The organism is Laceyella sacchari (genome assembly GCF_024927925.1).
Taxonomy (GTDB): Bacteria; Bacillota; Bacilli; order Thermoactinomycetales; family Thermoactinomycetaceae; genus Laceyella; species Laceyella sacchari.
In genome coordinates this window covers 552,843-668,185 of record NZ_CP103866.1, presented here as the reverse complement: position 1 = coordinate 668,185, position 115,343 = coordinate 552,843, and the positions used below count along the sequence as shown (strand labels likewise).

Annotated in this window: 101 protein-coding genes, 6 tRNA genes, 2 pseudogenes and 1 other annotated feature (2 of these 110 cut by a window edge); of the genes and pseudogenes, 31 read left to right on the top strand and 78 right to left on the bottom strand. The window is 49.1% G+C overall.

What is annotated here, in order from left to right; translation table 11 throughout:
- From NYR52_RS03505 to NYR52_RS16705, 15 genes and pseudogenes are all read right to left on the bottom strand, one after another.
- Positions 1 to 904, bottom strand: the start of a protein-coding gene (locus tag NYR52_RS03505) for a helicase-related protein (RefSeq protein WP_259436287.1). 3,026 nt of this gene lie to the left of the window's left edge; 904 of the gene's 3,930 nt are visible here — the first part of the coding sequence; the start codon lies at positions 902 to 904; its stop codon lies off the left edge, out of view.
- A 34-nt stretch (positions 905 to 938) separates the two neighbouring features.
- Positions 939 to 4,157 carry a DUF1156 domain-containing protein gene (locus tag NYR52_RS03500; RefSeq protein ID WP_259436286.1) on the bottom strand — a complete coding sequence of 1,073 codons (3,219 nt, stop codon included), beginning with the start codon at positions 4,155 to 4,157 and terminating at the stop codon, positions 939 to 941.
- Between the two features lie 19 nt (positions 4,158 to 4,176).
- Positions 4,177 to 4,788: a DUF7680 family protein gene (locus NYR52_RS03495; protein ID WP_259436285.1), complete on the bottom strand. Its 612-nt coding sequence runs from the start codon at positions 4,786 to 4,788 to the stop codon at positions 4,177 to 4,179.
- Between the two features lie 14 nt (positions 4,789 to 4,802).
- Complete coding sequence (locus NYR52_RS03490; RefSeq protein WP_259436284.1) at positions 4,803 to 8,033, bottom strand: ATP-binding protein; 3,231 nt, start codon at positions 8,031 to 8,033, stop codon at positions 4,803 to 4,805.
- 877 nt (positions 8,034 to 8,910) lie between these two features.
- The gene (locus NYR52_RS03485; protein ID WP_054095858.1) at positions 8,911 to 9,528 is read right to left on the bottom strand and encodes a WD40 repeat domain-containing protein; all 618 of its coding nucleotides are present in this window, start codon (positions 9,526 to 9,528) and stop codon (positions 8,911 to 8,913) included.
- Positions 9,519 to 10,634, bottom strand: coding sequence for a WD40 repeat domain-containing protein (locus NYR52_RS03480; RefSeq protein WP_259436283.1), 1,116 nt, complete (start codon positions 10,632 to 10,634; stop codon positions 9,519 to 9,521). The genes NYR52_RS03485 and NYR52_RS03480 overlap by 10 nt, the downstream gene beginning before the upstream one ends.
- Before the next feature lie 206 nt (positions 10,635 to 10,840).
- Complete coding sequence (locus tag NYR52_RS03475; RefSeq protein ID WP_259436282.1) at positions 10,841 to 11,200, bottom strand: hypothetical protein; 360 nt, start codon at positions 11,198 to 11,200, stop codon at positions 10,841 to 10,843.
- Between the two features lie 540 nt (positions 11,201 to 11,740).
- Positions 11,741 to 12,571, bottom strand: a complete 831-nt coding sequence (locus tag NYR52_RS03470) for an aldo/keto reductase (protein WP_259436281.1) — start codon at positions 12,569 to 12,571, stop codon at positions 11,741 to 11,743.
- Between the two features lie 358 nt (positions 12,572 to 12,929).
- Positions 12,930 to 14,837, bottom strand: a complete 1,908-nt coding sequence (gene thrS, locus NYR52_RS03465; RefSeq protein WP_259436280.1) for a threonine--tRNA ligase — start codon at positions 14,835 to 14,837, stop codon at positions 12,930 to 12,932.
- A 76-nt stretch (positions 14,838 to 14,913) separates the two neighbouring features.
- Positions 14,914 to 15,149, bottom strand: a binding site (T-box leader).
- A gap of 795 nt (positions 15,150 to 15,944) precedes the next feature.
- The gene (yhbH, locus tag NYR52_RS03460; RefSeq protein WP_132219671.1) at positions 15,945 to 17,093 is read right to left on the bottom strand and encodes a sporulation protein YhbH; all 1,149 of its coding nucleotides are present in this window, start codon (positions 17,091 to 17,093) and stop codon (positions 15,945 to 15,947) included.
- A gap of 60 nt (positions 17,094 to 17,153) precedes the next feature.
- Entirely contained in the window at positions 17,154 to 19,052 is a 1,899-nt protein-coding gene (gene prkA / locus NYR52_RS03455) for an ATP-dependent protease PrkA (RefSeq protein WP_259436279.1), read from the bottom strand.
- Between the two features lie 235 nt (positions 19,053 to 19,287).
- On the bottom strand, positions 19,288 to 20,028 hold the full coding sequence (locus NYR52_RS03450; RefSeq protein ID WP_132219669.1) for an HAD family hydrolase: 741 nt from the start codon (positions 20,026 to 20,028) through the stop codon (positions 19,288 to 19,290).
- A gap of 79 nt (positions 20,029 to 20,107) precedes the next feature.
- Positions 20,108 to 20,572 (bottom strand): tRNA (cytidine(34)-2'-O)-methyltransferase, encoded by a 465-nt coding sequence (locus NYR52_RS03445; RefSeq protein WP_132219668.1) that lies wholly within the window; start codon positions 20,570 to 20,572, stop codon positions 20,108 to 20,110.
- A gap of 55 nt (positions 20,573 to 20,627) precedes the next feature.
- Positions 20,628 to 21,104, bottom strand: coding sequence for an amidase domain-containing protein (locus tag NYR52_RS03440; RefSeq protein WP_022737883.1), 477 nt, complete (start codon positions 21,102 to 21,104; stop codon positions 20,628 to 20,630).
- Between the two features lie 88 nt (positions 21,105 to 21,192).
- A pseudogene (locus NYR52_RS16705) lies at positions 21,193 to 21,732 on the bottom strand (methylated-DNA--[protein]-cysteine S-methyltransferase).
- A 525-nt stretch (positions 21,733 to 22,257) separates the two neighbouring features.
- Here NYR52_RS16705 and coaA point away from each other — a divergent pair.
- Positions 22,258 to 23,169: a type I pantothenate kinase gene (gene coaA / locus NYR52_RS03425; RefSeq protein WP_022737881.1), complete on the top strand. Its 912-nt coding sequence runs from the start codon at positions 22,258 to 22,260 to the stop codon at positions 23,167 to 23,169.
- Between the two features lie 97 nt (positions 23,170 to 23,266).
- Here coaA and queG read toward each other — a convergent pair whose 3' ends face one another.
- From queG to NYR52_RS03405, 4 genes are all read right to left on the bottom strand, one after another.
- Positions 23,267 to 24,403, bottom strand: a complete 1,137-nt coding sequence (gene queG / locus NYR52_RS03420) for a tRNA epoxyqueuosine(34) reductase QueG (RefSeq protein ID WP_259436277.1) — start codon at positions 24,401 to 24,403, stop codon at positions 23,267 to 23,269.
- Between the two features lie 117 nt (positions 24,404 to 24,520).
- Positions 24,521 to 24,952, bottom strand: a complete 432-nt coding sequence (rnhA, locus tag NYR52_RS03415; protein WP_022737879.1) for a ribonuclease HI — start codon at positions 24,950 to 24,952, stop codon at positions 24,521 to 24,523.
- Positions 24,949 to 26,667: an ABC-ATPase domain-containing protein gene (locus NYR52_RS03410; protein WP_259436276.1), complete on the bottom strand. Its 1,719-nt coding sequence runs from the start codon at positions 26,665 to 26,667 to the stop codon at positions 24,949 to 24,951. Before NYR52_RS03410 ends, rnhA begins: the two co-directional genes overlap by 4 nt.
- A gap of 140 nt (positions 26,668 to 26,807) precedes the next feature.
- Complete coding sequence (locus NYR52_RS03405; protein WP_246026812.1) at positions 26,808 to 27,380, bottom strand: uracil-DNA glycosylase; 573 nt, start codon at positions 27,378 to 27,380, stop codon at positions 26,808 to 26,810.
- Between the two features lie 222 nt (positions 27,381 to 27,602).
- Here NYR52_RS03405 and NYR52_RS03400 point away from each other — a divergent pair, with 222 nt between their 5' ends.
- Positions 27,603 to 28,451, top strand: coding sequence for an HAD family hydrolase (locus NYR52_RS03400; protein WP_132219663.1), 849 nt, complete (start codon positions 27,603 to 27,605; stop codon positions 28,449 to 28,451).
- A 34-nt stretch (positions 28,452 to 28,485) separates the two neighbouring features.
- On the opposite strand, the gene NYR52_RS03395 is transcribed toward NYR52_RS03400, so the two are convergent.
- From NYR52_RS03395 to NYR52_RS03320, 16 genes are all read right to left on the bottom strand, one after another.
- A tRNA-Pro gene (locus tag NYR52_RS03395) sits at positions 28,486 to 28,562 on the bottom strand.
- Between the two features lie 45 nt (positions 28,563 to 28,607).
- Positions 28,608 to 28,684: transfer RNA gene (locus NYR52_RS03390), tRNA-Pro, on the bottom strand.
- Positions 28,685 to 28,727: 43 nt separating this feature from the next.
- Positions 28,728 to 28,804: transfer RNA gene (locus NYR52_RS03385), tRNA-Pro, on the bottom strand.
- A gap of 167 nt (positions 28,805 to 28,971) precedes the next feature.
- Positions 28,972 to 29,057, bottom strand: a tRNA-Leu gene (locus NYR52_RS03380).
- Between the two features lie 148 nt (positions 29,058 to 29,205).
- Positions 29,206 to 29,598 (bottom strand): thioesterase family protein, encoded by a 393-nt coding sequence (locus tag NYR52_RS03375; RefSeq protein ID WP_022737875.1) that lies wholly within the window; start codon positions 29,596 to 29,598, stop codon positions 29,206 to 29,208.
- Between the two features lie 10 nt (positions 29,599 to 29,608).
- Positions 29,609 to 31,108, bottom strand: coding sequence for an aldehyde dehydrogenase family protein (locus NYR52_RS03370; protein ID WP_022737874.1), 1,500 nt, complete (start codon positions 31,106 to 31,108; stop codon positions 29,609 to 29,611).
- Positions 31,109 to 31,138: 30 nt separating this feature from the next.
- Positions 31,139 to 32,347, bottom strand: coding sequence for a thiolase family protein (locus tag NYR52_RS03365; RefSeq protein WP_259436275.1), 1,209 nt, complete (start codon positions 32,345 to 32,347; stop codon positions 31,139 to 31,141).
- Positions 32,344 to 33,093 carry a 3-hydroxyacyl-CoA dehydrogenase family protein gene (locus tag NYR52_RS03360; protein WP_259436274.1) on the bottom strand — a complete coding sequence of 250 codons (750 nt, stop codon included), beginning with the start codon at positions 33,091 to 33,093 and terminating at the stop codon, positions 32,344 to 32,346. Before NYR52_RS03360 ends, NYR52_RS03365 begins: the two co-directional genes overlap by 4 nt.
- Complete coding sequence (locus NYR52_RS03355; protein ID WP_259436273.1) at positions 33,083 to 33,946, bottom strand: 3-hydroxyacyl-CoA dehydrogenase family protein; 864 nt, start codon at positions 33,944 to 33,946, stop codon at positions 33,083 to 33,085. Before NYR52_RS03355 ends, NYR52_RS03360 begins: the two co-directional genes overlap by 11 nt.
- Positions 33,943 to 34,254 carry an EthD family reductase gene (locus tag NYR52_RS03350; RefSeq protein ID WP_022737872.1) on the bottom strand — a complete coding sequence of 104 codons (312 nt, stop codon included), beginning with the start codon at positions 34,252 to 34,254 and terminating at the stop codon, positions 33,943 to 33,945. The genes NYR52_RS03355 and NYR52_RS03350 overlap by 4 nt, the downstream gene beginning before the upstream one ends.
- Positions 34,255 to 34,305: 51 nt before the next feature.
- Positions 34,306 to 35,592 (bottom strand): phenylacetate--CoA ligase family protein, encoded by a 1,287-nt coding sequence (locus tag NYR52_RS03345; RefSeq protein ID WP_022737871.1) that lies wholly within the window; start codon positions 35,590 to 35,592, stop codon positions 34,306 to 34,308.
- A 17-nt stretch (positions 35,593 to 35,609) separates the two neighbouring features.
- Complete coding sequence (gene paaD / locus NYR52_RS03340) at positions 35,610 to 36,071, bottom strand: 1,2-phenylacetyl-CoA epoxidase subunit PaaD (protein WP_022737870.1); 462 nt, start codon at positions 36,069 to 36,071, stop codon at positions 35,610 to 35,612.
- 5 nt (positions 36,072 to 36,076) lie between these two features.
- Positions 36,077 to 36,874, bottom strand: coding sequence for a 1,2-phenylacetyl-CoA epoxidase subunit PaaC (gene paaC / locus NYR52_RS03335; RefSeq protein WP_022737869.1), 798 nt, complete (start codon positions 36,872 to 36,874; stop codon positions 36,077 to 36,079).
- Positions 36,843 to 37,229, bottom strand: a complete 387-nt coding sequence (locus NYR52_RS03330; protein ID WP_022737868.1) for a 1,2-phenylacetyl-CoA epoxidase subunit PaaB — start codon at positions 37,227 to 37,229, stop codon at positions 36,843 to 36,845. Before NYR52_RS03330 ends, paaC begins: the two co-directional genes overlap by 32 nt.
- 11 nt (positions 37,230 to 37,240) lie before the next feature.
- Complete coding sequence (gene paaA / locus NYR52_RS03325; RefSeq protein ID WP_375163171.1) at positions 37,241 to 38,194, bottom strand: 1,2-phenylacetyl-CoA epoxidase subunit PaaA; 954 nt, start codon at positions 38,192 to 38,194, stop codon at positions 37,241 to 37,243.
- A 2-nt stretch (positions 38,195 to 38,196) separates the two neighbouring features.
- Positions 38,197 to 38,769 (bottom strand): TetR/AcrR family transcriptional regulator, encoded by a 573-nt coding sequence (locus tag NYR52_RS03320; RefSeq protein ID WP_022737866.1) that lies wholly within the window; start codon positions 38,767 to 38,769, stop codon positions 38,197 to 38,199.
- Between the two features lie 557 nt (positions 38,770 to 39,326).
- Here NYR52_RS03320 and NYR52_RS03315 point away from each other — a divergent pair.
- Positions 39,327 to 40,223, top strand: coding sequence for a hypothetical protein (locus NYR52_RS03315; protein ID WP_022737865.1), 897 nt, complete (start codon positions 39,327 to 39,329; stop codon positions 40,221 to 40,223).
- Between the two features lie 78 nt (positions 40,224 to 40,301).
- Here the strand turns inward: NYR52_RS03315 and lplA are convergent, their stop codons facing one another.
- Positions 40,302 to 41,294 (bottom strand): lipoate--protein ligase, encoded by a 993-nt coding sequence (gene lplA / locus NYR52_RS03310; protein ID WP_022737864.1) that lies wholly within the window; start codon positions 41,292 to 41,294, stop codon positions 40,302 to 40,304.
- A gap of 177 nt (positions 41,295 to 41,471) precedes the next feature.
- Here lplA and recQ point away from each other — a divergent pair, with 177 nt between their 5' ends.
- Complete coding sequence (gene recQ, locus NYR52_RS03305) at positions 41,472 to 43,613, top strand: DNA helicase RecQ (protein ID WP_259436272.1); 2,142 nt, start codon at positions 41,472 to 41,474, stop codon at positions 43,611 to 43,613.
- 80 nt (positions 43,614 to 43,693) lie between these two features.
- Here the strand turns inward: recQ and NYR52_RS03300 are convergent, their stop codons facing one another.
- Positions 43,694 to 44,623 (bottom strand): MBL fold metallo-hydrolase, encoded by a 930-nt coding sequence (locus tag NYR52_RS03300; RefSeq protein WP_259436271.1) that lies wholly within the window; start codon positions 44,621 to 44,623, stop codon positions 43,694 to 43,696.
- 182 nt (positions 44,624 to 44,805) lie between these two features.
- On the opposite strand from NYR52_RS03300, the gene NYR52_RS03295 reads away from it, so the two are divergent.
- From NYR52_RS03295 to NYR52_RS03285, 3 genes are all read left to right on the top strand, one after another.
- Positions 44,806 to 45,609 (top strand): HAD family hydrolase, encoded by an 804-nt coding sequence (locus tag NYR52_RS03295; protein ID WP_259436270.1) that lies wholly within the window; start codon positions 44,806 to 44,808, stop codon positions 45,607 to 45,609.
- A gap of 54 nt (positions 45,610 to 45,663) precedes the next feature.
- Positions 45,664 to 46,578, top strand: a complete 915-nt coding sequence (gene rnz / locus NYR52_RS03290) for a ribonuclease Z (RefSeq protein WP_259436269.1) — start codon at positions 45,664 to 45,666, stop codon at positions 46,576 to 46,578.
- A 158-nt stretch (positions 46,579 to 46,736) separates the two neighbouring features.
- On the top strand, positions 46,737 to 48,428 hold the full coding sequence (locus tag NYR52_RS03285) for a serine hydrolase domain-containing protein (protein WP_259436268.1): 1,692 nt from the start codon (positions 46,737 to 46,739) through the stop codon (positions 48,426 to 48,428).
- Positions 48,429 to 48,468: 40 nt separating this feature from the next.
- On the opposite strand, the gene NYR52_RS03280 is transcribed toward NYR52_RS03285, so the two are convergent.
- On the bottom strand, positions 48,469 to 49,821 hold the full coding sequence (locus tag NYR52_RS03280) for an MFS transporter (protein WP_259436267.1): 1,353 nt from the start codon (positions 49,819 to 49,821) through the stop codon (positions 48,469 to 48,471).
- Here NYR52_RS03280 and NYR52_RS03275 point away from each other — a divergent pair.
- The 5 genes from NYR52_RS03275 to NYR52_RS03255 all read left to right on the top strand — a co-directional run bounded on the left by NYR52_RS03275 (position 49,766) and on the right by NYR52_RS03255 (position 53,226).
- The gene (locus tag NYR52_RS03275; RefSeq protein ID WP_259436266.1) at positions 49,766 to 50,569 is read left to right on the top strand and encodes a mechanosensitive ion channel family protein; all 804 of its coding nucleotides are present in this window, start codon (positions 49,766 to 49,768) and stop codon (positions 50,567 to 50,569) included. The genes NYR52_RS03280 and NYR52_RS03275 overlap by 56 nt on opposite strands.
- 109 nt (positions 50,570 to 50,678) lie before the next feature.
- On the top strand, positions 50,679 to 50,894 hold the full coding sequence (locus tag NYR52_RS03270; protein WP_022737856.1) for a YhzD family protein: 216 nt from the start codon (positions 50,679 to 50,681) through the stop codon (positions 50,892 to 50,894).
- Positions 50,895 to 51,268: 374 nt separating this feature from the next.
- Entirely contained in the window at positions 51,269 to 52,213 is a 945-nt protein-coding gene (locus tag NYR52_RS03265; RefSeq protein ID WP_259436265.1) for a trypsin-like serine peptidase, read from the top strand.
- Positions 52,214 to 52,275: 62 nt separating this feature from the next.
- Positions 52,276 to 52,659: a carboxypeptidase-like regulatory domain-containing protein gene (locus NYR52_RS03260; protein ID WP_259436264.1), complete on the top strand. Its 384-nt coding sequence runs from the start codon at positions 52,276 to 52,278 to the stop codon at positions 52,657 to 52,659.
- Positions 52,660 to 52,833: 174 nt separating this feature from the next.
- Positions 52,834 to 53,226, top strand: a complete 393-nt coding sequence (locus NYR52_RS03255; protein WP_259436263.1) for a carboxypeptidase-like regulatory domain-containing protein — start codon at positions 52,834 to 52,836, stop codon at positions 53,224 to 53,226.
- Between the two features lie 265 nt (positions 53,227 to 53,491).
- On the opposite strand, the gene NYR52_RS03250 is transcribed toward NYR52_RS03255, so the two are convergent.
- From NYR52_RS03250 to NYR52_RS03235, 4 genes are all read right to left on the bottom strand, one after another.
- Positions 53,492 to 53,659 (bottom strand): hypothetical protein, encoded by a 168-nt coding sequence (locus NYR52_RS03250; protein WP_158283166.1) that lies wholly within the window; start codon positions 53,657 to 53,659, stop codon positions 53,492 to 53,494.
- A gap of 145 nt (positions 53,660 to 53,804) precedes the next feature.
- Entirely contained in the window at positions 53,805 to 54,479 is a 675-nt protein-coding gene (locus tag NYR52_RS03245) for a hypothetical protein (protein WP_259436262.1), read from the bottom strand.
- A gap of 242 nt (positions 54,480 to 54,721) precedes the next feature.
- Positions 54,722 to 55,087, bottom strand: a complete 366-nt coding sequence (locus tag NYR52_RS03240) for a group I truncated hemoglobin (protein ID WP_022737849.1) — start codon at positions 55,085 to 55,087, stop codon at positions 54,722 to 54,724.
- A 102-nt stretch (positions 55,088 to 55,189) separates the two neighbouring features.
- On the bottom strand, positions 55,190 to 56,143 hold the full coding sequence (locus NYR52_RS03235) for a nucleoside hydrolase (protein ID WP_132219643.1): 954 nt from the start codon (positions 56,141 to 56,143) through the stop codon (positions 55,190 to 55,192).
- 592 nt (positions 56,144 to 56,735) lie between these two features.
- Between NYR52_RS03235 and NYR52_RS03230 the strand changes: the two genes are divergently transcribed.
- The 3 genes from NYR52_RS03230 to NYR52_RS16700 all read left to right on the top strand — a co-directional run bounded on the left by NYR52_RS03230 (position 56,736) and on the right by NYR52_RS16700 (position 66,120).
- Positions 56,736 to 57,089 (top strand): hypothetical protein, encoded by a 354-nt coding sequence (locus NYR52_RS03230; RefSeq protein WP_132219642.1) that lies wholly within the window; start codon positions 56,736 to 56,738, stop codon positions 57,087 to 57,089.
- 306 nt (positions 57,090 to 57,395) lie between these two features.
- Positions 57,396 to 65,444 (top strand): type I polyketide synthase, encoded by an 8,049-nt coding sequence (locus tag NYR52_RS03225; RefSeq protein ID WP_259436261.1) that lies wholly within the window; start codon positions 57,396 to 57,398, stop codon positions 65,442 to 65,444.
- A 364-nt stretch (positions 65,445 to 65,808) separates the two neighbouring features.
- The gene (locus NYR52_RS16700) at positions 65,809 to 66,120 is read left to right on the top strand and encodes a membrane protein insertase YidC (protein WP_211341879.1); all 312 of its coding nucleotides are present in this window, start codon (positions 65,809 to 65,811) and stop codon (positions 66,118 to 66,120) included.
- A gap of 250 nt (positions 66,121 to 66,370) precedes the next feature.
- Here NYR52_RS16700 and NYR52_RS03215 read toward each other — a convergent pair whose 3' ends face one another.
- Both NYR52_RS03215 and NYR52_RS03210 read right to left on the bottom strand, forming a co-directional pair.
- On the bottom strand, positions 66,371 to 66,700 hold the full coding sequence (locus NYR52_RS03215; RefSeq protein WP_132219640.1) for a DUF2606 family protein: 330 nt from the start codon (positions 66,698 to 66,700) through the stop codon (positions 66,371 to 66,373).
- Between the two features lie 398 nt (positions 66,701 to 67,098).
- A complete protein-coding gene (locus NYR52_RS03210) occupies positions 67,099 to 67,665 on the bottom strand; it encodes a hypothetical protein (RefSeq protein ID WP_259436260.1) in 567 nt (188 codons plus the stop codon).
- A 33-nt stretch (positions 67,666 to 67,698) separates the two neighbouring features.
- Between NYR52_RS03210 and yidC the strand changes: the two genes are divergently transcribed.
- Together yidC and NYR52_RS03200 are read left to right on the top strand one after the other, a co-directional pair.
- Positions 67,699 to 68,199: a membrane protein insertase YidC gene (gene yidC, locus NYR52_RS03205; RefSeq protein ID WP_259436259.1), complete on the top strand. Its 501-nt coding sequence runs from the start codon at positions 67,699 to 67,701 to the stop codon at positions 68,197 to 68,199.
- 143 nt (positions 68,200 to 68,342) lie between these two features.
- The gene (locus NYR52_RS03200) at positions 68,343 to 68,798 is read left to right on the top strand and encodes a MarR family winged helix-turn-helix transcriptional regulator (RefSeq protein ID WP_375163170.1); all 456 of its coding nucleotides are present in this window, start codon (positions 68,343 to 68,345) and stop codon (positions 68,796 to 68,798) included.
- A 128-nt stretch (positions 68,799 to 68,926) separates the two neighbouring features.
- On the opposite strand, the gene NYR52_RS03195 is transcribed toward NYR52_RS03200, so the two are convergent.
- Together NYR52_RS03195 and NYR52_RS03190 are read right to left on the bottom strand one after the other, a co-directional pair.
- Positions 68,927 to 70,009, bottom strand: a complete 1,083-nt coding sequence (locus tag NYR52_RS03195) for a thermonuclease family protein (RefSeq protein ID WP_259436257.1) — start codon at positions 70,007 to 70,009, stop codon at positions 68,927 to 68,929.
- Positions 70,010 to 70,294: 285 nt separating this feature from the next.
- Positions 70,295 to 71,977: a cell wall-binding repeat-containing protein gene (locus NYR52_RS03190; RefSeq protein ID WP_259436256.1), complete on the bottom strand. Its 1,683-nt coding sequence runs from the start codon at positions 71,975 to 71,977 to the stop codon at positions 70,295 to 70,297.
- Positions 71,978 to 72,527: 550 nt separating this feature from the next.
- On the opposite strand from NYR52_RS03190, the gene NYR52_RS03185 reads away from it, so the two are divergent.
- From NYR52_RS03185 to NYR52_RS03175, 3 genes are all read left to right on the top strand, one after another.
- Complete coding sequence (locus tag NYR52_RS03185) at positions 72,528 to 72,758, top strand: DUF2553 family protein (RefSeq protein WP_022737840.1); 231 nt, start codon at positions 72,528 to 72,530, stop codon at positions 72,756 to 72,758.
- A gap of 144 nt (positions 72,759 to 72,902) precedes the next feature.
- Positions 72,903 to 73,100: a helix-turn-helix transcriptional regulator gene (locus tag NYR52_RS03180; RefSeq protein WP_022737839.1), complete on the top strand. Its 198-nt coding sequence runs from the start codon at positions 72,903 to 72,905 to the stop codon at positions 73,098 to 73,100.
- A gap of 17 nt (positions 73,101 to 73,117) precedes the next feature.
- Entirely contained in the window at positions 73,118 to 73,519 is a 402-nt protein-coding gene (locus tag NYR52_RS03175) for a hypothetical protein (RefSeq protein WP_022737838.1), read from the top strand.
- A gap of 133 nt (positions 73,520 to 73,652) precedes the next feature.
- Here the strand turns inward: NYR52_RS03175 and NYR52_RS03170 are convergent, their stop codons facing one another.
- Positions 73,653 to 77,969 carry a PolC-type DNA polymerase III gene (locus tag NYR52_RS03170; RefSeq protein ID WP_259436255.1) on the bottom strand — a complete coding sequence of 1,439 codons (4,317 nt, stop codon included), beginning with the start codon at positions 77,967 to 77,969 and terminating at the stop codon, positions 73,653 to 73,655.
- A gap of 146 nt (positions 77,970 to 78,115) precedes the next feature.
- Positions 78,116 to 78,664, bottom strand: a complete 549-nt coding sequence (locus NYR52_RS03165; protein WP_132219630.1) for a M15 family metallopeptidase — start codon at positions 78,662 to 78,664, stop codon at positions 78,116 to 78,118.
- Positions 78,665 to 78,880: 216 nt separating this feature from the next.
- On the opposite strand from NYR52_RS03165, the gene NYR52_RS03160 reads away from it, so the two are divergent.
- Positions 78,881 to 80,380 carry a class I adenylate-forming enzyme family protein gene (locus tag NYR52_RS03160; protein WP_132219629.1) on the top strand — a complete coding sequence of 500 codons (1,500 nt, stop codon included), beginning with the start codon at positions 78,881 to 78,883 and terminating at the stop codon, positions 80,378 to 80,380.
- Positions 80,381 to 80,500: 120 nt separating this feature from the next.
- Here NYR52_RS03160 and NYR52_RS03155 read toward each other — a convergent pair whose 3' ends face one another.
- From NYR52_RS03155 to NYR52_RS03140, 4 genes are all read right to left on the bottom strand, one after another.
- Positions 80,501 to 81,430: a PD-(D/E)XK nuclease family protein gene (locus NYR52_RS03155; protein ID WP_259436254.1), complete on the bottom strand. Its 930-nt coding sequence runs from the start codon at positions 81,428 to 81,430 to the stop codon at positions 80,501 to 80,503.
- Positions 81,431 to 81,551: 121 nt separating this feature from the next.
- Positions 81,552 to 83,024 (bottom strand): degradosome RNA helicase CshA, encoded by a 1,473-nt coding sequence (cshA, locus tag NYR52_RS03150; RefSeq protein ID WP_510735782.1) that lies wholly within the window; start codon positions 83,022 to 83,024, stop codon positions 81,552 to 81,554.
- Between the two features lie 257 nt (positions 83,025 to 83,281).
- Positions 83,282 to 83,860: an Atg14 domain-containing protein gene (locus NYR52_RS03145; RefSeq protein ID WP_132219626.1), complete on the bottom strand. Its 579-nt coding sequence runs from the start codon at positions 83,858 to 83,860 to the stop codon at positions 83,282 to 83,284.
- Positions 83,861 to 84,028: 168 nt separating this feature from the next.
- The gene (locus tag NYR52_RS03140) at positions 84,029 to 85,171 is read right to left on the bottom strand and encodes a glycerate kinase (protein ID WP_259436253.1); all 1,143 of its coding nucleotides are present in this window, start codon (positions 85,169 to 85,171) and stop codon (positions 84,029 to 84,031) included.
- A gap of 85 nt (positions 85,172 to 85,256) precedes the next feature.
- On the opposite strand from NYR52_RS03140, the gene NYR52_RS03135 reads away from it, so the two are divergent.
- Both NYR52_RS03135 and NYR52_RS03130 read left to right on the top strand, forming a co-directional pair.
- Positions 85,257 to 86,543 (top strand): glycoside hydrolase family 18 protein, encoded by a 1,287-nt coding sequence (locus NYR52_RS03135; protein WP_259436252.1) that lies wholly within the window; start codon positions 85,257 to 85,259, stop codon positions 86,541 to 86,543.
- Between the two features lie 166 nt (positions 86,544 to 86,709).
- Entirely contained in the window at positions 86,710 to 87,027 is a 318-nt protein-coding gene (locus NYR52_RS03130; RefSeq protein WP_022737829.1) for a hypothetical protein, read from the top strand.
- 96 nt (positions 87,028 to 87,123) lie between these two features.
- On the opposite strand, the gene NYR52_RS03125 is transcribed toward NYR52_RS03130, so the two are convergent.
- The 3 genes from NYR52_RS03125 to NYR52_RS03115 all read right to left on the bottom strand — a co-directional run bounded on the left by NYR52_RS03125 (position 87,124) and on the right by NYR52_RS03115 (position 87,746).
- Positions 87,124 to 87,212 (bottom strand) — tRNA-Leu (locus NYR52_RS03125).
- 134 nt (positions 87,213 to 87,346) lie between these two features.
- Positions 87,347 to 87,432 (bottom strand) — tRNA-Leu (locus NYR52_RS03120).
- Positions 87,433 to 87,503: 71 nt separating this feature from the next.
- Positions 87,504 to 87,746 (bottom strand): hypothetical protein, encoded by a 243-nt coding sequence (locus NYR52_RS03115; protein WP_022737828.1) that lies wholly within the window; start codon positions 87,744 to 87,746, stop codon positions 87,504 to 87,506.
- A 345-nt stretch (positions 87,747 to 88,091) separates the two neighbouring features.
- Between NYR52_RS03115 and NYR52_RS03110 the strand changes: the two genes are divergently transcribed.
- Complete coding sequence (locus tag NYR52_RS03110) at positions 88,092 to 88,574, top strand: divergent PAP2 family protein (protein ID WP_022737826.1); 483 nt, start codon at positions 88,092 to 88,094, stop codon at positions 88,572 to 88,574.
- Between the two features lie 27 nt (positions 88,575 to 88,601).
- Positions 88,602 to 89,429, top strand: a complete 828-nt coding sequence (locus NYR52_RS03105; RefSeq protein WP_022737825.1) for an ABC transporter substrate-binding protein — start codon at positions 88,602 to 88,604, stop codon at positions 89,427 to 89,429.
- A gap of 59 nt (positions 89,430 to 89,488) precedes the next feature.
- On the opposite strand, the gene NYR52_RS03100 is transcribed toward NYR52_RS03105, so the two are convergent.
- Positions 89,489 to 89,770 (bottom strand): YuiB family protein, encoded by a 282-nt coding sequence (locus NYR52_RS03100; RefSeq protein ID WP_022737824.1) that lies wholly within the window; start codon positions 89,768 to 89,770, stop codon positions 89,489 to 89,491.
- Between the two features lie 145 nt (positions 89,771 to 89,915).
- Between NYR52_RS03100 and NYR52_RS03095 the strand changes: the two genes are divergently transcribed.
- Complete coding sequence (locus NYR52_RS03095) at positions 89,916 to 90,680, top strand: chlorite dismutase family protein (RefSeq protein WP_054096452.1); 765 nt, start codon at positions 89,916 to 89,918, stop codon at positions 90,678 to 90,680.
- Between the two features lie 70 nt (positions 90,681 to 90,750).
- Here NYR52_RS03095 and NYR52_RS03090 read toward each other — a convergent pair whose 3' ends face one another.
- Positions 90,751 to 90,882 carry a YuiA family protein gene (locus NYR52_RS03090; protein WP_158283162.1) on the bottom strand — a complete coding sequence of 44 codons (132 nt, stop codon included), beginning with the start codon at positions 90,880 to 90,882 and terminating at the stop codon, positions 90,751 to 90,753.
- Positions 90,883 to 91,079: 197 nt separating this feature from the next.
- The gene (locus NYR52_RS03085) at positions 91,080 to 92,267 is read right to left on the bottom strand and encodes an NAD(P)/FAD-dependent oxidoreductase (protein WP_029072035.1); all 1,188 of its coding nucleotides are present in this window, start codon (positions 92,265 to 92,267) and stop codon (positions 91,080 to 91,082) included.
- 304 nt (positions 92,268 to 92,571) lie between these two features.
- On the opposite strand from NYR52_RS03085, the gene NYR52_RS03080 reads away from it, so the two are divergent.
- Positions 92,572 to 93,558, top strand: a complete 987-nt coding sequence (locus NYR52_RS03080) for an NAD(P)/FAD-dependent oxidoreductase (protein WP_259436717.1) — start codon at positions 92,572 to 92,574, stop codon at positions 93,556 to 93,558.
- 210 nt (positions 93,559 to 93,768) lie between these two features.
- Positions 93,769 to 94,032 (top strand): hypothetical protein, encoded by a 264-nt coding sequence (locus tag NYR52_RS03075; RefSeq protein WP_132219621.1) that lies wholly within the window; start codon positions 93,769 to 93,771, stop codon positions 94,030 to 94,032.
- Positions 94,033 to 94,128: 96 nt separating this feature from the next.
- On the opposite strand, the gene NYR52_RS03070 is transcribed toward NYR52_RS03075, so the two are convergent.
- From NYR52_RS03070 to NYR52_RS03060, 3 genes are all read right to left on the bottom strand, one after another.
- Complete coding sequence (locus tag NYR52_RS03070; RefSeq protein WP_132219620.1) at positions 94,129 to 94,803, bottom strand: hypothetical protein; 675 nt, start codon at positions 94,801 to 94,803, stop codon at positions 94,129 to 94,131.
- Positions 94,804 to 95,040: 237 nt separating this feature from the next.
- Complete coding sequence (erpA, locus tag NYR52_RS03065; protein ID WP_054096454.1) at positions 95,041 to 95,397, bottom strand: iron-sulfur cluster insertion protein ErpA; 357 nt, start codon at positions 95,395 to 95,397, stop codon at positions 95,041 to 95,043.
- A 66-nt stretch (positions 95,398 to 95,463) separates the two neighbouring features.
- Positions 95,464 to 95,706: an aspartyl-phosphate phosphatase Spo0E family protein gene (locus NYR52_RS03060; RefSeq protein WP_022737816.1), complete on the bottom strand. Its 243-nt coding sequence runs from the start codon at positions 95,704 to 95,706 to the stop codon at positions 95,464 to 95,466.
- Between the two features lie 647 nt (positions 95,707 to 96,353).
- Here NYR52_RS03060 and mqnE point away from each other — a divergent pair.
- A complete protein-coding gene (gene mqnE / locus NYR52_RS03055) occupies positions 96,354 to 97,457 on the top strand; it encodes an aminofutalosine synthase MqnE (protein WP_259436251.1) in 1,104 nt (367 codons plus the stop codon).
- 51 nt (positions 97,458 to 97,508) lie between these two features.
- On the opposite strand, the gene NYR52_RS03050 is transcribed toward mqnE, so the two are convergent.
- The 9 genes and pseudogenes from NYR52_RS03050 to cysK all read right to left on the bottom strand — a co-directional run bounded on the left by NYR52_RS03050 (position 97,509) and on the right by cysK (position 105,837).
- A complete protein-coding gene (locus tag NYR52_RS03050) occupies positions 97,509 to 97,748 on the bottom strand; it encodes a YuzB family protein (protein ID WP_154986636.1) in 240 nt (79 codons plus the stop codon).
- A 133-nt stretch (positions 97,749 to 97,881) separates the two neighbouring features.
- Entirely contained in the window at positions 97,882 to 98,502 is a 621-nt protein-coding gene (locus tag NYR52_RS03045) for a hypothetical protein (RefSeq protein ID WP_154986635.1), read from the bottom strand.
- Positions 98,503 to 98,530: 28 nt separating this feature from the next.
- Positions 98,531 to 100,168: a gamma-glutamyltransferase gene (gene ggt, locus NYR52_RS03040; RefSeq protein WP_259436250.1), complete on the bottom strand. Its 1,638-nt coding sequence runs from the start codon at positions 100,166 to 100,168 to the stop codon at positions 98,531 to 98,533.
- Between the two features lie 32 nt (positions 100,169 to 100,200).
- Positions 100,201 to 101,370, bottom strand: a complete 1,170-nt coding sequence (locus NYR52_RS03035) for a CapA family protein (RefSeq protein WP_259436249.1) — start codon at positions 101,368 to 101,370, stop codon at positions 100,201 to 100,203.
- A 12-nt stretch (positions 101,371 to 101,382) separates the two neighbouring features.
- Entirely contained in the window at positions 101,383 to 101,844 is a 462-nt protein-coding gene (gene pgsC / locus NYR52_RS03030; RefSeq protein WP_022737811.1) for a poly-gamma-glutamate biosynthesis protein PgsC, read from the bottom strand.
- Between the two features lie 118 nt (positions 101,845 to 101,962).
- Positions 101,963 to 103,105: pseudogene (gene pgsB, locus NYR52_RS03025) on the bottom strand (poly-gamma-glutamate synthase PgsB); the annotation flags it as partial.
- Positions 103,106 to 103,425: 320 nt separating this feature from the next.
- Positions 103,426 to 103,746, bottom strand: a complete 321-nt coding sequence (locus NYR52_RS03020) for a YuzD family protein (protein WP_132219613.1) — start codon at positions 103,744 to 103,746, stop codon at positions 103,426 to 103,428.
- Positions 103,747 to 103,772: 26 nt separating this feature from the next.
- Positions 103,773 to 104,906: a bifunctional cystathionine gamma-lyase/homocysteine desulfhydrase gene (locus NYR52_RS03015; RefSeq protein ID WP_132219612.1), complete on the bottom strand. Its 1,134-nt coding sequence runs from the start codon at positions 104,904 to 104,906 to the stop codon at positions 103,773 to 103,775.
- 1 nt (position 104,907) lies between these two features.
- Positions 104,908 to 105,837, bottom strand: a complete 930-nt coding sequence (gene cysK, locus NYR52_RS03010; protein ID WP_259436248.1) for a cysteine synthase A — start codon at positions 105,835 to 105,837, stop codon at positions 104,908 to 104,910.
- Positions 105,838 to 106,191: 354 nt separating this feature from the next.
- Between cysK and NYR52_RS03005 the strand changes: the two genes are divergently transcribed.
- Both NYR52_RS03005 and NYR52_RS03000 read left to right on the top strand, forming a co-directional pair.
- Positions 106,192 to 106,422, top strand: coding sequence for a NifU family protein (locus tag NYR52_RS03005; protein WP_022737806.1), 231 nt, complete (start codon positions 106,192 to 106,194; stop codon positions 106,420 to 106,422).
- 209 nt (positions 106,423 to 106,631) lie between these two features.
- Positions 106,632 to 107,876 carry an Nramp family divalent metal transporter gene (locus NYR52_RS03000; protein WP_259436247.1) on the top strand — a complete coding sequence of 415 codons (1,245 nt, stop codon included), beginning with the start codon at positions 106,632 to 106,634 and terminating at the stop codon, positions 107,874 to 107,876.
- A 132-nt stretch (positions 107,877 to 108,008) separates the two neighbouring features.
- Here NYR52_RS03000 and NYR52_RS02995 read toward each other — a convergent pair whose 3' ends face one another.
- The 8 genes from NYR52_RS02995 to NYR52_RS02960 form a co-directional block, all read right to left on the bottom strand.
- Complete coding sequence (locus NYR52_RS02995) at positions 108,009 to 108,386, bottom strand: hypothetical protein (RefSeq protein WP_259436246.1); 378 nt, start codon at positions 108,384 to 108,386, stop codon at positions 108,009 to 108,011.
- A 62-nt stretch (positions 108,387 to 108,448) separates the two neighbouring features.
- Positions 108,449 to 108,832 carry a hypothetical protein gene (locus NYR52_RS02990; RefSeq protein ID WP_259436245.1) on the bottom strand — a complete coding sequence of 128 codons (384 nt, stop codon included), beginning with the start codon at positions 108,830 to 108,832 and terminating at the stop codon, positions 108,449 to 108,451.
- Between the two features lie 276 nt (positions 108,833 to 109,108).
- On the bottom strand, positions 109,109 to 110,077 hold the full coding sequence (locus NYR52_RS02985; RefSeq protein ID WP_102991571.1) for an ABC transporter ATP-binding protein: 969 nt from the start codon (positions 110,075 to 110,077) through the stop codon (positions 109,109 to 109,111).
- A gap of 1 nt (position 110,078) precedes the next feature.
- Positions 110,079 to 111,095, bottom strand: a complete 1,017-nt coding sequence (locus NYR52_RS02980; protein WP_259436244.1) for an ABC transporter ATP-binding protein — start codon at positions 111,093 to 111,095, stop codon at positions 110,079 to 110,081.
- Positions 111,096 to 111,109: 14 nt separating this feature from the next.
- Entirely contained in the window at positions 111,110 to 112,036 is a 927-nt protein-coding gene (locus NYR52_RS02975; protein WP_022737801.1) for an ABC transporter permease, read from the bottom strand.
- A gap of 7 nt (positions 112,037 to 112,043) precedes the next feature.
- Entirely contained in the window at positions 112,044 to 112,973 is a 930-nt protein-coding gene (locus NYR52_RS02970; RefSeq protein WP_022737800.1) for an ABC transporter permease, read from the bottom strand.
- Positions 112,974 to 113,072: 99 nt separating this feature from the next.
- Positions 113,073 to 114,698 carry a peptide ABC transporter substrate-binding protein gene (locus NYR52_RS02965; RefSeq protein ID WP_022737799.1) on the bottom strand — a complete coding sequence of 542 codons (1,626 nt, stop codon included), beginning with the start codon at positions 114,696 to 114,698 and terminating at the stop codon, positions 113,073 to 113,075.
- A gap of 365 nt (positions 114,699 to 115,063) precedes the next feature.
- Positions 115,064 to 115,343, bottom strand: partial view of a peptide ABC transporter substrate-binding protein gene (locus NYR52_RS02960; protein ID WP_259436243.1) — the 3' end only. It continues 1,361 nt past the right edge of the window; only the last 280 of its 1,641 coding nucleotides appear in the window; its start codon lies off the right edge, out of view — the gene reads right to left on this strand; the stop codon is at positions 115,064 to 115,066.

Below are 115,343 nucleotides of genomic sequence, written 5' to 3'. Positions count from 1 at the left end.
AACGCCCACCCGGCATTTTGGGTGCATCCCGTAACACGGCGAACTTCAGCCGCTCAAGCGCGGAAGGAATTCCATCCGGCTGAACCTTTTCCGCTTTTGTCGAGGGCTCGGGAATCTCGCTGGTTCCGTCGGTTTCCAGCGGCCTTTTCACGTCTTGAGCAAACCGAACCAGCCGGCGTCGAACCGCTTCCGGAAGAGTCAGCACGCGTATATGACGAACTTTCCCTTCCCAGAGCGTTTCAAATGATTCAGCCGCTTCATCGACTCTTTTCCGATCCGTTTCTCCCCACCAGTCACAATGGATATCAATATTCTCCGCATTCAGATGCAGTGCGGTTTTGGACTCATTGAGCGATCCGGCTCCATACATCCGGTTCCCATATTCGTCGGTAAACAAAAACCACTTCTCGTGAACATAACCATCTTCCATGGAATCAAAGGAAATCGGCTCTCCGGTATCTTTGTGCAGCCGAAAAGCGACCCGAACTTCCAGATATCCTTTCTCCACCATCCAGGCCAACAATGTCACACCGTTACGAACACCTTCCGGCCAAGAGTCCGCCTGTTCCAATTCTTCAGTCAGCTTTTCCGAAAGTCTTTTTGCATCTCCTTGTAAGATCGCTTTTACATCGTTCGGTTCCAGATCAGCACCAACGATCAGGCGCATCTTTCCACCTTGATTGGCAAAGGCAGAAAATCCTTGGGAAGCGGCTGCCAGAGAAGTGGACCGGAAATACCCGGCCACGCGGTCATAGCGAACCGCGCGGCTGAGTGCCGGAATGTAAAAGTCATGTAACATATTGACTGGCCTGTCTCCGATCATGGTAGAGGAGGTCTTGTAAGAGAGAAGCCACTCGCGTGATCTCAGTCCTTGGTTGTTCCTACTCTCTCTTATCTCGGTCATGATGTTCCTCCTATCTATGATCCGCCGGTGATTCTTATCTCAAGCCGAACAGGATAGCTTCTCCTTCCCGCCGAAGCTCTTCCTCTGTCATCTCCGCTGTCCAGACAGCTAAAAGGTCCAATACGGTCTGCCCTTTCTCCTTCGCATGTTGTGCCAAGTATGCACGAGCGACTGGAACATCACCTTCCCGGTAGGCAAGAATCAGGCCATGCAGCAGATCCCACTCTGTCTGGGGATTGGCCAAACGCTTCGGATGACGCTCTTCCGGTTTTACCAATCGCAATTTGGAACCTTTGCGTACCAATGGCGCATGGAAGCCTCTATCTTCCGCATCTGTACCACGGATGCTGCGGCCCCTGCTGGCGTCGTTGATTCCAAGCATCCGATTCTGAACACTGTATCCCGCCGGACGCATTTCCAGCGCGATGTTCAGCGAACGCGACAAGTTCAATGCCTCGTCATAAGGGAATTCATTAAGCCCAAAAATGCCATAAAGCGTTAATGACATCGCCGCTTCCGGGTTCAGATCTTCCACCTTCAGACGCCCTCGCGTTAGGCGGCTGATCTGGTGCTCTGCCACGACCGCACTGGCCTCGTTCATGGCCCGGATCGGGCTGACAAGTTCATCTCCGTCCAAAACCGGCCAATGCTCCGACAACACCTGCAGCGCCCGTCCGTAACACGCCACCATCTCATCCACGGGATTCAGCTTCAGCGGCTCAAACTCTTTCAGTCCTTCACGAACAGCCGTACGAATACGGTGCGCCACACCGGTGCCACCAAACCCGGTCCAGGTCGCCGGCATTTGGTTGTCCTGCTCCTTTTTGCGACAGGTGAGGAAAATAGAGCTGGCGGCAGCGGCCATCCCTTTTTGGTGCGTGGACTCACCTGCTTCTGATTCCACCGGCATCGACGAGGTAATTGTCCAACCCTGTTCAATCAAGGAACGTGTCAACGCTTCCCATGCCTCTTGTGTTTTATGGGTGAACATGATCGTCAAGATCCCCTCATCTTTCAGTACACGGCGACACTCGGCGAAGATTTCCCCCATCAGTTCTTCATACCGTTGAGCGGCATTTGAATTGGAACCATCCCGGGCCGGATTGGCCACGGCTTCATCCGTTTTGTTGGTCAACCGTCGCTCAAATAAATCAGGGTAAAGGTCCGATAAAGTCCGCTTCTGCCAGACATAGAAATAGTCCGACAGCTCGGCATACTGAACATTGTTGTAATAAGGCGGGTCCACACAGATCAAATCTATGGAACGACCCGGCACTCCAGTATGCGCCGCTGTACCATGAAGAATAGTAACAGGCGGAGCCGCTCCTCTTAATTCCTCATGAAGTGGAGCCACCAATTCTGCTATTCCCTGATAAGCATCTAACACCTGTGATAAAGCCCAATCCGGACCAGAATAAGGTCCTGTATAGATCATCTCCCCAAAGGTCCACTTAAGCGAATAGTCATGACGGCCAAATGTATTCACCAATACACCACGTCCGTAATGCCAACGCGTCTGTTTACTGTTATAATCAAGTAATTTATCAATCACAAATTGCAGATAGGTGACAACCGCCTTGCCTCTCTCCTGACCCAGTTCTTCGAGAATCTGTGGTTTGAGACGGTTCAATTCCTCAACCAAAGTCAGTTGCCCCAACAGCTGCCGTGGCGTAAACATATCGCACCAACGATTCATTCCGGCCCGTAATGGTTCCATTGTCTTATGGCCTTGCGGAATCTTCTCGGTCGGGATTAATCCATCTTGATCCCATGCTTCCCAGCTCTGTTCCAGTTGAAGCCTGGCTTCTTCCAAAGCTTTCAAGTCTTGTTCGTTGGGTGCACGGAAGAACGTGATTTTTTCTGTCTTGATTTCTCCTGCTTTTGTACCACTTTTATACCGCTCCGGTTGTCCGTGTTTGTCCAATTTGGGTTGATAGCGTACCGCCACAACACAGTACAGGCGATCCTTCCATGTTCCCCACGGTGACTCCCCACGTGCCTGTGCTTTGATTTCTTCCGATGGAATCGCCTGGCGGCAGTGAATGCAAAGCCCAACCCCTTTATTTACGGTAGCAAAATCAGGGTCCTCTCCATTCGGACCTTTCTTTCCTTGAAGACGGTAAGGTTCAAATTTTACTGTCCCCCCTTTTTTCTTGCCATCCGTAACAATACGAACTGCCCATTTCTCTCCCTCTTTGGATAGCCAAGAGGTATTTAGGAGAGGAGCTTCTCCTTCACAATGTGGACAGGTGACTTGGCGTGCAAATAAATAGGTGGTCGTCTCTTCCTGATCATATTCTGATACAAGTTCAGGAAATTGCTTCAAATGAGCTCTCAAAAACATTCGTTCGGATTCTGGCAAAGGAAATACACGCGGGAATACCTCATTCAACCGATTATCCAAAACTGAAATCAGTTTTTGACCCCAATTTCCAATTTCCATTTTGAGATTTTTCCCGAAGCGAGCAGGATAATCCAACGTAGCGTATTGGATAACCGTTGCAACAGGATTCAAATCATTAGCAATTGCTCGGTATCCAAGCCTTAACGCTTCAAAGGGAATAGAGCCGCCTCCCGCAGTAGGATCCATTACAGTAATATTTGAATCGCCCCACTCAGGTTGACGGGTATATGCCCTCGAATATCCATACATATTAGGAACACGGACTCCAATATTTTTAGCAATCTCCATCAACTCTTTGAACCAGGCCGGGTCCGCTGCTACTCTTTCAACTCTCAACCTGGTACCCTCTACCGGAAAGGGTTCCGGGAGCGGTTGACTCAGAGTTTGCCATTTTTGAATTGCAGAGTATTCCTGCACATGAGGGGACTGATCTACAATCTGAGCAATCAATTTCCTATGTTCAGCCCTTGTCGCTTTTTCTCGCTGAAGTGCTCGATAAACAACCGCATCTAAATCTAATGTTTCTTGACCAAGTTCATCTCTCGCTACACGTTCTATTAATTTATCATCAAGTATCCACGGCACACCATTCACAATCGCTTGCACCTTTTCTATCCCAAGTTGGCGCAGGAACCAGTCCGGATCAGTTCCGGCTGGTAATAGTGATCCCAAGATCGCCGCTCGACTAGGAGTCAAAGGGCGCCGTGCCCACCAGACATGAAGAAAATAGAGTGGCGGAAGTGCCGAACTAGCTCCTCTCTCTCGCTGAGTCTCCGCCCCAACCTGGTGACAGGGAAAACCCGCTTCAATGAATCGAACTTCCGCTCTTGTTTCGTTCTGAGTTGTCATTTTCTCCTCTCCCATTTCTCTATTTCCGGAGTTTTTGCAGCATATGTTGAATTTCTTCGTCTCCTGGTTGTCCGCCAAGCATGATCCTCATACCGGCCAGTGCCCAACGGCTGGCGGCCTCACCATACTGAGTCGCACGAGTAAACCAGTAGACCGCCTCCTCCCTGCTGAATCGTTCCACTCGCCAAGCCATCAGTTCAACGCGGTCCAAATCAACAACCCTCTCCTGTAATTTGAAAATGAGCGCCAGCTTGGCTCCTGCTTCTTCATCCAAAGGCAAGTTGCCGCGGTATTGAATTCGGTCTTTGTTAAAAAAACGCTGAAGTTCCAAGGGAATACCTGCAACATCATTTACCCTGCTGAGAATCTTTCTGAGAGCTGGCAAACAGCGACGCAAGGGCTGACCATACAACAGCCCTTGGTCTTTAAGCATGGATTTGCCTTCAGCCTGTTCGTCCCCATAAGGACCGTCACCAGTGTAAATCCGTTTCTTAATAACCAGGACAGGAGTCGGTTTGTCTTTGTACTCCGTAAGTCGGAGAACCCAAGGAGCATGATCCAACTCCGGGAGGATACGGTGCTGAAAGTCCCGTTCCAGTTCCCAGTCCTGTACAGTGATTTGATTAACCATAACGACTACCTCACCTACTTTTTATCCAACTCCTTCACAAAGGGACAATCTTCGGCCGGATCCGCGATATCGAGTTCAACCTCTGTTTGCTCCCCGTTTTTTACAATTCCATCAAGCACTTCAAACCATTCTCCCAGTGACTTAATCGTTTGTGGGGATGCATCCTCCAACTGAATTCTCAATGCTCCACCTGCTGGTATTTTAAAGTACAGATCCAGAAAATCGATCTTTGTTTTGCCGCCTTTATTATAGAGACTACCTATCCGCCGAAGAAGAGGCAATACTTTCTCGAGAGCTTCATCCCCCTGGACATGGATGCGGTTGGATCGATCCTCATCAATCCAGCCGTTTTCCTTTGCCTTGGCTTTGGTGACCAAAACATCTTGGGACAGCGGGATATATTGCAATGCTTTTGAACCCGCGATCAGGTTGGGCTTATTCCAAGTATCCCCCTTATTTTGGCAGGCATAAAGCTTAGAATCCTTTAATAAGGAAACGACTGTGTCATCCAGCTCCTTGCGTGTCACTTCTCCCACACTTTCCCGGATGACCTCCTCAATCCGCTGAACACTTACGCTTCCTTCTTTATCTACTACTTCATAAATTTGTTGCTTTAACATCTCCCAATCAACCTTCCGCTCATCAAACCACCCTCGTTGTTTAGCGCCTTGAGGAGTGATAAGCGCAAATGAATCCGACATCAGGTTGACACCCATTGGTGCGTCATTTTTCTCGTGATAAAATTCTTCTGGTCGTGATTGATCAGGAGACTCCAGACGAAATACACACCAAACTCCTTTTTGTACTCCACTGCGAACCAGTTGTTCCAAAGTCGCCCCACTGGCGAGAACCGGCCAACTTCGGATACAAGCAAAAGAATGTTTTAGCTCTTCAACAGTGACCGTGTCCCCGTGTTCAAAAAACAATTTACTGAGGTTGAAAAGGTCTGACCGGTTGTTATTTCGCTCAGTAAGCAACTCTCCTGCTTCAATGAGAGCCTCCCGGATCAGCTCGATAAAGGAAATACCGCTTTCTCCGCCGGTTGTTTTAATTTCCTTACGGACAATATGCCCGGCTGTAGACGGATAATAAAGGCTGATATAGATATCTGCAACAGCGGTCATGAGCGCTTGCTCCCGCTCTGCCTTTCGCTTGCTGAACCCGCTCTCTTCCAACCGTTTCGGATTAACCCCGAAGTTTTGCGGATTCTTAGCCAGATCCCGCATCGCCAGAACTTGTCGGGCAATGGAATCTATTCGGTTACGTACATCCTGTGACTTGGCTCCTTGCCCCGGAAACAATTCCAGACCGGTATCGATCTCTCCAATCTTGACCGTTTCAGGCACCAGCAGAAAGACCAGATTTTGTTGCAGACGCGGTTTGCTTGCCCCCGCCATTGTCACCATGGTCTCGATGTCGATCGTTTCCACTGTAGGCGACACAATTCCAAGAATCGGCTTTCCTTTCCCGTCCGGCAAATGTTCCGGTTGGAAAACGTCATGTTCGACATGAAACAATCCACCTTTATCAGCCTTAATAATATTCCGTGCCGTATTCTCAAGCAAGCTCTTCACTTGGGGATGAGTTATTCCATTACGAATGCGTGCCAAGATACTGTTAATCGTAGGTTCGTCGCTGGCGTAGTATTTTCCTTGTTCAAAGCGGAGATAGTAGGCACTTTCGGCAATCTCCTCCAAGGCGGTGCGCACCTGGGGCGGTGTCATCCCAGGGAACGAAACACTGAACAACGCCTCCGATTCTGTAATCCCGAAAATCTTGGACGGAATCCCTTCATCCCTGCCCACCAAGCTATGTAGAAATACGGTTTTCCAAGTGTACTCGAACAGTGGATGCCCTTCGGGATGAGGATTATTCTGATCCGCCCTCTCTGCGTTGCTGAGTCCCCCGTCCAACGATTCAGTGTCCACGCTGCCAATATCGGCATTGAGCACCAGCAAAAGATCGGAACTCCCTGTCCGTCCAAGAACCTCATTTACAACCCGTTCGGTCCGGAGGTCCAGATGACAAGTATGAATCATAGGAACATCAATCTGCTTTTTCCATAAACTCCGTACTGCGAGAGACAGAACGCGGAGCACTCCCCGTGTCCCTTGGAAGTTTTCAGCTTCGGCCAATTTTTTATTTAGGAAATCTACCAAAGTGGGATGGAACGGGTAATTGGCAATCATCCGATCACGGTATCGCTCACTTGTGGCCTCCTCTGGAAGCAGATTACTGTTTCGGCGATACATCGCCATATACTCTTCTGCAGTTTCTGTTGCAGACAAACGATTTACAGAGACAAACAGCCGTTTCGCTAACACGGAAGAAATTTCAGTTGCCTGCACAGGTGTTACTTGAACCGCGTCTCGTGCCACTACGCTGGTGATATCCTTGATTGCCTTTTCGCTGATTCCCACGGCGTCATCCTCTGTGATTTCTTCTCCTCGAACAACCTCAATTAATTCAGCCAGACGTTCAGTTTGTCTGGCAAATGCATCTGTGGAACTGGCAAGTGTCAAAACAATTGCGATCCCAGGATGATTTCGAGCATAACCATGAAGTGTCATCAAAAATGCCGCCAATTGGTTCGCGCCGTCTGGTCGTGCAGCTTCCAAACGCGCGGCATACTGAGCCAACTCATCCAGCATGAGAAGAACTTTCCTTCCGCCAAATACCTTATCAAAATAGATGCGCCCCGGTGCAGCATAGGAAGTAGCTTCTTCCTCTACTTCTTTATATAGAGATTCACCACCGATTTGATATGCGATCTCACCCCAGAGCGTATACGGAATGAGATTTTTCCCTTTTGATTTATGTACCGGGATTTCATCCCCTGCCACACCAACGACAGATACTGAGCCTGGTACAGGAAGCAAATTCGGATCGAGAATTTCTCCTATTGATCCTTCAAGTTTTTTACCCTGATAAGCAATATGTGTACAAGCAATCAAAGTATGCGTTTTTCCCCCACCAAATGCCGTTTCCAAACGATGAATTGCAGGAACTGTCATATCTCCTGCAATTCGGCTGAAAACTTCTGTTAATGTGGTTTTCAAACCTTGCGTGGGGTAGGTCGCTTCATCAAAAAACTGTTGTGCATTCGTATAAATATGATCAATTGAGCTACGTCCCGTACGATAGAAGTCAATAATCGGGCTGAGCGAAGCAGTAAATACTTCCGGATTAAATGTTCCCGCCAATATCTCAGGGCGCGGTTGGCAAGTCTGTAAAACAGAAATCATATGTTGCCCCCCTTGTTAAATTTTGTATTGTGAAAATAACTTTAGCAGGTTGACTTTAAGCCCATTTCATCTCTCCCGTTTCTTTCTTATCTTGTATTTTTTCTTTTCCAGACCAACAGGAAATAAAATAAGTAATTAATATATAACAAATAAAATAATTTTAACTACAGAAATTATCTGCTGCTTTCCTGTGGAGTCGGGAAACAAAGAATTAACTCCAACTGTAGTACTAGTGTGTGATAATCTTCCACCCATTCTTTCTTTTTCGTGTTAGAATCCCACCATCATGAATTTGGAGTTAGCTGGGAAGTGGAAATAAATCTCCACCTACTTTCAAGAACCTATTACCGAACGACGCAAGTAGATTCGTTACCAATGCTATCTGCCATTTCTAGTAATAATCTTTGTTTAATCTTCTTTAAGATGAACGACTTTACTTTCTTAATTCAGCAAAAATAATCACAATAAGTTTAACAGATAAAATCACCGTCTTCAAAAATGCTTTTCTCATCATTTAAAAACGATAAAGCAGCATTCTGTGTACAGGTATCAAAGACCAGAGCGTCTGACTACGAAGAATTCATGCTTTTTTCTTGATCATCCTATAATCACCTGATAATTGTAAAATTGCTCGTGCTAATATTAATATCATGAGCAATTTTAGCTCCCATTCTAACATATCCTTTCTATTTCTTTAAAATTAACCATACTGCCAATAAAACACATATCATAATCTAATGTGTACTATGTCTCTTACAACATCTCTATCTAATATAGTATCTCTTCTACTAATTCAGACAAATCGCTTACCATTACAGTTAAAAATAACATCAGGCTCATTCTCCTTTCACTCTTGAAATGTAAATATCGCTTTTTTTTATACAATACTACAATTATACCATATATTTACCGACAACTGCTTTTGGTCAGGAGAAAACTCCATTTGGCCGATAATAAGAGCAAATTCATCTTCTAGTTCAATATTATGATTTATTTCCGTCCATGAGCGAAAAATGGTTTCTCCCGTCTGTAAATCAATCCAAGCAGCTCCATCTTCTTCACCTCTCTTGTCATAATTTTTACATGCATCTAATACTAGCCAGCGCCCGTCTTGACTAAGCCGCATTTCACAAGAGTATTTGTATATATGGTCATTCTGAATTTGACGCAAACAGCTCAGATCCGATGTGCTTCGTATCTCAATCCGACCAAGCGACGAAGCCAACATTGCAAACCAATCCCCGTCTGAGGAAAATTCTAGGCTTGTAATATGAGTTGTTTCAAACCCATCTTCATATGTGAGTTCCGGTGTGTAACGCCAACGGCCTAGCTGGCCACGGTTCTTTATCACAAACAGCTCATCTTTGACTGGGTGAAGATATACCTGCCGATTTCCCGGATAATTTTCACACCATTCACCAGGTTCCAGTTCTTTTGGGGATGACAAAGGCTTTTCAGTATCATGAGCTTTCATTTTTATTTTCCTCACTTCCACTCAATCACTTGCAACTCCTGATCTGTCGCCACCCGAATTTTATCCCCATCACGATGCCAACCAATGGCGTAAATATAGTTTCCGTTCACTTTCATCTTCCGCTTCAATGTTCCATTTTCCATATCAAAGAATAGCATCTGACCACCCGGGGCTGTGCAAACTACTTCCGTTTCTCCAACCAATACTTTTGCCCCATATCCATAAGGTTCATAATTTCCCTCTACAACTCCCTGTTCCCAGCCGGTTAAGCTAGCATCGATCGTTACCCTCCATAACTCTTCCTGATGTGTTGTTGATAGGGCAATCAACTCTCCTAGCCATCCAGGGGTAAAGTGCTCACGATATTCGTCAAACTTCCAATCTCCCGGTTTCATTGTCTTAAAACAGACCATGCGGGTGGAATCAGCATGATAACAAAAGTCAGATATGTTTTCAGCGATCCAATAACTTAATGGCGTCTCTTCTATCCGTTGGTCTTTATGATGTAGGTTCTTAAAGAAGTTTATTTCTGAAATATAACAATCATACCATATATTCACCGCCAACTGCTTTTGGTCAGGAGAAAACTTCATTTGACCGATAAAAGTAGCATATTCATCTTCTAGTTTAATATTATTATTCATTTCCTCCCATGTACGAAAAATCGTTTCTCCCGTCTGTAAATCAATCCAAGCAGCTCCATCTTCTGCACCTCTCTTGTCATAATTTTTACATGCATCCAACACCAGCCAGCGTCCGTCTTGACTTAGACACATTTCAGAAGACTCATCATATATGAACTCTTTCTGAATTTGACGCAAACAGCTCAAATCATCTGTGCTTCTTATCTCTATCCGACCAAGTGATGGAAGCAATATTACAAACCACTCCCCATCAGGGGAAAATCTTAAGCATCTCATCTCAGCTAATTCATATCCATCCACATATGTGAGTTCCGGTGTATAACGCCAACGTCCTAGCTGACCAGCTTGTCTTATCACAAACAGCTCATCTTTGAACGGATGTAGGTATATCTGCCGTATTATATCAAAATAACATTCACACCATGCACCAGGTTCCAGTTCCTTTGGGGAAGATAATGGCTTTTCTGTGTTATGCGCTTTCATTTTTATGCAACTCCTCTTGTGAAGGTTGATTTCAGCCAATAACATTCAGGGAGCCGTATTGGCTGTGGCTCCCTGATCATTCTTATTCTAGCTTGAAGAGATTTGTTTTTTGCACGATCACCTTAATATCATCACTCTTTAAAACCGTTAATTGAAGTATAACAGCTTGGACACACTGATCTTTCTTGTTTCCATGAATATAAACATCACTTCCACTCAATCACTTGTAGTTCCTGATCTGTCGCCACCCGGATTTTGTCCCCATCACGATGCCAGCCAATGGCGTAAATGTAGTTTCCGTTCACTTTCATCTTCCGCTTCAATCTTCCGTTTTCCATATCAAAGAATAGCAACTGACCACCCGGGGCTGTGCAAACTACTTCCTTTTCTCCAACCCATACTTTGCCTGCATATCCTTTAGAACCATAAGTACCTTCTGAGATTCCCCATTCCAAGCCGGTCAAGCGATAATCGATCGTTACCCGCCACAATTCATCCTGACGCGTTGTTGATAGGGCGATCAACTCTCCTACCCATCCAGAGGAATAGTGTTGACGATCACTCATTTTCCATTCACTCGGACCCATCGTCTTAAAACAGAACAGGTTGGTGGAATTAGCGTGGAAACAAAAATCAGAAATTCTGTCACCGATATGATAACTTAATGGCTGTTCTTCCACGGGTTGATGTTTATGATGCAAGTTCGGAAAGAGATGCAACACTGCACTACTACAATATTTCCACTCATTCACCGCCAGCTGCTTTTGGTCAGGTGAAAGCTCCATTTGCGCAACAATAATACTAGATTCAACTTGACTAAGACTAATATAATTCATTTTCGACCATGTAAGAAAAATGGTTTCTCCCGTCTGTAAATCAATCCAAGTAGCTCCATCTTCTTCACCTCTCTTGTCATAATTTTTACATGCATCCAACACCAGGGGTGGTTATTACAGGTGATTTGTTTTTATGGAAAATCAAGCATTGGTCAAAAATATTAGCCAAGCTTTATACCTATCTTTCCCATTAGAAAATATGGGGTTTTATAAATCCCAACTAATCTTTCCTAGGCAGAGACTCTCTTTATTCCGAAGTATTGAGTATTGTTATAAATCAAAGTTATCAGGATCAGGACCAATACGATAATCTCTATTAAGGTTATTTAAAAGATCAATATCGATTTGGTCGAGATTAAAGTCAAATAAATCAGCATTCTCTTTAATGCGATCTTTATTTACTGACTTTGGGATTGTAACAACACCAAGTTGAATATTCCAGCGTAATACAATTTGCGCACAAGTTTTGTTATACTTCTTCGCTAGCGTTTTAATTTGAGGAATATTTACTACTTTACCCTTCATAAGTGGACTCCATGCTTCCAATTGAATATTATGCTCTTTGCAGAAAGTATGTAAACTCTTTTGTGTCAAATATGGGTGAAACTCTACTTGATTAACCATGGGTTTCACTTGACAATCCTTCAATAAATCTTGCAAATGATGTTCTTGAAAGTTGCTCACACCAATTGCTCTCACAAAACCTTCTTTATATAGCTTTTCAAGTGCTTTCCACGTTTCTTTATATTTTCCTTTAACTGGCCAATGAATTAAAAATAAATCTATATATTCTAAATCTAATTTCTTGCGACTCTCTTCAAAAGCATTTAGAGTTGATTCGTATCCTTGATGAATATTCCATACTTTAGTAGTAATAAATAATTCATTGCGTGAGACATCTACTTTTTTAATTGCTTTGCCCACGCTTTCTTCATTTTTATAATTCGCTGCTGTATCGATACTACGGTAACCAATTTGAACTGCTGATTTTATTGTATTCACCACTTCCTCTTCCTCATAAACTTTCCATAGACCAATTCCTAACCAAGGTATTAATACCCCATTATTTAATATAGCAGTATCTGTAATCTTCTTTACCATTATGTCACCTCTTATCCTAATATTTGAGATAATCGACCGAAATGTTAATTAAATATAATGATTATAATTCTAAGTATATTATATAAATCCTAAATATAATCCATAAGTTTCATGCATTACCTTATTATAAAAGCCTATTTTTAGGGTTATACCTCCTTCCAAGTTAGCTCTCTGTCTTTCTCGATTTCTTTCCCAAAACACAGCAATATTATTATTTATTTATACACTTTCCATCCTTCAATACTCATATTTTACCTGTTAAATATGTTACTAAGCATATAACCAGAGTCCAATATTTTATTGGACTCTGGAACTTGAAGATTTATTTACATCATTTAATGATAAAATTAGATCAGCTTTATTTTCTTTCATTAATCGTCTGCTTTAACTCAACAATCACTTCATCTAGCGCCTTAGTCTCTTGCTCTTTAACACCCCGCTTACGTACATTGACTGTACCATCTTTTACTTCTTTTTCACCAATTACAAACATATATGGTATTTTTTGAATCTCAGCTTCACGAATTTTGTAACCTACTTTTTCATCACGTACATCTAACTCCACTCTAATTCCGTTTTTCTCCAATTGGTCAGCTACATCTTTAGAATAGTCATTAAATGTGCGTGATATTGGAATTACTTTAACTTGAACAGGTGCAAGCCAGAGCGGAAATGCTCCAGCATAATGTTCTACAAGTACTCCTATAAATCGGTCTACGGATCCAAATATAGCTCTGTGAATTACAACTGGACGGTGTTTTTCGTTGTCTTCACCAACATAAGAGAGATCAAACTTCTCTGGCATCTGAAAGTCTAACTGAATCGTAGCACATTGATGACTACGTTTTAAAGCATCTCGAATATGGAAATCGATTTTCGGACCATAGAAAGCACCATCGCCTTCATTAATTCGATACTGTATGCCAGAGCGATCTAATACATTCTTCAAAGCTGTTTCCGCTTTTTCCCACAGTTCGTCCGATCCCATAGAGTTTTCCGGACGGGTAGATAGTTCCACAGAATAAGGGAAACCGAAAACGGAGTATACCCGACCCACCAGATTTATCGCCGAATTTACTTCATCTTCAATCTGCTCTGGTCGGACAAAGATATGTGCATCATCTTGGGTAAAAGTACGCACACGGAACATCCCGTTTAAAGCTCCAGACAACTCATGTCGATGAACTTGGCCAAACTCAGCCCATCGCAAGGGTAAATCACGATAAGAACGAATTTCATTTTTGAAAATTAACATGTGTCCCGGACAATTCATTGGTTTAAGAGCAAATTTTACATCATCGACATCAGTGAAGTACATATTTTCCCGGTAATGTTCCCAGTGGCCAGATTGCTCCCACAAACGCTGGTTCATTATCAACGGTGTCCGTACTTCTTCATAACCAGCTTTTTTTTGTAGTTCGCGTGATAGTTCTTCAAGCTGATTACGGATAACCATTCCGTTTGGAAGGTAGAAAGGCATACCAGGTGCCTCTTCCGAGAACATATACAATTTTAATTCACGCCCAATTTTTCGATGATCCCTTTTTCGTGCTTCTTCAAGAAATTGAAGATGTTCATCCAACTGTGCTTTCTTGGGCCAAGCTGTTCCATATATACGTTGAAGCATTTTGTTATTGGAATCGCCTCTCCAATAAGCCCCTGCAACTGTTAGCAACTTAAACGCTTTAATTTTTCCCGTCGATGGCAAATGAGGACCGCGACATAAATCGAAAAATTCCCCTTGCTCATAAATGCTAATCACCTCATCTTCAGGAAGATCGTTGATTAGTTCTAATTTGAGGTGATCACCCACTTGCTCATAAATATTGATGGCCTCTTTACGAGTGACTACTTTGCGGATAATTGGAAGATCTTCCTTCACAATTCTATTCATTTCATCTTCAATTTTTGGTAAGTCTTCAGGTGTAAGACGGACAGGAAGATCAACATCATAATAAAATCCATCTTCGATCACTGGTCCAATACCTAACTTTACATCTGGATAAAGGCGTTTTAGAGCTTGAGCCATTAGATGTGCAGTGCTGTGGCGATATACTTCCAATCCATCTTCGTCATCGATGGTTAAGATCTTTACTTCTGCCTTATCAGGTACTTTTGAACTCAAATCGACAATTTCCCCATTTACTGAACCAGCTACTGCTTTCTTTAATAGACCTTTGCTAATGGATTCGGCAATGTCAGAAACTGAAACCGATTTTTCAAACTCCTTAATCGAACCATCTGGCAATTTAACGGATACACTCATAATTCCCATCTCCTTTTTTCATGATCAATTTGATACAAATTGACCTGGTTTTAATACAAATAAAAACACCCGTTCCTCAAGGGACGAGCGTCTGTCGTGGTTCCACCCTTATTTAATCTTACTTAATACAAATAAGATCCTCAGGACACAGATAACGGTGTGCAAACCGGTAACAGTTATTAGTGAAGTTCACGTTCCCTGTTACAGCTCGAAGGTGGTAAATATTTTCCCATAGGGCACAGGGGCTTTCAGCCAAGACCCCCGCTCTCTGAAGCCATAGAAAAATATTCATGTCCTCGTCACAGCTGCAAATCAAAAGATTTTGTATTCATTTTACTTTTCCAAGATTAAGCCGTCAAGTATCCATATCATTTGCTTTAGAAAAATTTATTTTGTTTGGATAACCCTATTTATATCCATTTCATCATGTCATAATACTCAGCTCGACAATATTATTAATCTGATCACATTTCTAAACGAATGCTTATTTGGTGTTAAAGTTCAAAAAAATATCATATGATAATTTATTTCAAAAATTCAACAGAAACTAAGTGCAGCATAAACTATGTGTAAGGAAGTAAAATCTCCTATATACCTAAAAACTATACAGACCGCTAAACTAATATAGTCTATAACAATAAAAATGGCACTTTTCAATCTTCCTTGCAACTCGAATTTAGTTTTTGAAATATAATTATTTTTTATGTATGACTTTTTAATTGCAACAAAAATGGAATTAGAGTTAAATGAATCAGTAAAATAATTAATATATTTTTATACTTAAAAATTAACTGGAGAAAATCACATACACGAACTATTAGAACAGAGATTCTATACAGTTGAAGTATTAAAAAACAAGAACAAATTATCAGCCAAAAAATACAAGATGCTCAAGAACGTATTGAAAAGTTACAAAATGAGATCTACACAGAAGAAGCAAATACAAAAAGAAAAAAATGAATACGTCCCTAATATCAAAAATGTGTTATCTGCTTATCATGAAACAGATGACATTAAAAAAAAATCGCCTCCTCAAGTCTGTACTTGAGAAAGCGACCTATCTTAGAAAAAAGCTGATGAGTCTAAAGTTGAACTGTTTCCTCGAATTTAACCCTCTTGTTTCTTCCCAAAGAAATGCTTCAACGCCTCATATACTTGCGCTTTTTCTCTGATCACAAAATAAGAGAACCGATCTTCTTTTACATGCCGGTAAGCGCTCATCAAGGTGCTGTTGCGGTTGTACTGGTTTACTTCTCCGTAGCCAAAGAGGTTGGATCGTTTAAGGATTTCCTTGACCAGTCCAACACACCGTTCGTTGTCGGAGCTGAGGTTATCCCCGTCGGAGAAGTGAAAGGGATAGATGTTGTAGCGGTCTGGGGGATAGTGGCTGTCGATGACTTCGAGGGCTTTGCGGTAAGCAGAGGAACAGATGGTTCCCCCGCTTTCCCCTTTGGTAAAAAAGGATTCTTCGCTCACGATTTTGGCTTCGGTGTGGTGTGCGATGAAGACGATCTCGACGTTTTCGTATTTGGTGCGGAGGAAACGAACCATCCAGAAAAAGAAGCTGCGGGCGATGTATTTTTCAAAGACGCCCATGGAGCCAGATGTGTCCATCATGGCGATGACGACAGCATTGGAGTGGGGTACGACGACGTCATCCCACGTTTTGAAGCGCAGGTCGTCGTCATGGATGCGGATTTTTTTGCGACCAGTCATAGCATTTCGCTTGATGGCGGAGAGCAAAGTGCGGCGTTTGTCGATGTTGCCCATCAGGCCTTTTTTGCGGACGTCGTTGAACCGGATGTCATCAGTGGTGATTTCCAGTTGTTCTTTGCGCTCGAGGTGGGGCAGCTCCATTTCGGCGAAGAGCATCCCTTCCAGCTCAGCGATGGAGATTTCTGCTTCATAATAATCCACGCCCGCTTGGTCACCGGCGCCTTGACCTTTGCCCGGCCCGGCTTGGCCCGACGACGAATCCTTGCCCAATACATCCCCAACTTTGCTGTCGCCATTGCCTTGGCCGACGTGTTTACCTTTGTTGTAGTTGTAGCGAAAGCGATATTCTTCCATGGAGCGGATGGGGATTTTGATAATCTGTTGCCCGTCGGACATAATGATACTTTCTTCGCTGACCAGGTCAGGCAAATTTTTGCGGATGGCTTCTTTCACCTTCTCTTGATGGCGGCGTTGGTCTTCATAACCCTTGCGGTGAAGCGACCAGTCTTCCTCTGACACGCTGAAATGGGGGTGTGACATACCTTTCACCTCCCGGATGGAATCTGGGTGACTAACAAGGGAACCATTTGCAACACCAGCTTAACGATTCAACAGGCTGCCTACATAGCGAAGCAGTTCATTGGCGCTGGCCGGGGTATACCCGTAATCCTCGACGAGGCGCTTGATCACCTCATTGATTTTTTTCAATTGGTTTTCGTCTGGCGTCTTGGTGGTGGTGGTGATTTTTACTACGTCTTTCAAGTCAGCAAACAGCTTTTTCTGGATCGCTTCCCGCAGGCGAGGGTGGGTGTTGTAATCAAAACGCTTGCCTTTGCGGGCATAAGCGGAAATGCGGATGAGAATCTCTTCGCGGAATGCTTTTTTGGCGTTTTCAGAAATGCCGATTTGCTCTTCGATCGAGCGCATCAGCTTTTCATCTGGCTCCAGCTCCTCTCCAGTGATCGGATCGCGGATCTTTTGCCAGTTGCAATACGCTTCGACATTGTCGAGATAATTGTCCATCAAGGTTTTAGCCGATTCTTCATAGGAGTAGACAAAGGCTTTTTGCACTTCTTTTTTGGCGATTTCATCGTATTCTTTGCGGGCGATGGAAATGAAGTTGAGGAATTTTTCACGTTGTTCGGGGGTGATGGACGGGTGCTGATCCAGTCCTTCCTTGAGGGAGCGCAAGATATCTAATGCTCCGACAAAGTTGGCTTCTGTTTTGATCAATGCGCTGGAGATACGGTTGATCACATAGCGAGGGTCGATGCCATCCATGCCTTCGTCGAGATGCTCATTGCGCAGTTCCTCGATATCGATGTCGGCCATGCCTTCGACTGATTCGCCGTCATAAAGGCGCATCTTTTTGAGCAGGTCGACACCTTGCTTCTTGGATTCTTTCAGGCGGGTCAGGACGGAGAAGATAGCGGCAGCTCTAAGCGAATGTGGGGCGATGTGGATGTGAGCCAGGTCACTTTGTTGGATCAATTTTTTGTAGATGTTTTCTTCTTGCGTAACACTTAAGTTATACGGCACCGGCATTACAATGATCCGTGATTGAAGCGCTTCGTTCTTTTTGTTGGCGATAAAAGCTTTGTACTCCGTCTCATTGGTATGGGCCACAATCACTTCATCGGCGGAGATCAAGGCGAAGCGGCCTGCTTTGAAGTTCCCTTCTTGGGTCAGGGAAAGCAAATTCCACAAAAACTTCTCATCGCACTTCAACATCTCCTGAAACTCCATCAGTCCGCGGTTGGCTTTATTCAGCTCTCCATCAAACCGGTAAGCGCGCGGATCGGATTCTGAACCATACTCGGTGATGGTGGAGAAATCGATGCTACCGGTCAAGTCGGCGATGTCTTGCGATTTTGGGTCAGAGGGACTAAATGTGCCGATTCCGATGCGCTCATCTTCGGACAAGAGTACCCTCTCAACGATCACATCTTCGATACGGCCTCCATACTCTTCTTGCAACCGGAAGCGGCAAGAGGGACATAGATTGCCTTCAATGCGGACGCCAAACTCTTGTTCAAATTCAGGACGAAGTTCACGCGGTATCAGGTTGAGCGGTTCTTCATGCATCGGGCATCCCTTAATGCCGTAAAGGGCGCCCTCATCGGTGCGCGAGTATTCTTCCAACCCCTTTTTGAGCAAAGTGACAATGGTAGATTTCCCGCCGCTGACAGGTCCCATCAACAGCAGAATCCGTTTGCGCACATCCAAGCGGCGCGCGGCCGAGTGGAAATATTCTTCGACGAGGCGTTCAATGGCACGCTCCAGTCCGAATAATTCCTTGCTGAAGAAAAGGTATTTTTTATTCCCTTGCGAGTCGGTTTCAATACCGGCTTTGGCGATCATGTTATAAACGCGGGAATGCGCGGTTTGAGCTACTCGGGGATTTTTCTTTATGATATCCAGGTACTCGGCGAAGGTTCCTTCCCATTGAAGTTCTTTCTCACGGTTTCGATACTCGGCAATGCGCTTGAGAATATCCATGGAAAGCCTCCTCTCCTTCGGTCAAGCGACCAAACAAGGTGTTTGATTTTTCTGAATAAAAATCTGAAAAGATTTTCAATTTCATAGAGAATGAATGATAGAGAGTGAACGAGTAGATTTATAGCATATATATGCTACAGATCGAAAGTTGTTACTTCTATTTTATCAAAAAATAAAGGAAAAAGATAGAAAAACCTTGGTGCAAAAACCAAGGTTTTTCCACACTCACTCATGGTTATCTCACCTTCAATGCCTCCGCGGCAAACAACTCTTTGCCCTCGCGAATCGCTGACAACAGCTCGGCGGCGGTTCCTTCCATATCAAAAGGGTAAACAGGCTGGCCACGGTCAATGCGGTGTTGCTGTAGATAAAAGGTTTTCATACCCACCGTGGAAGCGACCATATCCTCTTGCATATCATTGCCGATCATGACGCATTCTTCCGGTTTTACACCCAAGCCATCAGCTACTTCCAGATAATAACAGGGCTGTGGTTTGCAAAAGTGCATCTCTTCATACACTGTCACAAGCGAAAACGGCAAATCATCCACCCCAGCCCAGCGCATCCGTTCCCAAATTGCTTCTTTGGGGAAAACCGGGTTAGTAGCCACAGCCACTTTGTATCCTCGCTCCAACGCGGCCTGCACCACTTCGCGCATGAGCGGTTCCCGGCCAACATGGGTTTGTAGTTTCGGGAATTCCTCACGGTAAAACCGGTCAAACACAGGCCAAATCTCTTCTTTGCTCACCTTGGACACTTCCAGAAAAGTCCGCTCGAAGACTTGCTCATTGGTCAGTTGTTCATCGGTGTTTTTAATCATTTCTTCTGTGGCGTGCCAAATCATTTTCACCAACTTGTCCGGTGGAATGACATGGGCTACTTGCGGAGCCAAGGCACCCAAATACACGTTCACAAACGCTTCCGTATCCATGGGAAGCAGTGTTCCATCCAGATCGAATAAGCACGCTTTAATCATGCCTGTTCCCCTTCTCTCTACATTTATACTGATCGGTCAATTAAAGCCGCACCCCTCCCCAGAAGGGGCGGCGACGCTCTTATACAAGACCCGGGAAGCCGATTTGACGCATTGCTTCATACACAACAATGGCAGCGGAGTTCGACAAGTTCAGTGAACGGGTCTGCGGCTTCATCGGAATCCGAATCAACGTCTCCGCATGGGCGGACAAGATGTCCGGGGCTAGTCCTTTCGTCTCTTTGCCAAACACAAAGAAATCCCCTGGTTGGTACTGATGTTCAGTATACGTTTTTTTCGCCTTGGTCGTTGCGCAAAAAAAACGCCCGTCCGGGTATTTTTCTTTCAATTGGGCAAATGAATCATGATGTTGGATATTTAAGTCATGCCAATAATCCAACCCAGCCCGCTTCAGTTTGGCATCATCAATCTTAAAGCCCAATGGGTGCACCAAATGCAGTTGCACCCCTGTCACGGAACAGGTCCGGGCGATATTTCCTGTGTTTTGTGGAATTTCCGGTTCTACCAGCACAATATGAAACGGCACAGCGACATCCCTTCCATCTATCTATGACTCGATCACGTTCCTATTTTACCGCAACCTATTCAATATGTAAAAAAGCGTAGCGCGTCTGCGGGGTCCATGCATGAGAGGCTTTGTAATCCCATGGGAAATGCCGCCTGCTGATGGTGCGGGCGTTGACCAACGGACTACCGTCCTCGGCAAACGCGGTGATGATGGTGTTGTGATTCCACCGGCCATCTCCTTCCCAGTCATAACAAATCACGTCCCCCAATTGCAACTGGCCGACATCCCCTACCTCCCGCGTTCTCCCCGTCGGTCCGCCACGCTTCAAGAAGAGACACAACGAATGGGCCACCGCCCACGAGTGACTCCAACTCGCCTGTCCGTTCCGCCCCCGCCGATACCACCAACCGCGGGCCATGGGTAACCCTCCGGCTCGCAGGCATTGTGACACGAAATTGGTGCAATCGTCCGCAAACGCCTTGTAGTAAGGGTTGGGCCGACTCCAAAACGTTTCTGCATACTCCACCGCGCGTGACCGATCATAAGCCATGTTCCCACTCCTCCCATCTTTACTAAACCCTTATGAGAAGGAGTGCGCATCTATTACAAAAAGAAAAAGCAGCCTACGCTGCTCCACTTCAGTCCCTTTCATTCGGCTTAAGCCAGCCTTCTAAAGTAAGCAAATATTCCTTGATATGGAGTCCACCACCATACCCTACCAGTGACCCATTGGAACCGATCACCCGATGGCAAGGTATCACGATGGAAACGGGATTTTTATTGTTAGCCCCACCCACCGCGCGCACCGCCTTGGGAGCGCCAATGCCCTGGGCCACCTCTTTATAACTGCGAACTTCCCCATAAGGAATGGTGCGCAAATAACGCCAGACCAACTTTTGAAATGGTGTTCCGTATAAATCAATCGGCAGGTCGAACTCGCGCCGTTCTTGTCTGAAATATTACTCCAACTGGATGATGTACGGTTGCAACTCGTTATCGTTCCGTTCCAATCTCGGATTAGGAAACCAATTGTTCAACCACATCTGCAAGCCTCTTGTTGGCGAGTTTTTGCGGCTGAACATGATATGACACAAACCGTGGTGACTGGCTACCAAGGTTAGCGGCCCGATCGGACTGTCAATTTGACTCCAGACTATGCTCTGTGACCCAGGGGTCATCAAAGGAACCCTCCCTATTTGCAAGTCTTTGTTATTTTACAATGAAATTATGGCTTTCGCGAGACAAAATCCCACTGCAATCTACTGATTCTAATTAAATTAGACGTTACCAATGCATAGGAAGTTTCATTTTTTTCAAAACATGAACAGTCAAGCTCCTTCCCTCTCCTCCCATCTATCTTACCTCTTTTCACCCCGGATTGGCACATGAATTCCTTAACGGAAGAAATTCTCATCCATACTGCTGGTACGTAAGAACTAATGAGGCAACTTGTCATTCCAGATTCTGACTTATCAAATGTTCATTCCGTCGCAAGGAACCCATTTTCTATGGTTATCTGAATTTTTTGCCGTTTATCAACTCCTTGCTCTTCCAATCAGCCTCGTTGTGCTGTGCGTATTCCCCCACTAATCCACTATAATGAAAGAAAATGTTTCCCTCACATCAAGAGAACCGCATCCCGCCGCACAGGAAACCTTCTCTCACACGGTTGATGAGACCATTACTGGAAAAAAGGTGATCGCATGTCAAATAAGGCCTTTTTTACATTTGACCGGCAAAGCTTTCAACAGTGGGTGCCTGTATATACGGCATCCTCCCATTTGCCATCCGCTCCGCTCTCGCTGCTGGTTTCTGATGAAGAAATGGCCGAGGTGTATCTTCCTCTCTCCCAATTGTTGTATCTCCAACTCTCGCAAACGAGATCATCGCAACATATGTGGGAGAACTTTTTCCAGCGCCCTTGGCCCAACATCCCTTATCTGATCGGCATCACGGGCAGCAGTGCTTCGGGCAAAAGCTCCTTCGCCCAAGTGTTGAAAGAGTTGTTCCACCGTTTTCCCGAAAAACCCCGTGTGGAGATTGTTTCGACGGACAGCTTTTTATTGCCCAACCGCATCTTGCATGAGCGGGGCATATTGGAGAAGAAAGGATTTCCTGAAAGTTACGACTGGAAGCGGTTCCTCCAATTCATGTTGGATATAAAGACCGGCGCAGATAAAGTGGAAATTCCCGTCTATTCGCACCTTTTGTATGATCTTGTTCCCGATCAGTCGCAATCCATTGCTGCACCAGACATTTTGCTGATTGAAGGCGTTAACTTGCTTCATCCGCAAACAACCTTGTCCGCTACGCCGATCCAAAGCTTGTTTGATTTGCTCATCTATCTTGACGCAGAGCCGGAGCACTTGTTTCACTGGTTTATGAAACGGTTTCAAGAGTTTCGGAATCTGGCGCGCAATGCGCCACAATCATATTATTACGATTTGGCCCAGTTGCCTGATGAAGAAGCCCTGTCTATTGCCGAGCAAGCTTGGCAGGAGATTAATCTGCCCAACTTGCAAACCTACATCTATCCCCAGCGCCATCGGGCCAAACTCATCATAAAAAAAGGTGCCAACCATCAAGTGGAAAAAATCTATTGGCGGACGTGGTGAAAAAGCCTCCGTCTGCCAGATGAACCGGCAACAGATGCTATCTACACAACAACCCCCCGCGGTCACATTGACGTCCCGGGGGGGGGGTTGTGTACTTTTATGCGTTTTGCGCCATGTCCAATGCCTTGCCGATCTCATGCAGGACCTCTTGGTCCCCTTCTTTTTCCTGGGCTTTTTGCAATGCTTCCAGCACTTCTTTTCCACCGATTTTCCCCAAAGCCCATGCGGCAGTGCCCCGAATCACCGGGCGAGGGTCTTCTGCCAATAGCCGCACCAGATCGGGAATCGCCGTTTGATCCTTGAAATGGGCCAACGCGATGATAGCATTGCGTTGAATCGGTTTTTTGCCACGCCAAGCCCCTGACATCCGTCCAAATCTCTCTTTAAACTCTCGATTGCTCATCTGGAGCAACGGCTTTAACAGCGGCTTCACTTTTTCGGGATCCGGCTGAAACGCAGTCTGATGGTCAAAGTGGCGTTTACGATTCTTCGGGCATACCGTTTGGCACGTGTCACACCCGTACAAACGATTGCCCAGCTTACTCCGATATTCCTCCGCCAGAAAACCCTTTGTTTGGGTCAGATAGGCGATGCAGGCCTGCGCATTCAACTGCCCTGCCTGCACAATTGCCCCAGTGGGGCAGGCATCGATGCAGATTGTGCAATCCCCACATTCATCTGTGGCCGGTGTGTCAGGTGGAATGTATACATCCGTAATCATTTCCCCCAGATACACCCATGAGCCGAACTCCTTCGTGATGATGGATGTATTCTTCCCGCTCCATCCAATACCAGCCCGCTCGGCAACCGCGCGATCTGACAAAGCTCCTGTATCCACCATCACTTGGGTTCGCGCATCAGGCACCAACTCTTGGAGATAAACGGACAGCAAGCTCAGCTTCTCCCGCAGAACATAATGGTAATCCTCGCCCCACGACGCGCGGCAGAAAATGCCTCGATACGCACCCGACTCCGAACGGGGTGGATTCTTCAGTTTGGAGGGGTAGGCCAGTGCGATGGCAATAATCGATTTAGCCTCGGGCAACGACAGTTCTGGTCTAACCCGTTTCTCGATGTCCGGCTCTTCAAATCCTGATGCATATCCCTTCTCCTGACTCTCTTTCAGCCGCTCCCGCAACGCGATAAATGGGTCAGCGGTGGTGAATCCGATTTTGTCGATGCCGATTTCTTTTGCTTTGCTGATGAGTTTCTGTTTCAAATCTGCACTGTTCACACGGTCCCCTCCTTTTCCTTAGATGTTGTTCCGCTTGGCGGCACCTGCCCCTTCCGTCGACAATTCGAGATGTTATTATACCATGGCGATCTCCCTGCGCTCTTGCCAGTTTCTCCCCTATCTCGGCACGGCCGCGCGGGCCAATTCATCACAGCGGTTGTTCAATTCGACATCGCTATGCCCTTTCACTTTGATAAACTCCACTTCATGCTCCTCGCACAAGGCCAGCAACTCCTGCCACAAATCCTTGTTTTCAACTGGCTTTTTGCCTGCGGTCATCCAACCGTTCTTGATCCATTTGACATACCATTTTTGCTGAAAACAATTCACGATATAAGCACTGTCTGAATGCAATTTGACCCGGCATGGTTCCTTCAGCAACTTGAGGGATTCAATGACGGCCATCAATTCCATCCGGTTGTTCGTCGTCTCCCGTTCCCCTCCGGAAATCTCCCGGCGGTGCTGACCATACAAGAGCACCGCCGCCCATCCGCCCGGCCCCGGATTGTGTGAGCAGGCACCGTCGGTATAGATGATCACTTCCTTCATCCTTTGTCCCCTCCTTTTACATGCAGAGAACGCAAGCGATTAATTGCTTGGGCGATCTCATACTTACGCGGCAAAGCCAGATCACCCGGATGCTTCCCTCGGAATGGCGAAAGCACATCCAATCCGTGTGCTTCCACCTCTTTCAAACCAGCTTCAATCAGCTGCCGCAAACTCGCTCGTCCATCTGCACGTTCGCCGATCCAACGCATCATCAGTGCAATCGCTCTGGTCTGGCTGGTATCCACCAATTGCTCACTGGCAGACAAGTCAACCGCCTGCGTACCGTAAAGAATGGCATGTCGGCCTTTCGCTTCCGCTTTTTCCCGCCCTTTGCGATCCGCTTCCAGCCCTTTGGCCAACGGTGAACGGGCAGTGATCTCCCCGAAAGTCGCACCGCCTTCCCGCACACGTCCGCTCTGTTGGTTGCCAGCAATCTCTTTCGCCTTAGCAGTCACATCTTGAGGCAGGTATTGATCCATCATGATCACAAGATCAGCCACATCAAAATAATCTCCTGATCCACCGATGACCAGCACGCTGGACACGCCTTTTTCTTCATACAGCTGACGCACTTTGTCGATGAATGGAGTAATTGGTTCTTTTCCTTTAGCTACCAAGGCCTGCATTCGGGCGTCGCGAATCATAAAGTTGGTGGCGCTGGTGTCCTCGTCTATCAGCAGGCAACGACAACCCATTTCCAAACTCTCCATGATGTTGGCAGCCTGCGAGGTGCTACCACTCGCATCCTCGGTGGAAAAACGTGTCGTATCTCGCATCAAAGGCAATTGATTGATGAAGGGTGAAATATTTACTCTCTCTACTCGGCGCCCGTCCTCTGCACGCACCTTGACCGTGTCGGGATCGGTCAGCACATATTCCCGTCCATCTCCTTCAATATGGTTGTAAACACCTCGTTCCATCGCTTGCAATAAGGTGCTTTTACCGTGATATCCTCCGCCGACGATCAAGGTGATTCCGCGGGGAATCGCCATCCCGCTGATGGATTCCCCATGTGGAACCGGCACGGTTTGTCGCAGGGACGGGGGAGCGGCAAACGGTATGACCTGCTCTCCGCGCAAGGGTCGGTCACTGATGCCGCTTTCGCGTGGCAAAATTGCCCCATCTGCCACAAACGCCACCCATCCCCGTTCGCGCATCGCTTGGCGAATCGCTTGCTGATTGTCCACCAAGCACATCCGCTGCTCGATGGCCCGCTGATCCGCTTCACTCAGGGTCGCCACTTGCTGGACACACTGAGGCAACACGGTACACAACATCTCAGCGGCAGCTTTGCCCATCACCGTCCGCCCCCGCGCCGGCAACCCGATGTGGAGGCGTGCTTCCAACCACTCCGGTGTAACGACGACTGCCGTACGCTGTAAAATCGCTTGCCCAGGACGATCAATGGCGATCAGGCCGCTTTTGCCTGTGCCTGAGATACGGGGTGCCGATCGGTCAAGCTGTCGCACCCATTTGCGGACAAACCAGTCTTCCAGGGCCGTCCTGCGGAAAGTGCTGGCCATCCAATCCGGTTTCCAAGAGATACGTGCACCGGGAATGCGCACGCGTATGCGGGACGGCGAGGCAAACGGATCTCCCTGCACATAGTCGACAAACAATTGGAAGTGGGGAAACCGATATTCTCCTGTTAAATCTTTATACGCTTTGTATCCTTTTCCATCGATGCGGGTCAGGATGCTCCGCAATCGTTCCATCGTCTGATCACCTGCTTCCTTTATTCTGCGTCTGGGGCATGCCTGGCAAACAAGCGGTGTAGTGGAAGGAAAAGCCTTTTTCTCAATGAGCGCCTCTGTCACGTGTGATCCTGCTTACCCATTCACCAGACACGTCTTCATCAACTGTTCATACCGGCCAACACTTCTTTGTATGCGTCCCGAATCTGCTGAAAATCCGCCCAGGCCTCCCGTTTGGCTTCCGGATTGCGCAACAGGTATGCCGGGTGAAACGTCGGCATGAACCGCACACCTTTCTTCTCCACCCATTGACCGCGGACACGGGTGATTCTCGCCTTAGGATCAATCAATGCCCGGGTGGGAGCCGAGCCCAATGTCACAATGATTTTGGGACGAATCACGAGAAATTGCCGCCGCAAAATGACGATGCAAGTGTTCATTTCATCCTCGGTCGGCGTCCGGTTGCCTGGCGGACGGCATTTCACAATATTGGTTATGTAAATCTGTTCCCGCGGGATTTCCGCCGCCGCTAACATCTTGTTCAACAACTGCCCGGCTTTCCCGACGAAGGGGCGCCCTTGGATATCCTCGTCCGCTCCCGGCCCTTCACCCACAATCATCAACGGGGAATGGGGGTTGCCTTCTCCAAGGACCACTTGTGTGCGCCGCTCATGCAATCTGCACATCGTGCAATGTTGCACCCGATGAAATAATTCATCCAATCCCATCTGCATCCTCTCTATCTCCTCTCTATTTGTCCCAAGTTTTTTCACTGGCGGCGGAACGTGTTGTCAAGACCTTTTCATTGTACGATGTGCGGCCGCCAATGGAAAGGGCGGCGAAGAGAGCTTCGGCATGATATACTTGGTTGGCAAGCTTCATCAAAAATGAATCATTTCTCAATTTCCGCTTGACCTTATACCCGTACACTGAAAGAGATAAAGGAGTGGATTGTGATGAGTTTGTTGCCTTATCCCTTGTTGGTATCTGATGTTGACGGCACTTTGCTTGGCACCGGCAATCGGATATCATCGGAAAACAAACGTAGCATCGCACGGTTTCGGGAGCACGGGGGCATCTTCACTCTGGCCACCGGTCGCACCTATATGGAAGCAAAACGCTTCATTGACGAATTAAGCCTGGAGGTTCCAGTCATTCTCTGCAACGGAGCACTGCTGTTTGATCCGGCAAGCGGACACTTGTCACCTGTATCCACATTGCCAGCCGACATGATCCGGCAGTTGGTAGCCAACGCCTTAGAACGCTTATCCTGTCCGATGGACTTGATCATCTATGGCATCGACGCCATCTATATCACCCAGCTACGTCCCGCTACGGAAGCCGCCTTAGCCGCTGAAAAAACGGAAGACCTGAACGTGGTGTCTCTGCCTTCGTTTAATGATCTCCCAGATGTCCCGTACCTCAAACTGGTTGTTATCGCTGATCCGCAGGAAATGCACCAAGTGATCACATGGTCGGACACGCTGACCGCCTTCCCAATCGACGCCACTCTGTCTTACGATAATTATTTTGAAATATTGCCGCGCGGTATGTCCAAGGGAGCGGCCGCCGCTAAGCTCATAGAGCAACTAGAGATGGAGCCGAAACAATTGGCCGCAATCGGCGACCACTGCAACGACTTGGACATGTTGAAATTGGCCGGTCTGGGGGCTGCAGTCGGCAATGCACATCCCGAAGTCTTAAAGCAGGCAGATGTGATCGTGGCTCGCCATGATGAACATGCTGTCTCCCATCTCATCGAACACCACTTATTGCCAACCGCATCGAAAAAAACGGCAAAATAAAAAAGGAGACCTTTAGACGGCCTCCTTTTTTGTGTGGTCGGGATGACAGGATTCGAACCTGCGACCCCCTGGTCCCAAACCAGGTGCTCTACCAAGCTGAGCCACATCCCGATGGATATATATTTCATCGCATCACGGCGTTAAACAAATAGAAAATGGTCGGGATGACAGGATTCGAACCTGCGACCCCCTGATCCCAAACCAGGTGCTCTACCAAGCTGAGCCACATCCCGATGGATATATATTTCATCGCATCACGGCGTTAAACAAAGAAAATGGTCGGGATGACAGGATTCGAACCTGCGACCCCCTGGTCCCAAACCAGGTGCTCTACCAAGCTGAGCCACATCCCGACAAACTTATTCACAGTCATGGTTTAAGCGACAAGATATAATTTAGCACGCATTGTAGATAAAGTCAACAACCTTACATACATTTTTTTATTGTTCTTATCCTTGGCGTGCGATCAAGTAAATCTGGCAAAAATAAAAAAACCAGAGAATCATCTCTAGTTTAAATATGGTGCCGAAGGTGGGACTCGAACCCACACTCCTTGAGGGAACACGATTTTGAGTCGTGCGCGTCTGCCAATTCCGCCACTTCGGCTCGTTTATGAAATTTCATTATGTCGTAGCGACATTTATAAATTTATCATGTGTCTAAGATAATGTCAACAGGTACTTTCAATTTTTTTTGCCCACATCATTTTTCCATAAAATCAGCAACCGCCGCAATATATTGCGGCGGTTTGCACTTATTTCATCCGATTGATGTTGGCCTCGATCTTGGAGAGTGGCAGAATAACCTGCACAAATTCCCCTTCTCCCACCACGGCCCGGTCGTGTTCGGCTTTCACTTGGCACACCACTTTGTTGTCAGTCCGCTCAATGACCGTCGCAGTGAAATCCACCCGTTTGCCGATGGGGGCGGGGGCGATGTGACGAATGTGAATGGTAGCCCCGATCCCTTCTTCTCCCTCTTCCAAAAACGGCAGAATCACTTTGCGGCCAGCCCACTCCATGTAGTACACCATATGCACCGTGGACAAAACCGGATGCACCATCTGCCCGGCGAAAGAGGCGGCCATCTCCTCAGTTACGACAATGGAGATGGTTTCTTGATGTCCTGGTTCCAGCCCCTGCTTCATGCTCTTCCTCCTATAGACCAAAAGGGTTGAGCGGTTTTGGCCCGACATAAGAGAGCACGCTTTTGGTTTCCATGTACAAGTCCAGCGATTCCAGCGCCAGCTCCCGGCCAAACCCGGATTGCTTATATCCGCCAAACGGCAAGCCTGGGAAAGTGGAGAAGGGATTGTTCACCATGATGACACCCGCCTTCAACTGTCCGGTCACCCGGTGGGCCAACGCGTGGTCGCGCGTCCAAACAGCTGCCGCCAATCCGTACACGGTGTCGTTGGCCAAACGAATCGCTTCTTGCTCATCTTTGAATTTGATTGCCACGACTACCGGTCCGAAGATTTCTTCTTGCGCAACTCGCATGTCATTGGTCACATCGCCAATCAAAGTAGGCAGATACCAATGCCCCCGCTCAAACTCTTTCCCCTCGGGCCGCTTACCGCCGCAAAGAACCCGTGCTCCTTCTGCTTCCGCCGCTTGCACATAGCTATGGATCGTATCCCATTGCGCTTGCGAAATCACTGCTCCCACGTGGGTCTCTTCGCTGAACGGATCACCCAGACGCAATTGTTTTGTTTTCTCAATGAACCGTTCGATAAACGCGTCATAAATATCCTCGTGAATCAACAGGCGGGACCGCGCCTCACAGGATTGTCCGGTGTTGTAATAGATCCCGAAGACAGCGCCGTTGACCGCTGCTTCCAGATCAGCATCAGCAAAGATGATGTTCGGCGATTTTCCTCCCAGCTCCAGCGTGACCCGTTTCAATGTTTCGGATGCTTTAGCCATGATGTCTTTACCCGTCGTCGTCTCCCCGGTAAACGCCACTTTGTCCACCCCGGGATGTTCCACCAGGTACGATCCCACATCCGAGCCGCTTCCCGTAATGACGTTGATCACCCCGTTAGGCACCCCTGCCTCATGGCAAATGTCGGCCAAAGCGAGCGCGGTCAAAGGCGTCAAACTCGCCGGTTTTAAAACGATTGTGCATCCTGCGGCCAGGGCGGGAGCCACTTTCCATGCTGCCATCATCAATGGATAGTTCCAAGGGATAATTTGCGCGCACACGCCGACCGGCTCTTTGACCGAATAATGGAAAAATCCGTTTGGCACCGGTTTGGTGTGACCTTGGATGGTGGAGACTGCCCCCGCGTAAAGCTCAAAGTCTTCAATCGCCTGCATCACTTGCCCTTTAGCCGCAGAGAGTGCTTTCCCCGTATTCAACACTTCTAACTCTACCAACTCTTTAAAACGGCTCCGCATGATGGAAGCAATCTTGTTCAAGATTTGCCCTCTGCGCGAAGCGGGCCAACGCGCCCATTTTCCTTGTGTCAAAGCCGCACGAGCCGCTTCCACGGCACGATCCACATCCGCACGGGTCGCTTTCGCCACTTCCGTAATCGCTTCTCCCGTGGCCGGATTGTAGACGGTGAACGTCTCGCCGGAGCTACCTGGTACAGCTTCCCCATTGATCAGCAAATCGTATTTTTCTTTTAAAAGAGCAACTTTCTCCATATGCATGTCACACGCTCCTTTGGTTGATAAGATGCTTCAAATGCGTTCAATCACCGTGGCGATCCCTTGTCCCACACCAATACACATGGTTGCCAAACCGTATCGCCCTTCTCGTCGTACCAACTCGTGTACCAATGTCGTCATGATTCGTGCTCCGCTGGCTCCAAGTGGATGTCCAAGTGCAATCGCGCCGCCATTGACATTCACTTTGTCCGGGTCCAACGCCAATGCTTGCATGCAAGCGAGGGCTTGGGCGGCAAATGCTTCATTCAGTTCAATCAAATCCAGATCGTCCACCGTAAGCCCTGCCCGCGCCAACACTTTGCGCACAGCAGGTACCGGTCCCAGCCCCATGGTCAGCGGATTGGTTCCAGCCACAGCAAATGCCACCACGCGGGCCAACGGACGACAACCCAAGCGAATGGCCGTTTCACGTTCCATCAGCAATAGTGCTGACGCTCCGTCATTGATACCTGCGGAATTGCCAGCAGTCACCGTACCGTTTGTCCGAAACACCGGCGGAAGCTGGCTCAGCTTGGCAAGAGTTGTCTGAGGCCGGGGGTGTTCATCCGCAGATACCCAGACGGTTTCCCCCTTTTCCTCTGCCACCGGCACAGGCACCAGCTCCGCCTGAAACGCGCCTCGCACGCGGGCTTGTTCAGCTCGCATTTGGCTTTGATAGGCAAATGCATCTTGCTCCTCACGGGTGATGCCGCATTTTTCGGCCACATTTTCCGCAGTTTCTCCCATGCTGATCGGTTCATAGCGTGCAGCTAACCGGGGATTAATGAACCGCCAACCCAAGGTGGTATCCACCAACGCCTGATCACCACGGGCCCATCCTTGCTCCGGCTTCATCATGACCAGCGGCGCCCTGGTCATACTCTCCACTCCCCCGGCAATCATCACATCGCCGCTCCCCATCTGGATTGCCGCCGCAGCTTGATTGATCGCTTCCAATCCCGAACCGCACAAGCGGTTTACCGTGACTCCTCCGATTTCTTCTGACAATCCGGCCAGCAATAACGCCATCCGAGCCACATTACGGTTGTCTTCCCCCGCTTGGTTGGCGCATCCAAACACGACATCTTCGATCTCTGCTTGATCCAGTTGCGGATTGCGCTCAACCAAAGCCCGGATGACATGAGCCGCCAGATCATCGGGGCGCACCCGACTCAAGCCCCCTCGATATCGGCCGATCGGGGTGCGCACGGCATCCACTATCACCACTTCGCGACGCCTCATCCCTCTGCTCCCTTCCGCACCGACTGCTCATCATAACAGTAAAACCCGCGGCCGCTGACCCGGCCCAGATACCCGGCGTAAACCATTTTGCGCAACAGCGGCGCCGGGCGGTAACGCTCTTCTCCCAGCTCCCTCTCCAATCCAGTCAATATGGCAACAATCTGGTCGATACCGATGCGGTCTGCCCATTCCAGTGGCCCGTACGGCCAATTGGTTCCTTTGCGCATCGCCAAGTCGATATCTTCTTTGTCAGCGATTTTTTCCGCCAGTGCAAAAGCCGCCTCATTTACCAATAGCGCCAAGGTGCGCGGAAACACCAACCCCGGCTCATCTCCCACTTCCTCTACCTCTTTCCCCCAGCCAGCAAGCACTTGCAGATGATCTGTCCAGCTGGCATCCTCTTCCGCTTGTAGGGGGCGGCACACTTCTACCACCGGCATGTCCGCGAACTGCACGGGTGAAAATCCCACCACCCGCTCGGGATGGGCCAACCAAGAGGCGATCTCGGTCGCCGTCCGGTGCAAGACAGAGGTAAAAATGGGCGTCCGCTCGGAGACCACGCACTCCGCACCGACCAGCCAATCGCGTTTGCCCCCATCACACCCGGTTTGCACATCAATCACTGCCAACACGTCACGGCCGTCCGCCTGCTCCGGCGAAATGCAAGCTACTCGCTGCGACGCGAGAAATGTTGCCAGCGGCTCCCGGAAAGGGCCATCCCCCAAAATCACCACCTTATCCGCCATACTCGTAATGCCCCTTTCCCGTCTTGCGTCCTAGCGCCTTTTGTTCCACCATTCGCTGTTGGTGATAATGCGGACGGAACCGCGCTTCATGAAAAGTCGCTTCATATACGGAAACAGACGCCGCCAAATTGACATCAATCCCGATCAAGTCTTGTAGGGCAAAGGGCCCCATCGGAAAGCCAGCTCCCTCCAAAATACGATCCACCTGCTCTTTGCGAGCTGACTGCTGGGCAACCAACTTGACCGCCTCGGTATGGTACGAACGGGCTACCCGGTTCACCAGAAAGCCGGGAGCATCTGCCACCCGCACTGGCACTTTGCCCAAACCGGACAACCATCCGTAGACTTGTTCAAGCACGTGGGGCGCTGTCTGCGCACCATGTACGACCTCGACCAAGGGCATGCGAGGCGCTGGATTGAAAAAGTGCATGCCCAACACCCGGCCAGGTCGCTTGGTGGCGCCAGCGATCGCAGTGATCGACAGCGAAGAGGTGTTGGAAGCAAGGACTGCGGTGGGGGACACAAGCTCATCCAACTGCGCGAACAGGGATTGCTTGGCTTCCAAGCGCTCCACGATCGCTTCAATCACCAGCTCGCATCTCGCCAGCTCATCAAGGCTCTCCACTGGTTGGATGCGCTCAAACATTCCCTCCGCTTCTTCGGCGGACAAACGACCTTTGGCTACCCGCGCCGCCAACCGCTCCTTCCATTGTTTGCGGGCGCGCTCCATCACCGCGGGCGACATGTCCCAGACCAACACCGGATAACCGGCCGCCGCCAGCACCTCCGCAATCCCCATCCCCATCGTACCGGCGCCAACCACTGCCGGCGTTGTCAGCCACGACCCGCTCACTCAGCTTCCGCCTCTTCCCCGATGATCATGGTGATCAGCTTTCCGGCGAAGGACATCACATCTTTGGCAGCCGCCTTGCCCTCAGGGGATTTCATTGCCGCTTGGAGAGCCTCCTCCGACTCAAAGTACATGTCTGCCTGCAAATAAAACGGCGACTCGGTTCCCATCGGAGTGCTTGAAAACTTGGTTACTTTCGTTTTGATCAATCCGGGCATTTTTTCGGTCAATGGCAGATGAACCTCAAAATAATGCTTATCAAACGCTTGCTTGTCTTCCGGTTGTTTGTACAGAGCGACCAATTTTACCATGCTGATCATCCTCCCAAACTGGATAGTTTAATAAACTCGCCATATGGACCTTTACCGCCGATCCAGAATGCGAACAGCCTTTCCTTCACTACGCGGCAATGATCCCGGCATCGTCACGCGCACACGGACAGAGACACCTAAATTTTCTTTCAGCGCCTCCTCCAACCGTTTGGTCAACGCGGAAAAATCGACAAGATTAAATGAAGATTCCAATACTTCCACTTCAACCGTCAACCGGTCCATCGATCCTTCTTTCTCTACAACAAGCTGATAATGAGGGCTTAATTCGGGCTGGGCCATCACGATGGGCTCAATCTCCATCGGAAACACATTGACTCCCCGGATGATCAACATGTCGTCGATCCGCCCTTTGACGCGGGACATCCGGCGGTGTGTCCGCCCGCAACGGCAGGGTTCGCTCGTGACACTAGCCAAATCCCCCGTCCGGTAACGAAGGACAGGAAGTGCTTCTTTGGTCAATGTGGTGAACACCAGCTCACCCACCTCGCCCTCCGTCAGAACTTCTTCGGTGTGCGGGTCAATCACTTCCACCAAGAAATGGTCTTCGGCGATGTGCAAGCCCTCTTTTGCCTGCCAGCACTCAATGGCCACTCCCGGCCCGACCACTTCTGACAAGCCATAAATGTCCACCGCATGAATGCCCCACAACGCCTCCAGTTCCTGCCGCATCTCTTCCGACCACGGCTCGGCACCGAAAATCCCCACTTTGACTGAGCTGTTGCGGGGATGTTTGCCCGCTTGTATCATCGCTTCGCCCAAACTCAAAATAAATGAGGGCGTTCCCGCGATCACTCGGGGGCTGAAATCTTCAATCAACGTCCACTGCCGCATGCGCCCGCCGCCAGAAACCGGCACCGTGACCATGCCCAACCGTTCGGCACCGGCATGCATTCCTAATCCTCCCGTAAACAAGCCATACCCATAAGCATTGTGAAATACATCTCCTGGCTGGCCTCCAGCCGTCACCAGCGCCCGCGCACACACTTCACTCCACAAGCGCAAATCGCGTTCAGTATAACCGACTACCGTCGGCTTCCCTTTCGTTCCCGATGAAGCGTGAAGGCGGCGCACGTCGGCGAGCGGCGTGGCGAACAAGCCAAACGGATATTGGTCACGCAAATCCGATTTGCGGGTAAACGGCAACCGCGTAAGCTCGGCCAAACCGCGAAATGACTCGGGGTCAATGCCTGCTTGTTGCAGCTTCGACCGATAAAATGGCACATGTGCATACACGCGACTTACCGTTTCCAACAAGCGCCGTTCCTGCAACTGGTTCAACTCCCGCCTCTCCATCGCCTCCACTGCGGGTTGGTACATGGCGCCAACTCCTTTGATCACACTTTTTTCATGCCTTCAAACGGTTGCCGGCAACGCGTGCAATAATAGATTGCGCGGCAGGCCGTCGGTCCGAATAAATTTTCTACTTGCCCCTTTTCCTCCCCGCAATATGGACAGGATGGCAGCTCATCCACCTGCGAACCAGGTGGTGCGATCCCAAACTCCTTCAGCTTCCGTGCGCCCTCCGCAGTAATGCGCTCACTCGTCCATGGGGGATCGAAAACAAAATCAACTTCTACTTCAACGGAAGCGTCCGGTTCAGACAATTGGCGAACCACTTGCTTGCGGATCAAGTCGAGCGCCGGGCATCCCACAAAGGTGGGCATCATCTCGACAAGTACCCGCCCCGGCTTCACCTCCACCCGCTTGACCATCCCCATCTCCACTACACTCACTGTGGGAATCTCCGGGTCTTTCACTTCTTGCAACCGTTTCCAATATTCCGCCTCCGTCACCATTTCCTTCACCACCTCGCTACGGGGTCAAGGCGGTACACTTCTGTCATCGTCTCCAGCAACTGGGCCAATGCGGGGTCATGTTGCCCCAGCCGTCCATCGCGCCCACTTATTGGAATCTCCCCCGGCCAGGGCAGACCCGCTTGGCTGAAAATGGCTTTCACCTGTTCTTCCCATCGTTTCTTGCATTCAGCGGAGCCAAATCCGATGATCCCAAACCGCAACAGCGTTTCCTCATCCGCATCTCCAAAGGAGAAGAGGTCATCCAGTTGCGGCCATAGGCGCACTGCCGCTTCCTCTAGGTATTGTCTCGCTTCACCGCCTGCTTTGCCCATGCGGACCACCCATGTCTTCATATGCAACAAATGGTATGCCTCTTCCCGCTGGATCTTCGCCACCCCGTGTCTGAGTGGCAGGTAACTGGTTTGGCGCATCGCTTCCAGTCGGATCCCATCAAAAATGTCGTAAAGGGTGTGGCGGAGAATGGAGTAAGCCCAATCTCCATTTTCCTGTTCCACCAGCTTGGCGTTGCGCCGTTCGTGGCTCTTCCTGGCAAAGGCCAGCCTGTCGGGATCAGGTTCACCCAATTCATGCAAGAGCTCAAAGTAGAAGGTGGCATGTCCCACTTCATCTTGCGCAATCGAACTAAATGCAACATCTCCTTCAATGTCAGGGCATAGTCCCAGCCACTCCGAGTCCCGATGACCCAATGTCAATTCATCGTCGGCCAACTGAGTGATCCATCGGATCAATGCCTGGTGATAAGTTGGATGCTCACGAGCCTGATGGGCGTCTTTGATGTCCATTCCTTCTCCCTCCTTCGCTCCGCCGCTCCACATAAGCCACGATCTCCTCCAATGTTAGCGCTTTCTCTTTAAACATGCGCCACAGCCGCCCGTTTTCGGTGTACCCGGACACTTCACGGTAACTCCGATCCAATTCGCGTCCCAACCACTCTCCATGTTCAGAAACAGCGGTGATCTGGTCCCGGGGAACCACCCACAGGCTGACCACTTTCTCTCGCCGCAAGAAGTTCTCCCGCGCCATCTGCGCTGCCACATCGGCGGAAGGGGCCAGCAAGTTGCCCACATGGACATGATGATCTAGATGCGTCCGCTGCACAAATACCTCAAAGACGCCATATTCCATTTTTTCAGTCATTTGATCCCACCTCACACCGCATGCATCAAAGCCCGGGAGCGAATCATCGCTTCACGCACCCAGAGTTGACCTTCGTGGGCGCGACGGCGCAACGCCATCCGCTCCTGCGACTTGGGACCCATACAGTTGCGCACAATCCGGCCAAATTTCTCCCAATCGGGCTCTGAATAGCGCCAGCACTTCTCTTCCTCGTCATAACGCAACTGCGGATCGGGCACCGTCAAGCCCAGCGACCAGATGCGCGGGACATACTTGTCCAAAAATTTTTGCCGCAACTCCTCATTCGTCTTAATGCGTATGCGGTAATGAAGCATACGCTCAGCCGCCGGGGTGACCTCTTTGGGGCCGAAAAAGAAAAGCAACGATTCCCACCAGTAATTAACGGCCTCTTGCAACATCTCCCGTTGCGCTTCTGTCCCCATGGCCAGCGCCAAAATGATGTTTTCCCCGTGTTGCATGTGAAAGCTCTCTTCAGCACAGATCCGCTTCAACACCCGGGCGTAAGGAGCATAGGAGGTTTCCAGGAGCGCTGCTTGGTTAATGATAGCGGCGCCGTCGACCAACCAACCGATTACACCCGCATCTGCCCAAGTACGAGCTTCCATGTGGAAGACATTGTGAAATTTCACCCGTTGCCTGTAAATATCGGAAATCAGCTCTTCACGCGTTTTGCCCCACGGGGCGCACAAATCCTCGGCGACGCGCAACAGCAACTGCCCATGGCCCATTTCATCTTGCACCTTGGCCATAATCGCCAGTTTGCGCCGCAAGCTGGGAGCCTTGGGAACCCACTCTTTCTCCGGATATGCGCCCATGATCTCACTTACTGCATGCATGTGGATCAATTTGACTAGAAGTTTGCGGTATTCATCCGGCATCCATTCGGTCGCCTCGATCTTCTCTCCACGTTCGATTCGCTCCATGAACGAACGGTAATCTTGTTCTTGCAAGTCTCTCCCTCCCATCCCTATCTCACAAATCCGTGTAGCATCAACGCTACAAACCGATCTGCGATTTCTTCGGCACTCAACCCGCCATCAGGGCGGTACCATTGGTAAATCCAGTTGCCCACCGATAAAATTAACAGACGGGCGAACTTCTCATCTTGCAATTGGAAGATCCCTTCTTGCACACCCTCCGCCAAAATGGCCGACCACATGCCTTCATATTGATCCCGCTTCTCCTGAATCTGCTTATACCGCTCACCCGTCAATGCCTTCCATTCATGGAAAAACACCGTGGCCGCTTCAAGATTGGCTTCCACCACTTGGATGTGCGCGCGAACGGCTTGCTTCAGCTTCTGCTTGGCCGTGACCCGGCTCTCCACGATCGGGGCCAATGATTGCAAGAAAGCATCCGCCCCCCGATTGGTAATCTCAAACAACAAATCTTCTTTGGTATTGATATGGGCATACAAGCTGCCCGCCAAAATTCCACAAGCTTCGGAAATATCACGAATCGTGGTGCCATGGTATCCTTTTTGGCTGAACAAGCGACAAGCGATGGCTAGGATTTCTTCTCGTCTCCCTTTTTTTGGCATAGCTAAATCCCTTCTTTAAAACAAGCGCTTGTTTGTTTTTATCGTAATAGAATATTCAGAGTTTTGTCAAGGTTTTATGAGAATTTAATCATAACTTTCCTACAAAACGGGTATTAATCTATTACAGCATTAACATACGCCAGCCGATCCCTTTCATCCACCGCTTGCCCGGCCGCTACCATCGACCTAGACAAGTTGTGACTTACCTACGTTTTAATGAATGATTTTCCCATCTATTCAAACCAGCTCTCTTGGCTGATTTTCAATCAAAAAGGGTGCACCCCACAACGGATTGACGTGAAAAACTACTCTTATTAATGTATAAAAATATTCGCATAAATTGGGTTATTTATGGTAATATGAATATACAACCCCATTTTTTTCAACGGTTTAACCCATCTTTTGGATGGAGAGATATGGATGGTGGAGTGCACCGAGTAGCCCCTTCCGCACCTGGGCTCATCGCCCTCCACAGATCGGTTTTTCGCTTATCGACACGGATGCAAACAAGATTGGCAGGCTTCCAACTTGACCAAATACAGAAAGGAGTGGCTTTCATGCATAGCCACAGGCCATTTGACACACCACTCCCTTCCAAAAATTGGCTTAATGAGTTAAAGCGAAATCCTTTAAGTTATCAGGTCTTAAATAGTAAGACGTTTATTAATAAAAAAATTAAACTTGCCGATTGGACATGCTTTCTTCATCACGACCATTATCTCAGCAAACATGAACTGATGCGCGTGGTGAAACAGCAACGCCGCCACACGCCGCGCACACGTATTTCCACCGCATCCATGGAATGGACCGTTCACATCGACAGCCATGCGTATGAACGTTGGACAGAGCGGATCAGTCCTTGCCCAAGTCTCTCCCTGCTGCGGATCAGATTGCAACAACTCCTGCATTTGGGCCGCATTACCTTGTCACCAAAAGGCTGGGGCTTCATCGATCAAGACATTTTGTTTGGTTATAAGATCATCGATGATAAATTGATCATCCAAACATTCCTCGGCCGCGTTTCCCTTGTTCCCGCCCTCAACAACTACAAAGCGGTTCGCCGCTTCATCTCAACCCAACACGACCGGCTCGATTTGACGATCGCGCCCCATGTCCTAAACCAACAACATCCGCCCTTGATCCCCAAAGAACGCGTACAATTCAGCGGCAACCGCAATCGCTATGTGCTGGAAGAATATGCGTTCACCTTGCCCAATGGGCGCTTAAGCACCCTCTTTCTACTGGAAACGATCAAAGAATACAATTCCAGCTTCCAACTCATCGACCCCACCAACCCCCACGGCCCCAAACTATTCCGCAGCGTATTATATTTCCTCCTTGAACAAGGCTATCAGGAATTCGTTTTAGAACATGTGCTCTATCATAAGCAAGAAGCATTTTTGACGGCGTTCAACAAACGCTTGGCAGAAGGGGAATTGAAACACATAGTATAAATAAAAGCGATGTCCCGCTGACGACATCGCTTTTTCCAGTGAAATTTTCTGTGTTGCCATGATCGGCGCGTTTGGTCTTCAATAGACCAAGTCGATAAATTCCTCTTTGGTGATGTCACCAAAATAATGCTTCACATCCACATCTGCCAACGCTTTCTCGATGGCATCCCGATCATACCGAATCCCTGCCAAGCGCTGTTCAATATCGGCCACATCCCCCACACCAAAGAAGTCCCCATAGATTTTGCACTGGCGGATAACGCCTTTTTCCCCGACATCGAGGCGGATGTCAATCGATCCGATCGGGAACCGCTTGCTGTGTTGGACGTTAAATTCCGGCGACTCGCCGAAATTCCAATCCCAATTCCGGTAGCGCTGTTCGGCAATTTTTTCAATTTCGGCCCAATCTGTAGCGGTCAGTTCAACCTGCGGGATCGGTTGCTTTCCAGCGAAGATGTGCGTCAATAGCACCTGCCGAAAATCCTGGATGGACATCGGTTCCGCCAAGTAATCCACCAGATTGGCAACCCGGCTCCGCACCGATTTGATCCCTTTGGATTCGATTTTTTCCTTCTTCACTTGCAGTGCTTTAACCACTTCTTCGATATTGACATTAAACATCAGCGTGCCATGGCTGAACATGCGCCCCCTCGTTGAAAATTGGGCGTTGCCGGACACTTTCTTCCCATCGACCAAAATATCATTCCGCCCGCTTAATTCGGCTTTGATGTTCAAACTCTCCAGCGCGGAGATGACCGGCTCTGTAAACTTGCGGAAATTAGCAAAGCTCTTGCCATCATCTTTGGTGATAAAGCTGAAGTTGAGATTGCCCAAATCATGGTACACCGCTCCACCACCGGATAACCGGCGCACCACATGAATGCCTTTCTCCCGCACATAATCGACATTGATTTCTTCCACTGTGTTTTGATGTTTGCCGATAATGATGGAAGGTTCATTGATATAAAACAGGAGATACGTCTCCTCTATATCCAAATGCTTGAGTGCATACTCTTCTATCGCCAAGTTGATCCGCGGATCGGTGATGTTCCGATTGTCGATGAATAACATGTTTCGTTCCTCCACTCTTGTTGCGTTCATTGTATAGGATAACCTTGGACACCCTCCGCTTACAAGGGAGCGGGGAAGATGTCGCTTCCTGGGTAATTCCTTCATGTCAACATCAGAAAAATCATGTAAAATGATTGCATATCATGTCGAGCTATGCTTTGTAAGTGGGTGAATCGAGTGTCAATCGAACAAGCGGAACTACTCTTGCAAAAATTCTACGGTTACGCTACCTTCCGTCCGGGACAACGCAAAATCATCCAAAGCATCTTGGCCGGGCATAACACGATGGGCATCATGCCGACTGGCGGGGGCAAATCCATCTGCTACCAAATTCCGGCGTTGATGTTTCCTGGGATCACCATCGTGATTTCCCCTTTGATCTCCTTGATGAAGGATCAAGTGGACGGCTTAAATCAACTAGGCATTTCCGCTACATACATCAACAGCACGCTACAACCCCATGAGATCGACCAGCGCATTGAAGCGCTTCGATCCGGCGAAGTCAAATTGCTCTACATTGCACCTGAGCGCTTGGAATCAGAGCGCTTCCAAGCCATTTTCGAGACATTGCCCATCTATTTGGTTACCATCGACGAAGCGCATTGTATCTCGACGTGGGGACATGACTTTCGCCCTAGCTATCGCTCCATGGCCGAACGCTTGCTGACATTGCCACGCAGGCCGTTGATCACCGCCTTGACTGCGACGGCCACGGTCGATGTGCGCGATGATATCGCCAATTTGTTGCAAATCTCGCCCAAGCATATTTTCTCGACTAAACTGGAACGGGACAATCTTTCGTTTTTTGTCTACCGCGACGGGCAAAAGCGTGAATTCATCAAGCAATATCTGCGCGATCACCCAGGGCAGACCGGTATCCTATATTGCTCCACGCGCAAAGAAGTAGATCAGTTGCATCGCTATTTGCAAGAGGAAGGCTTTCCTGTCGCCAAATATCATGCAGGCATGAGCGATCAGGAGCGCAATCGGGCCCAAGAAGCGTTTTCCTATGACCGGATTCAAACTATCATCGCTACCAATGCGTTTGGCATGGGGATCGACAAATCCAATGTCCGCTTCGTGATCCATTATAATCTGCCCCGCAATCTGGAATGTTACTATCAGGAAGCGGGACGGGCCGGAAGAGACGGCGACCGAAGCGAGTGCATCCTGCTGTTCTCACCGAAGGATATTGAAACGCAAAAATACCTGATCGACCATTCTGAGATGACTCCGGAGCGCAAAACACTGGAACTTAGTAAATTACGGTGCATGGTGGATTATTGCTTTACTGATGAGTGTTACCAGCAAGCATTTATCCGGTATTTTGGCAATAATCACCCCTACACTTGCGGCACCTGTGGCAATTGCCGCAAAAAGCTGGGTGAAGCGGAAGACCGCACCATTGATGCGCAAAAGATTTTCTCTTGCATCAAACGCATGAATGAACGCTTCGGCTTCACCGTGGTGTCCAAGGTGTTGCGCGGGTCCAAAAACAAGCGCATTCTCAGCTGGGGGTTGGATCGCCTCTCCACCTACGGCATCATGAAAGACCAAACCGAAAAAGAAATCATCCAGCTTTGCCACCAGTTGGTGAGCAACCATTACCTCACCCTGGATCTGTCACACCCCAGCGTGCCCGTTGCCAAGCTGACGCCCCTGGCGATCGACGTCTTAAAAGGTTCCCGGCGCGTATTGCTCCACCGCGAAGAAACGCGCACGCCGACGGTTGAGCTTAGCCGAGGTTCCCTGCTGTTTGAGGAACTGAAAGCACTTCGGAAATCGATTTCCGAGCGGGAACAATTGCCACCATACATCATTTTCCAAGACAGCACGCTCAAAGAGATGTGCCGCCGCTTGCCGATCACCGAACAGGAGATGCGAGCCATCCCCGGTGTGGGTGAGCTGAAATATGCCAAACACGGCCATGCTTTTCTGGCCTTGATTCAAAAATACGTGGACAAGCATGGACGCAGACGAACACCTTCTGCTCCCGAACAGCCGGAAAAAGAACAGAGCCACCTGCTCACCTACCGTTTATTCCAAGAAGGAAAAAAGATCGATGAGATCGCCAAACTGCGGCAACTGACACGGGGAACGATCGAAGACCATCTCATCCGCGCTGGCCTGGACGGTCATCCACTGGATTGGGACGCCTTCATCCCTGCCCGCTGGGAAGCACTGATTATGCGCAAAATCGACGAGCTGGGCGCACACAAACTCCGTCCGCTCAAAGACGCGTTGCCAGACGAGGTAGACTATATGGCTATCAAAGCTGCCATCTTAAAAAAAGAGCTGGCCGAACTGCAAACGCAGTGATCCATCCCACTTCACCCAACACGAAGGCGTGTTCTGACATCACTTCCCCAGAACACGCCTTAAATACACCAAAGCTAGCGTTATGACAGGCTGACTTTATCCTTGACCAGCACATAAACCTCCCCATGCTTCGTGATGACAATCCGATCCCGTTGCTCTCCACTGGCAGCGAGCAACCGCTCCAATGGCTCGTGCAAAGGCTCCTGCGACAACTTGATCGTATCCCAATGAATCGGCACCAACACATTGGCTCCCGTATCGAGAAACATCTGCCACGCCTGTTCGGGGGTGCAATGTGCCCATTGGTATTTGTCCGGACTGTATGCACCGATGGGCATGAAACACAGATCGATCTCCCCCCGCTCGCGTAGACGGTAAAAATCCGGGGTGTAGGCGGTGTCTCCCGGAAAGAAGATCCGCGTGTCCCGCTTTTCAATTAAATACCCGGTATACCCATAATCCACATTCCATGGATAACGATTTCCCCAATGCTTTACCGGCACCGCTTTAATGGTCAGGCCGCATTCGCCCAGCTGAACTTCCTCTTCCCCGCTCAATTCCACAATTCGCCGGCATGGCAAACCTTTTAACAGCTTGGACGTGTTTTTAGGCACGACCATCAACACATCAGGGTGCGCCAGCCGCTTTAACGTAGGGATATCAAAATGGTCAAAATGGGCGTGGGACAACAGAATCACATCTACTTGTCCCAAATCATCATAAGTGACTGCTGGTTCAACATGACGGCGAGGGCCGATCTGCCAATCGCCGATCCCCAGATGCTGTCCGACACGTCTGCCTAGCACCGGATCTGTGATTACTTTCACCCCGTATATATTCATCAGTACGGTCGAGTGACCGATCCAACCAACTGTCACTTCTTCCGCAGACCACTCGGCCGGCTTGATCAACCGGTCCGGCTTCACCAACCGCGTCCGCCGCTTGGCCCGGCGAACCGACAGCACCGCAACCAATGCCGCTATGAGTATAAACCACAGAAAAAGGCTCATGTTCCCATCCCCTGCTTTTTTATATTTTTTACCATAACCCATTTTGATTAACCCATTATGCATATAAAATGAAACATTCATATAAATAAGGCAAGTCTCCTGGATGATGTGTTTATCCACTTATTTATGTTAACCTAAACAGAGATGCATCTATTATCACAACAGAAAGAGTGTCATCCAATATGATCCGTTTATTTGTGAGTGACTTAGACAACACCTTATTCAATGACAAAAAAACTGTGAATCCGGAGGACAAAGAAGCCTTAATGGCACTTGCCGACGCTGGAGTGCAAGTCTGCCTCGCCTCCGGGCGCATGGATAAAGAATTGGTTAGTGTGATGAACGAACTGCAAGGCGAGTTCCACCGCATCAGCCAAAATGGCGCGTTCATCTATGACACGAATAATCAACGCCTGTATTCCGCACACTTCGACGGGGACACGGCCCGCGAGTTGTTCCGGATCGCCGAACCCTATCAGCTGGTTGGCTTCATTAGCCAAGAAGATGGCATGTTTGTGCCGCGCAAAAGTGCGTTGGTTCAACAGATCGAAACCCAGATGCGCATGCCGATTGAAGAACGGGTCGATGTGCTCGACTGCCTAGGCACCTCCATTTTCGCCAGCAAGCTATGCTACATCGGCGACATGGACGAAATCAAAAAGTTGGAAGCCACGGTGAAAGAACATTTTGCCGACAGGGTTGACTCCTTCATTTCCGACCGGCATTGCATTGATTTCATGCCTCCTGGCGTCTCCAAAGGGGTGGGTCTCAAACGGCTGATCGATCACTTAGGCATGAAGGAAGAGGAAGTAGCCTGCATCGGCGATTCCTATAATGACATCTCCATGCTCCGACTGACGAAGCACAGCTTTGCGATGGCGGTCGCCGATGCCGCAGTAAAACAGGAAGCGACCCATACCGTAGCCTCTGTAGCGGAAGCAGCCCGCTGGGTATTGGCGTACAACAGCCAAAGCTCAGCAAAATGAACCCCTTGCCTCATCGGTCTAAACATTCCTGTTGAAGAAAGGAGGGATTATGCGATGGAACTTCTGTTTTTGGGCACCGGCGCTGGCATCCCGTCCAAACAGCGAAATGTTTCATCCCTCGCTCTCATCATGCCGGAATACAAAGGAGACACTTGGCTGTTTGATTGCGGTGAGGCCACCCAGCATCAAATCCTTGAACATCCCGTCCGCTTAGGAAAGATAAGCCGGATTTTTATCACCCACCTTCATGGGGATCATATCTACGGGCTTCCCGGTGTATTGGGAAGCCGTAGTTTTCAAGGAGCCGAGACGCCATTAACCGTTTATGGCCCCAAAGGTTTGCGTTCCTTTATTGAAGTAGCGATGCAAACCAGTTGCACCTACTTGCGTTATCCCCTCGCCATTCATGAAGTGGAAGAAGGGGACACATTGAAGGAAGGCCCCTTTACAGTGACGGTGGGAAAATTGGATCACGGCATTCCCTGCTTCGGCTACCGATTGCAAGAAGAAGAGCAATCCGGGGCCTTGGATATTGAGAAACTGAAAGCCGAAGGCATCCCGTCTGGCCCTCACTATCAAGAGATTAAACAGGGGAAAACGGTAACTCTCCCCGATGGGCGCGTCATCAATGGACAAGATTATATCCATCCCCCCAAACCGGGGCGCATCTTGGCCATCCTCGGAGACACCCGACCCACTCCTTCGGCGGAAGTGTTGGCGCAACACGCGGATGTGTTGGTTCATGAGTCCACCTACGGGGCGGGTCAGGAAGAGTTGGCCACCGCCCACCATCACTCCACATGTGTCCAAGCGGCCACTGTGGCCAAAAATGCCAACGCCAAAGCGCTGATACTAACCCACATCAGTTCACGATTCATGGAAGAGGATCATGTGCAATTGTTGAAAGACGCGCAAACTGTCTTCACTGCCGTCCAGATTGCGCATGATGGGTTCCGGTATCAATTATGAGCGTTTCGTTATCAGGCCATTCATCAACTACCCGGCGAAAACAGGTGCCTATCGATGAGGCGCCTGTTTTTTACAGGAGAGGCTTTTTGTCTTAACCGCACACGTTTTGGTAAAATATATCAATAAGGCATCTATCACACAAAGGAGGAGAACGCCCCATGCGCCGCCATCCCTTCGGGGTATCCTTGTTTAGCCTGCTTCTGGCCTGCTTGATGCCGGTTCCCGTTCTCGCTGCTTACGCTCCTTTATCAGAAAAAGAAAGCAAGCCACTCCCTCCCGCCAAGCGAGTGAATGTCGCCCTCCCGACCAGCTGGGATTTCCCCCTCCCCACTAGCCCGATCTTACGTGCGGGCCCACCATCAGCAGCAGGAATGCGAAACGAACCGCTACAAGCGTTAGACACTGCTCTGAACCGGGCCATCGAACAAAACCATATGCCCGGTGCGGTGATGTTGGTCGCCCGCCGCGGCGTTATCGTCAAGCACCAAGCGTACGGCTATGCCGCCAAGTACCGAGATTCCTCACGAACCCCTCTCGCCCAACCCGTTCCCATGACCAAACATACCCTGTTTGACGTGGCTTCGATCAGTAAAATTTTCACCGCCATCGCCGTAATGAAACTCTATGAACAAGGCAAATTCGCACTCGATGATCCCGTAAGCCGCTACATTCCCGAATTTGCTGCAAACGGCAAAGCGACCGTCACCATCAAACAATTACTGACGCACACATCTGGATTCCGCCCCGGCCTTCCCTTATATCAGGTGGATGGCAACCGAAATGACCGCCTGCAAGAAGTGTTCCGTTGCCCGCTCGACCATGCTCCCGGAAGCACCTATGTGTACAGCGACCTTAACATGATCACGTTGGGCGCTCTGGTGGAACGCCTCACCGGCAAGCGGCTGGATCAATATGTGAAAGAAACGATCACAGGGCCCCTGGGAATGGTTGATACGATGTACAATCCACCCGCGTCTTACAAGCACCGCATCGCCGCCACCGAATACCAGTCCAATCCCGACCGTGGGCTGGTTTGGGGTCAAGTGCATGACGAAAACGCCGCTTCCTTGGATGGCGTGGCGGGCCATGCCGGTGTATTCTCTACTGCCACCGACTTGGCCAAGTTGGGCCATCTCTTCCTATTACGCGGCCGCTACGGCACCACTCGCATCTTGGATGAACAAACCGTGGCCTTAATGGAACACAACTTTAACACCGACTTCCCCGGTGATGACCACGGCCTCGGCTGGGAACTGAATCAGGGATGGTACATGGACGCCCTCGCCAGTCCCCATACCGTTGGCCATACTGGTTTTACTGGCACTTCCCTCGTCGTCAACCGAGAGCAGGCCACCATCGCCATTCTGCTAACCAATCGGGTACATCCCACCCGGCAAACGCCTTCACTCAACCCAGTTCGGAGGGAAGCGGCGCGGCTGGCCGCTGACGCCATTCCTGTCGTCATGCGGAGACCGGCTTGGTTCGCAGGATACGGCGATGGATTAAACCGCACAATGACAGCCAATCTGCCAGCCTTGGCCGCCAAAAAAACATTATCCTTCGCCACTTGGCATCATCTCGAAACCAATGCTGATTTTGGCATTGTCGAAACATCTGCGGACGGTAAGACTTGGCAACCCTTGCATTCGGTCACTGGCAGGAGTGCATGCTGGAATCGAGTAAGCTTGTCCCTGCCTGCCAACGCCCGCTACCTCCGCTTTCGCTATCAGACGGATGTCTCAATCAACGGGCGGGGGTGGTATGTTGACCAACCCACTGTCAAGCTAGAAAACGGCGAGATACGCCCCCTCAAAATGACAGGAATTGAATGGCAACGAAGAGAACATTAAACAAAGCCCCTTCTGCGACCGCAAGAAGGGGCCACTCCAGTTAGCCAATCTGCTTTTCCTGTGCGGGTAAGGAGGATTCGGAGGCTTCCGCGTGCCGGTATACGAGTGCCAGCAGCACAAAGGCTGCCAGAGAAGCGGAAATCAGGTAAAACAGGGCATGTCCTCCCCACCCTTTGATGAGCAGTCCACCCATATAGGGCCCTAGCATGCTCCCTAAGCTGAAATGAACGGAGGCGATCATATTCGCTGTAGGGAGGTATTGGGAAGGCAACAGATCGGTCACATAAGCCAGACCCAAAGAAAAAATGGAACCGATCAGCCCGCCGATGAGGGAGAATGCGACAAACAAAGCCCAAGCGTTGGGCATCAGATGAGGGATGAGGAACATACCTATGGCCCCCAACGCGCACACAGCCATAAGCAACCGTTTGCGGCCGATTTTATCGCCCAAGATGCCTAGCGGAATCTGGAAGACCAAACTTCCCCACACAAAGGCGGAAATCAACACGGAAATCCATCCTTTGGAAATGCCCTCACGCAGTCCAATCACTGGGAAGTTGCCCGCCAGCGACGCTTCCAAAAAACCGTACAACAATGCTGGACACAAAGCGACCAAGCCGATCCGGTACACCACGGCGACATGGTGTTTGGTCGCCTTCTCTTCCTTTCTTTCGCTGGTGACCTTCTCTTGGTCTTCTTTTAGTTGCATTGCCAAACCAATCGTAACGACCAAAAGCGCAAACATCGTCCACAAGGGGACATGTTCGCCTAGCGACAGCAAATTCAGACCCAACGGGCCGATCCCAAACCCCAACCCGTAGAAGAACCCGTATTGGGAAATACGCTTTCCTCGTTCATTCGGCAGTGCGGTTGAGGTAATCCACAATTGGGTAGCATAATGAAGAAAACTGTCACCAATCCCCACCGTGAACCGCAAAGCGCTCCACACCCAGATATTGGTGAATAAAGGGATCAATCCAACCGCCACGGTGGTGATGCTAAGGCCCAACAAGATCATCTTTTTGTAGCCGTAACGCCCAACCATCCATGCGCACAGCGGTGAGGCAATCATGATGCCCACGTACAGTGCGGCTGCGCTCAGTCCGTTCACATCCGCGCTGACGCCCCGCTCCTCCAAGAACGTCGTCAGCAAAGGAATCAGCAAGCCTTGTGTCGACCCGGTAATACATACGACAAAAACCAATATGTAAAACCGTTTCATTGACCATGTTTGACTCATATCAACATCAGCCACCTTTTCATCATCTCCGCAAAGGATTATAGTGCCTGACAGGAAAATTAGCAATACGAAATAAAATAAGACAGGAGGAACCCCATTGTTTACAACATTTTCAGCCAATGGCTTGTTCAGTGGTGTCTTTGGTTCAATCATCAAAGCGATAATCATCCTGGTCTTGGCCGGCATCGCCTACGCCGTCATTAAACAAGTGATCATTCGCGCCACCGTGTCCAGCAAACGCTTAAACAAGGGCACTCAGCAACGCATTCAAACCATCCAAAGCCTCTTGGTAAACATCGCTTCCTATGTGATTTTCTTCATCGCTTTGGTTTCCATCTTGCCTGAATTCGGCATCAATATTTCCGCTCTGCTCGCCAGTGCTGGCGTTTTGGGACTGGCCATCGGGTTCGGGGCCAAAGACTTGGTCAGCGACATCGTCACCGGTTTCTTCATGCTGATGGAAGACCAAGTGCATGTTGGGGAAGAGATTACGGTAAACGGTTTTAGCGGCACCGTGGAGCATGTGGGCTTGCGGACGCTCAAACTTCGTTCAGCCAACGGTGACCTTCATTTCTTGCTCAACCGTGACATCAAATCGCTCACCAACCATTCCCGTGGCGTGATGCAAGCCACCGTCGATCTCCCCTTGCCCGCAGACATCGATGTGGAGAAAATGATCGCATACTTGGAAGAGACGTGCCGCAAAATGAAACACCATATCCCAGCAATTGTTGAGGGGCCGACCGTGTTGGGAGTGGAAAACATCAACACGACCGAAACCGTGATTCGCGTCTATGCTCGCACGGAAAACGGAGAACAGGCGCGCGTGGAGCGGGAAATGCGCAAAGAACTGAAGATGGCGCTGGACCAAAGTGAATTCGCTAAAGTCAGCGCAACCTAGGCCGCACGCAAAAAAGGCATGAGCCGGCAAACATCTCCTCTTTTCTGCGCATATTGGCTATAATAAGACTATTACCAATTGTGTTACGGAAAGGAGAGGAGTGGAGTTTATGTATCATATGACCGTGTATAGTGAGAATGGGGAAGTATTGATTGACCAAGCCGTGGAAGCTACGACAGATGCCGCTGCCAAACAGGAAGCACACCGGCTCTTGCAAGAAAAAGGTTACGAAACAAAACCGCATCGCGTCTTCCACCGCACAGGTCGCCTTGTCATGTTTAAGCCGCACCAATTTGACACCAAAACAGGCAAAGCCACAAACTGATCCAATCCGTCCCAAATCCCCGCTTGCCGGGGATTTTTCCTTTGGCTGGAGCTAAACTGGGGCGCATCCGATGAATAGGCTAGTAGCTCCAAAACCATTGTCTCATCCGCTTCACTTGTGCATCAGCGCTCCTCAAGAAAAGGGGTTCCGCCGCTTCTTCCCCACCCACTGGCTTTGCCAGACACACTCTAGATTGCCGCTTTTACACACCCGTTTCCATACTCACTCCATAGGTCACAAAAACGTAAACAATTAGCAGAACATTCGGATTGTATATTTTTACCATATTCCCTATAATATTCATATCGTTCATTCATTCCCTACTCATCGTCTCCGCTCCCATGACCCAATTCCCTTAAAGGAGTGATTCATTCATGTTGCACAAGAAACAGCTGTTTGCGTTAGTTGCCTCCTTGTCATTCGTTTGCGCCATCGTCTTTTCATCCAGCAGCTCTGCCGTTTATGCGACGGTTACGGAACCCCCATCCCCCCACACCCCCGTTTCCAACAAAGGCGCCACCATTCAGCCCGTCCCATACGGCAAAGATACAGTCAAACAACGCGATGGGGCTTATACCAAAGGGCACAAGGGCACCCAAGAACGGCGCGATCTCACAGCCTCCCCATCTGAAACCAAACCAGACGGCGGCGCTGGTACCGAATCAATCATCGGCGCAGACAACCGCACCCGGGTCACCAACACAGCCGTCTACCCCTATAGCGCCATTGTACATATCGTCAGCGACATCGGTGGATGTACCGGTTGGATGATCGGTCCGGACACCGTGGCCACTGCCGGCCATTGCTTGTATGATCCCAACGAAGACAAATGGGCCTCCTTCGCTACCGTCTATCCGGGAAGAGACGGCGACTACCTTCCCTATGGCTCCGCCGATGGCGTAGAATTCTTCTCCGTGACCGGCTGGGTGCATGACGGCAACACCAACTATGATTATGGTGCGATCAAGCTGGACAAACGCATCGGCGACTCCACCGGTTGGTTTGGATACCGATACCAATCCGGCTCCATGAACGGAACGGCTGAAAACATCAGCGGCTATCCCGGCGACAAGCCATACGGAACCCAATGGCAACACGCCGATCGCATTCGCGACACACACAAACACAAGCTGTTATACGCCAACGACACCTATGGTGGCCAAAGCGGCTCTCCTGTTTACCAAAACAGCTATGCCCATTGCGGTGTCTGCTCCATCGCGATCCATACCAACGGTGTGTACGGCGGCTCCAGCTATAACCGCGGCACAAGAATCACAAAAGAAGTTTTCGAAAATTTGAATACCTGGAAAGCGCAATGACGTCTATAAGATAGGGTGGGAGTTTCCCCTCTATCTTTTTTTGTTAAAGGAGGATCATGATCATGAACCGGACACTCTTTTCCAGCTTCTTCCTCTCTCTGCTTTCAATCGGTATGTTGGTCAGCACTGGATGCAGCAATCTCAGCGGAGACGCGCCCAATCCCCAACCGGGGCAACGCATCACTGTCACGGGCACTGTCGTGGACACAGACGGACATCCTATCGCCCAAGTCCTTGTCATGCCTGAACCTGCCGACGACAAAAGCGGACCCATTCCCGAAATCGCCGTCTACACGGACGCGGAAGGCCGTTTCTCCTGGACGGTTCCTCCTGGCACATATGACTTTGTCTTTCGCAAGCCAGGATACGCTATTCACAAGGAGCGAGTACAAGCCATATCTAGCAAACAAGCCCCCCACCTGCGAGTGCAACTCAAACCAAATTGATCCGCAAGAATTCCCCGTTTTCCAGAGGCAGAAAACGGGGTAACTGCTTTGATCATGAGCAAAAACAGGATGTATCGTGTTTACATCTTAAGGAAACTCAGATAACGTTGAACATATTGCTCCACTCCGACAATGATTGACAGGCCACTCCATCTTGAAAGGAGATAAAAAATAATGATGCGCACAACCACGCCGCTCATCCTGCTCTTTTGCTGCCTGCTCAGCGCTTGCGGGGGAACCGCGGAAACGACCAACCCGCACTCATCTGCCATACCAGAGCAAGCCTCACACCCGAAGACACTGACCAACGTATCCGGGCAAGTCTTGGACCAGCTGGGCAACCCTCTCCCTGGTGTCATCGTCACCCCCATTCCCACCGGATCGCACCCTGTCGCCTTGCCGCGCATTGTGCGTTATACTGACGCCAATGGCAAATTCACCTGGCCGGTGCCACCCGGTACCTACGATTTTACCTTTCAGCGCAATGGATACTTAGGGCAACGCATCTCCGTCGACACCACCAAGACAAAGGCACAAATCACCGTGCGTCTGATGCCGTCCACATAACAAACAGCCCCCTTCACATGGGGGCCTTGTTGCACCGACGGTGTGCTTGAGTAATCCATTCGACCACATTGGCGTCAGAGGTTTTTCAAACCAAAGGAAATATAATAACCACGATTATTTATTTTCAGTCCTTTTTATCTGTTATGATATTCATCTTTGGACGTTCTCCAATATGAAAGAAAAGAGGTGTCCCATCAGAATACTTGCTTAACTCTTTTTGTAACCATTTCTCAGCCTGTTCAACGTACAAGCAGTGTTTTTCGTTTCATTGAAAACTTTTTTGAAAAAACGAAGCTCTTTCAGGAAACTGCTGCTCCGAAATGAGAAAAGCGCGATCTTCGACTTTGACTATATTGATTTTCTTTGATTCTTCATGCATTGTACACCCTGCCAAAACGAAAATAGAACAGAAAATGATGATCAAATTACGCATGAACTACTTCCACCTCCATTAAATACGACGAAAATAACAAAAAATGTTTCGGATTCAAAAAATTACGAGCTGTATGCACAGCCTGCCGGATATATGCACTTAGGGGAATAGTTCAACCGCTCCCAACAAGTAAGGAGACTTTTGGTTAGTTCCTGTCAGGAAGATAAATAGGTTGATCACCCCTTTTAGCATCGGTTCTGTTCGGATCTGCGTAATCGTGAGCGAACAACTTGGCGACATCAGGATCGATGGTAAATGAAGAGAGTGGTTGGAGCGCATGTCGAACGACAACGCCATTGGCCACCACATTTTCACTCTTTGGAAAGTTAATGCCGCGGCATAAAGCAATTAACTGCGTGACTCCAATCTTTCTGAAGTAATCTGCGGTGTGAGCTTTCATCAATTTCAATACTTCCCCAATGGTCGCTCCATGATGACTGTAGAATGGATTGGTGCTAGCACCTGTAAACCGGCTGACATCGGCTTGATCCAAAGCAAATGTGTCGCGAGCGGCCAATTGAATCGCCTCCGCCAGCATGCCTTTGGAAGACGTTTGAGCCCATTGGCAGATCAGCTTGCCAATCGCTTCCTTCGCCAAGCAATCCGGATATTGGATGTGAATGAAATAGTCCGCCAAATCCTTGGCCAACCTCTCCAAGCCGGAAAAAAGATCAGGGTTAGTGATTCGGGCAAATATTTCATCAACGATTCTTTTCTTAGTGACTTGAGCACTTTCTCTGGTGTTATTAGAGTCCAAAACCTGCTGGAAGCGAATCTCTTCATGATTCACCTTAGCCCATGTATCAGGTTCTGGGATCACAGTATCCACTTGCATAAAATCAGCGAGTGAGGCCATGTCAGAAGATGGTGGAATGGAATGGTTGTGTCAGGTGAGGAGTTGGTTGCCGGGTTAAAAGCTTAATGATGTCTTCATTTTAATAGTTAGTCACTATAATCGATAAATCATTTACGATAAGATCAGTCTTATTTCCGCTATGTGAATAGTCATCTCCGCACATCAAACAAACCCGATGACAAACTGGCATCGGGTTGATCGCTTGCTTATTTGTACAAAACGTCATCTCTTAAAGTCGCCACTTTATTTAATGCGGTGTCGATATCCGACTCAGCCACACCGAAGTGAGCGAGGGCATCATGCAAGTGCTTCACAATCGCGTCAAAATGCTCTGGTTGCAGGTTCATGCCTTCATGTGCTTTTGCCATGGACCGACCGCTGTATTGATTTGGACCGCCCAATGCGAAGCTGATAAATTTGGTCTGATGGCGGCGCTGTTTCTCCATGTCGGTGTTCTCAAAAAAATGGTTTACTGTATCATCTGCTAATACCAATTCATAAAAGTAGTCAACGACTTTGGCAATGGTTTCTTCTCCGCCAAGCTTTTCGTAGAGCGTGCTTGTTTGAGGCATAACCCTGTTCCCTCCACTTTTTTCTTTCTGTTGCAATTCCCTTTGTATTATGAACACACGACTTGGTTTTATACATAGAAAAAAGCGAAAGGGGCGTTTGCTTCATTTGGTCATAACCTGCAAAAATTCCTGCATGAATGCCTTCTTCTGCATGCTGATGGCGATCCGGTGTATGATTTTCCCAGGTTCACTAGGGGCAGGGATTTCTCTGAAATCGGCCACACTTGCTCCTCTGGCCACCGATGTGGCAGATTGCACGACTGCCACGGAACGATCAATAAAAGTAAACCAACCTTCGTTGACCACGGCGCTGACCGGCACCAAGTCATGCAAGGGGCCACCGCCAAACGAAGGGTTGGTATGTTTGTATGCCTGAAGATAGAAATTCAGCGCAGGTTTGATGATGATTTGCGCGCGGGTTTTCTTTCGGCGGTCGATCTGATCGACCATGCAGGGAGTGGCAACTGCAGCTTGGGTGACGTTGAGGGGAAAGATGCGGGCGCACTTCGGCCGGATACGGCGCAACACAATATTGGCCGCAACAGGGTCGTGCCAAAAGTTGGCTTCGGCGATCGGAGTGACGTTGCCTGGAACCAAAAACGCGCCTCCCATCATATAATAATGGTTTACTTGTTTCATCAGTTTCTCATGTTTGAGAAACATCTGTGCCAATGAAGTCAGCGGACCCAAATTCACAATGTGCACGTCTTCCTGATTGCGCCGAATCAATCCGAACAGCTCTTGGTCACTGTAAAGTGGCATGCGTTGCGGAGCGGGACGCAATGATCCCAAACCCGCCGGACCGTGGAAATCCGGGTAAAAGGCGGGCTGCAAACCGGCCAATGGTTGCATTGCCCCTGCAAAGACAGGAATATCTTGGCGGCCTGCCAATTTCAAAATATACTGGGTATTGCGGATAGCATATTTTCTGGGAGTATTTCCAAAGCTGGCGACAACCCCCAACACGCGGATGCGGGGATGCAAAAGAGCATAGATTAATGCGACTGCATCATCAATGCCGACATCGGCAAACAACAACACTTTTTTCTTATCCATATCCACCCTTCCTTTGATCAGCTGTGTTTATTTTCTTGTACGTCAAATACGCCAATGCTCATGGCAGTACCGAACGATTGAGTACTGATATGAATAACATATGACCGCCTATGCCTGTTTCACCCGTCAAATTTTCGGTTGTATGCGTCCGTTTCAGCGTTGCTTCCGTTCACGGCACTCATCTGTTTATCGACAATTCAGTCAACTGCTTGCCGGGAAAATGCAAAAGATGCAACCAACAATCTTTTAGAGCGTGTCTGATGAATAAGCCAGCGGCTCCAAAACCATTTTCTCATCCGCTTCACGCGTGGCGGAAGCGCTCCCCGAGAAAACCGCTTCTTCCCCATGCCAGACACACCCCAACAACTGCTCACTCAGCAATGAAAATTGCGGTCATAACTTAGCCCAAAAAAATTACCAATTCTGCCCTAATTAAAGGAAAAGTCTGTTTTCCATCGTTTAAGCGCTTTAATTCATCTTGAAATATCAGAAATCACTCTTCTTTTATTAGAAAAAACAGTGTAATCTATAGATTGATGGGATGAAAAATATGATCCAACCTATCATTTTTTTCACAAAGGAGGGATTTGCCATGAAGATGAAGTTCTCTTTTCTGTTTCGGAACCATGAAGAAACAAGAGATACTGACCGATACACCTTATTCTTACAAAACGACATCATTCCCAATATCTTAGAAGTCGAGGGAGTTTCTCACGTCGAGCTTTGCCATTTGGCCCCGTTTACCTTTGCAATGACACAGGATGGCGCCCAAACGGAGCCACAACATGTGCTGCAAATGGACATTTATTATGATAGTGTCATCGACTTCCAGCAAGCGATGAATTCTTTCAATAACGCTTATCTTGTGGATGAAATCGTGAAAGCGTCCGAATACACCGACTTGTACATTTCCTGCATTGTTGACTATACGCCGGAAAACGTTTAATGCCTGTAATTGAAAGCCACACCTTGGTTCCGCACTTATCTATTACAAATAGAACAATGGTCTGATCCATATCATATTGAGCAACCTTCGCAAACGGCAGCGAAGGTTGCTTCTTTTTGCGCTTTTCTCCTCATTTCCAATCCTACCCATTCATAGAATTTATTAATTGATTGCAATAAACAAATCCAAAAAATATTAATTTGAATTTATAATTATATGTATTTCTGGTCAAAAAATTAGCTCACTTGTGTTATGAAATAGTATAATTAAAATATTGAATACCCATACATAGAGGTGAACATTCACGTGAAGCCGAGTTCTATTGCTATTATCGGAATTGGAAGTCATTATCCAGGTGCATCCGATTTAAAAGAACTTTGGGAAAACATCCTATCCCGACGGCGGCAATTTCGAGAAATGCCTAAGCAACGGTTGCCGCTCGATGAGTATTATGATCGACGAACTGACGCCCCTGACAAAACATACGGCCGTTTTGCCGCAGTGATTGACGGTTTTTCATTTGATTGGGCTCAGCGACGCATTCCTAAGGCCACTTATGAAGGTTCCGATATTGTACATTGGTTGGCGTTGGAGGTAGCCTCACAGGCATTGGCCGACGCAGGGTACACCCGGGACAAGATCCCTAAAGACAAAACAGGGGTCATCGTAGGCAACACCTTGACCGGCGAGTTCACCCGCGCCAACACCTTGCGGCTCCGCTGGCCGTATGTCCGCAAGACCCTTCGGGCTGCCGGCAAGTCCCAAGGTTTATCCGACGCGATGATTAAACAATTGGAACAACAGATGGAGAGCATCTATAAGTCAGCTTTCCCACCGGTTACGGAAGATACGCTGGCTGGCGGATTGTCCAACACCATCGCCGGACGAATATGCAACTATTATGATCTGCACGGCGGCGGCTATGTCGTTGACGGCGCATGCTCCTCTTCCTTGCTGGCTGTGGCCACGGCTGCCGGAAAATTGGCGAATGGCGAGCTGGATCTGGCATTGGCCGGTGGAGTGGACATCAGCCTTGACCCATTGGAAGTGGTAGGTTTCGCCAAAGCTGGCGCATTGACCAAAAACGATATGAATGTGTATGACCGTCAATCCAGCGGTTTTATTCCGGGTGAAGGCTGTGGCTTCATCATGATGAAACGGTTGGAAGACGCCAAGCGGGATGGCGATTATATTTACGCTGTCATCCAAGGATGGGGCATCTCTTCCGACGGCAAAGGCGGCATCACTGCCCCCAAAGCGGAAGGACAAGCCCTGGCTCTGCTTCGCGCATACGAAATGGCCGGTTATTCTCCGCATGAACTGGATTTCATAGAAGGACACGGTACCGGTACCGTCCTTGGCGACCGCATTGAATTGCAAGCCATCAACCAAGCACGAGCAGCATATGGAGAACCGCAGGCGCGCTCTTGTGGGGTCACCTCCTTCAAATCTTTGGTCGGCCACACCAAAGCAGCTGCCGGCATCGGCGGACTGATTAAAGCCGTTTTGTGCGTGAACCAACGCGTACTTGCACCAACTGCTGCTTGCCATGAACCAAATGACATTTTCCAAACCACTGCGCAGAGCATCTATCCGATCCTGCAAGGGGAAATTCGCGCGCCAGAAGAACGTCTTCGCGCCGGGGTTTCCGCGATGGGTTTTGGCGGCATCAATTGCCATGTCACATTGGAGTCGGCCGATTTGCCCAAGCCAGAGCTCAAACCGGAGCTTGACGAGAGAGCATTGCTCGTTTCCAACCAGGACACGGAGCTGTTTGTATTTGCCGCTGACAACAAAGAGGACTTGCTGGCTCAAATCAAGGAGACCCAACAGCTTGCGGCTGGCATCAGTATCGCAGAGTTGGCCGATTTGGCCCATCTGCTCGCTGAGCGGGTAAAGCCAAAAGCGAAGGTTCGGGCTGCACTCATCGCCGACCATCCTGACCGTTTAGCAGAAAAACTGGCCTTTGTGTCGGATAAGCTGGAACAGGCTTTCCCGGCAAAAGGGGAAGTATTCACTGATATGGATAAACAGGTCTGGATCAGCAATCAAGTAAGTCGGCACCGTGTCGGATTCTTGTTCCCAGGCCAGGGATCGCAAAAGTTGAACATGGCCCGACTGCTGGTCGAACGCTTCCCTTGGGCGCGGGAAATTGCCGAGCGGGCGTGGGAAGCCGCTCCAAAAGCACAGAAAAAAATGTTCCGTCCCCTTGATCGGGCACGAGATCGTGAGGAACTGAACACATGGTCCAAAGAACTAAGCCAGACAGAAGTGGCTCAACCAGCCATTTGCTTAGCATCTACGCTGTGGCGAACATTTTTGGAAAAGTTGGGCATTCAACCCCAATTCACCGCCGGACACAGCTTAGGCGAGCTGACAGCTTTACACACTGCGGGTGCTTATGATGAAGCGACACTGTTCCGTCTGGCGGCAGCCCGGGGCAAAGCGATGTCTGCTCCGGCGGAAGAGGCAGGAACGATGGCCAGCCTGCGTTGTAATCGGCAAGAAGCGGAGGCGTTGTTGGCTGATGTGCCGGGTTACGTGGTGATCGCCAACCTCAACAGCCCGTCGCAAACCGTAATATCCGGTGAAAAAGAAGCGGTCGCCGAAGTGGTAGCTCGGGCACAAGCACGCCAGATTCAAGCAATCCCACTGTCTGTGTCCAATGCTTTCCATTCCAAATTGGTCGAACAAGCCTCTCTCTCGTTGCGTAAACAAGCTCCGTTGCCTGCTGAGCCAGTGGCGTTGGCTGTTCCCTTCATTTCTGGCATTGACGGTGAGCGGATGGACACACTTGCAGACGGAAACGATTATTTCGCCCAGCAGATCGTGGAAAAAGTGAATTTTGTCTCCCTGCTTTCCACAGTAAAAAACCAATGCGATTTGCTGGTGGAAGTCGGTCCTGGACGGGTGCTGACGGGATTGGTGGCTGAGAGTTCCATCAACTTACCCTGCTTCCCTGTCGAATCAGCACCGGGCATGCTGCAAGATCTGCATCGCTTTTTGGCGGCGTATTTTACACACGGTGGAGACGTGCAATGGACATGGTTGTATGCAAATCGCCTGATCCGTCCGTTTGTACCAGCTGCTGAAAAAGCATTTATTGTAAATCCTTGTGAAAACCCGTTAACCATTCCCGAATCCCCATTCAGCGGGACGGCTACTGTATCTTTGCCGGAACCATCCGACCTGCCGCCAGGGGTGTGGGAAAGATATCTGGAAGAGCGAGGAGCCTTTTTGTACGATGTGATTCAAGCTGATCTCAAACATATGCGCCTGACGCCCTCTTCCGGGCAGCAAACCGGGCATGCGCCGACGCCGTCCATTGTTCGGCCGACGCCAACATCCACAGAGCCCACAGCGCCATCGACAAACGCCCCATCTGTCACTCAAGCGGCAATTCAGTTGGCCGCAAAACAAACGGGGTATCCGGCCGCATCGATCACGCTTAATCATCGGCTGTTGGATGATTTAAACCTGGATTCAATCAAATCGGCGGAATTCGTCTCTTCCTTGGCGCAACAGTTTGCGGTCGCTGACAAAATCGATCCCGGCGATTTCGCCAATGCCACCTTGGCTGAAGTGTGCCAAGCGCTGGAGATGCACATCGCTCCAGTCGCGAACCAAACCGGGCAACCGGACATATCTCAAACGTTGTTGCAGTTGGCCGCTCAACTGACTGGTTATCCGGCGGATTCGATTCGCATGGACATGCGTTTGTTGGATGATTTGAACCTGGATTCGATCAAATCGGCAGAGCTCGTCTCTTCCTTGGCGCAACAATTTGCAGTCGCTGACAAAATCGATCCCAGCGATTTCGCCAATGCCACCTTGGCAGAAGTATGCCATGCGCTGGAGATGCACATCGCTCCAGCCGCAAACCGAAACCGGCTGCCGAATGTTTCGGAAACCGTGTTGCAATTGGCCGCCCAACTGACTGGATATCCGGCTGATTCCATTCACATGAACATGCGCTTGCTGGATGATTTGAACTTGGATTCCATCAAGTCGGCGGAGCTCGTCTCTTCCCTGGCGCAACAATTTGCGGTGGCTGACAAATTGGATCCCAGCGATTTTGCCAATGCCACTTTGGCAGAAGTGTGCCAAGCACTGGAACCACATGTCGCGTCGAGTGGCCAAGTAATCGAAAAGATTGACGCCGCCCATTCTTTGTTGCGCTGGGCTGCCCAACTGACCGGTTATCCGGCTGATTCCATTGATATGGATATGCGCTTGTTGGATGATTTGAATTTGGACTCCATCAAATCGGCTGAATTAGTGAGCCATGTGGCCAAAGAAATGGGCGTAGAGGAAAAAGTAGACCCGAGCGATTTCGCTAACGCTACCTTGAGAGAGATCGAACAAGCTCTCACTCCGGCGCCAGTTCAGCAACCTGTTGTTGCCCCTGTACCGGCACCGGTTCAATCAGAGCATGGGGAACGCGCATGGGTGCGAAACTTTGTTATCAATTATGTCGAAGCACCGCGCCACAGCTCAGCTCCTCTCTCCTTCCCGGAGACGACACGCTTCTTGCTGGTCGCAGAACCGTCGGAGCAAGCCTGGGCGCAAGCACTGGTTGCGGAATTATCCAGCCACCAGATACCAGTAGAGCTGTCCACCTTGGCAGAATTGTCCGCACAAAAGCAAGCGCGGCAGGAAGAAATCAGCCATGCCGTGGTCATTTTGCCGCAAGCGGATGACAAAGAAGAATTGACGGAGATGGTCAAACGGTTGCAATGCGTGATCACCCCCGGCAACGGACTAAGTTACCGGACGTCGATCAGTTATATCCAATTTGGCGGTGGCCTGTTCGGAAGCGGCACCGAACCGATTCAGCTGGCTACCTGCACTGCTAACTCTTTTGCCGCCAGCCTTCACATGGAACGTCCAAACGCCGCCATTCGAGTGATTGACCTGAGCCCGGCGTTATCTCCTGTGAACATGGCGAAACCGATTTTGGAAGAAATCATGGCAACAGAAACGTTTGTATCCGTCGGTTATGACCAAAACGAAATCAGACGCGTTCCGCAATCTGTCGTTCAACAGCCTCAAACCTACCCTGCCCGCGCTATCTCCTGGACTGGTGAGGATGTGGTGCTGGTAACCGGTGGGGCCAAAGGAATTACGGCAGAATGTGCATTGGCAGTAGCCCGGACAACCGGCGTGAAGATGGCCTTGGTGGGCCGTTCCGGCGCAGACCATCCGGATGTGCGTCGAACCCTGGCGCGATTCCAAGAAGCAGGATTAATTTGCCGTTATTATGCGTGCGACATGGCCGATCAAGCCGCAGTCGAGTTGCTGATTAACCGCGTGCGCGAAGAACTGGGACAAGTGACGGGGGTCATCCATGGGGCTGCCTTAATGAAGCCGCGACGGGCTGAACAAATCACTTTGGCTGGATTCATGGAAGAGATCGGCCCCAAAGTGTTGGGCGCGTTTAACCTGGTGAAAGCACTCCAAGATCAACCGCCCAAGCTGTTTGTAGGCATCTCCTCCCTGGCGGGTGTCACCGGTATGGCCGGAAACACTTCCTATGGATTCTCCAACGAAGCGTTGCAATTGATTTTGCGCCGATTTGGCATGGAGCATCCAGAAACCGAAGTACTTTCCGTCGCTTTCAGCGTATGGGATGAAGTCGGTATGGGTGTACGGGCCGGTAGCATCGACTTCTTGGAGAAGAAGGGAACCTATGCCATTCCTGTCGCGGAAGGAGTGGGCCGGTTTGTCCATCTGTTCCTGCACGATCCAGCGGCGAAACAAGTAATTATCACAGCCAAGCTGGGCGGGTTGGACACTTGGCATCCTCGTCCTGTGCCAAGAGAGCGCTCCTACCGATACATCGGGGACATTCTTTACGATCATCCCGAAGTGGAGCTCATCACCCGTGTTCGCTTAACGTTGGAGCAAGACTCGTATGTAAAAGATCACGTGTACAACGGCACTTATCTGTTCCCTGCCGTATTTGGTCTGGAAGCGATGGCTCAAGCCGTCTCTTATGTCACTGGCATCGTTGATTTCAGCCATGCCCAAATCGAGGACATTCGCTTCTCCTTGCCGATCACGCTTGATCCGCACACTGGGGCGCTGATAGAAATCCGCGCGGAAGTATTGGAAGATGGTCGGGTTAAAACGGAAATTCGTACAGAGAAAAATGGGTTTACCAAACCTTACTTCACGGCGACGTTTGCGTTCCCGGCTGAGCGTGAGACGATCACGGAACCCATCACCTTCCCGGCACAAGCATTGCCCATCGATCCAAAAACCGATCTGTACGGACCACTCCTGTTCCAAGGTCCTTCCTTCCATCGGTTGGCGGATGTATACGAAGCATCGCACGATCCGGAGCAAAAAACCGGTCATTGCTTGTTCACCGCCCAAACTGGTGAAGGGGAATATGTGCTCGGTGATCCTTACTTCCACGATGCCTTGTTGCAATCTGCGCGAATCATCACACCGCAAGACTTGTGCTTGCCTGTGAAAATCGATTCCTTCCAACACCTGGGACAGGGTCTGGCCGGGTCGGGAATACGACGCGCGGTAACAAAGCTACAACAGCAAACAGATACTTCCTATACCTACATGGTAGATGTGTTGGATGAACACAACCGAGTCATCCAGCGCCTGAACGGCTACCAAGTACACTTGATGGAGCGCTTCCCAGAACTGCCGACGGCAAATGAGCTTTGCTCACCGGCATACATCGATGAACAGCGATTAGCGAAGGCGATTCAGTCGCATGCGCACACGCTGGAGGTGGATGTACCGGTCATCACGCTCACCCATTGTCCCGGCATTCATCAACAACCGCGCGAAATGCGCCATGAAAAGCTCCTGCCGTTGTATCAACGAGCAATCGCCTTGGCCGGTGGAGACGAAACATATCCGCTCACTTGGGATGAAAACGGCAAACCTCATGTGACAGGGCAAAACGGGTCAGCTGTCCGTTTCCATGTTTCGTTCTCCCATGACGACGAAATCTCCATCTGCACCGTCGGTCAAGGAGAGCAAGGTTGTGACATTCTTCCGATTGACGACAAACGGGGCGAAGAAGAATGGCATCGCCTGCTGACATCCAATCACCATCCGCTGTTACAAGCGTTGGTAGCACACGGTGATTCAGTCTCACTGGCTGGCAGCCGCATCTGGAGCGCCCGGGAGGCAGCCGAAAAGGCCAGCGGGGAAAAAGTGCGGCAATTTGAAATCGGACAGCGAGCCGACGGAGCAGTATTGCTGCGTGCGATCACAGACACCGCCGAGCTGACTGTCCTCACTTTGCCGGTCCAATTATCACTACCGGTGAAGCGGATGGTGGCCGTTGTCATCGTCTGTCAACGTGAGGAAAAAGACACCACACCATCCTTCGGTGAGTTTCATCCCGAACATGGCTTTGTCTATCGCTTCCCGCTCACATTCAAAGACGCGGCCACGTTGAGCCGGAAAGTGAGTCTCACCCGCTTCGCCGAATGGATGGGCAAAGTCAGGGAGTTATCCCTCTCTACTGTCCAAAGCCGGATTACGGAGCAGTTTGCCTCCGGTAAATGGGGCATGGTAACCAATTTCGCCCAAACAGAAATTGTTGGTGAGGCCTCATCCGATGATGTGATTGAAGTTCACTTACAAATCGATCATATCCAGGACAACCAATACATGGAGCTGGTGTACTACTGGTACAAAGTGTCTCCGAATGGAGCATTAGACCTGATCGCGACCAGCCGACAAGGGTTGACGTGGGTGGAAATCATCGGCCACGGCGTGGTTCGCCCTGCTCCGTTCCCTGACTACTACGCGCAATTCTTGCGGGAGAAATTGACGGTCATGGGGCACAACGGCCCGGTCACCCGCACAGAAACGCCTTTGTCCAAAGAGTTATTGGGGCCAGTGGTGTTCACCGCTCCGTCGGGTCCGGCTAATCGCTGGGTGTTGCAAACGGGCACCTTTGAAACTTGCTTGGAAGAGTCCAATCTTGTCGGCAATGTGTACTTCTCCAACTATACCGTGTGGCAAAACCGGGTGCGCGACCGCTTCTTCCACTCCCTGGCACCGGAATTGTTCCAAGGGACGGGAGAACATGGAGAGTGGGTGCCACTGAACAACAAAGTGCACCACTTGCGGGAAGCCATGCCGTTTGACACGATTGAAGTGCACATGTCCTTGGTCAAACGATATCAATCTGGATTAAGCCTGTTTTTTGAATACTACAGATTAGACGAAAACGGCCAAAGACATAAGCTGGCATACGGAGAGCAAGAAATTGCTTGGATGACGCGGGACGAACTGGGCAACCCGCAACCGGCTCCCATTCCCGAAGCATTTGATAAAGCCTTGTCGCAAAAACCGGTAGGGGTCCTGTCCTAACGGACATCCATCCTAAACAAGGGGTTGGCATCTGGCCAACCCCTTTTGTTGTTGTCCCTGGCAAGCTCGGCAATTCTGATGCATCATTCTTTTGACATCCGCCTAACCATGCCAGATAATTGAGAAGAAACATAAAAGCCGATGAGGAGGTGAATGCGGACGTGGTTTGAGTTCCACGAGATGATCCCAATGCTGGTATCCATCAGCGTCATCTTGACCCTTTTACTCGCGTTCAAACTGATCCGGGCTGGCCGGGACCAAATGGTGAAGCGAATCCTCTTTACCGCGCCGACGCCCCCACGCGAAACAATACGCAAACGGCAATGGCTGACGCGTAGCATAAAAAGAAGAGAAGGGCCTGAGGATGATGAGCACGTTCATCAGGCGCTTTGGCCCCATGCTACTCCTAGCCGCGGCGCTATTGTTGTTGGGCGGATGCCAAGCGCCTGGCACCCACGATCCGGGTTGGTTCGCGGGCCTCTTGGCCGGGCCTTTTACCGACTTGATCAAGATGGTGGCCGGGTTGTTTGGTGACAATTACGGCTTGTCCATCATCATGATCACCCTCTTGATCAGACTGGCGCTGTTGCCAATCATGCTGAAACAGCGTTGTTTTTATCGATTTTCATCTGATGACTGTTGGGTGTATTGTTGCTTATACTCCATCACCATTTGAAGAATCTCATCTGATTTTAGGCGACCCACGGCTTCCAAGGAGGCGATGAATCCGTTTCCTTTCGGATCACCGAACCGTAGTTTACCCAGCGGAAACCCAACAATGCCGTTCCCTGACAGACTACATCATACGAGATCTTACCTCATCGTATTCGTTATTTCATCAGTACTTGGGTGGACTCCTGATAGACATCTCATATCGGACCGTTTCGGTTTACTTAGGAACCAGTCTGAAGGAACTGTCACTGGGTTCACTTGGTAAGTTCGACTATCATCGGTTTATCGGAAATGACAACTTCCTTTTTCATGCTTGGTATTTGTATGATGTACTTTTTATCTGGTACTAACTGTTCTTTAATCTCCCCATTTTCATTGGTTAATCCTGCTTGAGGAATAGCACCTACACTCTCCCTTTCTTCTTCAGGAATAACCATTGTAATGCTGACTGCTATTCTAGAAACGGGCTTCCCTTCTTTATCCAGAACGCGAATAGTAACAGGACTTAACTTAGATTGCTGACTTTCTTCATGGGCACATCCAGCTAACATTAAGCAAACGAGGATACCGGCTAAGATACGCAATGTCGATCCCCTTTCTATAAAAACATATTTATTTTAATTTTATAAATATATATAATCTTTTTGTAACATGAATTTCTTACCTAATTGAACAACGGGAGGATACATTAGTGAAGAAGATTCTTTCCTTTTGTGGCGTCTTGTTGCTTACAGTCACATTTAGTATTTTAAATGTTATTCCTGTTCCCATATGATTGGGTATACTCTACAGACTTTTTTGTCCCATCCCAATGGATAGAATCCACTCCTCCCAGTTCGGATCGAGTTAATTATTCAGATGTTAAACATGATTGGGCGACTTTAGCGTGAGGAACATAAAAAACATATATTGCCTAATGAAGTAGTAAAAAGGCCTTAAGGGTAGTGGGAGTTTTTTTGCTACCCTTTTTTGGTTTCGGACATTACCCCACTTGCATCAATACTTGAACTTCTTCTAACTCCTGATGGTTGAGGGAGAGTATGGCTTTACATGCGATGGTCTGAATCTGATTCCTTATCTGATTGTTCAATATGGTTCCCTCCTTTCTAGCCCCACTGATTCCAGTAGGGCTAGTTTGATTTGGCCATGATGCAAACCTTGGTGATGGCTTCTGGTAGGGTAAAGCGTTTGGGATAGGGTGGGTCACATTCAAACCGTTCAAACCCCACGTGCCCGATCGTTGAAGGGTGGCCTTATACCCATCTGCCAAACTGGACAAGTGGAAGACCCAACCCTCTTTCCTCATGGTCTCAACGAGTAGAAAAGCGTCTTTAACATCCGTTGAGAAGTGAGGAATATAGACGGGTTCCCCATTCTTTACCCACCGGGTCATTTTGAAGGTGGTTTTCTTTTCATCCAAAAATACCCGGCGCAATTCGCTTTCCTCGTATCCCATGATGAGATAACCAACATACTCGTCTAATGCGCGAGAAGGAGGAAGCGCTAAGGCTTCCTCCCGGATAATTCTAGTTACCGTTACGGGTCTCATTGTCTCACCGCTTTGCTAGCGATGAACGAAAAGATGCGTCTCATACAACCCGAATTGCAAAAACTCCAGGAAAGGTACGGTGACAAGCCACACGAAGCGCAACAACAGGAAATGATGCAACTGTACAAAAAGCACGATTTCAATCCCGTGGCGGCATTTGGCTGTTTGCCTCTCCTAGTCCAATTGCCTATCCTGATGGGTTTTTACTATGCGATCATCGGCTCACCTGACATCGCTACACATTCCTTTCTTTGGTTCAACTTGGGACACAGCGATACAGTGATGCCGATCATTGCCATACTGGTCTCCTTATTAAACGTCAAGGTATCTGAGATCGGCTCAATGCCTCGTCAGCAAAAGTCGTTGACCATGCTGAGTTATCTCTCTCCCGTATTCATCGGGCTGATCTCCTTTAACGCCCCGGCGGTATTGCCTTTGTACTGGTCCGTGAGCGGGTTGTTTCCGATCTTTCAACACCTTCTTGCACAACGAATGTACAAAGCAAACAGCGCTACAACGGTTGTAAGCAAATGATTATTGCTAACACGCCCCCTCGACGCAGGGGGCTTCTTTGTTACCATCCTTTCATCAACATCAGCTAAACACAAATAACATTTGACAGAATGTAGAATGATTTATATAAACGAAATAGCTATCCTATCATCGACCATGACGAGGTGGAAAAAGTATTGAATTTGGATAATCATCTGTGCTTCACCATTTATGCCTGTTTTCGCGAGATCAGCCGATTGTACCGCCACATCCTCGATCCCTTGGGCATCACATATACTCAATATTTGGCGTTGTTGGTTTTATGGGAACAAGATGGAGTGACGCTGAAAGAACTGGGGCAGCGGTTGTACCTCGATTCCGGCACCTTAACCCCGCTCATGAAAAAGTTGGAGGCCATGGGATTGGTCACACGAAAACGTTCCACTGAAGATGAGCGGAAAGTGTTGATCCACCTGACCGATGCGGGGAGGAAACTCAAAGAAGACGCCTGCCGGATTCCAGAACAGCTCGTCCAACAAAACGAAATCTCTCCTGAAGAACTGTCCCAATTGATGCAGGAAGCACGACATTTATTCGACCGCTTGCAGAAAGTCACCCGGGGGTTACATCACGACTCCTGAGGCAGGTTCATTCGTATACCTTGGCGCACGATAGCATAAAGCTCCCGACTGCAACCCGATTTCCCCTCAACATACACAAGCGCGTCCGAGCATGCATCTGGGACGCGCTTGTGTGTTCATTTATTCACTTAGCGATTGGCTGCCCCTTTGGTTGGGGTTGCGTCTTGGGTTGCGGCCCAATCCCCACCATCCGGCGAGCGGTACCACGAGCGATCATAACCGGTGGAACTATAGTGGTACCGATCGATGATTGTCCCATTGGGTGCTTTCAACGTAACATCATCTCCACCGCTATTGTTGAAGTAGTTGTTTGTTTCCCATACAAAATAACCTTTGGCGGGAATGGACGTGCCACTCGGGATCACATACGGAGCTCCACCGCCGTCAACCACATCGTCAATCACATAACCGGACAGGTCGATTGTAGAAGAAGTGGGATTGTATATCTCCACAAACTCGTTGGTAAATGTGCTGGAAGGGGCAGGCAGCACTTCATTGATGACTAGGTTTCCCGCAGGTGCCCCTCCGTTGTTCGACTTGGTGTAACCCGCTGCTTTCGCGTCCGCTTCACTGAAGAAAAACACCCGCTTCTCAATGGGCACTTGCTTATAGTCGGCCGGCGCTACATACTTCTTCGTGCTGTAATCACCCACGAATTTGTCTTGAGGTTGCCCAGAGATCCGATCGCGGAATTCAAACGGCAGTTCCTTGATCGGGTTGGCGGTGCTCCACATCCCGCGCCCATTCTGCTTCGCTTCGAGATACGCGTTTTGGTATTCGCTGAAATGCAACAGGTTGGGCCAAATAAAATAAGTGACGGCATGTCCTTGTCGCACCATCTCTTTGTTCACGTCTAAGCTACCTTTGTAGAGATGGGCCAACAAGCGCCCATAAGCGTCTGTTTCTTCCACGTCCGTCTCCACTGTCACTTTGGTACCGCTGGGAAGGAGTTGGGCCAAGTAATTCTTGGCGTTGGTGCCCCAAGGTTCTTGGGACGCGCCTTGATAGTTGGTTTCCGGGGTATCGATGGACAACATGCGCACCTTATTCGTGCCCTTGATGGTCTCTTTCAAATAAACCGTATCCCCATCCACCACACGGTCCACTGTCGCAGTGTACGTGGCCGCCTTCGATGAGGGGGCAAAGACTGAAATACTCGCTCCAATAGCAATCGCAATGATACCGAAAAGCACGGGCAAGCGCTTGTTCATGATGTGAACCTCCTCTTAGAAGTTAAGCACTTACTTTTTCATTTATACCACAAATATATTTCGTTTTTTATAAATATTCTTTGCTGTTATTATACGTTTCTACTAATTTGACAAAAGCCCGCCCTTGGCATCACTTGTTGCCCTTCAAGCTGGTTTAGGCTAAGCCCGAGCACCCCCAATATCATATAAAGTGCCGACAACCTCCTCACTCCAAAAAGTAAGGCTGTCGACCCGGTTCAGAGTCAACAGCCTTTTTTCGATTTCTTCCACCTAAGGCAAATCTAATCAGTCAATCAAGCTTTTCAGATACGATTCCACCGTGGCATTCACCGTTGTGGTGTTGCCGATCAAGTAGAACACATCACGCTTGGTGATGCTTGGCACCGTCTTCTCCAGGTACGATTTCACCATGGGATCCAATTTGTCCCGGTAGGTGAGCAACATCGGAGAATAGATGCTAGCCGCCATCGGACTTCCGGAGATGGCATCTGGGAAATCCAGTCCGGTGGCAAAGACGATGTTGCTGGGGTCCATCAAGCCGTATTGTTCATCATAGAAGTAGTTGGCGATGTTCACACCCACTTCAAAACGGTTGGCTCCGCTGATGCGATCAACCACGCCGCCGAAGGACTGGAGTTTATTTTTCACTGTGTCGGACACGGTACTCGGTCCGCCGACAATGATGAAGTTTTTAATGCCGTTGGCTTTGATGTAAGTCTCGATAGAAGCCGGAATGGAGTTGGTCGACACTTCCAAGATCGGCAAAGGAATTTGGCCGGCCGGGCTGGATGCGGACAAGGCGTCAGGATAGTTCAACCCGCTGGCAATGATAGCTGTATCGGTTTCAAAACCATCTGCTTTGATCCGGGACGCGATGTTGGCGGAAACCACGAAGCGGTCTGCACCAGCGATTCGTTCCACAGTCATACCCATGTTTCTCAATGTGTTTTCCACTGCAGTGGACACCGACCCAGTTCCGCCCAAGATGATGGCGCGGGACGGTTGCAACCGTTTGATCTCCGCAGTAATTGGTGCAGGCAAGGCATTTGTGGTGGTAAGGAGCATCGGCGCAAAGTTCAACGCCGCCAGCGGCCCACCTGCCAAGGCATCCGTATACAAATCCCCACGCGCGAGCACAATCGTATCCGCACCATAAGGGAATGCCTCCTTGCTCACGTTAGCCGACACCGCATAGCGATCAGCACCGGCAATACGCTTCAACCCTGGAGCAGTCACCGTATGGCTTTGCACCACCATGTTGCCTGTCGCCGTGGTTGCCCCCAAATCCACCCCGTGGTAACCGGTGGAAACTGTAATTTGCTTGTTGAAGCTGGTGCTGTTGAACAAGATGTCATCCGAACCGTCTAGCGCATAAAAAGTGTTGCTGGCATTCGTAGCGCTTCCGCTCAGTGTCAAAGCCGTGGTATTCTTCGGCAAACGATGATCGATGTTTTTTGGGCTGGTCACATTCAGCGTTGGCAACTGGGTGTCCATCTCCATGGTGACACCGCTGACGCTCAAGCTGTAGCTAACCGGCGCATCGGACATGCTGAAGACTACAAAGTGGTAGGTGCCCGCCGTCAATGTATCTCCAGAGAAGTATTCATTGCCGGTCTCTTCGTTCACGACAACATATCCGTAATCATCCGATGCCGGCTCGGTGACGTTTAAGGTACCGCCTTTCGTCACCTGCATTTTGTAAGAGTGAAAATTGCTCGGCTTCAGGGTGTTAGCCACCGTGACTTGCGTTACGGCCGTCATGGCGCGCACGGTTTTCTGAGAGAAAGAACTCGTTTTTTTCTGTTTATACGTTTCTAGTTTATGAATGGTTTTGAGACGCAACGAATTTACCATTTCATCAGCCAAGTTCACCTTTTTGCTTGGCGCGGCATCAGTCAACGCCGGTTGCACAAGAAAGGAACCGATGACAGCTGTGGCTAGGACGCCTGTAAAAAACTTTTTCTTCAAGAGAAAATCCCCTTTCTAGTCAATCATCCACTGCATCCACTATATTCATTCGCATATTCTTTTCAATTTGGGACGCCTTTCACCAAAAATTTGTGACAAATTATAGCGGGAACGACACTGATGCAACACGCCGCTTTTCGCACCTTTCAGCTCTCTGGCCACTGAGCAATAATAGTTATTTAACGATAATAATTCTAATTTGATATTGACAATAATTATCACTGTTTGTTATCTTGATATTACACCGGTAAACAAGGAAGCATCGCCATGATGCAACAACAAGTGGAACTCCTGCACCATCATACCCACTAGGGTGTGAATGCCAAATCAAGTTAGAGAGAAGAAGCAACGGAAAACTCTTTTCTCGAGGAGCGACAGCCGCTGGCCTATTTATAGACACGGAAAATGGGCTTATTCGTTTTCAGATGACCACTGACGGGGATGTCGGTCGCAATACAGAAGAAGTGTTGCATGTCCTACAAGCGTTGCAATCAGGCGGGCCATGTGCGGCTAATGGGAAACCAAACAAAAAATGAGGAGGATGGCAAACATGCAAAGAAAAATAAATGTGACTGACCAAGTGAAAATCAAATTGGACAATGGAAAATTGGTATTTTCCCTCGGGAGCCATGTGATCGGCGAAATGCGTGTTTCAGATGAAGGGCTTGCGCTCTCGCCAACGTACCAACTGGAAAGCGGACAGCTGTATCAATTAACAGCCAAGCCAGCTACTTCCACCGCTGATTCATATGTCGAGCATTGTGATCTAGGCTGGTGCTAATCATCAGCAGCCCATGTCCAACAGGTCCGCCCGCGTGGCGGGCTTTTTTAGCTTTTATATGTAAAAAATATTTGACATCGAGTCGACGGGGCGGTACACTCAAAATGTAAAATATATTTTACATAATTGAAACAGAGGAAGCCTATGGAAAATCAAATCAAAGCTTTGAGAAAAATGCATGGCCTGTCGCAAGATGAGTTGGCCAAAGCATGCAATGTCTCACGCCAAACCATCAATGCGATTGAAAACAACAAGTATGACCCCAGCTTAGCCTTGGCGTTCCAATTGGCGGCTGTGCTGGGTGTGACTGTGGACCAATTATTCCAGTTCAAAAAAAGTTGACATCTTGGAGGGATAAGATGAAAAAGCGGTTATCACGTTCGCCCATTCTCATCACATTGGTAGGGTTGTTATGTCTGTTGGTCATCGGATTGAATACGGTTGAATATTTGCGTGGCGAACCGTTTGATCAAGGGGATGTCATGACGCTCGTCATGCTATTTGTGCTGGCGCTGCACCTGTTCACTTGGGGAACCGATTTCAAAATGGCAAACGATGAGATGGGGAAACAAATCACCCATCACAGCGCCACCATTAGTTACCATATTTCCGTTCTCGGTTTGTTTGTCTTTTGGATTGTCGATCGGATTGTGTTCTTACGAAAAGGGGATTTCGGCAACATCTCTTTGTTTGCGGCCTTATGTTTTGTACTGGTTCTACACCCTTTAGTCCAATTTTTTGTAGCGCGTAGATACAGATAATCCATATCTTCTTAACAACCAACCCCGCTTTCAACCGAAGGCGGGGTTGATCGCGTTGGCAAAACAGCGATGATGCTCAGGCACCATATACAAAAAGCCCCCTCTTTAAGAGAAGGGGGCTTTATCTTTTCATTTAAAACAACGCTAATTGATTGCTTTGCGGTAAACCTTCCAGACACCCCAAGCGATCAAGCACTTCCACCACGGTACTGGACAGGCGCGCCCGCTTTTGCAAGTCATCTTTTGAGAGGAACTCGCCCTCTTTGCGCGCTTCCACGATATTTTGTGCGGCGCTCTCACCCACACCCGAAATCGAAGCGAAAGGCGGCACAAGCTCACCATCGATCACCGTAAATTTCTCCGCTGGCGAACGATAAAGATCCACCGATTTGATCTTGACACCGCGCGCATACATTTCCTGCACCAATTCCAACACCGTCAAGAAAGCCTTCTCCTTCGCTGACGCTTGGAATCCTTTCTCATTGATCTCTTTGATCAAACGAGATACATGATTATATCCTTTGAGTACCTCTTCGATGTCAAAGTCTTTCGTTTTGGTGGAGAACAAAGCCGCATAAAACTCTGCTGGATAATACACCTTGTACCAACCGATCCGCACCGCCGCAGTCACATAAGCAGCAGCGTGGGCCCGCGGGAACATGTACTTGATCTTCTGGCAGGAACCGATATACCACTCCGGTACGTTGTTTTGCCGCATCAAGTCCGCCTCTTCCTCAGTCAAGCCTTTTCCTTTACGCACCTTCTCCATGATTTTGAAGGCCGCTTTGGCTGGCAAGCCCATGCGGATCAGATACAACATGATATCGTCGCGACAGCAGATTGCTTCTGACAGGGTACAAACACCCTCATTGATCAAATCCTGTACGTTTCCTTGCCATACGTCCGTTCCGTGTGACAGCCCGGAAATGCGCACCAGTTCACTAAAGCGTTTGGGTTTGGCATCTTTGAGAATCCCGCGGGCAAAGTAGGTACCAAACTCAGGAATGCCCAGGGTACCGTGTTCAATGCCATTGATGTCTTCGGGACTGATCCCCAAACTTTTGGTGCTACGGAACAGTTCGATCACCTTGGGATCACCGAGCGGCACTTTGGTCGGGTCGATGCCCGTCATTTCGTGCAGATAACGTTGAATCGTCGGCCCGGTATGGCCCAACAGGTCCAACTTTAAGATTTTCCCGCTGATCGCGTTGTAATCAAAGTGCGTCGTGATCGTGCCCGACTTCATATCATCGGCTGGATGCTGAATCGGGGTAAAGTCAAAGACTTCTTTATTTTGGGGCACAACCATCAGTCCCCCCGGATGCTGACCCGACGAACGTTTGACCCCAACGCATCCTTGCGCCAGCCGATCCAGCTCCGCTTGCCGCAAGGTGATCTCTTTTTGCTCCGCGTATTTTTTGGCGTACCCATATCCTGTTTTTTCTTGGACGGTGCCCACCGTCCCCGCGCGGTAAATATAAGCTTTGCCGAACAATTCCTCGGTGTATTGGTGAGCCCGAAGTTGATACTCGCCGTCAAAGTTGAGATCGATATCGGGCGCCTTGTCCCCTTCAAAGCCCAGGAAGGTTTCAAAGGGAATGTCGTGTCCGTCTTTCCACAGGTCCGTCCCGCACTTCGGACATTTCTTGTCAGGCAAATCAAATCCGCTCTCATAAGAGCCATCGGTGATAAACTCACTGTACTGGCAACTCTCGCAACGATAGTGCGGAGGCAACGGATTCACTTCAGAAATGAAGCTCAAGGCCGCGACCAATGAAGACCCAACCGATCCCCGCGAACCGACCAAAAACCCGTCTTGGAGCGATTTGTACACGATTTTTTGCGAAATCATGTACAACACGCTAAACCCGTGTTTAATAATCGAACCCAGCTCTCTCTCCAACCGGCTTTTGACGATTTCCGGCAACGGGTCTCCATACCATTTTTTAGCGGTGCTGTAACAAATCTCCGTTAATTCTTCTTCTGCCCCTTCCAGCTCAGGGGTAAATGTTTCATCCGGGAACGGCTTGATACCATCGTCGATCTGATCAGCGATCAACTGGGTGTTGGTGACCACCACTTCCTTCGCTTTCTCCGCCCCCAGATAGGAAAACTCCTCCAACATCTCATCGGTCGTCCGCAAATGCGCCTTTGGCAACGGTAATTGCGGCTTAGCACCGGTCTGGTTCATCGCGATGATCTCACGGAAGATGGCTTCATGCTCGTCCAAGTAATGGCTGTTGGATGTAGCAACAACAGGCTTGCCCAACCGTTCCCCGATTTCGACCAACAACCGATTGGCTTCACGGAGGCGCTCCGGGCTTTCCACCAACCCTTTCTCAACCAGATGCATGTTGTATTCGACAGGTTGGATTTCAAGGTAATCATAAAAGCGGGCAATTTCTTCAACCTCGCTGGGCGCCTTGTTAAGCGCCGCTTCATACAATTCCCCTCGCTCACAGCCGGAACCGATGATCAGCCCTTCCCGGTGTTTTATCAATTCGCTACGCGGAATGCGTGGCACCCGGTAGAAATACTTCAAATGCGACATCGAGATCAGTTTGTACAAATTTTTCATGCCTTCCTGGTTTTTCACCAACAAAATGGCATGAAATGGCCTCATCCGCGTATAATCGGTATCGTTGCGTTGTTCATTCAATTCAGCCAGATTGGTGATGCCTTTCTCTTTGGCCATGAGAAGCATCTTCCACAAGATATGCCCTGTGGCCTCCGCATCGTAGATGGCCCGGTGATGTTGCTCCAACTTCACTCCCAACTTATCAGCCAATGTGTTTAAGCGATGGTTACGCAAGGTTGGAAACAGAAAACGAGCCAACTCAAGCGTGTCCAAAACCGGGTTGGTGACCGGCTTTTCACCGATGCGTTTCACCGCTTCTTGCAAAAAGCCCATGTCAAAGCGAGCATTGTGAGCGACTAAAACACTGCCTTCGATAAAGGACAGAAAACGGGCAATCACATCATCAATCTCCGGGGCGTCTGTCAGCATATCATCCGTGATGTGGGTCAGCTCGATGATCTGTTGCGACAGTTTTCTGTGGGGATTGGCGAATTCGGAGAATGTGTCGATAATCTCCCCATTCTTTAACTTGACAGCAGCCAATTCGATGATGACATCATGCACCGCCGACAACCCTGTGGTCTCCACGTCAAACACCACATAGGTGTCGTCAGCGAGCACCCGGTCAGCCGCATTCATCACCATCGGCACCCCGTCGTCAACCACATTGGCTTCCAATCCGTACAACACTTTAACCCCATGTTTTTTGCTGGCGTCATAGGCGTCAGGAAACGCTTGCGCCCCACCGTGGTCGGTAACTGCCACCGCACGGTGTCCCCACTTCGCTACACGCTCAATCACTTTGCCAACGGCGGTGATGCCATCCATGGTGGACATGGAGGTGTGCAAGTGCAACTCCACCCGCTTTTCTTCAGCCGTATCCATCCGTTCAGGGACATGAACCTCCATCAGATCGCTAACCATCATGACCAACTCACGGGAAAACGTGTCAAACTGCACAGAACCGCGTACCTTCAGCCAGTCCCCGTCCTTGATCATGGCAATGATCTGTTCTTGCTCTTTTTCACGAGGAGAAGCGAAGAATTTGCAAGCGATGGAATTGGTGTAGTCGGTGATGTTAAACGTCAACAGCTTCCTTCCGCTCTTCAATTCCTTAACTTCCGCTTTGAACACTTTCCCTTTGATCGTCACTTTCCGCTCTTCTTCAGTAATGGAAGCGATCGAAACCGGTTCATCCTGGATCGCGTAACCGATCTTCTTCTCCAGCACAGGACTAGGTGCGTCAGGCTTTTCTCCCGATTTGGCCTTCTCCGCCCTTTCTTTCTGTTCAGCCAGCGCTTGCGCCACTAGCTGCCGCTCTTCTTGTTGCTTCTTCTCCTGAAAATAGGCGGCTGGCGAAACCTCTGACTCAGGCTTTTCACATACGAAACGCACCCGCAACTCCGCTCCAGTGATCCGCTGGTAACAACGGGCGATGTGCCGTTCCAATCCACGTTGCTCCGCCATTTGCAGTGTGGCCGGATTGGGGAAATCGATACGGATCACCCCATCATGAATCCGCCACTCTGTCTGTCCAAACCATGTGGAAGCGGCCGGGGCAACTCTTTCCTGAATCCACCGCTGGATAAAGCCCTTGTACATATTCAATACGGTGTCATGATCTATGTGATCATAGTCAAACAACACGTTGACTTGGATGTGTGGTTGAAAATGTTTTTTAATCCGAACTTGGAATTCCTGCCAGATCCCCGCATCAATCGGTTCTGGCAAGCGGATTCGGATTTTCCAGGCTTGTGCAGCCCGGTCGACCAGGACTTCAGTAATTGTTCCATCTTTGAATTGTTGGTCTAACCATTCTGTCGGCAATTGGACTTCCTTAAACAAATTCACTAACGCCTCTTGCCCCGTCATCCCCTCACCCCTGATCTTTTCGTTACAAAGACGAGTTTACCAAAAAGTTGAAGTCCCGACTATATCAAAAACCGCTCGTGGCAAATGAAAAAACAGGATATGAGGCAAAGATTTTCCGCCACCGTGAGTAAACTTGAAGGATGGGCTTACCACCAACCCATCCACACTCTCCATCTCTTGGCAAGCATCAATTCGACGATTGACTGCCCAAAGGTCATTTCCAAATGCGGGTAATCCTTAAATCCCTTCCAATCCCCGCCCCACGCAAAGCCCAGCGCTTTGGCTTCTTGCACGACTTCTTCCCAATCGGGCACCCCATTCCCATTGCCATCTTTCTCCACATCCCAACTTAGACGCTTCTGTTTGGGATCATATAACGCAAAATCCACTGCCAGTCCGTAATTGTGGTAGGACTCGCCCCCTTGAGCATAGGTCACTACCCTCCCCGGCTTTGTCCGGCCTTTGGCATAAAGTTGATCTTGTTTCGCAAATGAGCGGAACCCTTCTGTGATCTGGATGTAAATCCCTCGTTTCCTGCAATTCTCGATCAATTGCTCCTTGGCCTGGGCCACTTGGGGATGCAAACCAGCCACTGAGTACTGCGCCGTCAGCACCCGCCAACAAACGACCATCAAAATCACTCCGACTACGACCACCGCTGTGCCCAGCCAGATGCGCAAACTTCTCTTTTTCATTTGCGCCGCTCCCTCTCATTTTTTAAAAAATTGAATACATCTCGCATCCTTTTCCCAATTTTAACTGAGCCCAATCCCCCCAACAATCGCTTTCTATCAAAGGTCTCTAATGAAAAAACCAACACAATCGGAAACCCGCTGATGATTGCTACTTGTGACCTGCTAGTTTAATATATATTGTGTGAAATCTGAATTTTTATCAACTGGGGTGATTGCATGTATCCAGTGGGGGAATTTCTTAGAAGAAGAGCAAACTTTTCACCCAATCTTGAGGCATTGGTTTCCAATGAAACCCGCATCACCTACCGTGAATATAACCACCGTGTCAATCAAGTGGCCCACTACTTGTTGTCGGAAGGAGTGGAAAAAGGGGAGCGCATCGCTGTATTATGCGCGACTGACCACCCTTTTTGCACCCTGTTTTACGCGATTGCCAAAGTGGGGGCCATTCTCGTCCCAATCAACTATCGGTTAACGTCGACAGAAATCGATTGGATGGTGGAATCAAGCAAGCCCCGTTTCCTGTTCTATGACGAGGCGTTCTCCAACATCGTTGATTCACTGTCCACCGATATAGAAAAGAAAATCAAAGTCAGCATTGGCGATGAACTCGATCCTTCGTTTGGGCAAATTTTCACCTTTTATCCCGACACGGAACCTTACATAGAGATAGATATGGAAGAAACTTGTGTGATCACGTTTACTTCCGGCACAACCGGCAAACCGAAAGGGGTGTGTACCACTCACGCCAATCTGTACCACGCCACGATGGCCTCCATGTTGGCTACGCAACCTGCCTATGGCAACCGACAATTAGCCTCATCCCCATTGTTTCACATCAGCGGGGTGTGCACAATTTCAGCGGCACCGCTATTTGCCTCCACGCTGGTCTTCATCCCCCACATCCATCCGGCTTATATATTGGATATGGTGGAAAAAGAAAACATCAACACGCTGTTCGCAGCGCCATCCCTGCTTCACCTGATGTTGCCTCGCTTGCTAAAGTCCGGCCAGGACTTCGCAACATTGAAAGAAATATACAGCGGCGGCTCTCCCGTTCCCGAATCGCTGATTAAACAATTTGATGCCTTGGGTTATCCGCTCAATGTGGGATATGGGACAACCGAATGCACCGGGGGTGTGACTTTTTGGCAATCACGCGACATGGATCACATCGGTTCAGTCGGCAAACTTCTCGTGGGCGAAATCAAAATTATCGATCCCGATACAAACCAAGAGCTACCGCCAGGCCAAATCGGTGAGATCGTGGTAAAAGGCCCTTTTGTGTTCAATGGATATTGGAACGACTTTGAAGCAACCCGCAACGCCCTAAAAAATGGATGGTTTCACACCGGAGACGCAGGCAAGATCGATGAGGAAGGATATTTGTACATTGTTGATCGGTATAAAGACATGATCGCGACAAGCGGAGAAAAAGTGTTTCCCGCGGAAGTGGAAGCCGTTATTCATCAGCTCGATGGCGTGGTAGAAGTAGCGGTAATCGGGGTGCCAGACCCGGTTTGGAGCGAGCTTGCCCGGGCTTATGTGGTAAAAGCGCCTGAGTCAGATCTCACCGAAACCGATGTCCTCGAGCATTGCCACTCCCGTTTGGCCAAATACAAACTCACCCAAGTGCAATTTATCGATCAATTACCCAAAAACGGCATGGGCAAAGTATTGAAATATGTGTTGCGCAAACAAGCACGGCAAGAATAAAGCATAGCCGAAAAAGGAGGCCTTTTCTCCTCTTTCGGCTATTTCATCTTCCGGAATTAACAATTTGAGTAAATATAGCGCAAACCATTCTTCCCTTACCATCATGACAACAAAGTGCTTTCATCGGCGTGCACGACAAACTTCTTGAAAATTGCACCACTGGCACGTCTGCTCGTCAGAAGTGGGGGGGAAAGCCTCCTCCGGCAAAGGGGCGTTCCGATCTGGATCAGCCAGTAACTCTCTCATCTCTCGCACACTGGCATGCATCCGCCCTAAGGCCTCATCCATATCTTGCTCAGTGATACCAAACTGTTCGCACTCCCCCGTCAACAAGTATTCAGCGCGTAATTCGATCTGTGACAAAGGAACATGGTAGCATTGGTGCAGATACAACCCATACCACTTGAGTTGCGTAGCATGGGCATCCTCTTTTTCACCCGTCTTCCAATCGACGACCACCCATTTCTCCCCAACCCGATAAATCCAATCCACTTTGACGTACACCTTCGTCTCTTCCAAAATCCACTTGCTCAAATGTTCTGCCTCTACTGTTTCCGCGGTAGCAGAGTCACAACGCTCACGCAGGCTGGTGCTTTGCAAAAGATGGCGGATGCACAGCGGCAACCTCTCTTTCAATTCGGCAATCAATACCGCCGGGAGCGTCCCTCCATAATAAAGTTCATGCAACATGGTCCGCCGCGTTGGCATTTCCCACCATTCCACCGGGTCCCGCGAATCCCGCACGGCTTGGTTTAACAACATGCGCGCGATATGTTGCAATTCCTCCTCCCCCGGCAAAGCACGTTCCCGCTCCCAACGCTGCAAGGCCACATGAGCCAGGCGGTGCATCACTTCACCGAACACAAGGTTCAATGTACGCAATTGTTTCAGCCGATATAGACGTTTCGCTTCATCGGAGGCCTCCGCCAGCCAACCCGGATAGGAACCGTAGTAGTTGTAGTAATACTTACGCTTGCACTCCGTCAACAGATGGTGCCGTGATTGCGACCAAGACCACTCTGGATATGCCGGAATCTGTCCCATCGTCATCCGTCCGCTCCCCGTTTCTTTGTTTATATCACACTGCTAATGCTACATCTTGACGTTTGACCGGGTCAATGGCAAACAGAGGGGATTGAAAAACCGCCACCCGTTTGGGGCGGCGGTTTCTTCACACATCAACATGATGGTTTTTACCCTTTTTTTTGTTGGTTACAAACGGCTTACCTTTGCCGGCAGAGCGATTCTGGCGATGGGGTTTGCCTTTGCTCCAGTCACCTCTACGCGAGCCGCCTCTGCCTCTGATCCCTTTCTTTTTGGGGAAGAAGCCGCCACCATCCTCCGAGATTTGCACAGGCGTGGTGTTGGGCTCTTTGGTCAGCAGTTTCAGTGCCGCGGCAACGACCGTCACAGGATCGTGCTTATCAAGCAAGTGGTTGGCCCATACAGCATAATCGCTGTCCGTTTGCCCATCAACCACTTTTGCTAACTGCTCGACAGCGATGCGCTGCTGTTCCCGCAACGCGTCTTTGATAGTCGGAATTTCCGCTCGTGTCATTTTGCGGCGAATCACCTGTTCGATCATCCGCAGATGATCCATTTCACGGCGGGTGACAAAGGTGGTCGCCACACCCGATTTCCCTGCTCTGCCGGTACGGCCGATCCGGTGTATATAGTTTTCCGCTTCCTGTGGGATGTCAAAGTTGTAGACATGGGTCACACCGCTGATATCCAATCCGCGGGCCGCCACATCCGTAGCCACAAGAATGGAGATCATCCCTTGTTTAAATCGTTGCATGACGGCTGTCCGGCGCGCTTGCGAAAGGTCACCGTGCAATCCTTCAGCATGGTATCCACGCTTGGTTAGCCCTTCCGCTATCTCATCCACCCGTTTTTTAGTGCGCGCAAAGATCATCGCCAATTCCGGTGCTTGCGTTTCGATCAACCGGCAAAGGGCATCAAACTTCTGTTTTGGGTGCAATTCAATGTAGTATTGTTCAATGCTCGGAATCGTCTCTTCTTTGGCTTTTACTTTAACATGAACCGGTTGGGTCATAAATTTCTCAGCCAACGTTTTGACCGCCGGTGGCATGGTCGCTGAGAATAACAACGTTTGCCTGATGGCAGGCGCTTGTGCCAAAATCGATTCAATCTCCTCGATAAAGCCCATCTGCAACATTTCGTCTGCTTCGTCAATCGCCACCATCCGAAGATCGCTCAAACGGATGGTTCGCCGGCGCAAATGATCCTGCAATCGTCCTGGCGTACCCACGACAATGTGCGGACGTTTCTTCAAAGAGCGAATTTGCTTTTCAATCTCCTGACCTCCGTACACTGCCAATGTCCGCACCCGCTTGACCTTGCCCAACCGGTGCAGAGCCGCAGCCACTTGCATCGCCAGCTCACGGGTCGGCGTGATGACCAGACCTTGAATCCCATCCGAATCGAGGGAAATCTTCTCCACGAGCGGGATGCCGAATGCCGCTGTCTTCCCCGTCCCAGTCTGCGCCTGGCCCAATACATCTTGGCCATCCAATGCGAGCGGAATCGTTTTTTCTTGGATCGGAGTCGGCTGGTTAAAGCCCATTCCCGCGACCGCTTTTAACACATCCGGGCTAAGCCCGAAGTCATGAAATGTTTTCAATATCAATAAAGCCCCTTTCAGCTTCCATCACCGAAATCATCCACCCCATTCGATTGATGGAGCTGATGTCTCATTAAGCGTGATTTCCAAATAAAATATCGATAACCATCCCTGACATCTTCATTCAGCAGATGAGCCGTTTGAAGAAATGTAAGAATGAATACTCATCATATCATACTGCAAGGAAAATGTATTCCATTTTTCCCATAGAAAAAACCAACCCATTTATTGTCAAGGGTTGGCATGAGATTGACAAATTATCCACCAATCGGTGCTTTTGTATCTGTGCCGCGCACATCTTTGTGGAACGCGTTCCAAGAATCATTAAATTTCTTCAGATCGCTATTCACTTGGGACTCCAATTTCTTGCTTTCGCCTTCCAATTGTTCATAGTTGTCTTCGGCAGGTTCTTTGCCTTGACCGATCGCCTCATAGTACTTCAGGTTCAGCTCAAACATTTCGATCTCGATGTCTTTCAATTTGAGCTCGTTCTCTGTCAAGGTTTGCAAATCAGCCAATGTTTGGTCAGCCATTTTTTTGCGGTTCTCAGACAAGTTGGCTGTTTTGGCTTGAACTGCCGGAATTTGCGCCTTGATCTCCTGCAAGCCTTTGCGCTCCTTTTCAGAGCTTTCCTTTTGTTTTTTCGTCAACTCCAATACTTTATTCAGCGCCTCTTTATCCACATTTCCCTTTTGTAAGCTGATATTCAACGTGTTGACGGCCGTGTCCATCGCTACATTGTCAACAGTGGCAGCCAAGCGGTTGTTAATAGCGTTACCTTTATCAACGAGCTTGCTGATTTCCAGCACCACTTTTTCAGCGTCAGCTTGGTCCATGATTGAACAACCTACCAGTGACAATAAACTAATAACAAGAACAATGGCTATTCTTTTCATGTGATGAACCCCTTCGCTATATGTGTACAACAAGAAATATCATATCTCTCATCATTAAAATATTCAATATATCTTTTATATATTGGATTAGTTTTATCTAATAGATTGTTAATCCCACCCTCTTCCCAGCTTGATCGCTGTAGCCACCCGCCACACTGCCTTTTCTAATAACAGTTCAGCTTGGTCGAGCGCCTCTGCCAATGACATGGTCTTATCCACAATGGGCACCAACAATGAGATACCCACATCCGGCAGAGCCACCTGCTCCCCTTCGATTCGGCCAGCAAAGGCGATGACAGGCACACCCAGCCGTTTAGCCATTCGCCCAATGCTGACGGGCACTTTTCCATAGAAGGATTGGCTGTCAAAACACCCTTCCCCAGTGAAAACCAAATCCACCTCAGCCATTTTCTCCATGAGTCCGCCCTGCGAAGCAATCAAATCAAACCCACTTTCCCTCCGGCATCCCAAACAAGACAACAAACCGAATCCAATCCCGCCTGCCGCTCCACTCCCCGGTGCGTGCCGCTCATCCCTGCCCGTCACCCGCCGCATCACATCGGCGTAGCGGCTCATCCCCGCTTCATAAGCAGGGATATCTCTGCTTTGCATTCCCTTTTGGGGCCCAAAGACTGACACCGCTCCCTCGGGGCCAAGCAACGGATTCTCCACATCGGTCGCCAAAATCACATCGGCTCGTCTGAGCCGGGGATCAAGCCCTGTCAAATCCGCCTGTGCCACCCGCAACAGCGAAGCGCCGTCACCCATGAGCTCTTCTCCCTTCGAGTCGGTGAAACGCGCCCCCAACGCCCTCAATAACCCCATTCCCCCGTCCACGGTAGCACTGCCGCCCAAGCCTAGGATCAGCGTATCTGTGCCCTGATCCAACGCATGCCGAATCAACAATCCTGTCCCGTAGCTGGATGCTCGCGCCGGATCTCGCTCCTGTTCGGCAAGAAGCGGCAAGCCAGAAGCGGATGCCGTCTCGATGACAGCCAACCGCTGTTGGGCCACCCACAGATACGAAGCCCACCGCTTTCGACCCAGGGGATCGGTAACAGAGACATTGATATCCTGTCCGCCAATGATCTCCCGCAGCGCACGAACCGTCCCTTCTCCGCCATCCGCCATGGGAAAAGGCACCGTCTCCGCATCGGGAAAAACATGCCGCAATCCCCTGTCCATCACTCGTACCGCTTCCACACTGGCCAAAGAACCTTTAAACGAATCAGGAGCAAGTAAAACTCTCATAACGAAATCTCTCCCATCTGAATAATTGATCTGCCGACTCATACATATGAAACAAGAAATGTTTGCGGCGAAAGGAGTTTTCATCATGCAAATCCATGTCGTGGCCAGGGGGCAAACACTGCCTGGCATCGCCGAAGCTTATTCCCTTTCGGCGGATGTGATCGAACAGGCCAATCGCTTGCCCAATCCGCAAGATTTGGTACCTGGGCAAGCGATGGTTATTCCCATTTCAGGGCAATATTATTGGGTACAGCGAGGGGACACCCTTTACAAGATCGGCAGGCGCTTCGGTGTACCCCCATTCAGGCTGGCTCAAATCAACCGTTTGTCCCCGCAAACCCCCTTGCGTATCGGTATGCGGCTTTACATCCCACCAGCAGCCAAACGGCCAGCCGAAATAAACGCTTACATTGAGCCAGACACCCAATTGAGCGAAGCACTCCGCCGGGAGACGGAACAAGTCTCTCCATACCTGACCTACCTTTCTGTCGCCAGTTACCGCGTTCGGCGGGATGGTTCGCTACAAGCCCCAGAAACAAACCAACTGCCCGCCATCGCCCGCCGCAACCGCGTCGCATTGGCGATGGTGATCAGCAACCAAGAAGAAGATCAATTCAGCGAGGAGATTGGGCACATCATCATGAACAACACCGAGGTGCAGGATCGGTTATTGGACAACATCATCGAAACAGCTAACCGCGTGGGATACAGTGACATCCACTTTGACTTTGAATTTCTTCCTCCCCCAGATCGCGAGCCATACAACCGCTTTCTTGAAAAAGCAGTCAACCGCCTGCGCCCGCTGGGCTTTACGGTTTCGACGGCTCTCGCTCCCAAGACCAGCAGAGGCCAACGCGGGCAATGGTATGAAGACCATGATTATCGCTTTCATGGCCGCGTTGCCGACTTTGTGGTGCTGATGACCTACGAATGGGGATACAGTGGTGGCCCTCCCATGGCGGTTTCCCCCATCAATGAAGTGCGCAGGGTGGTTGACTACGCTTTAAGCGAAATGCCTGCTAACAAAATCTCTTTGGGTCAAAATCTATACGGCTATGATTGGACCTTGCCATATCGCCCAGGCAATCCGCCTGCCAGGGGCTTGAGCCCACAACAAGCCATCGCCATCGCCGCCAGGGAAAACGTAGAGATTCAGTATGACCCTGTCGCGCAAGCACCCCACTTCAATTATGTCGACGATGATGGCAACCGGCATGCCGTCTGGTTTGAAGACGCCCGCTCCATCCAGGCCAAAATCAATTTAGTCAAAGAGCTCGGGCTTCGTGGAATCAGCTATTGGCGGCTCGGTCTTGCCTTCCCCCAAAACTGGCTCTTGATCGGCGATCAGTTCCAAGTGGTCAAAAAGAGATAAGTATACCGCCTTCGCGCCCTAAACGCCATAAAGCCCTGACCTCGCACTTATCCGAATATTATTTCTTGATTCAATAGTATTTCTTCGTTATCTATAGCAGGAATGTCCTCCTTAACGCCGTATAGGATAATAGGTCGCTAAAGTAATCGGGAAAAAGGAGGAAGCCATGAAACATAGAAGAGAATTCACTGTCAAAGGCTGGCTGTTTGACCATATCACCCTGACATGGCGCGAAGGCGAGCTGTTCGCGGATCGGCCGGACATTTTGGAAGTGATCAAAAACCGGGTAAAGCAATTGGAAGACTTGCGTGCGTTCATCTTATGCCCGGAAACGCGCCGTTTCTATATGGAAAATTACCTCGCTGAGCCCTTGTCCGCTTACCTTGTGCTCAAGCATATTCTTGACTCGATTTACGAAGGCCCAGACAAAAACGAGTTGTTGCGCATGACGGGTTCTTCCTATTATGTCGCCTCACTTACTTGACATCATCAAAAACGCCTCGACAGTTTCGGGGCGTTTTTGCCTTTTGATCCGCCAAAAATGACAAAAGCCCTGACCTGCAACAGGTCAAGGCTTGGTTGGTGCTGAGGGTCGGACTCGAACCGACACGGTGGTCACCCACCGCAGGATTTTAAGTCCTGTGCGTCTGCCAATTCCGCCACCCCAGCATGATATCGGCAGGTGGATGCAATTCAATCTAACATGCGTTTATGACTAAGTCAAGAACGAATAGGCTAAAGGCTGTAAAAAAATAAAAACCACATATCCCAATGAATATGTGGTGAGTTTTCGGTATGTAAGATGGTGCCGAAGGTGGGACTCGAACCCACACTCCTTGCGGGAACACGATTTTGAGTCGTGCGCGTCTGCCAATTCCGCCACTTCGGCAACTCGTAACAACGAAATTAAATATATCACAGCTTTACTCGATTGACAACCCTTTTTATAAAAAAATTTTTTTACACGTCGGGCTGGGCATCCTTTGATGCTTGCCACACCGCTTTGGCCATCTTCTGCCGCGAAAGGGCCAATTCAAACAAAAGACTGTCTGTCGTTAAAAAAAGGTGTTTTGAGCCCCTTTCGCCGCAGGTGGGACATTGAACGATGTTTGACTTTCCTTGCAATACGCCAAAACCCTTTCCGCATTTGGGACATTCACATCGATCAAGCAGTCGGGCGAACCCCGGCAAATAGTTATTCATTGGCTTGCCTCCTATACAAGTCATTCACATCCGCCTCCGCAAAGTTCTCCCCCTTCCATCCATGTTTAAAAAGGCATAAGAAAGATTCGCCCATCCGCTTCTAATCTCCTCTTCAAAAAAGAGGATCCGTCGTTTTAAAAAAAGGGTAGGATATAATATAATGAAATAGTTTATCTCTGACAAAATAGCAAAAGATGGCGGAAACCCGCCACTTACACAACCACCATCCTCGGTGGCCCGGGGGGATCGTGCCCCCGTCAAAAACGAATACACACATTAACTAAAATGAGCCGATGAAGCGTAGAATCCGTTTACCGCACTTCTCAGAAAGGGTGACCCCGATCGATGCTGGAACAACTGGCACACAATTTTCCTCTCTGGACATCACTTATCGCCATCACACTGGCCCAACTGCTGAAGGTTCCTTGGAATTACACCATCACCCGCCAGTGGGACTGGAATTGGTCATATAGTTCGGGCGGCATGCCCAGCGGCCACACCTCCGCCGTCACTTCCTTGGCCACTTCCATCGGGTTGACCTCAGGCTGGAACTCACCTGCATTCGCCATTGCCACGATCTTTGGCATCATTGTCATGTATGATGCGACTGGAGTGAGAAGACAAGCCGGCATGCACGCTCAAGTATTGAACCAACTGGCAGAAGATTTCTCGCTTTTGCTCCGCGAGATTCGCCATCTAAATGAAAAACCGTCCTCGGAAACCCGAATCAAGTTGAAAGAGATTTTGGGCCACAAACCAATTGAAGTATTCACTGGCGCCTGGTTCGGCACGCTGGTTGCCATTTTGATGTATTACATTTGGTATTAACAGCCCAACTCGAGAGGAGGCATGGGAATGAAACGCATCATATCGATCTGTCCGAGTAACACCGAAATGCTTCACTTCTTGGGCTTGCGTGAAGAAGTATGCGGCCTGGACGACTTTTCCGACTGGCCGCATACATGGCAACATCTGCCCCGGGTGGGACCAGATCTGGACATAGACATGGACAAAGTCAAGGCGTTGCGTCCAGATTTGGTCATCGCCTCCCTCAGTGTACCGGGAATGGAGAAAAACATCTCGCAGCTTAAACAAGCAGGCATTCCCACCTTGGTTCTCAATCCCAAGACCCTGCAAGATATTGCAGAAGATTTCGTCTATCTTGGAGATGCCCTCGGTATGCCCTCACAAGGGCGAGCTGCCAAACAACGCTTTTTGCAGGAGATATCCCTCATTCAGGCTGCCATTCCACGTCAAACAACCCCACCGCGGCTCTATTTTGAGTGGTGGCCCAAACCCGTGTTTACTCCTGGCAGAAAAAGTTGGCTGACGGAACTTTGCCAACTCGTCGGCGCAACCAATATTTATGCTGATCACGACACCGAAAGCGTGCAAACGGACTGGGACGACGTGGCCGCACGGCAACCTGACTATGTGTTAGTCACATGGACGGGTGTGCCGCGAGAACGAATCAAACCCGCCTTCTTCACCTCCCGTCCCGCTTGGCAGGGAACCCCCCTGATCGAAAAGGGCAACATACACATTTTAGAAGAAGGATGGTTTTGCCGTCCATCTCCGCGTCTATTGCTCGGCGTCAAACAAGTGGCACACCTGCTTTACCCTGATCGCTTTCGCGCGCCTGAAGAAGGAGACCCGTATCAGGACTCACGGCTTCGCCCATGAGCGGCCAAAGCACAAAAAAAATCCGAAACCTTGGGTTCCGGATCACTTCGCGCACCAGATCAAAACATGCGATACCCTTTTTGGCGCAACGTCTTGATCGTCCATATGCCACCGATCGCGCCCGCCAAACCCGAGAAAAAGAGAACCGCGTTGACCACTGTAAATATTTGGTTGACATCTTTACCCACATAAAAGGCGACTCCGAAAAAGATGATCAGTGGAAGCCATGTGGTTTTTAAGATCATGTTTAAGATAAATCCAATTCCAAAAAACAGCACGAATAGAAGTGGAATGGAAATAATCAACTGGGCGAGATACAAGTTGACCGCCTCCGTCATCATTAAAAATCCTCACTCATTGTACTGAAAATAACCCATTTGGTCAAATGCGGCCGGGAAATGATGGCGATTTGTTGAAGCCGTTTGCTTCTTTCTCTCCTCTTTCGCTACAATAGGGGTTGGATAAAGCAAAAGGAGGACTTTCATTATGCGTCCACAAGGCAGACCTTCCTTCTCAGGAAGACCAGGGGCACAAACCGGTGAAGAAGCGCCGAAACGCCCAAATCTCCCAACCCAATTCGTCAACTTTACATTCTTCAAAGTAGATCCGGCATGGCGCCGCCTCAGCGACGCAGAACAACAAAAAGGCAAAGAAGAGTTTGCCGCGGTTGTGAAAGAGTTCCAAAACAAACCAGGCATGTTTGTTCTGTCCTATTCGTTGGTAGGAATTCGGGCTGATGCCGAAATCATGCTCTGGCGGATCGCCAACGAATTGGAAACGTTCCAAGAAATGACCAGCCAACTTATGCGAACCGGCTTGGGCAAATACCTAACTATCACATATTCTTACCTCTCCATGACGAAACGTAGCGTATACGTGGACAAAATGGATCCTGAACATCAAAATCCCCGCACCCACATCATTCCGGGTCGGAGCAAATATCTGTTCATCTATCCTTTTGTCAAAACACGCGATTGGTACCAACTCTCCTTCCCTGCACGTCAAGGGATGATGGACGAGCATATCCAAGTGGGAAGCAAATATCCAACCGTCAAGTTGAATACCACTTACAGCTTCGGCATTGACGACCAAGAATTTGTGGTCGCGTTTGAAACGGATGACGCCAAAGACTTCTTAAACCTCGTGCAGGAATTGCGCGAAACCGAAGCAAGCCGTTACACATTGCGTGACGTGCCCATGTTTACCTGTATTAACCATGCAGACATTATGGATGCGCTAAACACACTATAAAGCAAAAAGTCCCGGGCTACGGGACTGGACACAATTTATATAAGATTGTGAAATTTCTGTATATTATATGTTAACGCGATTTTTTATTCCCGCTCCCTTTGCAGGCATAACACGTCTCCGAACCACCCAGGAGCAAGGTGACATAACCGTTTCCCTCACAGTATTTGCACGTGTCTTTTCTGCTTTTAGTCGATCTCAGCATGATTCATCCCCCTTTTTTACTCTATTTTCCGAATATTATATATGATATTAATAAATAAATAAACACGCAAATGATTTGGTATCCTCTTAAAAACATGGATGTAAGCGATAACAATAAGTAGTTTCTCTTTTTTTCAAATAAATACATCATCAAACCAAAAAGAAACCGACCCTTCCAGTTGAAGGGCCGGTGACTGATTACAGCTTTCCTTTGCGCAATACCAATGACAAACCACCCAAAAGATAAAACCAACGCAAATCGATCATCTTTTTCATGAATGCTGCTGATCCACCCATCAATTTCTTGTTGCCAACCACACCAATCGCTTCTTTGCGGCCGAGAGAAGCAACGGTACCTTTTGGCATATATTTGAATGGCTTCATTTCTCCGCCACGCAACTTCACAGCCAAGTTTTTGCCCAAGTACTGTCCTTGTTGGGTAGAGATTTGCGCTGTCGGTGGGTATGGGCGCTCTTCTTCATTGAACACCAAAGAGCTGTCCCCAATGATGAAGACATTGTCATAACCCGGCGCGCGCAGGTATTCGTCTACTTTGACGCGGCCACGCATGGTCTCGATACCCGATTCCTCAACCAATTTGTTGCCGCGCACCCCTCCGGTCCACACCACAGTGGCCGCTTTGATCTCTTGTCCACCCTTCAAAATGACACCCTCTTCGGTGCATTCTTCGATCGGGGTGCTGATCAAGAATTCGACGCCTTTGCTTTCTAAGTATTTCACTGCATATTCAACCAGCTCTTTGTCAAATCCAGGCAACACGGTCGGCGCAGCTTCCACGTTGACAATCCGAACTTTCTCCAACGGGATGTCGTATTCACGGCACAGTTCAGGCATCCGGTCAACCAATTCTCCCACATACTCGATCCCTGTGAAGCCAGCGCCACCCACCACGATGGTGATCAGCTCTTCCTTCTTCTCAAGCGCATACCGCGCAAACATGTATTCCATATGCTCGCGGATCGCGCGCACGCTGGCAATGTTGCGGATGAAGAATGCGTTCTCCATCAGACCTTTGATACCGAAAGTCTCCGGTGCGCTTCCCAAGCCCACGACCAAATAATCGTATTTGAGCGGCTCGTTGCTTTCCAATTGGACTTCCTTCTCTTCCAACTTGATCGCCGTCACGCGGTCTTGAATAAAGTTAATCCGTTTCGTATTGATCACGGATGGAATCGAAAGACGCGCATGGTCATGATGGGAAGTACCGGCTGCCGGCTTATGAAGCTCCGTCGTCACATAATGGTAAGAGTTTTGGTTCACCAACGTGATCTCTGCTTCGTTGCTTTTCAATTCTTTCGCCAAGCCTTTTGCTGTCATGAGACCGCCATAGCCTGCACCCAGAATAACAATTTTAGGTACACTCATCATTGATCACATCCATCTACTTGTTATGATTAATTCCTCACAAACTGGGGAAGTCTTACCTTATCGTCCTTATTGAATCATGCCATTGTTTATGATATGATTTTCACGTTCTTTTGGCAAGAGCTTTTTGTTTTCATTCTGTCACACAACCCTCACCATTATCCTCTGTGTATCTGGCTTGGTAATTTTTTATCAATTCGTATAGTCCCCTTCTTTTGGTTTAAGGTATTATATATAGAAACGCATAGAGATTTAATTGCCATATTAAGAATATTGCGGAGGTGTTCACATGACACAACCACACATGGATGCGCAGGTGACTGATATCGCCATTATCGGAGCCGGTCCCGCGGGTTTGTTTGCAGCCTTTTACGCCGGAATGCGCCAGGCTACGGTCAAAGTAATTGAGAGCATGCCCCAGGTGGGCGGCCAGCTCTCCGCACTATATCCTGAAAAATACATTTATGACGTAGCAGGCTTTCCCCGCGTGACGGCCCAAGAATTGGTCAACAATCTGGTTGAGCAGGCCAAACACTTCAATCCTATTTATTGCTTGGATGAGAAAGTGTTGGAAGTGAACAAAAAAGAAGAGCGCTTGTTTGAGATTGTCACGCACAAACAAATTCACCGCGCCAAGTCTGTGATCATCACCGCGGGATGCGGCGCTTTTGAGCCCCGCAAACTGGGGTTAGCCGGGTCCGAACGCTTTGAAAACGCTAACCTCTTCTATTTTGTCAAAGACAAGCAACAATTTGCCGGTAAAAACGTCTTGATCGCAGGGGGTGGTGATTCCGCGGTAGATTGGGCCCTCATGTTGGAACCAATCGCCAACAGTGTCACCGTGGTGCATCGCCGCGACAAATTCCGCGCCCACGAGCACAGTGTGGAACAGATGAAAAACTCCAGCATCCGTATCATCACCCCACGTGAAATCGAAGCCCTGCACGGGGATGACCGCATTGAGCGCGTCACTCTGGTCGACAAAAAGAGCGGGGTGACCGAAACATTGGAGACCGATGCGTTAATCGTAAGCTACGGATTTGTCTCTTCCCTTGGGCCGATTGCACAGTGGGGCTTGGAAATCGAAAACGGTGCCATCAAAGTCAACTCCCGCATGGAGACCAACATCCCAGGCATCTATGCCGCCGGTGACATCGCCACCTATCCTGGCAAAGTGAAATTGATCGCCGTGGGCTTTGGTGAAGCGCCCACTGCCGTAAACAACGCCAAACAATACTTAGACCCCGAAGCAAGACTGCAACCCGGCCACAGCTCCAACTTGAAATTATGACAAAACTCCCGCGCCAGCGGGAGTTTTAAGCTTGATCACTGTCAAAAACGACTTTCGTGCCTAATGTTCCTCGTTCGGGATAAGGGAAGTAAATCCGCATCGATTCTTTCCGAAAACACTTGACTTTGTCATGAGCCCGTCTCGCCCGTTTTCCACACGTTGCATGTTTTCCCCACCTGGAGGCAAATTAAATGGCAAAGGAGGATGACCATGCAGCCCAAGTCGACATTGTCTTGTCCCGTTTGCAACGGCTTCAGCCCTTTTGCCGCCTCATGCCCCACCTGTGGGCAACCACTAGTGGACAACGGCCGTTACATGGATCTATTTGGGGATTACAGCCCATATCGTCCCATTGACGATGCCAAACTGACCGATGGGCTCATCGATGCCCGCACTCATCAATGCCCACACTATGCCACTTGCCGACATTGCGGTTATGAAGGAGTGCAACTTATTCAAGAACAGAAGTACTAGCCATGCCTGGCATCAAGTGACACACACGAAAGAGTGAAGCAAATAAAAAAACGGCGGAACATTGCCATGATCACCGCCGTGGGCTTTACTCCACCTTTAGACCATTAACGACGTATACAGTGACCATACCGATAGGGCAAAGCACACCAGTATGGCAATCATCACCAAGCGCCCTCTTCGCTTCAACCTCTTTTCCCAGTCCGCTTCTTTTTGCGCAAACTTCGTAACCACATCGTCCAGCGCTTGTTCCTTTTTCTGTTGCTCGCAAAGTTGATCTTGCAACGATTGCATCGTCGACTCGAGTTGGCTCTGTTTTTCTTCCAGGCGGCTCATGCGTTCTTGCCATTCCGCTTCCACCCCCGCCCACCACTCAGCTTGCGACTCCTTGATCCACTTCTGCAACTCCTCTTTTAATGCGGCTACTTCGGTTGCCAGAGCTTCCTTTGATTCAGCAATCGTCTGATTGGCCAGCGATTCCATTTGGTGAACTTGTTGCACGACAAACCGTCTTGTTTCCCTGTCATCTGTCCGGATCGCTTCACTGATCAATTGCACATCCCGGTATACTTCATTCAGTTTGTCAGAAACCGCTTTGGCCGAATGCCTTACAAACTCAGCTTCCCGCAACTGTTCATCCACATCCCGTAACCGAGCCCATTCGCGTTCACAAGCTTCCAGCCGGTTATGTAACTGTACCATTTCCTCGTAGACCTCTTGTAGCTCATCCACCGCATCTCTGCTCTGTTTGCCAAACCGCTCAAACAGTCGCATCCTTCTCTCCCCTTTTTGCAAAGTGATATCCACCATGATACCAGCGAAAAGCGGTCGTTTTACCCGCAAAAAGTGACCGCGCCATGACACCTGCTTTCAAGGAAAACAACCCTATATGCAGTAAAGCTGGCTTTATACATGAATGAAGCCCGCCCCCACCGCGTCGCAGCTTGGCGAAGCAGATGGGGGCGAGCCCATGGTTACAGCGTTATTCTTATGCGATCCTCACAACTGCCGTCAGCAATCACTCGGTTTACCTGCATCGGTCGCAGTACGGAATGAAGAGCCGCAGCCACAGGTGGCGATAGCATTGGGATTGTCAATGCTAAACCCGCCTCCGATCATGGATTCTTTGTAATCAATCACGGTGCCCTTCAGCAAGGGTTGGCTGTCTTTGTCGACCAGTATACGCACCCCATGCTGTTCCAGCAACGCATCACCGTCTTGTTTATCTTCATCAAACCCCAGCCCGTAAGAAAATCCGCTACATCCGCCATGTTGCACACTTACGCGCAGAAACAGGGCTTCAGGGTTCTCTTGATCTTGCATCATTTCTTTTACTTTGAAAGCGGCTTGCTCAGTCAACGTAATCATCGGGTGTCCCCTCCTTCTGATACCAGTATACTAAGGAATCACCCCGACACACAACCGAGCGACTCGCTACATGACCTTATATCTTATATGCTCGTTCGCTTCTTTGGATTGCACCATACTTGACCGAATATGGTACACATTCTCCCTTTTTCGACCAGAACACGACTTTTCCCACATATTGTGCAGGTGATCCAATTCTTGACTGAGTTGATACACCTGCGGATGTCCCAATCCCAAGTCTAGCGCAGCCTTTTCCATCCGCTTACGGACACATTCCATGCGCTCAGCGAGCGAACCACAAAACTCCACGCTAAGCCCTCCTCCCCTTAATCTGACCCAACCCTCTCTAACCTCGAAAAAACATTTTCTCTTTGTAGGAACTGACAAAAAGCAGAACATTAGATGTTCATTTTACAAATTGTTTGATTAAACTTACCATTTAGACAACATGTTGTCAAGGAGACCGACAGGGCAAAACGGCATTTTTACCAATTTGTAAAAAAATGTCAACATTTATTCGCTCTTTGTCGCAGTCAGAGGCATGCGCACCCATTTCTTGCTTCTGCTTCTATCCACCAGCCGGCATGCCCGACAAGCATTTCGACATGACCCCCGATTTTTTCCGCTTATTTTCAGCACTCAGTCTTTGTGTTAGAATGGATAGGGGAAATTGCAACCAATTATTTAGGCAATCGAAATAAAGAGGACGGGAGTTGCCAAGCGCATGTAAAGCTTTACGCATTCATGTGCAATTTTTCACAGTTGAGGGTTGCCCATTTCAGTTGCATTTCGGCTCATGACACGCGCTAAGACAGGCGCCCGTGCAAAAAAGTCGCATAGATCGCAAAAGCAGCATGCCTTCCATATGTCGATATGATAAGGTGGAATCATCCTGATTGAATGGGACAATAAAAGCTTAAATCCAAAAAGAAGCGGTTTTGGAAGGAGGACATTGCATGTCACTCACGATCACCCCTACGGACAAAAACTTGATTCCTATCGTGGAAAAGGTACAGCATGGAGAACGCCTGACCCTTGAAGACGGGTTGACACTGTACCAATCACCCGATTTGCTCACCATCGGCCAATTGGCTAATGAAGTGAATTTAAAACGGAATGGCGACAAAGTGTACTTTATTCAAAATATGTACATCAACCCAACCAATGTCTGCGAAGCCAAATGTGCATTTTGCGGCTTTCGGCGCGATCCCGGCGCTGAGGGCGCCTACACCATGTCTGCTGACGAAATCTTGGAATACGTAGGCACTCGCTACTCACAAGGAATTCGCGAATTCCATATTGTCGGCGGTCACAATCACACCGTTCCGTTTGACTATTACTTGGAGACCATCTCCATTTTGAAGAAACATTATCCCCATGTCACGATCAAAGCGTACACCTCTGCCGAAATCGAGTTTTTCTCACGTCTGACCGGCCGCTCTTACGAAGATGTGCTCAAAGAGCTGATCGATGCCGGATTGGACACCATGCCGGGAGGCGGCGCCGAAATCTTGACTGAGCGCTATCGGCTCAAAATGAGCCCGGACAAAGCCAGCACCGACCAATGGCTGGAAATCCACGGCATCGCCCACCGCTTGGGGTTGAAAACCCACGCCACGATGCTGTACGGCTCGATTGAAACATTGGAGGAGCGCCTGATTCACATGTTGCGCGTCCGCGAACTGCAAGATCAGACCGGCGGATTTATGGTCTTTATTCCGTTGGCCATGCAACCGCGCAGTGTCAACGCCTCGATCAAGCGGCGCACTTCCGCCATGGACGACATGCGCACCATCGCCATCAGCCGTCTGATGCTGGACAACTTCCCGCATATCAAAGCGTACTTCATCAACATTGGCACCCAATTGGCTCAGCTGTCAATGCATTTTGGCTCATCCGATTTGCACGGCACGCTGGTGGAAGAACGCATCAGCCATGCGGCAGGGGCACTGACACAACAAGCGCTTACCCGCGATGAACTCGTCTGGCTGATCCAGGGAGCTAATCGCACCGCCGTGGAACGCGATACGTTCTACAATGAAATCAAAGTCTATGAATAACGCAAAAGGGCACGGAGCATTTAAACTCCGTGCCCTTTTGCGTTTTCGCGTTTAATAACGTACTTCCATCTCATCGATGGCTTCTTTGATCTTGCGGTACAGGTCATCCCCCGTCCCAGCCGCAACCACTTCCCCGTTCACCAAGGCATAAGGACCTTGCGCACAAATGCCACAATTCCCCAAACAACCGTATTCTAGCACATCAATGCCTGGGTCTTGCTCCAATTTATTCTTCACTTTAAGCACTTCCGGCGTGAGGTTGTTTACACAAAACTCCACCAAAGGAATCATCTATCTTCACTCCAATAATATGCTTCACTACATATAAAACATTATACACGTCTTCCTTCACTTTCCCAACAACCTCGCTAGATAGGGCAAATGACAAGAAGCTCCCGAGCACCACGTACCCGAGAGCTTCTTGTTACGGCTGGTTCGGTTGTGTGCCAGCCGGCGCATTGGCAGGCTGCTTACCAGGAGGGGTCACGCCAGCCTTCGCGTCTTCCTTAATCAGTTTCACGCCGAGATCTTTCATCACCTGAATTGTCTTCGCATTACTCCATTGTCGCTCTTCAGTAATCTCGTTCGTGAATACCAACGTCGCCAAGTCATCCAAGATGTCATGCCCCAACCGCTTGCCGATGTGCTTGCGCGACTCCGTCAGATCAGCCTGCAATGATTGTAAAAATGCTTGGTGCGCGGTGTCCCCTTTATACATCGGCTTGTTGAGAATCGCTTGGATCTTGTTGAATTCACGAGCGGGGTTGGCCAATCTTTCCCCCCATTCCGGACCGAAGACATGATAATGGGAGTGTTCATGCAACAATTCCAGCGATGCAGCGATTTGGTCAAAATCTTGCTTTAAAAAAACCCCGTCTTTTTGATTCTTGTTAAGTAGCGTTCCTTTAACCAACTCTTGTCGATAGCGATCAATCGCCTGTTTCTCTTCTGCACTTAGCACCTCGACCCGCCGAAAATCAATCAAAATGTACATGATGAACCCAATCACAAGAAATGGGGTGAGAATGCTGATTAACCGTTTCATCTTCCGTCATGCCTCCACAAAAATTCCATTAGTCTGAGAAGCGGAACGCTCCATCACGCCGGCTATCAAATCCTCCTTCGATCGTGTTTTGACTCCGGTTCACCCGAATCCCCTGCACGCCGCCGTAGAACAAGTTAGCCGGTTTCAGCACGATCGTATACCCTTTTCGTTTCAATTCCGTCTCTACTTCCGGCGGCAAGGCTCTCTCCACATAGATGACATTTCCTTCAACGATAAAACGCGGTTGGTTGATTGCCGTTTGCATCGGCATATCATACTCTAACAGCCGCAAAATTACTTCCGTCAATACCGGTGTGATTCTTCTCCCCCCGGCACTACCGATCCCAAGCACTGGCCGATCGTTCTTGGTGAAGATGGTCGGCGCCGTATAACTGATCGGCTTTTTGCCCAATTGGGCCCGGTTGGGCGAACCTGACAGGATACTGAAGTTTTTCAGCTGGTTGTTAAGGAAAAATCCGTCCACATAAATACCCGAACCGAAGAAGTTACTGAGCGTGTTGGTAACCGAGACCATCATCCCTTTTTTATCAACAACCACAAAATGGGTCGTGTTGTCATGATCCTCTTTATCAGCCATCGAATCGACCACTTGTTTGTATTGGAGGGAGATGCGTTCATTGTTGATGTCGGCGGACAAGCGTTTAATATAATCTTTGCTCAACATATCTTCCACCGGGACATTGATAAAATTGGGATCACCAATGTTTCTCATGCGCGCCCCTTGTACACGCTTTTCCGTTTCTCCGAGCAAATGGATAAAATCAGCCGACAGGTCTTTGGTCTTTTCGACATTGATCTGGTCGGCGATGAACAGGGATTCCGCCAACATCAACCCTCCGCTCGGCGGTGGGGTTGTCACCATTTCAAAACCATTATACTTCACTTTTAACGGTTCTTTTTTCGCCGCTTGGTAACGTTTTAAGTCACTTGCCTTGACACCCTTCGACGCGAGTTCAATATCCTTGGCGATAATGCCACTGTAAAAAGCATTGGCACCGTTGGTTTGAATCGCTTTTAATGTCGCAGCTAACTCTTTTTGTTGCAACAATTGCTTAGGTTGAATCGGTTTGCCATCCGGATAAAAGTGGGGCAACTGCTTCACATTCATGCGAAATTGGGCATCCCGCAACCGACCGCTTAACAGCGCCGTCACCTCAAACCCGCGTTCTGCCAGTTCGACGGAAGGCTGGATCAAGCGATCCATCGGTATCGACCCATATTCTTTGTGCGCCAGTTCCATCCCTTTGACAAACCCGGGCACGCCTACACCGTTGGCAGGAATCAACCCGGTGTACGGGGCAGTTTCCCGGTAATCGATCACGATTGGCTTCTGTTTCTTGCTGTACGGATGAATCAACATCGTGCCGCCCCCGCCGATACCAGAACCAAACGGTTCCACCACGCCCAACGCGTAGCCGACGGCGATCGCAGCATCAACGGCGTTGCCCCCTTGTTCCAGCACTTTCATCCCCACATTTACCGCTTCCGGATGGGCAGCGGCGACACCATACTTATAATTTTTTTGAGTGGGGATCGTTTGTTCAAACACCTTGGGGTTATACTTATTTCCTTCATACACATAAGCAAATATCATTCCTACCACAACTAGGATGGAAAGAAGGATATGCATGTTTTTATTGCTCACGTTTCTCTCCCTTCCCCTCTTTTCCTGCTGCCTCATTTGCCTGCAGGCGGTCTTCCTTTACCAGACAGCGGAATAATCCGGGATATGTAATCCCCTTCGCGTGTCCATGTCTGGTTCCATTTATCACTGTACATGAATTCCTCTGTCAATTGATTGAAGATTTTCTCACGCCGGTACACATTCGACCAACCAGTCAGCGGACGGGGCTGCCCTTCGCGAATCACCATGGGGTGAAGTTCCAACTTGGCTTTTTTTCCGCCTTGCAAAAGTTTGTATTGGACCAGCACACTTTCTCGGGTGCGGGACCAACCTTGGTCAAACACAAAATTGCCGAGACTGTATAAAATCACGCCTTGTTTATACACTTCCACCGGTTCCAACACATGAGGGTGGTGCCCGATCACCACATCTGCGCCGGCATCCACCAAAGCGCGGGCCAAGCCTTGTTGACGCGGATGATAGCCGCTGTCATACTCCAAGCCCCAATGCATATGCACCAAAACAAGGTCTGCATTGCTTTTCGCTTTGGCCACCAGAGGAAAAAACACATCCGGGTCCGCCGGTGCAATGCCCGAACGGTCTTTTCGTGCCCGATAATCCCTAGGAATGATATCAGAAAAACCCAATACGGCCACTTTGATGCCATTGACGGTTTGATATGAGATACGGCTCGCCTCTTTCAAATCACGTCCAGCGCCCACCGTATCAATATCTTGCCCGTCAAACGCTCTTAATGTATCCAACAATCCCTGTTTTCCATAGTCCTTAATATGGTTGTTGGCCAAATTGACCGAAGAAAATTTGGCTTTTTTCAATGCGTTGACCGCTTCCGGCTTCGTGTTGAGATGAATCTGCACATCTGCTTCCGGATATCCTTCGCGGTTGGTGATGGGATTTTCAAAATTCCCTGTCACATAGTCAGATGCCGCAAAATACGGCTTCACGTATTTGAGCAGATGGTCATAACCAAACCGCGGAACGATGGCATAGCCGACATACCGGCCAAACATGATATCCCCAACCATGGAGATGGTCAGTACGCTATTGGGATCTTTTTTCACTGACACCTCTTGAGGCCTGTCGGTAGCGTTCAATACGCTGATCAACACCACCGTGAAAACCGTCGCGATCACGGTGTGAACGGTGGCTTTTTTCTTTTGTTTCTTGATGTATCGTTGCAGTTTTTGCCTCCAGGTCAACATTTCTTTCACTTCCTAGAACAATTGATAAACAAACATGATCAGAAACGTGCATCCACTGAGTAGCAATGTGCTGCCCACTGTCGGAACCAATCCCTGCCGTTGGATGGTGTTGGCGATCAGCCCCGGAACAATGATTCCAATCCCGCGAAACTCTTGCATTTCAAAAGGCACATAAGGAACAACCATCGGAGCGAACAAGTCAAAAATCAGTTTCAATCCAATCCCTACCATGAGCATCGCAGCAAATTTGCGGCGGCCATATAAGATGGTGAACCGCGCCACCACTTTCGTCACAATCAAATACGTCAAAAAGCTGATGAGCAATACCGTTCCAACAAAGATGGGCTGATCGAACACGAGGCCCATGTACCCCGGCACGATCAAGCCCGCAGGCACGACGCCCACTTTTTCTGCATATAGCAGGCTGAGAACAACGCCGATAATCAAAGAAATGTATAAGTCTGAACCGAACAACGAAATCTTCCTCCTAGCTGACAATTTGCGCAACTTTGACCTTTTTCCCGAGGGATTCTTTCTTTTTATAAGCCCGGTTTCGCTCTTCTTTCGCTTGCTGATTCATGTGCTCAAAAATCTCGCACAACGGTTCGGCGGAACCGTGAATATTGCCAACTCCGTACACCATCCGATTTTGCAGCTTCGGCTTGATAGCCTTCATGATCGCTTCCGTCGGTTGGTCTTCCAAATCTAACAATGTGTTGCATTTAATGAGACCTGCCTGATAGGCATCCACAATCGGTTGCGTCGTTTGGCCGATCACCACCAACGTATCAATCTGCATATGCGGCAACACATCTCTAGCAAACTGTTCTGTGCGATCCACCCGGTCCGGACGGCAATTCATCACCACAATGGGATCTTGCGTCGGATAGCCCAGCATTTTGACCCGCTCCCAGATATTCAAGGTGGAAGCCGCGTCATTAGCCGCGAATCCATTCACAAAGTAAGAGGGTGTGTCACTATGTTCCAATGGCAGAATCCGCATGGCACCCGGGTCGGGATGCGCATTGAGCATGCCACGGAATGCCGTTTCTTCATCAATTCCCACCGCTTCTGCAACCGCTAGCGCCAAAGCGGCGTTCTCAGGAAAAACCATGTAATCAAATTGACGTAAAAATTTCTCGGAAATACGGGAGTTATCGGCAACATGTACTTGTGTTTTACGTTGCCTTGCCACTCGCTTGAAAAAAGGAACATACGGCCCATCTGAGACGATCAAGTGGCCATTGTATGGGATGGTGGCTGTAAAGGCGTCAGCCACTTCGCGCAGGGTAGGTCCCATCACATCCATGTGGTCCTCCAGCACATTCACGATCACCCCAACATTGGCTTGTAACATCTCTTCTTGGAAAATGATCTGATAGTCAGGATTGACCGCCATACATTCACTCACCAGACAGTTGGCTCCCATCCGGGCCGTTTCAGCCACCACCACTTTTTGCTCGCGAATGTTGGGGCCTTCCAACCGTCTTTTGATCGGCTTCTCTTCATCCTTGTACCAATAAATCATACGCGCCGCCGTTCCTGTCGTCTTGCCGACCGCTCGGTATCCTGCCTCCACCATCACCCCGGTGATCAGGCGCGTAACGGTTGATTTACCGCGAATTCCGTTGATGTTGATACGTAGCGGAATCGAATCAATATTCTTCTGGTGTTTTCGCTTTTCCCAAATTCCTAAAAATAAAAGAATGCCCATAAATATGGGGATGAGCCACATACTTCTCATCTCCTATTCAAGAGTTAATCAATCCGTAGTGCACCACAACATCTTATATAATAAAGAATTCTAAAAGAGTTGCTACATCTAAAATTTGTCTACATCATGAATCTCCTGCTATATAAAGGAATAACAACCTATCCTACCTGTATTTCTTTATTCGGAGCAATAATAAATTTTGAATCCATCAATATTTACCATAAAAACAATATCATTAATCAAGACTAATGGTTGGAGCGCATTACAAAGAGGAGCTCACCTCCAACTATGGTTGACAATAAAAAAAGCTCTGGCCTGATGCCAGAACTTTTTCTGCGGGTTCAACTTAACTGCTTTACCCCCACACGCTCGATTTTTTGACAGATTTCTTTCAATTTGGGATTTCCTTCCGCTACAATCTCTCCTTCGATGACGACCACCGGATACCAGAGATCCTCATCCAGCACCCGTTTGGCAAACGCCACCGTTTCCGCCGAGCCAACCGGTTCATGGATATCCACGTAGTGCACATCCACTTGTTCACCGTATTTCCTTTTTAATGCCGCTTCCAGCCAAGACGATGTCTCTTTGGCTGAAGGGAAATTGACGCAACTGGGGCAAATCTGCTCAGCGCCATACACAAATACGGTTATCGTTTTCATTGATGTCAACTCTTTCCCCTGGAAGATTAGGATAAAGCCTGTTCCAAATCCATCAACAAATCTTCTCCATCTTCCACACCCACAGAGATGCGGATCAATCCATCGGTGATCCCCAGCTCACGCCGCCGTTCGGCAGGAATGGAAGCATGCGTCATCCGCGCAGGCACGGAAATCAAACTCTCGATCGCTCCCAAGCTTTCAGCTAACACAAAATAACGCGTTTTTTCCATGACTTGGTCAGCCAGTTCCGCACTGCCGACGTCAAAGGAGACGATCCCCCCGAAGCCTCGGGCCTGTTTAGCCGCCACTTCATGCCCTGGATGCTGAGCGAGGCCGGGATAGTACACTTTTTGCACGCGGTCATGCTCACTTAGCCATGTTGCCAGCATGTGGGCGTTTCGTTCATGTTGCTTCATCCGCAAGCCAAGGGTGCGAATCCCGCGCATCAATAGCCATGAATCTTGCGGGCCGAGAATGCCACCAATCGAATTTTGCAGAAAATGCAGTTCTTCCCCCAATTGGGCGTCTTTGGTCACAATGATGCCGGCTACCACATCGCTGTGGCCACCCAAATACTTGGTGGCACTGTGAATTACCACGTCAGCTCCCAAGTCGAGCGGGTTTTGCCAATAGGGGGTGAGGAACGTGTTGTCCACGGCCAACAAAGCACCCGCTTCCCGCGCAATATGCGACAATGCTTCAATATCGCTCACTTTAAGGAGAGGATTACTGGGGGTTTCCATATAAATCGCTTTTGTATTGGGCTTTAGTGCCGCGCGGACGGCATCCGGATCGCTGGTGTCCACGAAGGTAACATTGAGACCCATCCGGTTGAAGACACGGCTGATCACCCGGTACGTTCCCCCGTACACATCGTCACCCACAATCAAGTGGTCGCCGGTGTTAAAGAGAGACAGGAAAGTGGAGATCGCCGCCATGCCTGACGAGAAAGCCAAGCCTCTCGCTCCGTTTTCCAGATCAGCGATCAGCGTCTCCAAAGCAGCCCGAGTGGGGTTTCCTGTGCGCGAGTACTCATAACCCGCATGTTCTCCCACTCTTTTTTGTTTGTAGGTCGACACTTGATAGATCGGCACACTCACCGCGCCTGTGTGAGGGTCGCCGAAGACACCACCATGAATCATTTTTGTATCCAACTTCATCTCATACACCGCCTTGGTAAATTTTTTTGCTGAGATAGCGTTCACTGCTGTCAGGAAAGACCGTGATGATCCGAGTTCCTTCCGGTGCCTTTGCCGCCAAACTTAACGCCGCATAGCACGCCGCACCGGAAGAGCTGCCGACCAGCAATCCCTCTTTCGCGGCCAATTCCTTCACCAGCCGAAACGCGTCTTCATCTGATACAGTGACCACTTCATCTATCATATTCCAATCAAAATACTCAGGAAACATCTCCATTCCAATTCCTTCGGTTTTATGTGGTCCAGGCTCCCCACCAGCAATGATTGAACCCTCCGGCTCCACAATCACCGTTTGAATGTCCGGGTTTTTCTCCTTCAGATAGCGTGCCACTCCCATAAACGTACCCGAAGAACCCGCCCCGGCGACGAAGATGTCGATTTTGCCATCCATCTGCTCCCAGATCTCCGGCCCTGTTGTTTCATAATGCGTCTGTGGGTTGGCGGGATTGGTAAATTGTTGAGGGCAATAAGCCCCGGGAATCTCTTTCGTTAATTCCAGCGCTTTGTTCATCGCTCCGATCATGCCCTCAGCGGTCGGGGTGTTAACCACTTCCGCACCCAGCGCACGCATCAGCTCCTGCTTCTCCTCCGAAAACTTCTCCGGCACGACAAAAATGACGCGATAACCAGTGCCCACTGCTGCCAAGGCCAAGCCGATGCCTGTGTTTCCCGCTGTTGGCTCAATGATCGTACCACCCGGCTTGAGCCGTCCACTCCGTTCCCCATCCCGGATCAGGCCCATGCCCAAGCGGTCTTTGACACTGCCTCCAGGATTAAAATACTCCAGTTTGGCATACAGCTCGACCCCTTTGGCCAACCCCATGCGATGCAAACGGATCATCGGTGTGTGGCCAATCAACTCTCTAATATCGTCAACAATCTTTTTTTTCATAGGAGTTGCCCCTTTAACCAAATGATACAGAAAGAGGGTGGATCGATTTATCACGACACGCGGGCCAGCCTGGGCATGGGGAGCATTTCAGCTGTTAAGCCGAAGCCAGGCTGCAAGCGCGCCGGTCAATCCCCTTCTTCCATACATTGTCATCCTCATAATATATAGGACGATATACTCATCTTAACAAGAAATATGTCAACTAAAAAGACTTCGACACATCCCGTTTTGTCACGACAAACAAAGGCATGCCAAATGGACATTGATTTTGTTGAGAAAGTAACCTACAATGAATGTGATTCACCTGCTTTATTGAGTGAACCCATCTCTGTGGGAAAGGGGTTGTTTGTTACCATGAACGTACAAGAGCGTGTACAAGAAGTATTAGATAAATTGCGTCCGTACATTCAGCGCGACGGCGGTGACGTGGAATTAGTGGAAATTTCCGATGATGGCATCGTTCGCGTTCGACTGCTTGGCGCTTGCGGCAGCTGCCCAAGCTCGACAATCACGCTGAAAGCCGGCATTGAGCGCGCGTTGATGGAAGAAATTCCAGAAGTGCGCGAAGTTGAACAAGTTCTCTAAGACCAAAAACCCTCTACGCGTTAGAGGGGTTTTTCTTATTTTACAGAAAAAGGAAGAAAATTGATAGGCATTATTTGAAATCAGACGTTTTTCCGAATAGTGAGTTTAACAGTGGGTACCCGTTTGCTACAATGAGATAAAAGTCCCTGTGAACGGCAAAATTGTCGGTCACATTTTTCCACAACTCAGATCATTAGGAGGGACATTCCATGCATGAACCACTTCCCCCTTCCTCATTGAAGGACAAACTGCCCCTACTCGGTCCCGGACTGATTGCGGCCGCCACCGGTGTAGGCGCGGGCGACCTGATCGCCGCTCTCGTTGCCGGAACGAATTATGGCGTTGCCTTCATCTGGGCAATTCTGCTAGGTTCTCTGTTGAAATACACGCTAAATGAAGGGGTTGGTCGCTACCATTTGGTCACAGGGCAAACGCTTTTGCAGGGTTGGCGCACCCTTGGCCGCTGGACGCTCGTATATTTCGGTGCTTACCTCATGATATGGGGCTTCATCTATGGCGCTGCTGGCCCCACCTCCACCGCTCTGGCTGCGACGGCGATGTTTCCACAACTATCGTTCAACACATGGGCCATCGTGCACAGCTTGCTTGCGTTCGTCCTCATCTTTCTAGGCCGTTATCAATTGTTTGAACGAGTGATGACCGCTTTGACTGGGTTGATGTTTGTAACCGTGGTTGGATCGGCAGTGCTGATCTTCCCCGATTGGACAAAAATCTTTTCAGGTCTCATTCCTAACGCTCCCGATAGTTCTTTTATCTTTGTACTCGGTCTGATCGGCGGGGTGGGCGGTTCCATCACCATGGCCTCTTATGGCTACTGGATCAAAGAAAAACGCTGGTCCAGCCCGGCTTGGCTGTCAGTCATGCGTCTCGATTCGGGCTTAGCCTATGCGTTGACGGCCATTTTCACCTTGTCGTTACTTATTGTGGGTGCAGAATTCCTCTATGGCTCCGGCATCGTCATCCAAGATGAAAAAGGGCTGATCACCTTGGCCCGGATGTTGGGCGACAAGTTTGGCACTCCCGTTCGCTGGTTGTTCCTGCTGGGCTTTTGGTCCGCATCTTTCACATCCGTGCTAGGGGTGTGGAATGGCGTCTCCTACCTTTTTGCCGACTGGATGCGCCAAATTAAACGTGAACCGGAAACCACTCCGATCAGCACCACCTCACCCACTTACCGCTTTTATGTCGCTTGGCTCACCTTTCCGCCGATGCTCTTGCTTTTCTGGGGCAAACCCGTCAGTCTCGTCATTCTATACGGTGTGCTAGGGGCCCTGTTCATGCCTTTTCTAGCCATCACACTCTTGTTCCTGCTCAACGCCAAGCAGCTGGACGATGCTTATCGCAATCGTTGGCTAACCAATCTGATGTTGTGGGTAGGAATCCTCCTGTTCGCAATCTTGGCAATCAAAGAATGCTTAGAGCTCTTTCAGTGATCTTCATCGGTTAGGAGGGGTGAATCACCTAGTTTATTACAAAAAAATGTCGGCAAAGTCTGCAATCAAACAAACTTTGCCGACAAGCAAAACGCCTGAAGGAGTATGATCGGTAACTCTTAATCGATTGATTTAGTATGATCCTTTACAAGAAACCCCTCCACGTGCTCCAGATATTTGAGTCCAAATAAATACCCTGTAAACAGATGAACTGTTGGCAGGAGTTCTTATCGTTACTTTGGTATTCTTTGACAATGAAGGTTGTTCAGGTGTTTGATAAAGAGCGTTTTTCCATTCACCATTCTGTTTCACTTCTACTCTAGCAAATCCTTTACCTAATTCGTTAGTAATGGTACATGCTAAGTATGGATAAGCAGTAGTTACCTCTGAAGAACCCCAATGATCCCACAGTACAAGATCATAATTCCAACCAACTGCCAATGCTGAAGTAGGTACTAGCGCAACACAAAAAGCAACGAGCATAAGTAAAACAAATCTTTTCTTTTTCATACTAACCTCCATGAATTTTTATATAAAAGCTCTCGTGTCGATTCATACGAAACTGGAAAAAATCACTTTGATGTTGGTAGTGTATTACTACCATAACACCTTACTTTTCCACTGACTGCTCCATCCAATCCTACACTAATATAAACGCGATATTTTGTACTTGAGCTACTAGCTGGCGCTGACAATATTTGTGGCCAGGAATATAAATCTTCTCCTGGCAAAACATTTATCCAAGATCCACCTGTATCCTTTTGCAGATATGCTGTTGCATATCCATATTTTGTAGGAGTAATCTCGAAATTAATATATTTGTAACTGGTTGTACAACTGCTAGTTCCCCACCTAGTCCCTTCTGCAAGATTATACACCCAGCCTTCAGCTGAAGCAGAAAAAGGTAACGCAATAACAGACAAAAACATGGTCAGTAGATACAAGCATTTTTTCAATCTTCAACCCCTCCTTAGTAATATATTTCGAATACCAAATTAAACATTTTCATTATAAACAAATAACTTAATATTATCAATAGTTGTATAATTTTCAATTTATTACACGAATTAATTTTTATATTATATAATGGTAACTAATTAGTTTAAATGTTCTATTAAAAAGGTAATGAAACATTGGATGCTTAGGCTTGTATTTACTGCTATTTAAATTTAAGTCTATCACCATTCCAGATAAACAAAGCCCGGACCTTAAAAGGTCCAGGCTTCAACAGATCATTCGTTATATAAATGGCATGCGACAAAGTGGTTCGGTTTCGCTTCTTTCCACTCTGGTACCGCCGTGGCGCAGATGTCCATCGCTTTGGGACAACGTGTACGGAAACGGCAACCGCTCGGCGGGTTGATGGGACTTGGTACATCCCCTTCCAAAATAATGCGTTCCCGCGTTTTGGCCACTTCTGGATCAGGAATTGGCACCGCCGACAACAATGCCTCGGTGTAAGGGTGCAACGGTTCATCATAGAGTGCGTCACTATCCGCCAATTCAACCATGCTACCCAAGTACATCACGCCGACGCGGTCTGAAATGTATTTCACCATCGACAAATCATGCGCAATAAAGAGGTAGGTTAACCCTTTTTCTTTTTGCAGACGGCGCATCAGATTGACCACTTGCGCTTGGATCGACACATCCAACGCGGAGATCGGTTCGTCGGCGATGATGAAGTCCGGTTCTACCGCCAATGCACGGGCAATTCCGATCCGCTGGCGCTGGCCGCCGCTAAACTCATGCGGAAAACGTTCGGCATGATCGGCATTCAAACCGACTGTTTCCAACAGCTCTACCACCCGTTTGCGGCGCTCTTCCCCTGTCGCCAAACCATGGATGTCGATACCCTCGGCGATGATGTCCAACACATTCATCCGCGGGTTGAGGGACGCGTATGGATCTTGGAAAATCATCTGCATTTCGCGGTTGAACTTCTTCAACTCTGGGCCTTTTAAGTCATTCACATTGACACCTTTGAAAGTGACGCTACCAGACGTCGGATTGTACAATCTGATCAAGGTTCGGCCGATGGTCGATTTACCGCATCCCGATTCTCCCACCAAGCCTAGCGTTTCACCGCGGTAGATATCAAAGCTGACCCCGTCGACCGCTTTGACGATTTGGCCGCCGCCCACATCAAAATGCTTTTTGAGTTCTTTAACGGACAAGATCACTTCTTTGTTTTTACTCATCTTACTTCCCTCCTACTGCAGCCGTTGGCGGTTTGACTTCGGGCGCCATCGGATGTTGTAACCAACATGCCACCTGGTGTGTGGAAGACACCTCATCCAGCTCGGGCATTTCTTGCGTACAAATACTCATCGCATGTTGGCACCGGGCCGCAAAAGGGCATCCTTTGGGTGGGTCGAGCAAGTTTGGCGGCGTACCCATAATCGGCAGCAATTCTTGGTCGCGGGTCAAGTCCAAACGCGGCATGGAACCCAACAATCCCCATGTGTATGGATGTTTTGGTTGGTAGAAAATCTCTTCCAGTTTGCCGCTTTCCACTACTTTGCCCGCATACATGACAACAACACGGTCGGCGATATCCGCCACCACCCCGAGATCATGGGTGATCAGGATAATGGAAGTACCCGTTTTCTCTTGCAGTGCTTTCATCAAGTCAATGATTTGCGCTTGAATCGTCACATCCAGCGCCGTTGTCGGTTCGTCCGCGATCAATACCTTCGGTTGGCAAGCCAACGCAATCGCGATCATGGCCCGTTGCCTCATCCCACCGGAAAATTGGTGTGGGTATTGATCCAATCGTGATTCAGGCGAAGGGATCCCTACCAGGCGCAACATTTCAATCGCTTTTTCCCGCGCCGTCTTTTTGTCCAGCTTCTGGTGTTTGATCAGCCCTTCCATGATCTGCGTGCCGATCGTCAACGTCGGGTTTAAGGAGGTCATCGGATCTTGGAAAATCATCGAAATCTCCGACCCCCGGATTTTCTCCATCTGCTTTTCTGACGCTTTGGTCAAATCAGTGCCTTCAAAAATGATTTCCCCCTGTTTGATTACCCCCGGTGGATTGGGGATTAGCCGCATAATCGTCTGCGACGTCACACTCTTACCGCAACCAGACTCACCTACAATCGCGATGGTTTCTCCTTTGTCCAAATGGAAATCAACGCCGCGAACCGCTTTGACTTCCCCTTTGTATGTTTTAAAAGACACATGCAAGTCTTTGACTTCCAAAATTTTGCTCATTATCGATTCCCCCCCTATTTCCGCATTCTTGGATCTAGTGCGTCTCTCAATCCATCACCCAATAGGTTAAACGACAAAATGATGATGGACAGAACCACCGACGGGTAGATCAATTGATATGGGAAAATCTGTAGATACGTAGACGCATCGTTAATCAGTACACCCAAACTCGCTTCTGGTGGGCGAATCCCCAATCCGATAAAGGCCAAAAAGGCTTCAAAGAAAATCGCGGATGGAATCGCAAAGGTAACAGCGATAATGATGGGACCCATCACGTTGGGAATCAGGTGTTTCAGCAAGATACGCGCATGGCTTGCTCCCAAAGTGCGCGCCGCCAACACGTATTCTTGTGATTTCAGTTTCATCACCTGCGCCCGCACCACGCGTGCCATTGGCACCCAACCAGTAATCGCCATCGCGATCGCTACAGGGACAATGCCCGGATCAAAAATTAATAACATCAGAATGATCACAATCAGGTTTGGGATGGAGTACATGACTTCAAGAATCCGTTGCATGATCATATCTACGCGGCCACCAAAGTAACCGGATATTCCTCCAAATGTGACCCCGATCACCACATCCAAAAATGCCGCCAGGAAAGCAATGGTCAAAGAGATTTTCGCCCCGTACCACACGCGTTGCCATATGTCGCGGCCTAAGTGGTCCGTTCCAAAATAATGGTCCGAAAAGCTTTCTTTGTTCGCGACTTCCAGCATTTGCGTTTGCCAGTCATAGCTGTTGGCCAATGGACCAAAAATAGCTAATAACAAGGTAAGGACAATCAAGGACAATCCCAGCACCGCACCGAGGTTGGAGCGGAAGCGGCCCCATACATCTTGCCAATAGCCGACCGGCTTTCTCGTTAAGGCGTCCTGTTCTTTTTTTTCAATCTGCGCCGGTTTAAATAAATCAGGACTCAAATTTTTTGCCTTTTCCATCTTCCAATCACTCCTTTGCCCCAGAAATGCGAATGCGCGGATCGATCAATCCGTACAGCAGGTCCACCAAGAAAATGACAATGATAATAAGTGCACTATAGAACACGGTCACACCCATAATCATGGTGTAGTCATTTTGCTGAATCGATTGTACGAAGAATTTGCCCAAACCAGGCAAGGCGAAGATTTGCTCGATGACGAGAGATCCGGTGATGATGTTCACCGCAAGCGGTCCGAGTACGGTCACCGCAGGAATCAACGCGTTGCGCAATGCATGGCGGATAATGACGGTCGAGCGATTCAGCCCTTTCGCTTTCGCCGTTTTCATGTAGTCTTGATCCAACACTTCCACCATCTCCGTGCGGACATAACGGGAGATCTGGGCAATAACCCCGAATGAAAGTGCTAACGACGGGAGAATGGACGATTCGTATGATTCCCATAAGCCAGGCGGCAACCACTGCAACTTCACGCCGACAAAATAAGATAAAAATCCACCCATAACAAAGCTGGGGACGGACACACCGAGTACGGCAACAATAATAGCCGCGTTGTCAACCAGCTTGCCTCGGTTCAATCCGGCAATCGTGCCAAGCAACAAACCAATCAACGTGCCGAAGATCACCGCTTGTGATCCCACAAATGCAGATACAGGGAACCCTTGAGCAATAAATTCGACTACTTCGCGGCCATCAAGTGTCATTGATTTGCCCAAATCACCTTGAAGGAGATTGCCCATAAACTTTACATATTGCACAGGCAGTGGATCTTTTAACCCATATTGTTCCAAAATTTGCTCTCTGACTTGTGGCGGGATTTTCTCTTCATTTTTCAAAGGAGTTCCCGGCAACAGATGCATGATAAAGAAGGTGATGGTGATGATTAACCACAACGTGACAACCATGTAACCTAAGCGTTTTAACGTATACCTTAGCACGCAACTCACATCCTTTCGTCAATCTCCAATAAGCAAGGATGAAGGTATATGTCCGTATGCGGACATATACCTTCGTTCATTCAAACCATTCGCGCGCAATTATTTCTTGCCCTCAATGGACACCTCTTTGAGGCTGTATTGAGCACCAATGACGCGCCATGGCCAGTTTTTCACATAATCCTTTTTCAAGCCCAATTGGTTACGGAAGTACAACATCGCAATACCCGTTTCGTCCATCAGGATTTTTTCCGCTTGCTTCAGTTGTTCCAAGCGCTCTTCGTAGTTTTCATTCACTGTGGCCGCTCTGATCAGTTTGTCATACTCATCGTTTTTCCATTTACCACGGTTGTAGCTTTCATCCGATTTCATGATGGTCAGGTATGTGAGCGGATCGTTGTAGTCCGCGCCCCAACCACCAATCACGATATCGAACTTACCGTTTTTACCGCGGTTCAAGCGCTCTTTGAAGGTAACGGAAGCGATTTCCACATTGACACCCAAGTTCACACGGAACTGCTCTTTAAAGAACTCGGCTTGACGTTTTGCCTTGGTGGTGTCATCCGTCAGCAATTCAACCGTCGGAGCTTTGTCCATACCGATTTCTTTCAATCCCTCGGCCAAGAGTTGTTTTGCTTTTGCCGGATCAAACGGGAAGTCGTATTTCACAATGTCACGGTATTTTTTATCCGGAGTGGCGTAAATTGCAGAATGCACAAAACCACTTGGCAAAGTAGAACCGTTTTTCAAGACGCTGTCGATCAGTTTTTGACGGTCGATCGCTAAGCTGAACGCTTGGCGAATTTTTGAGTTTTTAAAGAACTCTTTTTCTCTTTGGTTGAACTCAAGGTACCAAACGCTAGACTCTTCAATAACAAATTTTTCTTTGCTACTTTTGTACTTATCTAAGAATTCTGCACCCAAATAGGCGAAGTCTGTTTTGCCTGTTTCATACAAGTTGATCGCTTGCGAGCTGTCTTTCACGATGTTGACGTTGACGGTGTTCAACTTCACATTTGCTTTGTCCCAATACAAATCGTTTTTCTTGTATTGGAAGCTCTTTTCGTGTTTCCAATCAGACAGGACAAAGGCGCCGTTGTACACCATATTTTTCGCTTCCAACGCATATTTGTCGCCATACTTCTCAACGATGTCTTGGCGTTGCGGCAGGAAGGTTGGGAATGTTAAGAGAGCTTTAAAGTACGGGATCGCCGTTTTCAGCTTCACTTCCAGCGTTTTGTCGTCGAGGGCTTTCACACCGACATCTTCCACTTTCGCTTTGCCGGTGTTGTATTCTTCAGCGTTTTCAAGCACGTACATCATTTGCACATACTCGGAAGCCGTTTTGGGATCCAGCACACGCTTCCAAGAATATTCAAAGTCCTTGGCGGTGACTGGCTTGCCATCGCTCCACTTCGCGTCGCGGATCTTGAAGGTCCAAGTTTTTTGGTCATCGCTTACTTTCGGCTCTTCAGCAGCCATGGCTAACACCGGTTGATCCTTGCCATCTGCTCGGTACAAACCTTCCAAGACGTTATCCAAAATGGTAAAGGATACGGAGTCAGTCGCTTTTGCACTGTCCAAGCTTGGCGGCTCTTGCAATTCGATCAAGTTAAGCGTCTTTCCGTCATCTGATCCGCTATTGCTTCCAAAGTTACAAGCAGATAAGACCAATGATAGCGCGAGCAACACTGCGAAAACCGACGAGAACTTAAATCCCTTGCTCATTCAATTGCCCCCTTTTTTTATGATTAAAAAAATATATAGTTTAGACCAAAGTGGTCTTAAACCCTAAATTTGGAAAAAAGTAAAAAAAATAAAAAGGTTTCACACAATTCGTTAGTGAGAGTCGCTCATCTATGTAGATTGCGCCACAGTCACGAACATAAGTACCCTTAAATTTTGAACAATTCCATCTCCTGCATTAACTTGCGAATCCACCACATAATTATATTTAACTCATAATTCATGTATTTGTAAAGAGTTATGTTTTGGGAAAATACATGGAAGCATGTCAATAGTAAAAGGCGGATTCTCTTAAGAGAATCCGCCTTTTACTATTGACAAAACCGAAAAATACTAGTAATACGGGCCTATTTCTTGTCTTTAACAATATACGCCCATTTCAATGTATAACTTGCACCAGTCGCGTGACGATATAAGTCTTTCACCTTAGGTTTCTGGATATACGCCTTTGATGCATAAAACAGAGGAACAAATCCCGCTTGCCCTTCACCTTGCACATCTGTAAGAATTTTTTCAGCCTCAAGTAAGATTTTAAATTGTTGCTTGGCGTCTGTCGTATTCTTGGCCTGCTCAATCAACTGGTCATATTTCGCGTTTTTAAATCCAGAAAAGTTCATTGGGTTATTT

Coding starts and splice junctions, on each gene's coding strand:
- NYR52_RS03500 (WP_259436286.1), bottom strand. CDS start 4,157: ATGACAACTCAGAACGAAACAAGAGCGGAAGTTCGATTCATTGAAGCG.
- NYR52_RS03495 (WP_259436285.1), bottom strand. CDS start 4,788: ATGGTTAATCAAATCACTGTACAGGACTGGGAACTGGAACGGGACTTT.
- NYR52_RS03490 (WP_259436284.1), bottom strand. CDS start 8,033: ATGATTTCTGTTTTACAGACTTGCCAACCGCGCCCTGAGATATTGGCG.
- NYR52_RS03480 (WP_259436283.1), bottom strand. CDS start 10,634: ATGAAAGCGCATAACACAGAAAAGCCATTATCTTCCCCAAAGGAACTG.
- NYR52_RS03475 (WP_259436282.1), bottom strand. CDS start 11,200: ATGAGTGATCGTCAACACTATTCCTCTGGATGGGTAGGAGAGTTGATC.
- NYR52_RS03470 (WP_259436281.1), bottom strand. CDS start 12,571: ATGGTAAAGAAGATTACAGATACTGCTATATTAAATAATGGGGTATTA.
- thrS (WP_259436280.1), bottom strand. CDS start 14,837: ATGAGTGTATCCGTTAAATTGCCAGATGGTTCGATTAAGGAGTTTGAA.
- yhbH (WP_132219671.1), bottom strand. CDS start 17,093: ATGTCACACCCCCATTTCAGCGTGTCAGAGGAAGACTGGTCGCTTCAC.
- prkA (WP_259436279.1), bottom strand. CDS start 19,052: ATGGATATTCTCAAGCGCATTGCCGAGTATCGAAACCGTGAGAAAGAA.
- NYR52_RS03450 (WP_132219669.1), bottom strand. CDS start 20,028: ATGATTAAAGCGTGCTTATTCGATCTGGATGGAACACTGCTTCCCATG.
- NYR52_RS03440 (WP_022737883.1), bottom strand. CDS start 21,104: ATGGCTTATGATCGGTCACGCGCGGTGGAGTATGCAGAAACGTTTTGG.
- coaA (WP_022737881.1), top strand. CDS start 22,258: ATGTCAAATAAGGCCTTTTTTACATTTGACCGGCAAAGCTTTCAACAG.
- rnhA (WP_022737879.1), bottom strand. CDS start 24,952: ATGAAGGAAGTGATCATCTATACCGACGGTGCCTGCTCACACAATCCG.
- NYR52_RS03410 (WP_259436276.1), bottom strand. CDS start 26,667: ATGGAACGATTGCGGAGCATCCTGACCCGCATCGATGGAAAAGGATAC.
- NYR52_RS03405 (WP_246026812.1), bottom strand. CDS start 27,380: ATGCAGATGGGATTGGATGAATTATTTCATCGGGTGCAACATTGCACG.
- NYR52_RS03400 (WP_132219663.1), top strand. CDS start 27,603: ATGAGTTTGTTGCCTTATCCCTTGTTGGTATCTGATGTTGACGGCACT.
- NYR52_RS03375 (WP_022737875.1), bottom strand. CDS start 29,598: ATGAAGCAGGGGCTGGAACCAGGACATCAAGAAACCATCTCCATTGTC.
- NYR52_RS03370 (WP_022737874.1), bottom strand. CDS start 31,108: ATGCATATGGAGAAAGTTGCTCTTTTAAAAGAAAAATACGATTTGCTG.
- NYR52_RS03365 (WP_259436275.1), bottom strand. CDS start 32,347: ATGAGGCGTCGCGAAGTGGTGATAGTGGATGCCGTGCGCACCCCGATC.
- NYR52_RS03360 (WP_259436274.1), bottom strand. CDS start 33,093: ATGGCGGATAAGGTGGTGATTTTGGGGGATGGCCCTTTCCGGGAGCCG.
- NYR52_RS03350 (WP_022737872.1), bottom strand. CDS start 34,254: ATGGTAAAATTGGTCGCTCTGTACAAACAACCGGAAGACAAGCAAGCG.
- NYR52_RS03345 (WP_022737871.1), bottom strand. CDS start 35,592: ATGTACCAACCCGCAGTGGAGGCGATGGAGAGGCGGGAGTTGAACCAG.
- paaD (WP_022737870.1), bottom strand. CDS start 36,071: ATGGTGACGGAGGCGGAATATTGGAAACGGTTGCAAGAAGTGAAAGAC.
- paaC (WP_022737869.1), bottom strand. CDS start 36,874: ATGGACATCAAAGACGCCCATCAGGCTCGTGAGCATCCAACTTATCAC.
- NYR52_RS03330 (WP_022737868.1), bottom strand. CDS start 37,229: ATGACTGAAAAAATGGAATATGGCGTCTTTGAGGTATTTGTGCAGCGG.
- paaA (WP_375163171.1), bottom strand. CDS start 38,194: ATGGGAGGGAGAGACTTGCAAGAACAAGATTACCGTTCGTTCATGGAG.
- NYR52_RS03320 (WP_022737866.1), bottom strand. CDS start 38,769: ATGCCAAAAAAAGGGAGACGAGAAGAAATCCTAGCCATCGCTTGTCGC.
- NYR52_RS03315 (WP_022737865.1), top strand. CDS start 39,327: ATGCATAGCCACAGGCCATTTGACACACCACTCCCTTCCAAAAATTGG.
- lplA (WP_022737864.1), bottom strand. CDS start 41,294: ATGTTATTCATCGACAATCGGAACATCACCGATCCGCGGATCAACTTG.
- NYR52_RS03300 (WP_259436271.1), bottom strand. CDS start 44,623: ATGAGCCTTTTTCTGTGGTTTATACTCATAGCGGCATTGGTTGCGGTG.
- NYR52_RS03295 (WP_259436270.1), top strand. CDS start 44,806: ATGATCCGTTTATTTGTGAGTGACTTAGACAACACCTTATTCAATGAC.
- rnz (WP_259436269.1), top strand. CDS start 45,664: ATGGAACTTCTGTTTTTGGGCACCGGCGCTGGCATCCCGTCCAAACAG.
- NYR52_RS03285 (WP_259436268.1), top strand. CDS start 46,737: ATGCGCCGCCATCCCTTCGGGGTATCCTTGTTTAGCCTGCTTCTGGCC.
- NYR52_RS03280 (WP_259436267.1), bottom strand. CDS start 49,821: ATGATTGAACCAAAGACACCACTGAACAAGCCATTGGCTGAAAATGTT.
- NYR52_RS03270 (WP_022737856.1), top strand. CDS start 50,679: ATGTATCATATGACCGTGTATAGTGAGAATGGGGAAGTATTGATTGAC.
- NYR52_RS03265 (WP_259436265.1), top strand. CDS start 51,269: ATGTTGCACAAGAAACAGCTGTTTGCGTTAGTTGCCTCCTTGTCATTC.
- NYR52_RS03260 (WP_259436264.1), top strand. CDS start 52,276: ATGAACCGGACACTCTTTTCCAGCTTCTTCCTCTCTCTGCTTTCAATC.
- NYR52_RS03255 (WP_259436263.1), top strand. CDS start 52,834: ATGATGCGCACAACCACGCCGCTCATCCTGCTCTTTTGCTGCCTGCTC.
- NYR52_RS03250 (WP_158283166.1), bottom strand. CDS start 53,659: ATGCGTAATTTGATCATCATTTTCTGTTCTATTTTCGTTTTGGCAGGG.
- NYR52_RS03240 (WP_022737849.1), bottom strand. CDS start 55,087: ATGCCTCAAACAAGCACGCTCTACGAAAAGCTTGGCGGAGAAGAAACC.
- NYR52_RS03235 (WP_132219643.1), bottom strand. CDS start 56,143: ATGGATAAGAAAAAAGTGTTGTTGTTTGCCGATGTCGGCATTGATGAT.
- NYR52_RS03230 (WP_132219642.1), top strand. CDS start 56,736: ATGAAGATGAAGTTCTCTTTTCTGTTTCGGAACCATGAAGAAACAAGA.
- NYR52_RS16700 (WP_211341879.1), top strand. CDS start 65,809: ATGATGAGCACGTTCATCAGGCGCTTTGGCCCCATGCTACTCCTAGCC.
- NYR52_RS03210 (WP_259436260.1), bottom strand. CDS start 67,665: ATGAGACCCGTAACGGTAACTAGAATTATCCGGGAGGAAGCCTTAGCG.
- yidC (WP_259436259.1), top strand. CDS start 67,699: ATGCGTCTCATACAACCCGAATTGCAAAAACTCCAGGAAAGGTACGGT.
- NYR52_RS03195 (WP_259436257.1), bottom strand. CDS start 70,009: ATGAACAAGCGCTTGCCCGTGCTTTTCGGTATCATTGCGATTGCTATT.
- NYR52_RS03185 (WP_022737840.1), top strand. CDS start 72,528: ATGCAAAGAAAAATAAATGTGACTGACCAAGTGAAAATCAAATTGGAC.
- NYR52_RS03180 (WP_022737839.1), top strand. CDS start 72,903: ATGGAAAATCAAATCAAAGCTTTGAGAAAAATGCATGGCCTGTCGCAA.
- NYR52_RS03175 (WP_022737838.1), top strand. CDS start 73,118: ATGAAAAAGCGGTTATCACGTTCGCCCATTCTCATCACATTGGTAGGG.
- NYR52_RS03170 (WP_259436255.1), bottom strand. CDS start 77,969: ATGACGGGGCAAGAGGCGTTAGTGAATTTGTTTAAGGAAGTCCAATTG.
- NYR52_RS03165 (WP_132219630.1), bottom strand. CDS start 78,664: ATGAAAAAGAGAAGTTTGCGCATCTGGCTGGGCACAGCGGTGGTCGTA.
- NYR52_RS03160 (WP_132219629.1), top strand. CDS start 78,881: ATGTATCCAGTGGGGGAATTTCTTAGAAGAAGAGCAAACTTTTCACCC.
- NYR52_RS03155 (WP_259436254.1), bottom strand. CDS start 81,430: ATGACGATGGGACAGATTCCGGCATATCCAGAGTGGTCTTGGTCGCAA.
- NYR52_RS03145 (WP_132219626.1), bottom strand. CDS start 83,860: ATGGACCAAGCTGACGCTGAAAAAGTGGTGCTGGAAATCAGCAAGCTC.
- NYR52_RS03140 (WP_259436253.1), bottom strand. CDS start 85,171: ATGAGAGTTTTACTTGCTCCTGATTCGTTTAAAGGTTCTTTGGCCAGT.
- NYR52_RS03135 (WP_259436252.1), top strand. CDS start 85,257: ATGCAAATCCATGTCGTGGCCAGGGGGCAAACACTGCCTGGCATCGCC.
- NYR52_RS03130 (WP_022737829.1), top strand. CDS start 86,710: ATGAAACATAGAAGAGAATTCACTGTCAAAGGCTGGCTGTTTGACCAT.
- NYR52_RS03115 (WP_022737828.1), bottom strand. CDS start 87,746: ATGAATAACTATTTGCCGGGGTTCGCCCGACTGCTTGATCGATGTGAA.
- NYR52_RS03110 (WP_022737826.1), top strand. CDS start 88,092: ATGCTGGAACAACTGGCACACAATTTTCCTCTCTGGACATCACTTATC.
- NYR52_RS03105 (WP_022737825.1), top strand. CDS start 88,602: ATGAAACGCATCATATCGATCTGTCCGAGTAACACCGAAATGCTTCAC.
- NYR52_RS03100 (WP_022737824.1), bottom strand. CDS start 89,770: ATGATGACGGAGGCGGTCAACTTGTATCTCGCCCAGTTGATTATTTCC.
- NYR52_RS03095 (WP_054096452.1), top strand. CDS start 89,916: ATGCGTCCACAAGGCAGACCTTCCTTCTCAGGAAGACCAGGGGCACAA.
- NYR52_RS03090 (WP_158283162.1), bottom strand. CDS start 90,882: ATGCTGAGATCGACTAAAAGCAGAAAAGACACGTGCAAATACTGTGAG.
- NYR52_RS03085 (WP_029072035.1), bottom strand. CDS start 92,267: ATGAGTGTACCTAAAATTGTTATTCTGGGTGCAGGCTATGGCGGTCTC.
- NYR52_RS03080 (WP_259436717.1), top strand. CDS start 92,572: ATGGATGCGCAGGTGACTGATATCGCCATTATCGGAGCCGGTCCCGCG.
- NYR52_RS03075 (WP_132219621.1), top strand. CDS start 93,769: ATGCAGCCCAAGTCGACATTGTCTTGTCCCGTTTGCAACGGCTTCAGC.
- NYR52_RS03070 (WP_132219620.1), bottom strand. CDS start 94,803: ATGCGACTGTTTGAGCGGTTTGGCAAACAGAGCAGAGATGCGGTGGAT.
- erpA (WP_054096454.1), bottom strand. CDS start 95,397: ATGATTACGTTGACTGAGCAAGCCGCTTTCAAAGTAAAAGAAATGATG.
- mqnE (WP_259436251.1), top strand. CDS start 96,354: ATGTCACTCACGATCACCCCTACGGACAAAAACTTGATTCCTATCGTG.
- NYR52_RS03050 (WP_154986636.1), bottom strand. CDS start 97,748: ATGATTCCTTTGGTGGAGTTTTGTGTAAACAACCTCACGCCGGAAGTG.
- NYR52_RS03045 (WP_154986635.1), bottom strand. CDS start 98,502: ATGAAACGGTTAATCAGCATTCTCACCCCATTTCTTGTGATTGGGTTC.
- NYR52_RS03035 (WP_259436249.1), bottom strand. CDS start 101,370: ATGTTGACCTGGAGGCAAAAACTGCAACGATACATCAAGAAACAAAAG.
- NYR52_RS03020 (WP_132219613.1), bottom strand. CDS start 103,746: ATGAAAACGATAACCGTATTTGTGTATGGCGCTGAGCAGATTTGCCCC.
- NYR52_RS03015 (WP_132219612.1), bottom strand. CDS start 104,906: ATGAAGTTGGATACAAAAATGATTCATGGTGGTGTCTTCGGCGACCCT.
- cysK (WP_259436248.1), bottom strand. CDS start 105,837: ATGAAAAAAAAGATTGTTGACGATATTAGAGAGTTGATTGGCCACACA.
- NYR52_RS03005 (WP_022737806.1), top strand. CDS start 106,192: ATGAACGTACAAGAGCGTGTACAAGAAGTATTAGATAAATTGCGTCCG.
- NYR52_RS03000 (WP_259436247.1), top strand. CDS start 106,632: ATGCATGAACCACTTCCCCCTTCCTCATTGAAGGACAAACTGCCCCTA.
- NYR52_RS02995 (WP_259436246.1), bottom strand. CDS start 108,386: ATGAAAAAGAAAAGATTTGTTTTACTTATGCTCGTTGCTTTTTGTGTT.
- NYR52_RS02985 (WP_102991571.1), bottom strand. CDS start 110,077: ATGAGTAAAAACAAAGAAGTGATCTTGTCCGTTAAAGAACTCAAAAAG.
- NYR52_RS02980 (WP_259436244.1), bottom strand. CDS start 111,095: ATGAGCAAAATTTTGGAAGTCAAAGACTTGCATGTGTCTTTTAAAACA.
- NYR52_RS02975 (WP_022737801.1), bottom strand. CDS start 112,036: ATGGAAAAGGCAAAAAATTTGAGTCCTGATTTATTTAAACCGGCGCAG.
- NYR52_RS02965 (WP_022737799.1), bottom strand. CDS start 114,698: ATGAGCAAGGGATTTAAGTTCTCGTCGGTTTTCGCAGTGTTGCTCGCG.